Annotated in this window: 87 protein-coding genes and 2 pseudogenes; 56 read left to right on the forward strand and 33 right to left on the reverse strand. The window is 43.3% G+C overall.

What is annotated here, in order from left to right; genetic code table 11:
* Nucleotides 1-17: 17 nt before the first annotated feature.
* The 4 genes from DWW10_RS22100 to DWW10_RS22115 all read right to left on the reverse strand — a co-directional run bounded on the left by DWW10_RS22100 (nucleotide 18) and on the right by DWW10_RS22115 (nucleotide 3,258).
* Nucleotides 18-416, reverse strand: a complete 399-nt coding sequence (locus DWW10_RS22100; RefSeq protein ID WP_118487365.1) for a hypothetical protein — start codon at nucleotides 414-416, stop codon at nucleotides 18-20.
* Nucleotides 417-1,210: 794 nt separating this feature from the next.
* Nucleotides 1,211-1,849, reverse strand: coding sequence for a nucleotidyl transferase AbiEii/AbiGii toxin family protein (locus DWW10_RS22105; RefSeq protein WP_118421120.1), 639 nt, complete (start codon nucleotides 1,847-1,849; stop codon nucleotides 1,211-1,213).
* The gene (locus DWW10_RS22110) at nucleotides 1,846-2,178 is read right to left on the reverse strand and encodes a hypothetical protein (protein WP_118421121.1); all 333 of its coding nucleotides are present in this window, start codon (nucleotides 2,176-2,178) and stop codon (nucleotides 1,846-1,848) included. Before DWW10_RS22110 ends, DWW10_RS22105 begins: the two co-directional genes overlap by 4 nt.
* Nucleotides 2,179-2,286: 108 nt before the next feature.
* Entirely contained in the window at nucleotides 2,287-3,258 is a 972-nt protein-coding gene (locus DWW10_RS22115) for an AraC family transcriptional regulator (RefSeq protein ID WP_022394072.1), read from the reverse strand.
* Nucleotides 3,259-3,328: 70 nt separating this feature from the next.
* Between DWW10_RS22115 and uxuA the strand changes: the two genes are divergently transcribed.
* From uxuA to DWW10_RS22160, 9 genes are all read left to right on the forward strand, one after another.
* Nucleotides 3,329-4,492 (forward strand): mannonate dehydratase, encoded by a 1,164-nt coding sequence (gene uxuA, locus DWW10_RS22120; RefSeq protein ID WP_022394071.1) that lies wholly within the window; start codon nucleotides 3,329-3,331, stop codon nucleotides 4,490-4,492.
* A 29-nt stretch (nucleotides 4,493-4,521) separates the two neighbouring features.
* Nucleotides 4,522-5,337 (forward strand): SDR family oxidoreductase, encoded by an 816-nt coding sequence (locus DWW10_RS22125; RefSeq protein ID WP_007215389.1) that lies wholly within the window; start codon nucleotides 4,522-4,524, stop codon nucleotides 5,335-5,337.
* Between the two features lie 221 nt (nucleotides 5,338-5,558).
* The gene (locus DWW10_RS22130) at nucleotides 5,559-5,810 is read left to right on the forward strand and encodes a hypothetical protein (RefSeq protein WP_118421122.1); all 252 of its coding nucleotides are present in this window, start codon (nucleotides 5,559-5,561) and stop codon (nucleotides 5,808-5,810) included.
* A 1-nt stretch (nucleotide 5,811) separates the two neighbouring features.
* A complete protein-coding gene (locus tag DWW10_RS22135; protein WP_118421123.1) occupies nucleotides 5,812-6,222 on the forward strand; it encodes a type II toxin-antitoxin system VapC family toxin in 411 nt (136 codons plus the stop codon).
* A 73-nt stretch (nucleotides 6,223-6,295) separates the two neighbouring features.
* On the forward strand, nucleotides 6,296-7,564 hold the full coding sequence (locus DWW10_RS22140; RefSeq protein ID WP_118421124.1) for a Gfo/Idh/MocA family protein: 1,269 nt from the start codon (nucleotides 6,296-6,298) through the stop codon (nucleotides 7,562-7,564).
* Nucleotides 7,565-8,084: 520 nt separating this feature from the next.
* Nucleotides 8,085-9,482 (forward strand): RtcB family protein, encoded by a 1,398-nt coding sequence (locus DWW10_RS22145; protein ID WP_118421125.1) that lies wholly within the window; start codon nucleotides 8,085-8,087, stop codon nucleotides 9,480-9,482.
* 6 nt (nucleotides 9,483-9,488) lie between these two features.
* Nucleotides 9,489-10,106: a peptide chain release factor H gene (prfH, locus tag DWW10_RS22150; RefSeq protein WP_118421126.1), complete on the forward strand. Its 618-nt coding sequence runs from the start codon at nucleotides 9,489-9,491 to the stop codon at nucleotides 10,104-10,106.
* A gap of 35 nt (nucleotides 10,107-10,141) precedes the next feature.
* Nucleotides 10,142-10,843: an RNA ligase family protein gene (locus DWW10_RS22155; RefSeq protein WP_022393210.1), complete on the forward strand. Its 702-nt coding sequence runs from the start codon at nucleotides 10,142-10,144 to the stop codon at nucleotides 10,841-10,843.
* A gap of 1 nt (nucleotide 10,844) precedes the next feature.
* Nucleotides 10,845-11,951 (forward strand): AAA family ATPase, encoded by a 1,107-nt coding sequence (locus tag DWW10_RS22160; RefSeq protein WP_118421127.1) that lies wholly within the window; start codon nucleotides 10,845-10,847, stop codon nucleotides 11,949-11,951.
* Here DWW10_RS22160 and DWW10_RS22165 read toward each other — a convergent pair.
* Nucleotides 11,952-12,053: pseudogene (locus DWW10_RS22165) on the reverse strand (nucleotidyltransferase domain-containing protein); the annotation flags it as partial.
* The gene (locus tag DWW10_RS22170) at nucleotides 12,041-12,949 is read right to left on the reverse strand and encodes a DUF6268 family outer membrane beta-barrel protein (protein ID WP_118421128.1); all 909 of its coding nucleotides are present in this window, start codon (nucleotides 12,947-12,949) and stop codon (nucleotides 12,041-12,043) included. The gene DWW10_RS22170 and the pseudogene DWW10_RS22165, both read right to left, overlap by 13 nt.
* A 92-nt stretch (nucleotides 12,950-13,041) precedes the next feature.
* On the opposite strand from DWW10_RS22170, the gene DWW10_RS22175 reads away from it, so the two are divergent.
* The 3 genes from DWW10_RS22175 to DWW10_RS22185 all read left to right on the forward strand — a co-directional run bounded on the left by DWW10_RS22175 (nucleotide 13,042) and on the right by DWW10_RS22185 (nucleotide 15,894).
* The gene (locus tag DWW10_RS22175; RefSeq protein WP_118421129.1) at nucleotides 13,042-14,112 is read left to right on the forward strand and encodes a sensor histidine kinase; all 1,071 of its coding nucleotides are present in this window, start codon (nucleotides 13,042-13,044) and stop codon (nucleotides 14,110-14,112) included.
* A gap of 3 nt (nucleotides 14,113-14,115) precedes the next feature.
* Entirely contained in the window at nucleotides 14,116-14,859 is a 744-nt protein-coding gene (locus DWW10_RS22180; protein WP_118421130.1) for a LytR/AlgR family response regulator transcription factor, read from the forward strand.
* A 144-nt stretch (nucleotides 14,860-15,003) separates the two neighbouring features.
* Nucleotides 15,004-15,894, forward strand: a complete 891-nt coding sequence (locus DWW10_RS22185) for a YitT family protein (protein ID WP_007212615.1) — start codon at nucleotides 15,004-15,006, stop codon at nucleotides 15,892-15,894.
* Nucleotides 15,895-15,898: 4 nt separating this feature from the next.
* Here DWW10_RS22185 and DWW10_RS22190 read toward each other — a convergent pair whose 3' ends face one another.
* From DWW10_RS22190 to truA, 6 genes are all read right to left on the reverse strand, one after another.
* Nucleotides 15,899-16,540, reverse strand: a complete 642-nt coding sequence (locus tag DWW10_RS22190) for a DUF3256 family protein (protein WP_022393287.1) — start codon at nucleotides 16,538-16,540, stop codon at nucleotides 15,899-15,901.
* A gap of 50 nt (nucleotides 16,541-16,590) precedes the next feature.
* Entirely contained in the window at nucleotides 16,591-17,061 is a 471-nt protein-coding gene (locus DWW10_RS22195) for a GAF domain-containing protein (RefSeq protein ID WP_022393288.1), read from the reverse strand.
* Nucleotides 17,062-17,089: 28 nt separating this feature from the next.
* Nucleotides 17,090-17,455 (reverse strand): helix-turn-helix domain-containing protein, encoded by a 366-nt coding sequence (locus tag DWW10_RS22200; RefSeq protein WP_029427091.1) that lies wholly within the window; start codon nucleotides 17,453-17,455, stop codon nucleotides 17,090-17,092.
* A 40-nt stretch (nucleotides 17,456-17,495) separates the two neighbouring features.
* Nucleotides 17,496-17,789 carry a type II toxin-antitoxin system HigB family toxin gene (locus tag DWW10_RS22205; RefSeq protein ID WP_061436418.1) on the reverse strand — a complete coding sequence of 98 codons (294 nt, stop codon included), beginning with the start codon at nucleotides 17,787-17,789 and terminating at the stop codon, nucleotides 17,496-17,498.
* Nucleotides 17,790-17,915: 126 nt separating this feature from the next.
* Nucleotides 17,916-18,812 (reverse strand): DMT family transporter, encoded by an 897-nt coding sequence (locus tag DWW10_RS22210; RefSeq protein WP_022209235.1) that lies wholly within the window; start codon nucleotides 18,810-18,812, stop codon nucleotides 17,916-17,918.
* 80 nt (nucleotides 18,813-18,892) lie between these two features.
* Entirely contained in the window at nucleotides 18,893-19,648 is a 756-nt protein-coding gene (gene truA / locus DWW10_RS22215; protein WP_118421131.1) for a tRNA pseudouridine(38-40) synthase TruA, read from the reverse strand.
* A gap of 154 nt (nucleotides 19,649-19,802) precedes the next feature.
* Here truA and DWW10_RS22220 point away from each other — a divergent pair, with 154 nt between their 5' ends.
* Together DWW10_RS22220 and DWW10_RS22225 are read left to right on the forward strand one after the other, a co-directional pair.
* Complete coding sequence (locus tag DWW10_RS22220; protein ID WP_118421132.1) at nucleotides 19,803-20,645, forward strand: hypothetical protein; 843 nt, start codon at nucleotides 19,803-19,805, stop codon at nucleotides 20,643-20,645.
* Nucleotides 20,646-20,742: 97 nt separating this feature from the next.
* Nucleotides 20,743-21,426: a DUF5715 family protein gene (locus DWW10_RS22225; RefSeq protein ID WP_022393904.1), complete on the forward strand. Its 684-nt coding sequence runs from the start codon at nucleotides 20,743-20,745 to the stop codon at nucleotides 21,424-21,426.
* 83 nt (nucleotides 21,427-21,509) lie between these two features.
* On the opposite strand, the gene DWW10_RS22230 is transcribed toward DWW10_RS22225, so the two are convergent.
* The 3 genes from DWW10_RS22230 to DWW10_RS22240 form a co-directional block, all read right to left on the reverse strand.
* Nucleotides 21,510-23,021, reverse strand: a complete 1,512-nt coding sequence (locus DWW10_RS22230) for an NAD(P)H-hydrate dehydratase (RefSeq protein ID WP_118421133.1) — start codon at nucleotides 23,019-23,021, stop codon at nucleotides 21,510-21,512.
* A gap of 32 nt (nucleotides 23,022-23,053) precedes the next feature.
* The gene (locus DWW10_RS22235) at nucleotides 23,054-24,250 is read right to left on the reverse strand and encodes an ATP-binding protein (RefSeq protein WP_118421173.1); all 1,197 of its coding nucleotides are present in this window, start codon (nucleotides 24,248-24,250) and stop codon (nucleotides 23,054-23,056) included.
* A gap of 107 nt (nucleotides 24,251-24,357) precedes the next feature.
* Entirely contained in the window at nucleotides 24,358-24,852 is a 495-nt protein-coding gene (locus DWW10_RS22240; RefSeq protein ID WP_022209240.1) for an HU family DNA-binding protein, read from the reverse strand.
* Between the two features lie 370 nt (nucleotides 24,853-25,222).
* Between DWW10_RS22240 and DWW10_RS22245 the strand changes: the two genes are divergently transcribed.
* The gene (locus DWW10_RS22245) at nucleotides 25,223-25,801 is read left to right on the forward strand and encodes a Crp/Fnr family transcriptional regulator (protein ID WP_118421134.1); all 579 of its coding nucleotides are present in this window, start codon (nucleotides 25,223-25,225) and stop codon (nucleotides 25,799-25,801) included.
* Nucleotides 25,802-25,903: 102 nt separating this feature from the next.
* On the forward strand, nucleotides 25,904-26,047 hold the full coding sequence (locus tag DWW10_RS22250) for a hypothetical protein (RefSeq protein ID WP_259320518.1): 144 nt from the start codon (nucleotides 25,904-25,906) through the stop codon (nucleotides 26,045-26,047).
* 40 nt (nucleotides 26,048-26,087) lie between these two features.
* Here DWW10_RS22250 and DWW10_RS22255 read toward each other — a convergent pair whose 3' ends face one another.
* Nucleotides 26,088-26,855 (reverse strand): helix-turn-helix domain-containing protein, encoded by a 768-nt coding sequence (locus DWW10_RS22255; protein WP_259320519.1) that lies wholly within the window; start codon nucleotides 26,853-26,855, stop codon nucleotides 26,088-26,090.
* Between the two features lie 185 nt (nucleotides 26,856-27,040).
* Between DWW10_RS22255 and def the strand changes: the two genes are divergently transcribed.
* From def to DWW10_RS22270, 3 genes are all read left to right on the forward strand, one after another.
* The gene (def, locus tag DWW10_RS22260) at nucleotides 27,041-27,625 is read left to right on the forward strand and encodes a peptide deformylase (RefSeq protein WP_118421136.1); all 585 of its coding nucleotides are present in this window, start codon (nucleotides 27,041-27,043) and stop codon (nucleotides 27,623-27,625) included.
* Nucleotides 27,626-27,714: 89 nt separating this feature from the next.
* On the forward strand, nucleotides 27,715-27,897 hold the full coding sequence (locus tag DWW10_RS26525) for a hypothetical protein (RefSeq protein WP_259320520.1): 183 nt from the start codon (nucleotides 27,715-27,717) through the stop codon (nucleotides 27,895-27,897).
* A 19-nt stretch (nucleotides 27,898-27,916) separates the two neighbouring features.
* Nucleotides 27,917-28,768, forward strand: a complete 852-nt coding sequence (locus DWW10_RS22270; RefSeq protein ID WP_118421137.1) for a SecDF P1 head subdomain-containing protein — start codon at nucleotides 27,917-27,919, stop codon at nucleotides 28,766-28,768.
* On the opposite strand, the gene DWW10_RS22275 is transcribed toward DWW10_RS22270, so the two are convergent.
* A complete protein-coding gene (locus tag DWW10_RS22275) occupies nucleotides 28,765-29,886 on the reverse strand; it encodes a retron St85 family RNA-directed DNA polymerase (protein ID WP_118421138.1) in 1,122 nt (373 codons plus the stop codon). The genes DWW10_RS22270 and DWW10_RS22275 overlap by 4 nt on opposite strands.
* A gap of 270 nt (nucleotides 29,887-30,156) precedes the next feature.
* On the opposite strand from DWW10_RS22275, the gene DWW10_RS22280 reads away from it, so the two are divergent.
* The 3 genes from DWW10_RS22280 (at nucleotide 30,157) to DWW10_RS22290 (ending at nucleotide 33,081) form a co-directional block, all read left to right on the forward strand.
* On the forward strand, nucleotides 30,157-31,695 hold the full coding sequence (locus DWW10_RS22280) for a peptide MFS transporter (protein ID WP_022393831.1): 1,539 nt from the start codon (nucleotides 30,157-30,159) through the stop codon (nucleotides 31,693-31,695).
* Between the two features lie 39 nt (nucleotides 31,696-31,734).
* Complete coding sequence (gene hpt, locus DWW10_RS22285; RefSeq protein ID WP_022209252.1) at nucleotides 31,735-32,271, forward strand: hypoxanthine phosphoribosyltransferase; 537 nt, start codon at nucleotides 31,735-31,737, stop codon at nucleotides 32,269-32,271.
* Between the two features lie 237 nt (nucleotides 32,272-32,508).
* On the forward strand, nucleotides 32,509-33,081 hold the full coding sequence (locus DWW10_RS22290; RefSeq protein WP_022393830.1) for an adenylate kinase: 573 nt from the start codon (nucleotides 32,509-32,511) through the stop codon (nucleotides 33,079-33,081).
* A gap of 94 nt (nucleotides 33,082-33,175) precedes the next feature.
* On the opposite strand, the gene DWW10_RS22295 is transcribed toward DWW10_RS22290, so the two are convergent.
* Nucleotides 33,176-33,652, reverse strand: a complete 477-nt coding sequence (locus tag DWW10_RS22295) for an AraC family transcriptional regulator (protein WP_022393829.1) — start codon at nucleotides 33,650-33,652, stop codon at nucleotides 33,176-33,178.
* Between the two features lie 74 nt (nucleotides 33,653-33,726).
* On the opposite strand from DWW10_RS22295, the gene DWW10_RS22300 reads away from it, so the two are divergent.
* From DWW10_RS22300 to DWW10_RS22360, 13 genes are all read left to right on the forward strand, one after another.
* Nucleotides 33,727-35,061 carry a DUF1593 domain-containing protein gene (locus tag DWW10_RS22300; protein WP_022393828.1) on the forward strand — a complete coding sequence of 445 codons (1,335 nt, stop codon included), beginning with the start codon at nucleotides 33,727-33,729 and terminating at the stop codon, nucleotides 35,059-35,061.
* A gap of 124 nt (nucleotides 35,062-35,185) precedes the next feature.
* A complete protein-coding gene (gene obgE, locus DWW10_RS22305) occupies nucleotides 35,186-36,358 on the forward strand; it encodes a GTPase ObgE (protein WP_022209255.1) in 1,173 nt (390 codons plus the stop codon).
* The gene (gene pgeF, locus DWW10_RS22310) at nucleotides 36,355-37,176 is read left to right on the forward strand and encodes a peptidoglycan editing factor PgeF (RefSeq protein ID WP_118421139.1); all 822 of its coding nucleotides are present in this window, start codon (nucleotides 36,355-36,357) and stop codon (nucleotides 37,174-37,176) included. The genes obgE and pgeF overlap by 4 nt, the downstream gene beginning before the upstream one ends.
* A 9-nt stretch (nucleotides 37,177-37,185) precedes the next feature.
* Nucleotides 37,186-37,830: a lipoprotein signal peptidase gene (locus tag DWW10_RS22315; protein ID WP_118401713.1), complete on the forward strand. Its 645-nt coding sequence runs from the start codon at nucleotides 37,186-37,188 to the stop codon at nucleotides 37,828-37,830.
* Nucleotides 37,800-38,465 (forward strand): B3/B4 domain-containing protein, encoded by a 666-nt coding sequence (locus DWW10_RS22320; protein ID WP_007212572.1) that lies wholly within the window; start codon nucleotides 37,800-37,802, stop codon nucleotides 38,463-38,465. The genes DWW10_RS22315 and DWW10_RS22320 overlap by 31 nt, the downstream gene beginning before the upstream one ends.
* Before the next feature lie 15 nt (nucleotides 38,466-38,480).
* The gene (locus tag DWW10_RS22325; RefSeq protein ID WP_373128964.1) at nucleotides 38,481-39,110 is read left to right on the forward strand and encodes a M23 family metallopeptidase; all 630 of its coding nucleotides are present in this window, start codon (nucleotides 38,481-38,483) and stop codon (nucleotides 39,108-39,110) included.
* Nucleotides 39,111-39,179: 69 nt separating this feature from the next.
* A complete protein-coding gene (locus tag DWW10_RS22330; protein WP_007212570.1) occupies nucleotides 39,180-40,157 on the forward strand; it encodes a PhoH family protein in 978 nt (325 codons plus the stop codon).
* 96 nt (nucleotides 40,158-40,253) lie between these two features.
* Nucleotides 40,254-41,198 (forward strand): phosphoribosylaminoimidazolesuccinocarboxamide synthase, encoded by a 945-nt coding sequence (locus tag DWW10_RS22335; protein WP_061436422.1) that lies wholly within the window; start codon nucleotides 40,254-40,256, stop codon nucleotides 41,196-41,198.
* A gap of 70 nt (nucleotides 41,199-41,268) precedes the next feature.
* Nucleotides 41,269-42,006 carry a bifunctional demethylmenaquinone methyltransferase/2-methoxy-6-polyprenyl-1,4-benzoquinol methylase UbiE gene (gene ubiE, locus DWW10_RS22340; protein ID WP_029427125.1) on the forward strand — a complete coding sequence of 246 codons (738 nt, stop codon included), beginning with the start codon at nucleotides 41,269-41,271 and terminating at the stop codon, nucleotides 42,004-42,006.
* A 32-nt stretch (nucleotides 42,007-42,038) separates the two neighbouring features.
* On the forward strand, nucleotides 42,039-42,785 hold the full coding sequence (locus DWW10_RS22345) for a shikimate dehydrogenase family protein (RefSeq protein WP_007212567.1): 747 nt from the start codon (nucleotides 42,039-42,041) through the stop codon (nucleotides 42,783-42,785).
* 17 nt (nucleotides 42,786-42,802) lie between these two features.
* A complete protein-coding gene (locus DWW10_RS22350) occupies nucleotides 42,803-43,753 on the forward strand; it encodes an alpha/beta hydrolase (RefSeq protein ID WP_118421141.1) in 951 nt (316 codons plus the stop codon).
* A gap of 38 nt (nucleotides 43,754-43,791) precedes the next feature.
* Nucleotides 43,792-44,697 carry a TPM domain-containing protein gene (locus DWW10_RS22355; protein ID WP_118421142.1) on the forward strand — a complete coding sequence of 302 codons (906 nt, stop codon included), beginning with the start codon at nucleotides 43,792-43,794 and terminating at the stop codon, nucleotides 44,695-44,697.
* A gap of 49 nt (nucleotides 44,698-44,746) precedes the next feature.
* On the forward strand, nucleotides 44,747-45,328 hold the full coding sequence (locus DWW10_RS22360) for a LemA family protein (protein WP_007212564.1): 582 nt from the start codon (nucleotides 44,747-44,749) through the stop codon (nucleotides 45,326-45,328).
* A 121-nt stretch (nucleotides 45,329-45,449) separates the two neighbouring features.
* Here DWW10_RS22360 and DWW10_RS22365 read toward each other — a convergent pair whose 3' ends face one another.
* Nucleotides 45,450-46,010: a hypothetical protein gene (locus DWW10_RS22365; protein WP_118421143.1), complete on the reverse strand. Its 561-nt coding sequence runs from the start codon at nucleotides 46,008-46,010 to the stop codon at nucleotides 45,450-45,452.
* A 13-nt stretch (nucleotides 46,011-46,023) separates the two neighbouring features.
* A complete protein-coding gene (locus DWW10_RS22370; RefSeq protein ID WP_118421144.1) occupies nucleotides 46,024-46,512 on the reverse strand; it encodes an RNA polymerase sigma factor in 489 nt (162 codons plus the stop codon).
* A 600-nt stretch (nucleotides 46,513-47,112) separates the two neighbouring features.
* On the opposite strand from DWW10_RS22370, the gene DWW10_RS22375 reads away from it, so the two are divergent.
* The 12 genes from DWW10_RS22375 (at nucleotide 47,113) to miaA (ending at nucleotide 58,721) form a co-directional block, all read left to right on the forward strand.
* Nucleotides 47,113-47,337 (forward strand): hypothetical protein, encoded by a 225-nt coding sequence (locus tag DWW10_RS22375; protein WP_118401708.1) that lies wholly within the window; start codon nucleotides 47,113-47,115, stop codon nucleotides 47,335-47,337.
* A gap of 91 nt (nucleotides 47,338-47,428) precedes the next feature.
* Nucleotides 47,429-48,598, forward strand: coding sequence for an AIR synthase-related protein (locus tag DWW10_RS22380; protein WP_007215345.1), 1,170 nt, complete (start codon nucleotides 47,429-47,431; stop codon nucleotides 48,596-48,598).
* 5 nt (nucleotides 48,599-48,603) lie between these two features.
* Nucleotides 48,604-48,807 carry a hypothetical protein gene (locus DWW10_RS25930; protein ID WP_147350487.1) on the forward strand — a complete coding sequence of 68 codons (204 nt, stop codon included), beginning with the start codon at nucleotides 48,604-48,606 and terminating at the stop codon, nucleotides 48,805-48,807.
* Nucleotides 48,808-48,812: 5 nt separating this feature from the next.
* A complete protein-coding gene (prfA, locus tag DWW10_RS22385) occupies nucleotides 48,813-49,925 on the forward strand; it encodes a peptide chain release factor 1 (RefSeq protein WP_118421145.1) in 1,113 nt (370 codons plus the stop codon).
* A gap of 25 nt (nucleotides 49,926-49,950) precedes the next feature.
* A complete protein-coding gene (locus DWW10_RS22390) occupies nucleotides 49,951-51,702 on the forward strand; it encodes a DUF4153 domain-containing protein (RefSeq protein WP_118421146.1) in 1,752 nt (583 codons plus the stop codon).
* 36 nt (nucleotides 51,703-51,738) lie between these two features.
* Nucleotides 51,739-52,569, forward strand: coding sequence for an orotidine-5'-phosphate decarboxylase (pyrF, locus tag DWW10_RS22395; RefSeq protein WP_022393812.1), 831 nt, complete (start codon nucleotides 51,739-51,741; stop codon nucleotides 52,567-52,569).
* A 25-nt stretch (nucleotides 52,570-52,594) separates the two neighbouring features.
* Complete coding sequence (locus DWW10_RS22400; protein WP_022393813.1) at nucleotides 52,595-53,821, forward strand: HD domain-containing protein; 1,227 nt, start codon at nucleotides 52,595-52,597, stop codon at nucleotides 53,819-53,821.
* Nucleotides 53,822-53,906: 85 nt separating this feature from the next.
* Nucleotides 53,907-54,947 carry a UDP-3-O-(3-hydroxymyristoyl)glucosamine N-acyltransferase gene (gene lpxD, locus DWW10_RS22405; protein ID WP_118421147.1) on the forward strand — a complete coding sequence of 347 codons (1,041 nt, stop codon included), beginning with the start codon at nucleotides 53,907-53,909 and terminating at the stop codon, nucleotides 54,945-54,947.
* 3 nt (nucleotides 54,948-54,950) lie between these two features.
* Nucleotides 54,951-56,336 (forward strand): bifunctional UDP-3-O-[3-hydroxymyristoyl] N-acetylglucosamine deacetylase/3-hydroxyacyl-ACP dehydratase, encoded by a 1,386-nt coding sequence (locus DWW10_RS22410; RefSeq protein ID WP_118421148.1) that lies wholly within the window; start codon nucleotides 54,951-54,953, stop codon nucleotides 56,334-56,336.
* Between the two features lie 8 nt (nucleotides 56,337-56,344).
* Entirely contained in the window at nucleotides 56,345-57,112 is a 768-nt protein-coding gene (gene lpxA / locus DWW10_RS22415; RefSeq protein ID WP_118221988.1) for an acyl-ACP--UDP-N-acetylglucosamine O-acyltransferase, read from the forward strand.
* 23 nt (nucleotides 57,113-57,135) lie between these two features.
* Nucleotides 57,136-57,696 carry an IS1096 element passenger TnpR family protein gene (locus DWW10_RS22420; protein ID WP_118221987.1) on the forward strand — a complete coding sequence of 187 codons (561 nt, stop codon included), beginning with the start codon at nucleotides 57,136-57,138 and terminating at the stop codon, nucleotides 57,694-57,696.
* Nucleotides 57,697-57,824: 128 nt separating this feature from the next.
* Nucleotides 57,825-58,721 (forward strand): tRNA (adenosine(37)-N6)-dimethylallyltransferase MiaA, encoded by an 897-nt coding sequence (gene miaA / locus DWW10_RS22425; protein ID WP_118421149.1) that lies wholly within the window; start codon nucleotides 57,825-57,827, stop codon nucleotides 58,719-58,721.
* Between the two features lie 3 nt (nucleotides 58,722-58,724).
* Here the strand turns inward: miaA and DWW10_RS22430 are convergent, their stop codons facing one another.
* A complete protein-coding gene (locus DWW10_RS22430) occupies nucleotides 58,725-59,972 on the reverse strand; it encodes a carcinine hydrolase/isopenicillin-N N-acyltransferase family protein (RefSeq protein ID WP_118421150.1) in 1,248 nt (415 codons plus the stop codon).
* Nucleotides 59,973-60,114: 142 nt separating this feature from the next.
* Between DWW10_RS22430 and DWW10_RS22435 the strand changes: the two genes are divergently transcribed.
* Nucleotides 60,115-61,290 (forward strand): peroxiredoxin family protein, encoded by a 1,176-nt coding sequence (locus DWW10_RS22435; protein ID WP_022392174.1) that lies wholly within the window; start codon nucleotides 60,115-60,117, stop codon nucleotides 61,288-61,290.
* Nucleotides 61,291-61,306: 16 nt separating this feature from the next.
* Here DWW10_RS22435 and DWW10_RS22440 read toward each other — a convergent pair whose 3' ends face one another.
* The 6 genes from DWW10_RS22440 to DWW10_RS22465 form a co-directional block, all read right to left on the reverse strand.
* Complete coding sequence (locus DWW10_RS22440; protein WP_022392173.1) at nucleotides 61,307-61,912, reverse strand: TonB-dependent receptor plug domain-containing protein; 606 nt, start codon at nucleotides 61,910-61,912, stop codon at nucleotides 61,307-61,309.
* Nucleotides 61,913-62,003: 91 nt separating this feature from the next.
* On the reverse strand, nucleotides 62,004-62,771 hold the full coding sequence (locus tag DWW10_RS22445) for a TlpA family protein disulfide reductase (protein WP_022392172.1): 768 nt from the start codon (nucleotides 62,769-62,771) through the stop codon (nucleotides 62,004-62,006).
* Between the two features lie 17 nt (nucleotides 62,772-62,788).
* A complete protein-coding gene (locus DWW10_RS22450; protein WP_118421174.1) occupies nucleotides 62,789-64,090 on the reverse strand; it encodes a 6-bladed beta-propeller in 1,302 nt (433 codons plus the stop codon).
* Between the two features lie 35 nt (nucleotides 64,091-64,125).
* Nucleotides 64,126-66,288: a M56 family metallopeptidase gene (locus DWW10_RS22455; protein ID WP_118421151.1), complete on the reverse strand. Its 2,163-nt coding sequence runs from the start codon at nucleotides 66,286-66,288 to the stop codon at nucleotides 64,126-64,128.
* A 13-nt stretch (nucleotides 66,289-66,301) separates the two neighbouring features.
* Entirely contained in the window at nucleotides 66,302-68,146 is a 1,845-nt protein-coding gene (locus tag DWW10_RS22460; RefSeq protein WP_022391422.1) for a TlpA family protein disulfide reductase, read from the reverse strand.
* A 21-nt stretch (nucleotides 68,147-68,167) separates the two neighbouring features.
* Nucleotides 68,168-68,530, reverse strand: a complete 363-nt coding sequence (locus tag DWW10_RS22465; RefSeq protein WP_007666798.1) for a BlaI/MecI/CopY family transcriptional regulator — start codon at nucleotides 68,528-68,530, stop codon at nucleotides 68,168-68,170.
* Between the two features lie 167 nt (nucleotides 68,531-68,697).
* On the opposite strand from DWW10_RS22465, the gene DWW10_RS22470 reads away from it, so the two are divergent.
* Together DWW10_RS22470 and DWW10_RS22475 are read left to right on the forward strand one after the other, a co-directional pair.
* Entirely contained in the window at nucleotides 68,698-69,402 is a 705-nt protein-coding gene (locus DWW10_RS22470) for a hemerythrin domain-containing protein (RefSeq protein WP_022391423.1), read from the forward strand.
* Entirely contained in the window at nucleotides 69,392-70,006 is a 615-nt protein-coding gene (locus tag DWW10_RS22475; RefSeq protein ID WP_022391424.1) for a response regulator transcription factor, read from the forward strand. Before DWW10_RS22470 ends, DWW10_RS22475 begins: the two co-directional genes overlap by 11 nt.
* A gap of 435 nt (nucleotides 70,007-70,441) precedes the next feature.
* Here the strand turns inward: DWW10_RS22475 and DWW10_RS22480 are convergent, their stop codons facing one another.
* From DWW10_RS22480 to DWW10_RS22495, 4 genes are read right to left on the reverse strand one after another with little or no spacing between them, the layout of a single operon-like run.
* Nucleotides 70,442-70,924 (reverse strand): hypothetical protein, encoded by a 483-nt coding sequence (locus DWW10_RS22480; RefSeq protein WP_022391425.1) that lies wholly within the window; start codon nucleotides 70,922-70,924, stop codon nucleotides 70,442-70,444.
* Nucleotides 70,925-70,942: 18 nt separating this feature from the next.
* The gene (locus DWW10_RS22485; RefSeq protein ID WP_007666806.1) at nucleotides 70,943-71,143 is read right to left on the reverse strand and encodes a type II toxin-antitoxin system antitoxin; all 201 of its coding nucleotides are present in this window, start codon (nucleotides 71,141-71,143) and stop codon (nucleotides 70,943-70,945) included.
* Nucleotides 71,144-71,184: 41 nt separating this feature from the next.
* Nucleotides 71,185-72,525, reverse strand: coding sequence for an alpha/beta hydrolase (locus tag DWW10_RS22490; protein WP_022391426.1), 1,341 nt, complete (start codon nucleotides 72,523-72,525; stop codon nucleotides 71,185-71,187).
* 10 nt (nucleotides 72,526-72,535) lie between these two features.
* Nucleotides 72,536-73,495, reverse strand: coding sequence for an SPFH domain-containing protein (locus DWW10_RS22495; RefSeq protein WP_022391427.1), 960 nt, complete (start codon nucleotides 73,493-73,495; stop codon nucleotides 72,536-72,538).
* Between the two features lie 162 nt (nucleotides 73,496-73,657).
* Here DWW10_RS22495 and DWW10_RS22500 point away from each other — a divergent pair, with 162 nt between their 5' ends.
* The gene (locus DWW10_RS22500) at nucleotides 73,658-78,013 is read left to right on the forward strand and encodes a hybrid sensor histidine kinase/response regulator transcription factor (RefSeq protein WP_022391428.1); all 4,356 of its coding nucleotides are present in this window, start codon (nucleotides 73,658-73,660) and stop codon (nucleotides 78,011-78,013) included.
* 90 nt (nucleotides 78,014-78,103) lie between these two features.
* Here DWW10_RS22500 and DWW10_RS22505 read toward each other — a convergent pair whose 3' ends face one another.
* Both DWW10_RS22505 and DWW10_RS22510 read right to left on the reverse strand, forming a co-directional pair.
* Nucleotides 78,104-81,100 (reverse strand): glycoside hydrolase family 2 protein, encoded by a 2,997-nt coding sequence (locus tag DWW10_RS22505; RefSeq protein WP_022391429.1) that lies wholly within the window; start codon nucleotides 81,098-81,100, stop codon nucleotides 78,104-78,106.
* Between the two features lie 127 nt (nucleotides 81,101-81,227).
* Nucleotides 81,228-81,779 (reverse strand): RNA polymerase sigma-70 factor, encoded by a 552-nt coding sequence (locus DWW10_RS22510; protein ID WP_022391430.1) that lies wholly within the window; start codon nucleotides 81,777-81,779, stop codon nucleotides 81,228-81,230.
* Between the two features lie 586 nt (nucleotides 81,780-82,365).
* On the opposite strand from DWW10_RS22510, the gene DWW10_RS22515 reads away from it, so the two are divergent.
* From DWW10_RS22515 to DWW10_RS22535, 5 genes and pseudogenes are all read left to right on the forward strand, one after another.
* Entirely contained in the window at nucleotides 82,366-83,745 is a 1,380-nt protein-coding gene (locus DWW10_RS22515; protein WP_022391431.1) for an FAD-dependent oxidoreductase, read from the forward strand.
* A gap of 69 nt (nucleotides 83,746-83,814) precedes the next feature.
* Nucleotides 83,815-84,741, forward strand: coding sequence for a FecR family protein (locus DWW10_RS22520; protein ID WP_118221971.1), 927 nt, complete (start codon nucleotides 83,815-83,817; stop codon nucleotides 84,739-84,741).
* Nucleotides 84,742-84,845: 104 nt separating this feature from the next.
* Nucleotides 84,846-88,169 carry a TonB-dependent receptor gene (locus DWW10_RS22525; protein WP_022391433.1) on the forward strand — a complete coding sequence of 1,108 codons (3,324 nt, stop codon included), beginning with the start codon at nucleotides 84,846-84,848 and terminating at the stop codon, nucleotides 88,167-88,169.
* A gap of 13 nt (nucleotides 88,170-88,182) precedes the next feature.
* Nucleotides 88,183-90,021 (forward strand): RagB/SusD family nutrient uptake outer membrane protein, encoded by a 1,839-nt coding sequence (locus DWW10_RS22530; RefSeq protein ID WP_118421154.1) that lies wholly within the window; start codon nucleotides 88,183-88,185, stop codon nucleotides 90,019-90,021.
* 596 nt (nucleotides 90,022-90,617) lie between these two features.
* A pseudogene (locus DWW10_RS22535) lies at nucleotides 90,618-90,890 on the forward strand (transposase); the annotation flags it as partial.
* Nucleotides 90,891-90,988: the final 98 nt, after the last annotated feature.

A 90,988-nucleotide genomic window follows, 5' to 3' on the forward strand; every position in this document is an offset into this window, starting at 1 on the left:
CTAATATACTAAAAATATTAGGTGTGTTTGCGGAGAATCAGAAAAAATATATCTCTTAAAACATCTCCTATCCACAGTTCTCTCATTTTTTCTCGAAAATAATCATCCTTAAATTTAAAGGCATCTTTATTGTATATTCTTTTAAGATTGTGATTCACACTGTCTCGGTAGTGTAAGATTAGCCGATAATACAATGCAGAGTCATTAATTTCATCTTGTTTTGCAGTTATTGAATCTTTAACAGCAGGTATAGTAGCAAGGGTATCTTGGATTGTACTTGTTACCAATGTATCTTTTACAAATTTTATATCTAACGTGTCTCTATTTAAATTGAGATATCTATTCGTCTGTGCAAATAAAGCCCCCTTGCTAAGTGCAAGAATTAGTAAGATTGATATTTTAAGTACATCTTTCATACACCGTTTTTTGCAAAGATACAACATTCTAAAAATAGATGTTCCTCTTACCAGAAAAATAGAGGTATATCTGTAAGTTCCAAGTTTTGGGATTTCAATAGAAGCATATCTAAGTCCAACTGTCCTAACAAAGAGTAAATGTTATATGTAATGGCAGGAGAAGAATACAAGAAGCTAAAAAACAAATATGCAAACCGGAAATAATTAGCGAAACACTTGACATCGCCTTCTCAATATCGTATCTTTGTATCATCCTTTTATAGATAATCTTTATTCAACTTTGCATTAAGCTACATTTCACGGCATATAGGAACGGAGAAGCAATTGCTTCCCCGTTTTTTTATTCCCTCAACACAGCAGGCTCCGATAGCTCACGGTTATATAAGCGTGGGCTTACACTTATATAAGCGTGAGCCCACACTTGTACAACTGTAATGCCACACTCCGTCGTCTCCAATGCCACACTTCAACAGTTTAAACATGTGGCATTCAGAGGACTAAGATGTGGCATAGAGGAGAATAAAGTATGGCATTTGCCTCGCTAACCGCAGGCAAAAGATATCAGAAATTCACAATCACAAGACATTCGAGGCATGACACTCATCTTGGCAGTATTCCCGTTAATAATACATAAATCTGCTATTGACAAAAGGCAACGATTATCTGCCGGAATCAGTAAACATTATTTTTAATTTGAAGCAAATCACAATAAAGAATGTTTCATTGCAAGCAGAATTATTTCAGAATAGACAAAATGAAGTTCATAAAAGAATTACGTGCGATCTTATAGCGAACTATATTAGGCAGGACTTTATATATTCTTCTATCTCTTGAGCAGTTACAGCATACACAGGCTCAAGCTGCTCAAAATGAGCATCCCTTGTGAAACGAGAGCCATTAGTAAGCATAGCAAGCAAATTCTTGGATTTCAATTTATGTCCGGAGTAAGACAGGGCTAAAGATATTAAATCACTGATAAGTACACCAGACTTTAAGATGGAATAGATGTCATAATAGTCACGAAAGTTACTTCTACGCAACATTACTTCCATTTTCATAACCCCAATGGATTTTACATCAGCCAATCGCAAATTATTCAAATAATCCACTGGTTTGCTGACAGGAGCATATTTAGGACAGGCATAAAAGGAGAATTTTACTCCGGATACTAAGAACTCTACATGATCTATATCCAATATATCCTGATGTTGAATATCACCCACTGTAGCAAGTTCTTTTTCTATCTGATGCCAAGTCACTTCCATTTTTTCTGCCTTGGAAATTCGCCACTTCATAAAGTCTAAGTCTTCACTCTGACGAGTACCGATTTGTAAAGACAAAGCAGTACCACCCACCAAAAGATAAGGTTTGATACAGTCTAATTGGGAAACAGCTTCAAAGACTTGCCGGGTATGAAGAGCTAAACCTTTCATGCGAACGTCTTATTAAAATGACGAGTTGCCATAGATTTGATATAGGCATCAGGCCTCTTTGCTTTGAAATAGTACCAAGCAAAGAAGCGATTCAGCGTGTAAAGGTATTCCTTTTGAGGAACAAGGTACTTCAACCAAACCTCCTTTATCTTCTTAAAAGGGTAAATCAGAAAAAGTTGGTTGATTTCCTCTAAATCAAGATGTAACAAGGTTTTCTCAATCAGTATATCGTCTGGAATATCCTTGATTGAGTTTTCATTGTACGACCAAAAGCAATGTTCTTGCTTCAATTTCGCCAATAATTCTTGTTTTACCACATCGCTTGACATAACTCTCTGTTTTAGAATAACACAAAATTAGTGATTATTCTTAATTTGAAGCAAATCACAATAAAGAATGTTTCATTGCAAGCAGAATAATTTCAAAAACATTCCCTCTTATTTCATAATATTACTCCTATACTGCGTCGGCGTCAGATTAACCAATTGCTTAAACGTGCGATTGAAATGAGTGATTGAATCGAAGCCGCATTCCACAGCTATCTGCGAAATATCCATTTCTCCCAATGCTAATAACTTACAAGCATATCCCACACGCATTTCCATCACATACTGCAAAAGCGTCTTCCCTGTATTCTCCTTAAAGTAACGACAGAAGGCGCTGGAGTTCATGCTCGCCATTCCGGCAATTTCATTCAATTTGAGGTTACGGGTGTAGTTATTGTTTATAAAGGAAATGATTTTATCAATCCGCTTGTTCCCCAGCGTAGGAAACTTTTCGTAATAATGCAGACTTGCCAGTGTCTTTCTTTGCGGACTGACTGCCAGCTCCTGCAACAAATCCAGCAATCCACTTATCTGGTGAAAACCACTTAATGAAAGAAAGCCGGAAAGCAACTCCCCTACCCGGGTTGCATCCTGTTTCGGAAAGATGATACCTCTCTTCGATTCCTCCAACAGCATTTTGATTTGCAGAAACTGAGGATAATAATCAAAGGAATACTGCATAAAATTCTGCTCAAACTGAATGATAGTCCCTTGCACGCGTGAAGTGACGTTCTCCGAACCATAAATATCATTACTCCGCATGTAATGGGGCAGATTAGTACCGAACAGAATCACATCACCCGCAGAGAACTTCTCAATGCAGTCGCCCACAAAGCATAGGCCATGACTCTCCTTTACGTAAATGATTTCATACTGACTGTGGAAATGCCACGGATAAGTGAAACGATCATAATCGTAATGCCGAGCCTTGATCGGATTCGACTCCGATATAGGCAACTTTTCATTTATAATCGGTCGGCGCATATATTCTGCAAAGTTTAATTCACACACAAAGATAAGGAAAGACAATAGAAATGCTACCGCATACATGCAAAAATCCGCATATATTCTGCAAATATCCATTTATCGCTGCATTATTTTTGCACGTATATTTGCAGTCAATAATCAGTTAAACTATTAATATATAAATGTTATGGAAAAAACCTGGAGATGGTTTGGCAAGAAAGACAAGATCACGCTCGACATGCTGCGGCAAATCGGCGTGGAAGGAATTGTGACTGCCTTGCACGATGTGCCCAATGGTGAAATATGGACCGAAGAGGCTATCAACGATCTGAAGACCTACATTGAGTCTTACGGCCTGCGCTGGTCTGTAGTAGAAAGCCTGCCTGTTTGCGAGGCGATCAAGTATGCCGGACCGGAACGAGAGCAGTTGATCGAAAACTATAAAGTCAGTCTGGCAAACCTGGGCAAGTGCGGTGTGAAAACCGTATGCTATAACTTTATGCCCGTTATCGACTGGATACGCACGGATTTGCAACATCCTTGGGCAGACGGCACTTCGTCACTCTACTTCGACCGTGTTCGCTTCGCTTACTTCGACCTTCGAATCCTCGGACGCGAAGGAGCCGAAAAGGACTACTCCGCCGAAGAACTGGCAAAGGTTGCAGAACTGGACAAGACCATTACCGAAGCAGAAAAGGATGATCTCATCGACACAATCATCGTAAAGACGCAAGGCTTCGTCAACGGAAATATCAAAGAAGGAGATAAGAATCCGGTGAACATCTTCAAGAAGCTGTTGGCACTCTATAAAGGTATCGACCGTGATATGCTACGCGAAAACATGCGTTATTTCCTTTCCGCCATCATGCCCGTCTGCGAAGAATATGGTGTGAATATGTGTGTGCATCCCGATGATCCTCCGTTCCAGGTATTAGGTTTACCGCGTATTGTCACCAACGAAGCAGACATCGCCTGGTTCCTGAATGCAGTGGATAACCCGCATAACGGACTGACCTTCTGCGCCGGCTCCCTCAGTGCAGGCGAGCATAACGATACCCGTGAATTGGCAAAGAAATTCGCTAAACGTACTCACTTTGTCCACCTGCGCAGCACGGCCGCCATGCCCGGAGGCAACTTTATAGAGAGCTCGCACCTGACCGGACGCGGACATCTGATTGACCTCATCCGCATCTTTGAGAAAGAAAATCCGGGACTGCCTATGCGTGTAGACCACGGACGAATGATGCTGGGTGACGAAGACAAAGGATATAACCCCGGATATTCATTCCATGGTCGTATGCTGGCATTGGCACAGGTAGAAGGAATGATGGCAGTGATAAACAATGGATAATTAATAATTAAAAATTAAATAAGGAGATTATGAACGAACAATTCAGTATTGCAGGTAAAGTAGCCGTTATCACCGGTGCAGGTGGTGTATTGGGTGGCAGCATTGCCAAATGTTTCATGGAGCAAGGCGCCAAGGTAGTAGCCGTTGACATCCGTCAGGAACAACTGGACAAACGTGTAGAAGAACTGAAAGCTTACGGTGAAGATGTGATCGGCATCGTAGGTAATGTATTGGACATCGCCAGCCTTGAAAAATTGGCTGATGACATCGTTGCCAAATGGGGACGTATCGACATCCTGCTCAATATTGCCGGTGGCAATATGCCGGGTGCTACGCTGGCTCCCGACCAGAACTTCTTCGACATGGACGTTACCTGCTGGGAGAAAGTGACTAACCTCAATATGAACGGAACCGTTTATCCTTCTATGGTATTCAGCAAAGTGATGGCTAAGCAAGGTAAAGGCTGCATCGTAAACGTATCTTCCATGGCTGCTTACAGCGCCATCACCCGCGTTCCGGGTTACTCGGCAGCTAAGACAGCCGTTGCTAACTTCACTCAATGGCTGGCAAGCGAACTTGCACTGAAGTACGGAGACGGCATCCGTGTGAATGCTATCGCTCCGGGTTTCTTCATCGGCGACCAAAACCGTGCCGTGCTTATCAATCCTGACGGTTCGCTGACAGACCGCAGCAAGAAAGTTTTAGCCAAAACTCCGATGAAACGCTTTGGAGATATCAACGAACTGAACGGCGCCGTACAATTCCTGTGCAGCGACGCGGCAAGTTTCGTGACGGGTGCATTGCTGCCGATAGATGGCGGATTTAGTGCATTCAGCGGAGTATAAGAAGCTACACCATATTTTTTTCATACAAAAGCTGTTTCAGAATTCTGAGACAGCTTTTGTTGTTTATTTGATAAATTCAACTTTAATACACACCAAAGTAACAAATAGAAAACATACCGACGACATAACACTTGAAGTCGATTAAGATAACTATTTTGTATTGAGTTTGTTGTATATTGGAGATAAACCTTTATCTTTGTTACATTAAAAAGCAAACGATTATGGACAATACACTAAAATTGACCGATACTTATTGGGAAATGCTAAAGTCCCTGAATGATGATATAAAATTGCGGTTAGCGACTCGGTTAACAGCTTCTGTTATTGCCGGTAAAAACACCAGCAGAAATAGAACTAACGAGATGATAGAGAAACATCTTGGAAAATGGGAAGATGAAAGAAGTGCCGAAGCTATCATAGAGGATATATATGCAGGACGAAATAGTATTAAAACTCCCTTGAATTTCGATTAAAATGAATAAAACGCCTAAGTATTTGCTCGACAGCAATATTTGTGTCTATATCCTAAGGGGAAGGAAAGGCATGCGTGAACAACTTCAAAAAGTGGGATGGGACAATTGTTGTATCTCAGAAATGACTGTTGCCGAACTTTTATATGGGGCCGAATGTAGTAGTAAAATAGAGGAAAACAAAAAAGAAGTACTTTCATTCTGTGCTGATATTGAAATTATTCCCATAGGATTGGCTTTATCCGAATATGCTCACCAAAAAGCAATATTAAGAAAGACAGGAAGTTTAATCGATGACTTAGATCTTTTAATCGGTTCTACAGCTGTGGCTATTGATTGTATAATGGTTACAGAAAATGTAAAGCACCTCAATAGAATAGAAAATATTCAAATAGAGAATTGGACTACCATTTAATAAGACTTTAGAGTCACTCAATAAGTGGACTCATCCTTTGTAGCAATTTCAATTTAACCTATACACTATTTCAATGAAAAACGAACCTCCTACTCATGTCCTGGGCCTGGCTCATCCTCCTATTCCCGTTGTACGCATCGGACTCATAGGCTTAGGCAATCGCGGATTACTCACGTTGGAGCGTTATATGCTCATAGAACACGTAGAGATCAAAGCTTTGTGTGAGATACGCCCCGGAAACTTGGCAAAAGGACAGGCCCTACTGACAAAAGGCGGACATCCCGCTGCAATCGGTTATGCTGGAGAAAACGGCTGGCAACAAATGTGTTGCAACCCTGATATCGATCTCATCATTATATGTACGGACTGGCTGACGCATACCCCTATGGCCACCTACGCTATGGAGCAAGGCAAGCATGTTGCCATCGAAGTGCCCGCCGCCATGACCATAGCCGAGTGCTGGCAACTGGTAGATACCGCCGAACGTACCCGCCGCCACTGCATCATGCTGGAAAACTGTTGCTATGATGCCTTTGCCCTGACCACGCTAAACATGGCAAGACAAGGCCTGTTCGGTGAAATCATGCATGTGGAAGGTGCTTATATACACGACCTGCGCTCCATGTACTTCAGCGATGAAAACCAAGGCGGTTTCCATAACCACTGGAACAAGGCTTACTGCATGGAACACACCGGAAACCCCTATCCCACTCACGGTTTAGGCCCCGTATGCCAGATCCTGAATATCCACCGAGGCGACCGTTTGAATTACCTTGTATCCATGTCCACCCATCAGGCGGGAATGACGGAATATGCCCGCCGCACTTTCGGCAAGGACTCCCCCGAAGCACAACAGGCTTACCTGTTGGGAGACATGAACACCACCCTCATCCATACCGTCAAGGGAAAGACCATCCAACTGCAATACTGCACCGTTCATCCACGCCCTTACAGCCGTTCGCACACCATCTGCGGCACGCGAGGGTTTGCACAGAAATATCCGGTAGCCACAATCAGTCTGGAAGATGTGCGTAGCGGAGAGACAGCCAACGCAACCACCGAAGAACTCTTGCAACGCTATCAACATCCTTTTACAGCTACCATCGGTAAAGAAGGAGCCCGCAAAGGTGCTCCGAACGAGATGAACTATATCATGGATTACCGCCTCATCTACTGCCTGCACCACGGGTTTCCCTTGGATATGGACGTCTACGATGCAGCCGAATGGTCGTGCATCACCGAGCTTAGTGAACAATCGGTATTGAATGGTAGTCGCCCGGTAGAAATACCCGACTTCACACGGGGCGCATGGGAGACTTTTCCCTGTGTTGCAAAAAACTAATCTTGTGATACAGGGATCAGTCTAATAATGATACAAAGAAATACCCGCTACTCCCATATCCGACGAATGCCGGGAATGGTGGGATAAAGACGATTGACCTGTTCAGTCCGGACGACCTCACATGGACTTCAAGAATTGATATTGTAAAAAGCCCCAAACTGTTTACGTCTGCAAAAAAACGTTCTTTTTCCTTGCATACTTTAAAAAGATGCATTACTTTTGCCGCCGTTAAACACAGTATTCACCCCTTTAAAACTAAAAGAAAGGGACTAATTTATGTTGGAACTATAATATCTCAGCCAGGACTAAGTTGACTCATCGGGATGATGGGGCTTTGCAATTTTCTTGATTAGTCCTACAATCACATTTATAATTTTATTATTATTCACTTCAATGCAGTGGACAGATAGTGTTGTATCTATCATCATCCCTCATGCATTGGGTACAAAACGCATATTGCACTGCCCCGTCGCGAGGCGGGCAGCCCATGCCGTATGCATACACATGAAAAAAAGAAAATATGGGAATACGATTAAAAGATTTAAGTAAGCTGGGATATAGAGACAATGTAGCACGCAGTCTGGCAGTAGCCATCGTCGGCAAACATTGCAAGCACCAAAGCAAAGAACAGATTATCAAGACACTAAGTGATGTGCTGGAAAATCCCGATACTTATAAAGAGAATGAGACATGGGGCAAACTGGCCGAACGCCTGTCCCCCACCCTCATCGAAAAGAAGTTCACAGCATACGACTTGCTCGACGAGCCGTTGCCCTATAAAACCTATGGCGGCAAGTTCATAGAAACCCTCGCCAAACAGCAGATGAACCTGGCCATGAGGCTCCCCGTCAGCGTAGCCGGGGCACTGATGCCCGATGCACATGCAGGATACGGTCTGCCCATCGGCGGTGTACTCGCCACGGACAATGCCGTCATCCCCTATGCTGTAGGGGTGGATATCGGTTGCCGGATGAGCCTGACGGTGTTCGATGCCAAAGCGGATTATCTGAAAAGATACTCGCATCAGATAAAAGAGGCACTGAAAAACTATACCCACTTCGGCATGGAGGGCGGCCTGACCTTTGCACAGGAGCATGAAGTGACAGAACGGGAAGAATTCCGGTTGACACCTCTTCTGAGGGACTTACGCGGAAAGGCCATTCGTCAGTTGGGCAGTTCCGGCGGTGGAAATCATTTCGTAGAGTTCGGAGAGCTTCTTCTGCAAGGAGAAAATGTACTGGGACTGCCCGAAGGCAATTATATGGCATTGCTGTCACATTCCGGTTCGCGCGGACTGGGAGCAGCTATTGCCATGCATTACAGCCGGATAGCCCGTGAAGTCTGCAAACTGCCACGTGAAGCACAGCATTTTGCTTGGCTCGATTTGAACTCGGAAGAAGGACAGGAATACTGGATGAGCATGAACCTGGCAGGCGACTATGCCCGTGCCTGTCACGAACAAATCCACCTGAACCTCTCGAAAGCTCTGGGAATGAAGCCAATGGCGAACGTGAACAATCATCACAACTTCGCCTGGAAAGAGGAAATTGCACCCGGACGCACCGCCATCGTGCATCGCAAAGGGGCTACTCCTGCACAGGCTGGGCAACCGGGACTTATCCCCGGAAGCATGGCAACTCCCGGTTATCTGGTAGCAGGTCGGGGTGTGGAAGAGTCGTTATGTTCCGCTTCGCACGGTGCCGGACGGGCCATGTCGCGCCAGAAGGCAAAGGAGAGTTTCACCCAGTCGGCCATGAAGAAATTTCTCTCGCAGGCCGGGGTCACACTGATTGGGGGCAGCATCGAAGAGATGCCATTAGCCTACAAGAACATCGACCGGGTGATGCAACCCCAAGAGAGATTGGTAGAAGTGCAGGGCAAATTCATGCCGCGCATTGTAAGGATGAATAAAGAGTAAGAGGCTATGGAGAAAGTATATATGCAAATAACCTCCGGACGCGGCCCTGCCGAATGTTGCCGCGTAGTGGCACTGGTACTGGAAAAGATTCTGAAACAAGCCGCCGCCAAAGGAGTGAAAACAAAAATCGTGGAACGCGAAACGGGACCTCTCAACCGTACCCTGCTCTCAGCCGTCATCTCTCTGCAAGGCGGAGATTATCATGCGCTGATTGAGGACTGGGAAGGCAGCGTGCAGTGGATTGCCAAAAGTCCGTACCGCATTTATCATAAACGGAAGAACTGGTTTGTCGGTGTGCAGACCTTCACGCTCTCCGAAAGCCAGGAGGCTACGGAAGCAGAGATCCGTTATGAGACCTTGCGGGCATCCGGTCCGGGCGGTCAGCACGTGAACAAGACGGAGTCTGCCGTCCGTGCCGTCCATATTCCTACCGGAATGAGCGTGGTAGCTTCCGACCAACGCTCGCAATGGCAAAACAAGAAACTGGCCACCGAACGCCTGCTGTTGAAACTGGCATCATGGAGCATAGAGCAAGCCATGATTCAAGCACAGGCCAACTGGAGTAATCACAACTGCCTGCAACGTGGCAATCCGGTGAAAGTGATCCAGGAGCCGCTGATTTAAAGTAGATGAATGATTTAAAAAGAAAGGAGCAACTTATGTTATCAGAAAAATATGGTCGCACGTATCATTATCCGTTTTCTCCCGGAACGACCAGTGACGACCGCATCAACCATACGTATTGGGAAGACATTCAACAGATAGAAACCCTGATACACACCGAAAAGCTGGACGGAGAAAATAATTGTCTGAGCCGCCACGGTGTATTTGCCCGCTCGCATGCAGCACCCACCACCTCACCGTGGACCAGGGAACTGCGCGAGCGTTGGGAACTCATGAAAAACGACTTGGGGGACATCGAGATATTCGGTGAAAACCTGTATGCCATACATTCGATAGAGTATCGCAAACTGGAAACGCACTTCTATGTGTTTGCCGTGCGCTGTCTGGATCAGTGGCTATCGTGGGAGGAAGTGAAATTCTATGCCGCTCTGTTCGACTTGCCTACGGTGCCCGAATTACGAGTGGAAACGGTAGAAGGATTGACGCGGGAAGCGTTGCAGCAACAGGTCGTTAGTCTGGCACAAGAGCCGGGTGTGTTCGGAACACGCGATCCGCAAACAGGCGCAGATTGTACCCGTGAAGGGGTAGTCACCCGTAATATAGGTGAATATCCTGTAAGTGAATTTGCCCGCAACGTATTCAAGTACGTACGCAAGGGGCATGTGAAGACCGATGAGCACTGGACACGCAACTGGAAGCGTACCCGCCTCATCTGGGAAATAGGAAAGGAGGAATAAAATGAATTGGAAACTGACAGATAATAAGAATTGGGACTCACTGGAACAACAGTTCCGGTGGGTACAAGATATGAACTTCGTGATGCAGCACTATTTGCATCACGAAGAAGGTAGTGTGGCCGTACATACCCGCATGGTACTGGAGGCATTGCAGCAACAGCCGGAATATCGGGCTTTGCCTGCACAGGAACAGGAAATATTGTGGGCAGCCGCTTTACTGCATGATGTGGAGAAGCGCTCTACTTCGGTAGATGAAGGAGGTGGCATTATCACTTCCAAGGGACATAGCAGGCGTGGAGAATATACGGCACGCACGATCCTTTACAGGGATATTCCTACTCCATTTCATATCCGGGAGACCATTGCTGCGCTGGTGCGTCATCATGGTTTGCCGGTTTGGATTATGGAGCGGGAGAATCCTGTGAAGAAGCTGTGTGAAGCATCTCTCAGAGTGGATACACGTTTACTGAAAATGCTTGCAATGGCGGATATTCAGGGACGTATCTGCAAAGATAAGCCTGCACTGATAGAGGCTGCCGAGTTGTTCGAAATGCTTTGCCGTGAACAGGATTGCTGGGGAAAGGCACGAAGCTTTGCAACGGATCATGCCCGCTTTCAGTACTTTCATGTCGAAGATGGGTATATAGATTACATTCCACATGATAATTTCCGGTGTGAAGTTATCTTATTATCCGGTTTACCAGGGATGGGAAAAGATCATTATATCCATACATTGCAGCAGGATGTTCCTGTGATAAGCCTCGATGCTATCCGGCGAAAGTACAAAGTTAGCCCTACGGATAAGGCTGCCAATGGCAGGGTGGTGCAGGAAGCCAAGGAAGAAGCTCGCAGCTATCTGCGTAAAGAGCAAGGTTTTGTGTGGAATGCAACCAATACTTCAAAACAGATGCGCTCGCAACTGATTGATTTATTCCTCACTTACGGGGCTAAAGTGAAGATTGTTTATATCGAAAAGCCGTATGAGGTATGGAGGAAACAAAATCGTGAACGGGAATTTATGGTTCCGGAAGCGGTACTGGATACAATGCTCGGGAAGCTGGAAGTTCCGCAACTGGGGGAGGCACATGAGGTGGTGTATGCTGTCTGAGAGTAAGTCTATATCCGAATCTACCTGTGCATCTCCCCGAGCTTCGGACCCATAAAGAATAGTCTTCGCATCAGGAGCAATACGATGCACTACTTCTGTAATACAATACTTACCGAGAAATACGGCGCTATCTGGAAACAAGGATCATATTCCCTCCCCATCGCCTTAAAGAACGCTGACAAGCTTCTGCCATCATAATAAGCATTGCGTACCGCATTTATCCCCACCGTAACAGGCAAAGAAATGTGCTTGGAAACCTTGAATTCAGGACGGAAACCTACCACAATGTACTGATGCGTAAAAATTTTATCATCACCATTCAACTCTGTCAAAGCCATCTGCCCACCCATTTCCGTAATGAAACTGATGCTGAACGCTTTGTCCACATTATACCCAACCGCAAGGTTAACTCCATCCAAAGCCGAAAAGCTGCAAGTCAGTTTATGCCCATAATTCCAGTTTACGTATAATGCGGGAAACGCCATAGGATAACCGAAAGCATTGTTCAATGCCAAACCCGCCCCCAGTTCCAGATTAGGGAGTATACGCCTGACAAAGACCAACCCCGCACTTCCCAATACATTCCGAAAACGTAAATGCGAAAACCGTGTATCATCCGTATACACGCCGACACCGACGCTTGCCATCATCGACCATTTCTCACTCAAAGGCCGCACATGGAAAAGCGACATCTGCAAATTCAGAATCTCGGACAACACAAGAGATTCTGCAATATTCTTATTATTCAGAGACGCATAATCGCCCGAAAGCCCGATCCCCCATATCGTAGGCTGATTACTTTCGTTCTTTTTCATCGACAAAGGCAGATTGGCACTTCCGTGATAGACCATGGCGGAACCTTTACTGTTACCCACTTTTTGATTGTGCTCATCCCGATAAGCCGATGTACCGAAATACTCTGTTTTAATAGTGATCTGTGCAGTGCTTTCCACAGAAACCAGTAGTAATAAGACTGTTGCAATAGATATCCATTTCATTTTTGTTTCTTCTTTTAATGATTTGTATACCACAAAGATTGTCAATATCAATGCGAACGAGGAAATCTTTTTGACCAACCCCCGGTCTGCTTATGACGAAACAGATAAGCAGCAACCACTTTATCCCTTATCTTTGCAACATGAAGAAACATCTGACTTTCAAATCGCGGCAGCTCTCTACTATCTTCTGGCTACTCATTGCCGGCACTTTCTGGATACAATTCCTCAATATGTCGACCAGTATATGCGAAGCAACGCTTCTCACCATCTGCATAAGCGGCAGTTATATGCTGGTGAACCAATATCTATGCAACCATCTGCTGAAAAAAGCGATACGCACCAAGCAAATGAAGCCTTTCTGGATATTGTTTATAGTACTTTGCGTCCCTACAAGTACACTGGTAGCCTCCTACTTCGTCCTCTTCCAGTATCTTGAACAAACAGGTATATTTCCTGTATCCAACATCTTCATAGAGGGAGAAGAGAACCTTCTTTTCAACTCTATCCTCTTGCTACCAGGTACATTGGTTATCAATCTCGCCTTCTGCGGCCTGTGCTTTTATTCAGAAAACCTGCAATTAGAAAAAGAGAAATCTCAATTCCTCTTCCAGACATTACGGCAGCAAATCACCCCTCACTTCATGTTCAATGTGTTGAATCACATCAACATCCTGATGCAGGATAATGTGCCTTTAGCTTCTTCCCTTTTAGAGAAATATTCCGATATCCTGCGCTACCAGCTGTATAACGGTCAGAAAGAGTTTATCAGCCTGGAACAGGAGATAGAATTCCTGCAAAACTACATAGCAATAGAAAACATTCGCTGGGAAGACAAACTGACCGTAAGCACCGAATGGGAAGTAGAAGACGGCAACATCGGATTCCCGCCTCTGTTATTACTGACATTCATAGAAAATGCCTTTAAACATGCATCGCACACACCCACGGAGAAAGGACAGGTACAGATACGGTTCAAACAGAATGCCCATCATATCCTTCTTGAAGTCGGCAACACCAGCTCCCCGCATCTGCAACGACCAGGCACCGGACTGGGACTAACCAATACAGTCAAACGACTGGACATCCTGTTTCACAAGAAGTACCAGTTGTCCGTCAACCAAACAGATACCTATTATCAAACCTCACTTAGCATTGAAATATAAAAGATGAAAGACTCCCCTGAACAACAACCCCTGAAATGCCTCATCGTAGACGACGAACAAATCGCCATCAAAGGTATTGCCAACCACATCAGTAAACTGGACTTTCTCACAGTCAACGCTACCTGTTCTTCTGCACTCGAAGCAAGAGGAATATTAGAAAATCAGCCTATCGACCTCATGTTTCTGGATATCAATATGCCCTATCTTTCCGGCATCGATTTCCTGAAATCATTGGATGAAGCACCATTGACCATACTAACTACCGCCTACTCCGAATATGCCCTGGAAGGCTATCAACTTAATGTTGTTGACTACTTACTGAAACCAATTTCTTTTCAGCGTTTCTTTCAGGCAGTGACCAAGGCCGCCCATACCTTCAGAACCCAACTCTTACTGCAAAATAATGGAATAGAAGAAACCGCCCGGGAAATGTATATCAGACAGGGGGATGCATTTACCCAGATATCCTGGAAAGATATACTATACGTAGAAGGCATGCAGAACTACCTGAAACTGCACTTCAAATCCAAAACTCTCGTCATCCATCAGACCATGACTTCACTGGAAGAAATTCTGCCTCAAAGCGCCTTCTTCAGAATACACAAATCTTTCCTTGTAAACCTCTCGCACATCGATTCCATTGCCAAAGGAAGAGTCTTCATCAACGGGAAAGAACTTCCAGTTTCAGCCTTGCGACGGGAGGAATTACTGCAAACAGTAGTCTATAAGAATTTAATCAGCAAATAAAAAATTGGGCACATCCCCTCATGAACCATGACGGATTAGACAAGATTTCCGAATATTACATCTATCTTTGCAGGCGTAAACAAACAACGCACATTTTATAAAGAAAGTTTCTAAAACTCATTACCAAACTTACGCATAAAACAGATGAAAACAATCGTAAACGTCCCTACTAAGCAAAGCCTGATTCGGGAAACAAGAGATTATTTAATGATCGCCCTCGGATTAATTCTTTATGGTATAGGCTGGACAGTATTTCTGTTGCCCAATGACATCACCACCGGAGGAGTGCCAGGTATCGCCTCCATAGTCTATTTCGCCACCGGCTTCCCTGTGCAGTACACTTATTTCAGTATCAACCTCATCTTGCTACTACTCTCTATCCGCATCCTGGGCTGGAAGTTCAGTATCAAAACTGTATTCGCCGTATTCACCCTGACATTCTTCCTTTCCATCATTCAGAGACTGGCAAGCGGTGTGGTCTTACTGCACGATCAGCCTTTCATGGCGTGCGTCATCGGTGCATCCCTCTGTGGAGGCGGCATAGGCATCGCTTTTTCTTCCAATGGTAGCACAGGCGGAACGGATATCATTGCCGCTATCATCAATAAATACCGGGATATCACATTAGGTCGTGTAATGCTGATCTGTGACCTGATTATCATTTCTTCCAGCTACTTTGTGTTGAAAGATTGGGAGAAGGTGGTTTACGGTTATGTAACCCTGTACATTTGCAGTTTTGTTCTGGATCAGGTAGTGAATAGTGCCCGGCAATCCGTACAGTTCTTTATCATCAGTGAGAAATATGATGAAATAGCCCGGCACATCAATGTATATCCACACCGGGGCGCCACCGTCATCAATGCTTCCGGATTTTATAGCGGTAAGGAACAGAAGATGTTGTTCGTACTTGCCAAGAAGCGCGAATCAACAATTATATTCCGATTGATAAAGGATATAGATCCAAACGCATTTGTATCACAAAGTGCGGTAATCGGAGTATATGGAGAAGGATTCGACAGAATAAAGGTGAAGTAGCCCGTTACTTGCGGTCATAGCCACCTTCTTTCCAAACATACACTACAGGGCGGCGGAGATACGGTTTCAGTTTCTCTGCCGCTTCTTTATCCATATAGTCGGTAGTTGTAAAAGTAAAAGTCAGTGTATTGTCCTTTGCAGAAAGATCGGCTTTCATCAGCAGCATATCTGCCTGTTCGCCGGCATCTCTCACTTCATAATCCATCACCGTATCGGGTAATGACAGGAAATCTTTCATTACAGGAGGCGTGAGGAAAGAAGAAGCGGGCAATTCTTCCCAACCGGTGGTATAGAAATGGACATCACTATCACAAGCAGGGGCACAAGCTGTAGATACGGTACAGATTACTTTCGTGCTGTCGCTCGTAGCCAGTAGTTTCATCTGCCAGGAGCTTTGCGGTGTCATCTGGATACGGATATAATCGGGAGCAAGCTCCGTCATTTCCGATTTGCCGCCGAAACGGTTGGTTACTTCCGCTTTCATCTTACTTTCAAGGAAGTCGATACAGTCGGCACGGTTCACGGCAGTAAGCAGTGGACTGAGGCTATCGGGCATATTTTTGAAAAAGGTTTTAGCTTCCTGAGCCTGCAGAGAACACATCCAGGCACAAGCCAAACACAAGAACATTGTCAATTTCTTCATCATATTATTTTTCTGTTATTCCTATTTTGTATTTTATTACTTCAACGCAATCTTCAGAGCCAGGAGCATATCTCTCCAAGAAAACGTGCATCTGTTTCGTCAAAGGTATTCAGGTTTTCACTATCTATATCGAGCACGCCCCACACCTCGCCATCCTCACGAATCAACGGAATGACAATCTCCGAGCGCGACAGCGAACTACAAGCTATATGTCCGGGGAATGCATCTACATCGGGCACCACCAACGTCTCCGCCTTAGCCCATGCCATACCGCAAACACCACGTCCTTTCCGGATACGTGTGCAGGCTATCGGTCCCTGAAAAGGTCCCAATACCAGTTCTTCCCCTTTCACCAGATAGAATCCCACCCAAAAGAAACCGAAAGTCTCTTTCAGTGCAGCCGAAACATTAGCCAGATTGGCTATAAGGTCATTTTCACCTTCAATCAGGCTCTTCATCTGGGGAAGCAAAGTCCGATACTTTTCGGCCTTGCTGCCGTTGCTGATACATAAATCTTCTGCCATTCAATTATAGTAATAAAGGGAATAACAACTATACACCTAAAACGATATTAGCATCAATGCCCAACTTCCGACTCATCTCTCGTGCCACTTTTAAAGTAGGTTCACACTTACCGGAAAGATATTCACTAACGCGTGAAGGACTAACATTCAACAACTCAGAGAGCTTATTTTGAGTTAATCCCATCTCATACATGCGTAATTTTATCACATCAACCAAAGCGGGAGCTTTTACAGGAAAATGTTCCTCTTCATAGTCGGCAACCAAATCCGCAATCAAATCCAGTTCAAGATAATTCTGATCATCAGCAGGTGTCTCATTGCTAACAACTTTCAGCAACTCTTCAATTCTCATACAAGCTGCTTTGTACTGTTTCTCTGTTTTTATCTTTGCCATACAATTTACAGTTTTACGTGTGTCTCACGAATATGCAGCATTAAGCCTTGGAACAGTCTTTATTATCATACTCTTTATGAGTGCCAATAAAACGAATAAAGACCTTTTTAGCGGCAAATAACACTATTGCAACCAACCGATAATCATTACCTTTGATATTAAAAACAAACCTGTCATTACCCACATAGTCAACACTATTAAACGTTTGCTTCATATCGGTCAAACATGTCCAATCTGCTTGTTCTGTCTTTTTATACCAATCACGCAAAGGTATATCAGCGTCAGCATGCTTCTTGACGTATTCTCTTATAGCCGCAAATGATATTATTCTCATTTCACACTCAATTTGACGCAAAGCTAACCACAAAATTCTGAAATTCAAAACATATTTCGAATATTTAGAAAGCACCAGCATTTATTTCACAAATAAGCACTCTTTCTTTCTAAATACCTCCAGAGCTCATTTACTTCCCAAATACAGGAAGAACATTCCAATCAATACCAAAATGAGATCGACAGCCTTACTTTTTAAATTCTTTTCACGGAAGAAGAGAGCTCCGAAAAGGAATGAGACAACCACACTCCCACGACGTACCATAGAGACAATGGAAATCATGGAGTCTTCATAGCTCAGGGCATAAAAGTAGGCAAAGTCAGCTGCACTAAGGAAGACGGATATCAGGATGATAGTCCAATCCCAACGGAAAGGGGTACTTTCTTTTCGCTTGGGGTACCATAGCAAAAGAATGATGGGACACATGATAAATACCTGATAGACATTATACCACGACTGCACCGCCATAGGATTGAATTGCTTCATGAGATACTTGTCATAAAGTCCGCTGATAGCTCCGGTGATGGCAGCCAGCACGATGAAGTAAATCCATTTGTTATGTTTAAAGTCAATGCCTTCCTTCTTACCGGAACGGCTCAGCATAAAGAAAGAAAGTATGGCAAGCATGACTCCGATCCATTGATACAGGTTCAGACGTTCACCGAATATCAGCATGGCACCCACCAGCACCATTACAGGGCGGGTAGCATTAATCGGACCGACAATCGTCAACGGCAAATGCTTCATGCCAAAGTAACCGAATATCCAGGAAGATAGAACGATAAATGACTTGACAATGATAAACTTATGTACCTCCCAACCTACAACAGGTACTTCGAACATTGTTCCGTTCAAAGCAGGAGTAAAAGCGGAAATCAGTATGAAAGGAAGAAATATCAGGCTGGAGAATACCGTATTCAGAAACAGAACGGGAAGCACAGCATTATCGCGCAATGATTTCTTCTTAAATGCATCATAAAAACCCAGCAAGGCAGCTGAGAGAAAGGCGAGTAATAACCACATGTGAATTAAAAATTGAAAATTAAAAATTAAAAGGCAGTTCAGGGATAAAGTTATCCGACTTAAGAAACTGATCCGACTGCTTAACTGCTTATAAACAGTTCTTCCGGATATGTGACATCTACCAGAAACAGGGCATTGCCCGGAACGGAAGTACCAGCTTTGCAACGGTCTTTCTGCTCGATAACACGCCGGAAACCATCAACGGTGAGCTTGCCACGGCCTACTTCGAGCAAAGTGCCGACAACTGCACGAACCATATTGCGCAGGAAACGGTCCGCCTGAATGGTGAATACCCAGGTTACATCGTCTATCTGAGTCCAGGCGGCATGCATGATGCGGCAGTTGTTTGTTTTTACGTCCGTATGCAGTTTACTGAAACTGGTGAAGTCTGTATAATTAAACAAACTACAGGCCGCTTCGTTCATTCGTTCGAAATCGGGCGTCTGGAAAAGACGACAACGGTATTGACGATTGAAGGGAGACTTTGTCGTAGTCACGTAATATTTATACATGCGTGCCGTTGCATCAAAACGAGCATGCGCATCGGGCTTCACTGCACGAAGGCGGTAAACAGAAATATCGGGCGGCAAAAGGCGGTTTAGTTTGTCGGTAAAGAAAGCTGTATCAAGCGGTTCGTCACTATCAAAGTGGGCAACCATCAGAGAAGCATGCACCCCGGCATCGGTACGTCCGGCACCAATAACCTCTACTTCACGGCGCATCAGTGTGGCAAGTGCACGCATCAGACACTCTTGTACACTCTCTCCATTGGGTTGTATCTGCCAGCCGTGGTAGGCGGTTCCGTCATAAGCTAAATAAATAAAATACCGTTGCATACTCTTTTGCTTTCATTTTTCGGGCGCAAAGATAACGCAAACCCTAAAAGAAATGAAAGAATACGTCAACAAATCTTGCTTCCATTATTTTATATATGTACCTTCGTCACTAATTTACTATCATATAATAAAGTAAATCTTGAATAATACAAACATGGAACGTGAAACTGCAAGATTATTAAAAAATACTGCCATTTGGATAATCCTTGTTCTCATAACAGGAGGCAGTATCGGTTTAACAGAAAGATTCTTTGGTAAACCAGCCTCTCTCATTGTAGGCGCATCAATTCTCTCTGGATTCATGTATTGGGATTTTCTAAAAAGAAAATCAGCAGAAGATACCACCAGGCAAATCTTTGAACTTTTAAAGGCCAATCGCGATAATAGTTCAATAAACTCATCACTCAAAAATAAATCTACCAATTTCAAGCTTCAAACTTCAGCAGCCAACTACCAGTTTTCAATATCGCCAAATAAATGCCACAGCCTATTCCGGATAAATTTCATATTAAAAAGTGATCCAAATAAAGAGGTGCAGCACAAAATCTCGAAAGAGATACAATCATTCATCACTGAGCATCCGGAGCATAAAGACGTTATACGGTTCCGCAAAAAATCTTTATTCAATGACATTTGGGACTGTTCTATATGCTGCGAAGCTGACAAACTCATATCTAAACCCCAGCTCTTGTTTATAGGAAATTTGCTGAGAAGTATAGAAGATAAATATCTTCATTCCGTAGAGACTTATCTTAGTTTCTATGATCATCACGAAGATATGATCTTCTATGTACATTATATGAATGGCACAGCTATAGAGTCATATATAAAAGATGAAGAAAATGATATCTGGGGAATACAAGATGTATTAGACGATGAATATTTCACATTAGCAAAATTACACAAACAATCAAAATCCGGAATGATAAACATAACCCCATCTTCTTTAGAAGAGTTCACCCTAATGAAAGAGAACGCTATTTGTGAAATAGATTGAGCCGTCACTTTTTTCTTTAAAAAACGATAGTATATAGACAAGAACTCTCTTTTCTTTTTCCTACTTTTGTGCCCACATAAAAACATTTTCAAGCCATATGCAACAAAGATACAACAAACTTCCGCTTTTATTTTTAGCAATACTTATGGCCGGCACTTCCCTTGCCGGATGCAAAAAGAAAGATATGTCCCTTAAACTGAACGAGCCGCGAAACATTAAAGGAGTAATCAGCTACAGACGAACCTTCGGCGACTTGAATGAAGCGCATCTGAATGTCGCACAAGCCATAGGCATTACGCCAATTGCCTCCCGCAAAGAGGCCGAACACATGAAGGAAAAACTTCAGCACATCGAAACGAACGATTTATATGTGGTAGACTCGCTGACACACTCCATCCCATATCTCATTAAAGGTGCAGCACAACTACTGGATACCATCGGTAGCAATTTCCTTGACTCGCTGACCGCCAAAGGACTAAACCCCAATAAAATAATCGTAACCTCCGTACTCCGCACCGAAGATGACGTAAAACGCCTGCGTCGCCGCAATGGCAATGCTTCGGCAAACTCTGCGCATTTCTACGGAACTACATTCGATGTCAGTTGGAAGCGCTTCAAGAAAGTAGAAGATGAAGATGGACGCCCGCTACAGGATGTCAGTTCAGATACATTGAAACTCGTACTTTCCGAAGTATTGCGCGACTTGCGGAAAGCGGATAAATGCTATATAAAGTATGAGTTGAAGCAAGGATGCTTCCATATTACGACGAGAGGAAAATAATAAATTAGGTATTAAGTTTTAAGTATTGCAGTACTAAGACTGTGCCATAACACTGCATACTTAAAACCTGATATCTTGTCTTTTCATTCTTCCATCATCCTCCACGCCAACGGCAGACACGTCACGATATCCCCAGCTGTCATTCCTATCGCCCCATACTTCTTACAAGCAATATCTCCGGCAAGCCCGTGAACATACATCGCCAGACAGGCTGCATCTTCCGAAGCATAACCCTGTGCCAACAAAGCCAGCACTACACCCGTCAAAACATCTCCACTGCCACCTGTTGCCATACCCGGATTACCTGTAGTATTAAAATAACACTTCCCTTGCGGAGTAATAACCACAGAGTAAGCATCTTTCAAGATGATATATGTTCCTGATGTTCGCGCCAACTCACGTGCTTTCGTTAAGCGTTCATAAGAGTCCTGACACTTTCCTACCAACCGTTCCAGTTCTTTCGGATGCGGTGTCAGAATACTCCCTTTCGGTAAGCGTCCGATATAATTGCGATGCCCTGCCAGCACATTCAAAGCATCAGCATCCACTACCATAGGAGATAAACAGCTGTCTATCTGTTCCAATACCGCACCCTCTGTCTCTTCCGCCTTTCCCAGACCCGGACCGATGCCCACTGCCTGATAATCATCCGTATCCGTAGGACAGGCAAAACAGGTATCACTGGGGTCCAGTTCCGTCATAGCCTCCGGCACGGAAGTCTGCACAATCATATTGTTACAATAAGGCACATGCATCGTCAGCAACCCTACTCCAGAACGCAGGCAAGCTTTTGCGGCAAGCACCGACGCTCCCGCCATTCCTTGCGAACCGGCAATAAGCAAGGCGCGTCCGAAGTCTCCTTTATGGGCAAACTTATTTCTCGGTTTCAACAGATCCTGCATATCCTCAGCCTCCAGCAGACTATAATCAGTGTCCATCTCCTCTATCGCATCTTCACTCAGACCGATATCCAGCAATTCCCATTCACCCACGAACTCCTGATTCTCAGCAAAAAGAAAAGCCAACTTCGGCAATTGCAGACTCAGCGTCACATCCGCACGGACAATATTAGCTTTGATATTGAAGGTATTCTCCTCCCCCATCAATCCCGAAGGAACATCAATAGCCACGATCTGTGCCGATGAAGCATTGATATACTTCACCACGGCAGCAAAGCCACCACTCAGCGGCTTGTTCAATCCACTACCGAACAGTCCGTCGATAACCACATGGTCAACCGTCAGCACGGGCGGGACGAATTGTGATGTCACTTCATGGAAATCCAGATTCTTCACATCCACCAGTCGTTCCTTGTTCGCCTCGCAATCGGGAGAAAGTTCTCCTTTGGTATTAAACAGATAAACCGATACCTGATAACCCTTTTCCGCCAGCAATCGGGAGACTGCCAATGCATCTCCACCATTATTGCCCGGTCCGGCAAATACCGTAATCGGTGTTTCAGCTTCCCAGCGTTTCGTAATCGATTTTGTCAATGCCTGCGAGGCACGCTCCATCAGGTCGATGGAAGCAATCGGTTCATTTTCTATTGTGTAAGCATCCAACTCTTTGATGCTTTGAGTAGGGAATATCTTCATATTTATTTTTCTCTATTATTGTTCAAACTCTATCAATACATTAATCCAAATATCCAAAGCGGTATCTGGTTTCCATATCCCACTTCAATATTATCAAGCGCCAAATATCCATTGGGGACTTCCCTCAATTGTTCCTTCGTTTTATTCTTTCCTCCAATCTCAAAACTATAAGTTCCATCAAGAATAAAATCGACCTTAGGAGAGTAAGTCACAGCATGGCGAACCCGGGTCTGGTTGAAGAAAAAAGTTTCCCTTACATTCCCAATGTCAGTCTTATCACCTCCCAATGCATAGGCATAGTTCGTATTACCTAAGTAAATCTTTTCCGGCTTAGCTAATTGCTTTATACCGGATGCTTCTTTATCAAGTAACAATAGACCTTGAGCTTTCTGAAGATAAAACAGATAGTTTAGCAAAGAAATCCGCGTAACCTCCAGCTCTTTACTTAAAGCCGATACATTAGGAATGTAAGGTACAAGTTCAGCAAGTATGGCAAACAACTTTTTCATCTTTCCGATAGAGTAATAGTCTATCTTTTCAGTAGAAGGTAAATCCACATCCAGAATTATATTCAGTGTTGCCAATAATTTTTCATGATACAAAACCTTATCTTCTTTATAAAAAGGATAATATCCATAAGATAAATATTCTTTGAATGCAACAAGCGGCTTGATTACCTTTCCCACATTCATCGCTATTTCCACATGTCTCGTCAATATATCGGATAAAGTAACCGTTTCTACCTTATGCCCATACTCAAACATTAAAAACTCGCGAAATGACAATCCATGCAGATGATAAATGGCAGCTCGCCTGGATAAATCAGCCTCTCCCTTATGAATTTCCAACAGAGAAGAACCGGTAAAAACAACTTTCATATCCGGATAGCTATCATAGATATTCTTTATTTCTACAGACCACGTCGGATACTTATGCACTTCATCCAGAAACAATATCTTGCCACCCATTTTGTGGAATTCATCTGCCAACTCAAGCAACGAGTGCCTGAAAAACCAGATATTATCTAATGAAGCGTACAGAGCTTCATTACTGTATGCAGTGTAATGCTCTTTGATATACTGGAGCATAAGCGTTGTTTTGCCTGAACCACGGGCGCCTGTTATAGCAATCAGCCTATTTCCCCAACGTATTTCGTTATACAGATATCTTACAAATTCTGTCGAAGTGCGTTCTATGAGTTGATATGAAGTAGCAAATAATTGTTTCATCCGCATCAAGGTTATATTTATTTCTTACAAAGATAAATTGTATTTTATAAAATACAAAACATTATTCATTTTGTTTTTTATAAAATACAATTTACTCATTCCGCTCTTCAGCTGCATTCCGCTCCATCCATCTCATCCTCTTCCCGTTCCGCCTGTTTATCAGCCAGTTCCATCTTCTTCGTCAGCAACTCCTTCGGGAAGTAATACTTAAACGGAATCCGATGGCATCCCGCACGTTTCACGGCCAGCGTCAGCATACGATCCGCCTTAAAGTACACGCGTGAGAGTCTGACGGAATGTGGCAACACATCTTCCGGGTGTTCGAACCCCTTGCTCGTGACTGCCGTCTGAAACGACCCGATGCCGCGCAACGTCACAGAGCGTCCATCGCTCAACTCCTCTTCAATGATTTCACCCGTTGCAGCCAGGACAGCTTCTACCACTCCCGGGTGAAAACCAGTCCGTTGAGCTACCCGATGTGCTACGTCCCGCTCCGTTCTGCCGCTTTTCTTCTGCATTTTCTTGCCGACGGCATACCACAATTGCGGTTTTTCTTTTTTCGTTGCATCCACCTTGCGGCAGACAATGTAAGGGATTGCCATATATCGAATGTATTAACAGTTAACGCTTTATTATTAAACAGTCCGTCTTTCTTTAAAGAATACAGATACCTACATGCACATGTTAGGACTACTGACATGCACATGTAAGTAGCATCAACATGCACATCTCAATAGTTCTAACATGCACATGTAAATACCGTTGTTTATTAAACAAAGGTAGACTATTTAATAGAGATAAGCAAGGAATATTAGCATTAACGTCAATAGACAGACAATTACCTGAAAAAATAAATAAACCATAAAATTAAAGTCTTCTGCCTAAATAATCTTTTTTATTAATCTGATAATATACTTTTTATTCTCCCTTTTGTATTTTTGCTATCAATAAGACAAAAACTAATCTACACACATGAAAGGCTTTAATAACTATACGGAGCGTGAAGAATTCTCCATATTCAAAAAATTCTTTTTGGATCATGGACGATGCAAGGAAATGAAGAAAAAAGAATATTTTGCGGAACAAGGCATTGTCACGACACATGCCGCCTATATCGAGAAAGGTATGTTCCGCTATGTCTGTACGGATGAAAACGGATGTGAACACATTGTAGGCTATGCTTTTGCAGGAGAATATGTCGGTGATTACCCACAATGCATAAAAAAGGAGAAAGCAATGGTAAGCATTCAGGCAACCACCGATTCTCTGATATATTATGCATCTGCCCAAGAAATAACCAACTTCTTTTCCACCGACAAATCTACTCAGGAATTGGAAAAAATTTTAGCGGAAGAGCTCTTTGTCCAGACTTATAAGCGCTTGCTGGATATTTACTGCAAAACACCTACTGAACTCTATGTGGATTTAGTAAGACGCTATCCGGATTTTCTCAATTATATCACACTCAGGGAGATAGCATCTTTTCTCCGTGTCACCCCTGAAACAATCAGCCATATACGAAAGAATACCAAGGGAATAGAGTTTTGTTAAAAAATCATAGGATTATCACTTTATTTTGAAGGCCTTGAATTCGTTCAAGGCTTTTCTTTTTTTTATGCACTTAATTTGTAGCGAGTTAAACATTAAAGACTAATGATACCATACAAAAGTAGAATTAAACAGCTGACTACCGACAAATTGAACATATACGAAACTTATGACGATCCGATAACTGTTCCCGGACAAGATTACAGAGAATACAGGGAGTATGAATCGCTGCCACTCTCTACAAAATAACGGAACAATCTAAACTAGACTTTTCAAGAGAAATCCTGCTTCACGATTCTGTGAGGCAGGATTTCATATTGTATGCACGCAAATACTGCATGGGAGTTTGTCCGGTATACTTTTTAAAGTCCTTAATGAAATGATTCGTGTCGCTATAACCACTATCCGCAGTAATGCGAACCAAATCTTTCTGTACTCGAAAAGCGGTATAAGCATGGATGAACCGCTGCAAAGAAGAGTAACACTTGGGCGTCATGCCGACTGCTTCGGAAAAGTTTCGTTCCAGCCATTTATAGTTAACGCCTAAATGAGACTTTAATTCATCGATGGATAATGTTCCTTTATGCAACTTGATATAGCGAATGGCCTCATCCAGCAGCTTATTAGATTTTTCATTTACGGATAGGACATCGCGGATACAGTTTTCTAAAAGTTCTATCTTCTCTTCTACTTCCCCACATTGCTGCATTTCTTTCAGTAAAGCATCCGAATCATGAAATACGGATTGCAGATTCCAGAAAGGACGGGTATTGAATTTTTTGGCATCCAACCCAAACAAGCGGTAAAAAGATGCAGGTTTAAACCGTACTATCAGCAGATAAGTGCCCCTTCCGGAGAAACGAACAGCCATCTTTTCAAAAGACCTTGTACTGAACCAACCGGATTTGAATCTGGAAGCCTCCTCATTATACTCCAACTCTACTTCATCTTCCGCCTCGGACAGGAATGCTAACATAGGTGTTCCGTCATTATATGCCAAGCTATCAGATAAATCGCAGCAAGGGAAGATAAAGAAACTATCGACGTACTCTTGCATATCTTTTGCAGGAGTCATTATCCTTATCCCCTCAAGAGAAGCGAAAGGATGTGATATGATATGTTCTAATAAGCTTACCGGCATGTGTGCAAAAGTACATAAATATTAGGATAGTACAGAACGATATGTCTAAAATTTACCATAAGGGTTGATGTCTATGGGTTACTTTTGCCTAAAAAAGTAATATGATTAAACCGATAACAATTTACGGGAATCCCGTACTGAGAAAAGAATGTGTGAGTATAGAGAAAACTTATCCGGGTATCCGGGAAGTCATAGAGACGATGTGGCAGACACTGAGAAATGCGGACGGTTGTGGTCTGGCTGCTCCACAGATCAATCTTCCTATCAAACTATTTGTAGTGAACAGCCGGGATAGCTATGCATATATGTCCACTAAAGAAAGGGAACGTTTCTTTGCAAAAGATGATTGCGGGATAGAAGAAACATTCATAAATGCGGAAATAACAGGATACAGTGACGAGGTATGGACTACGGGAGAAGGCTGTCTGAGTATTCCCGATCTGTATGAGGAAGTGACACGACCCTGGTCCATAACAATAAAGTATCAGGATAAGGAATTTAATGAGCAAGTCAAGGTTTATCATGGATATACGGCACGAATCATTCAACATGAGTTTGAGCATACGGAAGGGAGACTGTATATAGATCATTTGTCGCCTTTCAGGAAACAATTATTGCGGAACAAACTGGCACGTATCCTGAAAAGAAAGATAAATGCGTCATATCCAACACAAAAGTCATATTAAACCGAAGATTATGCCTGACTTTTCGTATTTTTGTTGCAAGTATCATTCCTTAAAGAGTATCCATTTCCGAATAATGCACCAAAAAAAATATGAAGCTAACCGTATTAATAGATAACAACACCTACATCGATGAATATTATATAGGTGAACCTGCCCTGAGCTATTACATAGAAGATGAAAATGAACGGAAGATTGTCGGAGTCAGGCGGTTTTCATCTATTCAAACTGTCGGAAAGGCTTACGAGAACGATAGATTATTTTCAAAAGAATAGTAACCTAAATAATGAAGTTATGAAAGCATTCAGTTTATTAGTAGCACTTATGGCTTTAAGCTCATTGGGAGGAAACAGCAACGGTTCTATGAACCTTTGTGAAAAAGCCATTGATACGAATCGCCCCAATGGATGGTATTACATCACGAGTGGTAAACAAGACAGCCTTTCGGCAGAGCCAATCGTAACGACCAAAGATTTTGCCTCCATAAGCCTCGACTCTTCCTTGAATGAACGGACAGGCGAAATGATATACCAAATTGTAGGAAGAGTAAACGAACAGTCGATTGAAGTATGGGCAGATGCAACCGAACGGTCTATAGGTAAACATATCAGCTTTGTATGTAACAATAAGGTAGTATGCAATCCTCGGGTTAATGCTCGGATTCCAAATGGCTATTTTGCTATTTCAGGCAAAGAAGCTGAGTTTAAAACACTGTACAGACAAGTTCAAGAGGACATTAGAAACGAAGAAATTTCTTCAGAACACAAGAAAGCATGGGAAGAAGCCCGCAAGGTACGCGAATCCATTACCGACTCTACCTTCCTTAAGACTAAACGTCCGATGTCCGATGATGCAATCGGTCCTTACAACTATCAGACAGGTTTTCTTGAAGACCGCGCCTACAACCGGACTGTTTACGTAATAGCTATAGACAGAGCCAAGAAGCATCTTTCCGTCAAGAATAACCAACTGGTATTGAACCTGAAATCAGGAGCAGAAATTAATATTGCAGAAGACATGTACCAATATATCACCAGGTTGTTTGTCGACTGGAATAAATGGGTGAAAGAAGGAAAATTCAAAATCATAAAAACAGAAGAAGGGTATTATGATATTGAACCTACTCCTCAGAAGAAGAAAAATTAAGATCCTTTCTCCAAACCTTTCAAAGCAGCAATAGAATCGGAAACATAAGCATTATCCGGTTCTATGGATCGCCAGTAGCAAAGAGTTCCGATCAGACGCTTCAGGTAAGCAGGATCATGAGAACCTATCCGGCGTTGATGCTCCGCAAGCCCTTTCGTCAGAATGAAATGGACATTCTTGCGTATCTCCCTCTTCTTTGCTTTGGGAATGGTCAGCTTCACGCCGGAGCTGATGGAAACGCCTGTGATAATCTTTCTCTTATGCCCACTCAGAAAACGGGTTTTCTTATGATTGATTTCAAACTTTTCCTCCCGAATGATCTGTTTAATCAGAGGCAATATCTGTTGCGCCGGAAAGACATCTCCCGAAAAAGTGAGATCATCCGCGTAGCGGGTATAAACCAGATTATATTCAGTAGCCAGTGCCGCCAGCTTTTTGTCCATCTCATAAGAAATGATATTACTCAGTGCCGGACTGGTAGATGCTCCCTGAGGCAGACATCTGCGTACACAGCATAAAGCCGCAAGCACTCTTGCAATCTTCGGTGGATATCCCATACTCTCGAACATTTTCCGTACCCGCAGACTGCATATAGAGCCAAAGAAATCATGGATATCAGTTTTCAGCACATAGGGCTTGCCCAGATGCGGCCGGACATTATCGGAAATGGACATCTTGCACCGGAAACCGGTAGCGGCGGGATGTAGATTCACAAATGATAAAACGCGATGATTGATAGTATCCTGAATGGCTTTCAGCTCTTTGTCCGGTGCTGAAATCATACGGTAGCCTCCCTTTCTTTTACCAATCCAGAATTCCCGGTAATGTCCGGGAATATCTTTCAGTATCTCTTTCAGGACCGCCTCTTCCACTCCCAACAGATTGGCACACTTCACTACTGCCTCCTCGTCGAACCATGGAATGGTGATCGGAGCAGAAGTACCAAAGTACCGGCTAAACCATCCTTTACGGGTAGTTTCTGTATCGGTAGTATCTTCCGTATTGCTGCGGTTTCCGGCTTTCCACCTTTTGTATCCTTCCTGTTTCCGGCTCGAAGAGATAATCTTGTAAATCAACAAGCCGGTGACAATCAGTACCGCTATTAGAATTCCATTCATCTTACATAACTAAAAAAGGAAGAGGATGAGTATTTACTAATGTAAATCGTGGTATTTATACCAGAGTATTTACATTTCTAAGAAAGCTCCTGAGCTTACGAGGCGACTGCACCTCTTTCCTGCTAAATCTTTTTCTCATCCTCTTCGTACGCAAAAATATATCTTTTTTCACTTATAGCGCCAAAGAGAGACAATTTATTTTAATGTAGTAATGTTTTTTTAATCAGATTCTATAACTTTGCCTCCCATAAAGAAAATATCTATACTATAATGAGTACATCCAAACACCCGAAAGGTCTTTACCTTGTCTTTGCTACCAGCACGGCAGAACGTTTCAGCTACTACGGTATGCGTGCTATCTTCATCCTGTTTCTAACCCAGGCTCTCTTGTTCGATAAGGAACATGCCGCCTCTATTTATGGCAGCTATACCGGACTGGTTTATCTCACTCCGCTCATCGGCGGATATATTGCTGATAAATACTGGGGCATCCGGCGTTCCGTTTTCTGGGGGGCCATGATGATGGCGGTAGGCCAGTTCCTGATGTTCTTCAGTGCGTCGATGCTGGATACTAAAGAGCTTTCCCACTGGTTGATGTATGGGGGACTCACCTTCTTGATTTTAGGAAATGGCTGCTTTAAGCCTACAGTTTCGTCATTGGTCGGACAACTTTATGAACCGGGAGACAGACGTCTGGACTCTGCTTATACTATATTCTATATGGGTGTAAATGTGGGTTCTTTCTTTGCCCCGCTGGTTTGCGGTTACTTCGGTGAAACGGGTAATCCCAATGATTTCAAATGGGGATTCCTGATTGCAGCGATCGTTACAATCTTCACGGTAATTCTATTTGAAACGCAAAAGAACAAGTATCTGATCGGTCCTGACGGAAAGCCGCTCGGCATTATTCCGGACGCCAAACGGGAGCAACCGAAAGAACATAAAACAGTTCAGCAAACAGCCATAGATAAAGATAAGAAGATGCGCAACAATTTGCTTCTCGGAGCACTGACCATTGCCCTTGCCTTATTCTTCTACTGGTGTTTCGGCAACGATTGGGTCAGTATAGGGATATTCACAGCCTGTATCGTCTTCCCCGTCAGCATTCTGCTGGATGGCTCTCTGACAAAGATAGAGCGTGACCGTATCTTCGTTATTTACATTATCGCTTTCTTCGTTATATTCTTCTGGGCAGCCTACGAACAAGCAGGTGCTTCGCTCACTCTTTTTGCTGCCGAACAAACCGACCGTACAATCCTCGGTTGGGAAATGCCCGCCTCTTGGATACAATCTTTCAATCCGTTCTTCGTAGTTATATTGGCAGCCATTATGCCCAGTGTATGGGGTGCGCTGAACAAACGAGGCATGGAACCGGCTTCCCCCACCAAACAAGCTATTGGTTTGTTGCTGCTCTCACTGGGATATTTAGTCATTTGTTTCGGTGTGAAAGATGTACAGCCTGGTGTAAAAGTCAGCCTTATCTGGCTAACCGGACTTTATTTCATCCATACTATGGGAGAAATAGCCCTCTCCCCTATCGGTTTATCCATGGTAAACAAACTCACCCCTGTCCGTTTTGCCTCTCTTATGATGGGAATCTGGTATCTTGCCACCTCTACAGCCAATAAATTTGCAGGTACTTTAGGCGGCCTTTATCCCGAAGACGGGAAAGTGAAAACCCTGCTCGGATTCCGTATTGAAACCATGTTCGACTTCTTTATGGTATTCGTTATCATGTCCGGCGTAGCCTCTCTTATCCTCTTCCTGCTCTCAAAGAAATTACAGAAGATGATGCATGGAGTAGAATAAAAATCGTATTTTTGTGCCAATTTTAAAAATCTATCCCTTATGGACACCATACAAATAAAAGACAAAAAGTTCACTGTTTCTATCAAGGAACAGGACATTCTGAAAGAAGTAACCCGCGTTGCAAATGAAATCAATCGCGATCTGGCTGGTAAAAATCCTCTATTTCTCAGCGTCCTGAACGGCTCGTTTATGTTTACTGCTGATCTGATGAAAAACATTACTATTCCCTGCGAGATTTCTTTCGTGAAGCTGGCTTCTTATCAGGGGGTGTCCTCTACCGGAGTTATCAAGGAAGTGATCGGTATTACCGAAGATCTGACAGACCGCACGGTAGTGATTGTGGAAGATATTGTAGATACTGGCCTGACTATGCAACGTCTGCTGGACACGCTGGGCACACGTAACCCGAAAGAAATCCACATCGCTTCGTTACTGGTGAAACCTGATAAGTTGAAAGTAGATTTGAATATAGAATACGTAGCCATGGAAATTCCCAATGACTTCATTGTAGGTTATGGATTGGATTATGACGGCTTCGGGCGCAATTATGCGGACATTTATACAGTGGTAGATTAAAGAAATCGAATACTACGTATAGAGCTATAGGCCATACCTGAACCGGGTCAAGTCCGTACCAAGTCCGTACCTGCTCCGTAAAAAGATACCTTTGCACGGAGAAGATACGGACTTGGTACGGACTTGATACGGAGCAGACCTTGCTCAAGGCTATCAGGATAAGGCTAAATTATGGTGCGTACAAGAGAATTTTGAATTAGGTATAATAATAAGTAACAGTTAAATTGTAAATCACAAATGTTGAACATTGTAATTTTCGGTGCTCCCGGTTCAGGAAAGGGAACACAAAGTGAGAAAATCGTAGAAAAGTACGGTATTAACCACATCTCAACCGGTGACGTGTTGCGTGCTGAAATCAAGAACGGCACAGAACTGGGCAAAACAGCTAAAAGTTATATCGATCAAGGCCAGTTGATCCCTGACGACCTGATGATTGATATCCTTGCAAGTGTATTCGATAGTTTCAAAGACAGCAAAGGTGTAATCTTCGACGGTTTCCCCCGTACGATTGCACAGGCAGAAGCTCTGAAAAAAATGCTTGCTGGAAGAAATCAGGGAGTAAGCGTTATGCTTGACCTGGATGTACCTGAAGACGAACTGATGGTCCGCCTCATCAAACGTGGTAAGGATTCCGGTCGTGCCGATGACAACGAAGAGACTATCAAGAAACGTCTTCATGTTTATCATTCACAGACTTCTCCGCTGATTGACTGGTACAAGCAGGAAGGACAATACCAACACATCAAAGGACAAGGTGCATTGGAAGAAATCTTTGCTGATGTTTGCGCTGCAATCGACGCTGCAAAGTAAAGTAACACAATCATAATTTAGAGCGCGGTAATACCCATGAAAATGATATTACCGCGCTTTGTTATTCTCCCGTCTGCCCTAAAATAACAAGTAACTATTTCACGATCTTCTTTTTATATTCACGCGGGGTACATTGGATTTTCTTAAAGAATGTAGCATTAAACCGGGCTATAGAATTGAATCCACATTCGTATGCAATGTTGGTAATGCTCATGTCTGTAGTCAGTAATTTACGTTGTGCATGAGCTATTCTTAACTCAGCAATATAGTCACTTATTGTAGTACCAAATGCCTTCTTAAATATATGATTGGCATAATCAGGGTGCAGACCTACTGCATCACCGATATCATTGGCTTTAATATCATTACAATAATTCTTAGTAAGATATATGGTTATTTTTTCGTTGTGTCGCAAGTAAGTGATATTCCCTTGGGGCAGGTAATTTATCTCTATTTCATTATGCCTATCGTATCTGGGCATAACACGGGGTATCCATGTCTCACATGTAAGTCCATAAGGTTTAAACTCCTCACGGAACTTATCAAAACTGTAACATTTCTCGGAATTCATTATATTCGTATATAAAAATAGAGAGTGTTATTCACATTTTGGTGGTAAATTTGCAAAAATAATCTTTAAACGCCATGAAAAAAGTACTTTTCTTCTTTTTCTTTCTTACAGCATGGAGCCTTTATTCAGAGGCGCAAGTGGCTAATGAGGACAAACATCGGCTGATTGTAACCACTGATTTAGGGGGAACTGATCCGGATGATATCCAGTCAATGATACACTTGTTATTATGCTCAAATGTAATCGACATTGAAGGGTTAATCAGTTCACAAGTCTGGATGGATGACCCAGATAAAACAGCTAAAATTTCAGAGGTAGTAGAACAATTTGGAGAAGTTCTGCCTCGCTTGAATAAACATGCAGAAGGGTATCCCAGTTTGAATCAACTGCGGGCAATTATTAAACAAGGGCAACCTTCCTCTAACATGACCGGAGTAGGTCAAGGTAAAGATTCTCCGGGATCAAAACTGATAATCTCGGTAGTTGATAAGAAAAAGGATCAACGCCCCGTATGGCTTGCAGCTTGGGGTGGAATGAATACGATAGCGCAAGCTTTATGGAAAGTGAAGCATACACGTAGCGAGAAAGACCTTAAGAAGTTTACTGCAAAAATCCGCATATATGATGTTCTAGGGCAAGATGATGCCGGAGCCTGGATAGCCAAGAACTTCCCGGAAATAGTATATATCAGAAACAAAGAATTATATGGTTGGGGACCATCCGATCAATGGCTTAAACAGAATATTCAAAGTCATCAGCCATTAGGCAAGCATTATCCTGACCGGAAGTGGGCAACGGAAGGTGACTCTCCAGCTTTCTTTTATGTATATGCAAATGGCCTGAACGTACCCGATTCACTTGAATATGGAGGATGGGGCGGTCGTTTCTCCAATCAAAAGACGAGTGGTATACGAGGTATGGATTTTATAGTGCGCAGCGGGAAAGATGAAACGCAATATGACCCTTATTATATGCATGGAAGCTGCAAAGAGGGCTGTGCCGCCATCAACAAATGGCAGCAGCACATCTGGAATAATTTTGCAGCACGTATGTTGTGGACTACAACCGATGATTATAAAGCGGTGAATCACCATCCGCATGCAGTGCTTGATGGAGACCGTTCGCTAAAATGTATCTTTAAGAAGGTAAAAGCCGGAAATTCCATGGTTTTAGATGCCAGCGGTTCAACTGATCCTGATGGTAACAAACTGATATACAATTGGAGTGTTTATACTGAACCAAGCAGTTACAAAGGTGAAGTAAAAATAGAAGGGGATAATGCGGAAAAATGCAAAGTGCATATTCCTGCTGATGCTGCGGGCCAAAACATACATATCATTTTAGAATTGACGGATGAAGCGACTCCGGCACTTACCGTTTATAGACGAGTAGTGCTAAAAATAAGTTAGAAATGCCCTCCGCTACGGATTAATAAATAAAAAGGAATAAAAAAGTTTGAGGTAGTCTTGGAGAATCGTTACTTTTGCATCGAAAAAGAAAATAAGTATTTTAAAATCAATCGTAAGGAAAGAAATGGCTGAATCGAACTTTGTTGACTACGTAAAGATATATTGCCGCTCCGGAAAGGGCGGACGAGGCTCTACGCACATGAGGCGTGAGAAATACATACCCAATGGCGGCCCCGACGGAGGTGACGGAGGACGAGGAGGTCACATTATCCTGCGCGGTAACCGTAACTACTGGACGCTGTTGCATTTGCGCTACGACCGCCATGCACTGGCAGGACATGGAGAATCCGGTTCCAAGAACCGCAGTTTTGGTAAGGATGGAGAAGATAAGATTATTGAAGTTCCCTGTGGCACAGTGGTATACAATGCCGAAACAGGCGAATATATCTGTGACGTCACCGAGCATGGACAAGAAGTTGTTCTGCTGAAAGGCGGACGCGGCGGACTGGGTAACTGGCACTTCAAGACAGCCACCCGTCAGGCACCCCGCTTTGCACAACCGGGCGAACCGATGCAGGAAATGACAGTAATCATGGAGCTGAAACTCTTGGCAGACGTAGGTCTGGTAGGCTTCCCGAATGCCGGAAAATCAACCTTGCTTGCTTCCGTATCTGCCGCCAAGCCCAAGATAGCCAACTATCCATTCACCACATTGGAACCCAACCTGGGTATTGTTTCTTACCGTGACAGCAAGTCGTTTGTCATGGCGGACATTCCCGGTATCATTGAAGGAGCCAGTGCAGGAAAAGGTTTGGGATTGCGCTTTCTGCGCCATATCGAGCGTAATTCTCTGTTGCTCTTCATGGTGCCTGCCGACAGCGACGATATTCGGAAAGAATATGAAATCCTGTTGAATGAGCTGAGCACTTTCAATCCTGAAATGCTGGACAAGCAACGAGTACTTGCCATCACCAAGAGCGATATGCTCGATCAGGAATTGATGGACGAAATAGAGCCTACACTCCCTGCAAACGTTCCGCATGTATTCATTTCTTCCATTACCGGTATGGGACTTTCCGTGCTGAAAGATATTCTTTGGGAAGAGTTGAATAAGGATAGCAACAAAATAGAAGCTATCGTTCACCGTCCGAAGGATGTAAGCAAACTCCAGCAAGAGTTGAAAGACATGGGTGAGGATGAGGACCTCAGCTATGAATATGTGGAAGATGACGAGGACGTGGAAGACCTGGAAGACTTTGAGTATGAGGAAGAGGACTGGGAGGATGACAAGCAATGATTGCTCTGACAGAAGATAAACGAATGTTGGGATACGGGGTTATGACACCGTACTCCAACATTTTTTGTTTCGCAACTACCCGCCGGGGAGGTTTCAGCAAGGGAGATTATGCCTCTTTCAACTGTACGCCTTACACGGGGGATAATGCGGAATCTGTCCGTCGCAATCAAGAACTACTCTGCAGCTCCATGCCTCAACACCCTAAAGAATTAGTCATTCCATTCCAGACACATGGTACAAAGGTAGAGGTGATTGATGAAAAGTATCTCAATGCCACATCTGACGAGCGAACGGTCATGCTGCAAGGGGTGGATGCACTAATCACCAAGGAACCGGGTTGCTGCATTTGCATTTCTACGGCAGACTGTATTCCTATCCTGTTGTATGATCGCAAGAACCAAGTGGTAGCCGCCGCCCATGCAGGTTGGCGGGGAACGGTAAATTACATAGCCGGACACACTCTCGACAGGATGCGGGCACTCTACGGAACCGATGGAAAAGACGTAATCGCTTGTATCGGCCCCGGCATATCCTTGCCTTCTTTTGAAGTGGGCGAAGAAGTGTACGAAGCTTTCCGCATGAACGGTTTTGCAATGGATTATATATCAGAATGGAAACCGGAAACACATAAGCATCATATCGACCTGTGGGCTGCAAACCGGATGCAGTTGCTCGACTTTGGCGTACCCGGCGAGCAAATAGAGACATCTGGTATTTGCACTTATATGAGACATGAAGAATTTTTCTCGGCAAGACGGCTGGGGATTAAATCAGGACGTATACTATCGGGAATTATGATAGTAGACACAAAACCATAACTTTTTAATATGAAGAACATTTTGTCCAAAGGGCAACTATCGATTCTCATTGTACTGGGAATTTTGATTCTTGACCAAGTCATAAAGATTGAGGTTAAAACGAATATGTTTTATAATGAAAGCATTCATATCACAGATTGGTTTTATCTTCGCTTTATAGAAAATCCCGGTATGGCTTTCGGTATGCAGATAGTGCCTAAAGCCATTCAGACTATTGCCCGCACAATATTTGCTATCGCAATTGGATGGTATATCGTCATACTTATTAAAGCTAAATATAAGCGTGGTTATATTGCATGTATTTCGTTGATACTGGCAGGAGCTATCGGGAATATCATCGACAGCATATTCTATGGCGTTATTTTCAGCAAGAGTACACCCACCGAGATTTCTACTTTCGTACCTATAGGGGAAGGATATACCGGTTGGCTGCATGGAAAAGTGGTCGATATGTTCTACTTTCCTCTTTTTGAGTTTAACTGGCCAGGCTGGATGCCATTTATAGGAGGAGACAATTTTGTATTCTTCAGTCCGGTATTCAATTTAGCGGATGCTGCCATCAGTTGCGGAGTGATTATCTTATTTTTGTTTTACATGAAAAGTTTAAATAGTAGTTTTAGTTTATGTACCAGATCACCGTATCAGAAGAAATAAAAAATGCCTGCCCCATCTTCAAAGGTGCAGCCGTCTATGCAGAAGTTACCAATACAGCCTTTTGCGAAGGACTTTGGGAAGAAATCAACACTTTCACCCGAGAACTGACTTCCACTACCCAGCCGGAGGACATCAAACTGCAACCCGCCATTGCAGCTACCCGCGAAGCTTATAAACGCTGCGGCAAAGACCCAAGCCGTTACCGTCCTTCTGCCGAAGCCTTGCGCCGCCGTCTGATGCGCGGAATTGCCCTTTACCAAATAGATACACTGGTTGACCTGATTAATCTGGTATCCCTGCGCACCGGTTATTCCATCGGTGGTTTCGATGCGGACAAGATACAGGGCACTGACCTCAAACTGGGAGTTGGACGCGCCGAAGAACCATTCGAAGGTATCGGACGGGGTGTGCTGAACATCGAAGGACTTCCGGTCTATCGCGATGCTGTAGGCGGTATCGGTACTCCTACCAGCGACAACGAACGTACTAAAATGGATTTAGGTACCCAGCATATCCTTGCCATCGTCAATGGTTACAGCGGACAGGAAGGTCTGCGGGAAGCTGCCGAGATGATACAGGAATTACTGAAAAAATACACTTCCTCGAATGGAGGAGAAATTATCTATTTTGAATAACAAGAAAGACCTTTAATCATGAACATATTCTTTCTACTACTATCATTCGCACTGGCTTATACTCCGCCTGAAGAGAAACCAAGCTTCTCGCAAATGGAAATCAATCATATCCGGGTTACTACACCGGGGCTTTTCGATAACGAAAAATTGTTAGAATTGCATCTGGAACAAATACCTGACACCGCTTATTGCTTTCCGCTTCCCGGAGGAAAAGTGATTTCTCCTTACGGACGTGGTGGCGGCCGTCACTCGGGCATTGATATCAAGACTTGCGCCAAAGACACGATACGCAGTGCTTTCGATGGCATTGTACGTATGTCGAAGCCTTACAGTGCTTACGGCAACGTAATCGTTGTGCGCCATTCTTCGGGATTGGAAACGATATACAGTCATAATTTTAAGAATCTTGTTCAGAGCGGTGACGCCGTTAAGGCCGGACAACCCATTGCACTGACCGGACGTACCGGACGGGCCAGCACCGAGCACCTTCATTTTGAAACCCGCATCAACGGGCAGCATTTCAACCCCAATCTCATTTTCGATTTCAAAGAAAGGACACTCCGCAAAGAGTGTATTCACTGCACCAAGAATGGAAAAGGCGTCATCGTGAAGCCTGCAACAAAAAAAACAGCCGGAACCAGCTAAGTATCCAAACGTTTCACTAAATTTGCAACTGTTTTACCTATAAAACGACATGAACTTATAAACAATTCAATGATAGAAAAACTGATTGTTCTTGAGGATATCGACCCGGTTATCTTTTACGGTGTGAATAACGCCAATATGCAGTTGATAAAAGCTTTGTACCCCAAACTGCGCATTGTTGCACGCGGCAATGTCATCAAAGTGTTGGGAGATGAAGAAGAGATGTGCGCATTCGAAGAAAACATTACCAAGCTGGAAAAATACTGCGCCGAATACAACTCATTGAAAGAAGAGGTGATCATCGATATCATCAAAGGAAATGCACCGCAAGCAGAAAAGTCGGGTAACGTCATCGTATTCAGCGTGACAGGCAAACCGATCATCCCCCGCAGTGAAAATCAGCTTAAACTGGTAGAAGGTTTCGCCAAGAACGACATGGTATTTGCCATAGGTCCTGCCGGTTCGGGAAAGACGTATACTGCCATTGCCCTTGCCGTACGTGCCCTCAAAAATAAAGAGATCAAGAAAATCATCCTCAGTCGTCCCGCCGTGGAAGCCGGTGAGAAGCTTGGATTCCTGCCCGGTGACATGAAGGATAAGATAGACCCGTATCTGCAACCGTTGTATGACGCCTTACAGGATATGATTCCGGCTGCCAAGCTGAAAGAATACATGGAACTGAATATCATTCAGATTGCTCCCCTCGCCTTTATGCGCGGAAGGACGTTGAATGATGCAGTCGTAATTCTGGATGAAGCGCAGAACACCACTACCCAGCAGATCAAGATGTTCCTCACCCGCATGGGTATGAACACCAAGATGATTGTAACGGGAGATATGACACAGATCGACCTGCCCTCTTCCCAGACTTCGGGACTGGTACAGGCACTCCGCATCCTGAAAGGTGTGAAAGGCATCAGCTTTGTGGAACTGAACAAGAAAGATATTGTACGTCACCAATTGGTAACCCGCATTGTAGATGCCTACGAGAAATTTGATAAGGAAACCAAAGCCGAACGGGAAAAAAGAAAACTCACCACGGGATAACACAGAGTCTCACAGAGCAGAAAAGAACTCTGTGAGACTCTGTGTCACTCTGTGGTGAAAACCATAGAAAATATCCAAATCATAAATATAACAATGATGAAAGCATTAACAAAAACTGATTTCAATTTTCCGGGACAGAAAAGTGTGTACCACGGAAAAGTACGCGATGTTTATAACATCAATGGTGAAAAGCTGGTTATGGTAGCAACCGACCGTATCTCTGCATTCGACGTTGTTTTGCCGAAAGGCATTCCTTTCAAAGGACAAATGCTGAATCAGATTGCAGCCAAATTCCTGGATGCTACTACTGACATTTGCCCTAACTGGAAGACAGCTACACCCGACCCGATGGTAACGGTAGGTGTGATGTGCGAAGGTTTCCCCATCGAAATGATTGTACGCGGTTATCTTTGCGGTAGCGCATGGCGTACTTACAAAAGCGGTGTACGCGAAATCTGTGGTGTGAAGTTGCCCGAAGGAATGAAAGAAAACCAGAAGTTCCCCGAACCCATCATCACCCCGACTACGAAAGCTGAAATCGGTGAACACGACGCAGACATTTCAAAAGAAGAAATCCTTGCTAAAGGTCTGGCTACTCCCGAAGAATATGCCGTATTGGAGAAATACACCATGGCACTCTTCAACAGAGGAACCGAGATCGCGGCAGAACGTGGTCTGATTCTGGTAGATACGAAGTATGAATTCGGTAAGCACAACGGTACTATTTACCTGATGGATGAAATCCATACACCGGACTCCAGCCGCTACTTCTACTCTGAAGGTTATCAGGAACGCTTTGAAAAAGGCGAAGCACAGAAGCAACTTTCTAAAGAATTCGTTCGCGAATGGTTGATGGACAATGGTTTCCAGGGCAAGGAAGGACAACAAGTTCCGGAAATGACAGACGAAATAGTAGCATCCATCAGTGAGCGTTACATTGAACTGTACGAGCATATCACCGGAGAGCAATTCGTGAAAGAAGATACCAGCAACATTGCTTCACGTATCGAGAAAAACGTAACGGAATACTTAAATAAGTGATAAACGGTTTAGTGATAAGTGATTAGTAGATTTATTAATCACTTATCACTAACCACTAAACACTATCAACATGGATTATCCCCAGGAACATATCAAACCTTACGGTGAAGACGGAAAGAAGAGTGAACAGGTAGAAGAAATGTTCGACAACATTGCTCCTGCTTATGATAAGCTGAACCATACCCTTTCATTAGGCATCGACCGCAGTTGGCGCCGGAAAGCGATCCATTGGTTAAAGCCTTTCCAACCAAAGCGCATCATGGACGTAGCCACCGGTACAGGTGACTTTGCCATTCTTGCCTGCCGCGAGTTGCAGCCTGACGAACTGATAGGCACCGACATCTCAGAGGGAATGATGGACGTGGGACGTAATAAAGTAAAACAGGCGCACCTCTCGGACAAAATATCCTTTGCCCGGGAGGACTGCACCTCTCTCTCATTTGCCGATGACACGTTCGATGCTGTAACCGTAGCGTTCGGTATCCGCAACTTCGAAGGGTTGGACAAAGGGTTGGCGGAAATGTGCCGCGTGCTGAAAACCGGAGGACATCTCGTCATCCTGGAACTCTCCACACCGGACCGTTTTCCGATGAAACAGCTTTTCACCATCTACTCCAAAGTAGTCATCCCCCTGCTCGGCAAATGCCTGTCAAAAGACAATAGTGCTTACACCTACCTGCCCCAAAGCATCCGTGCTTTCCCGCAAGGCGAAGTGATGCAGGAAGTTATTCGCAAAGCAGGTTTCAGTCAGGTTAATTTCCGCAGACTGACATTCGGTATATGCACTCTTTATACTGCGACTAAATGAAATGATTATTGACATAGCACACTAAGAGAATTATGCAGAAATACGGTTTAATAGGCTATCCGCTGAGACATTCGTTTTCCATCGGATATTTCAATGAAAAGTTCAAATCGGAGAATATCGACGCCGAATATGTAAACTTTGAGATACCCAACATCAATGACTTTATGGAAGTCATTGAGGAAAATCCCAACCTCTGCGGACTTAATGTGACCATCCCGTACAAGGAGCAGGTCATCCCCTTTCTTGACGAACTGGACAAAGATACCGCAAAGATCGGCGCAGTGAACGTCATCAAAATTATCCGCCAGCCGAAGGGAAAAGTAAAGCTTGTCGGCTACAACTCGGATATCATAGGATTTACACAGTCCATTGAGCCTTTACTGCAACCCCATCACAAGAAGGCGCTGATTCTGGGCACGGGCGGTGCATCCAAAGCCGTCTATCGCGGACTGGCCAATCTGGGCATTGAGAGCGTATTCGTATCGCGTACGAAAAAGGAATCGTCTTACCTCACTTACGACGAACTGACACCGGAGATCATGCAGGAATATACTATTATCGTAAACTGTACGCCCGTAGGCATGTATCCTAAGGTGGATTTCTGTCCGGATATTCCTTATGATCAATTAACTCCCAACCATTTACTCTACGATTTGTTATATAATCCCAATGAAACCCTTTTCATGAAAAAGGGAGAGGCTCACGGCGCCGTTACTAAAAACGGACTGGAAATGCTGTTATTGCAAGCATTTGCCGCATGGGAAATATGGAACAAATAGAGTGAAAGGAAGGAAAGATGAAGAAAGGTATCAAGTACAGTCTGCTCGGACTGTTAGCAGTTATCATTATTGCCCTCACAGGTGCGAGTTTCTACATGCTCGGCTACTCGCTGAGACCGGAGCACAACAAAGGGAAAGATATTCCCGGCTCCTACGAGTATATGCTCAGCGAGTACCCGCAAATCAAGCCTTGGATAGATAGTTTGCAAACTGTCGGTGCTTTACGGGATACCTTTATTATCAATCCTGAAGGGGTGCAACTGCATGCCATTTACGCAGCCGCTCCCGAACCTACTCACAAAACAGCCGTCATCGTGCATGGTTATACGGACGATTGCATCCGTATGCTGATGATAGGTTACCTTTACAACAAAGATTTAAAGTATAACATTCTGCTGCCCGACCTGCAGAATCAGGGATTAAGCGAAGGTCCTGCCATTCAAATGGGTTGGAAAGACCGGCTGGACGTATTGCGCTGGATGGACATTGCCAACGATATTTACGGCGGAAATACCCAGATGGTAGTACATGGCATCTCTATGGGTGCCGCCACCACTATGATGGTATCCGGTGAGCCTCAACAACCTTTTGTGAAATGTTTTGTGGAAGATTGCGGTTATACCAGCGTATGGGACGAATTCTCCTACGAGTTGAAAGGGCAGTTCGGGCTGCCTCCTTTCCCGTTGATGTACACCACCAGTTGGCTGTGCAACGCGAAATACGGCTGGAACTTCAAGGAAGCTTCTTCGCTGAATCAGGTCAGGAAATGCAAACTGCCGATGTTCTTCATTCATGGCGATGCAGATACATACGTGCCCACCTGGATGGTATATCCCCTCTACGAGGCAAAATCGGAACCCAAAGAATTGTGGCTTGCCCCCGGTGCCACACACGCCATGTCCTACAAGGATCACCCGGAGGAATACACCGAACGTGTGAAGAATTTTGTAGGAAAATACATCTATTGATGTGATTTTTCCTATATTCGCCACACAAATACATTAGTATGAAAAGATTAATCTCCATAAGTTTATTCCTATGCCTGCTGCTATCCATGCAGGCACAGAAGGTCTATACTACAGACAATATCCCCAAAGTACATCTTCAGAACAAAATGCGCTATGTCTGCAATCCGGACGACATCCTCTCTCAGGCTGCCTGTGACAGCATCGACCGTATGCTGTATGCATTGGAACAACAGACCGGCATTGAGACAGTAGTTGCCGTAGTTCCGTCTATCGGCAATGATGATTGCTTTGACTTTGCACACCGCCTGCTCAATGAATGGGGTGTGGGAAAGAAAGGAAAGAATAATGGTCTGGTCATTCTTCTGGTGACCGACCAGCGCTGCATCCAGTTCTACACAGGTTATGGACTGGAAGGAGATCTGCCCGATGCCATCTGTAAACGTATCCAGACGCGCGACATGATTCCTTATCTGAAAGATGGTAACTGGGATGCGGGTATGGTTGCCGGTGTGCGTGCCGTATGCGGCAGACTGGACGGTAGCATGGTGAATGATACAGATGATGAAGAAGACATTTCCTTCTTCGGCATTCTGGCAGCAGTTATCGGATTCTTTGTTGTTGCCGGAGGAATCGGCTGGATGGCGGCACGTGCCGCAAGCAAATGCCCCAACTGCGGACAGCATAAATTGCAACGTACCAGCAGCAAAGTGGTTTCACGGATCAACGGAGTAAAAACGGAAGATGTTACCTACACTTGCCGCAACTGCGGACACAAGGTAGTACGCCGCAAACAGTCGTATGATGAAAACTATCGCGGAGGTGGCGGAGGAGGTCCGGTCATCTTTGGCGGTGGTGGAGGCTTCGGCGGAGGAGGCGGTGGCTTCAGCGGAGGCAGCTTCGGTGGAGGTATGGGAGGTGGCGGAGGTGCCGGTTCCCGATTCTGATGCACCGCAGAAATATATAAATTGTATAATCATTTAATAAAAGAAAAGTATGAAGAAATCAACTATTATCATTCTTGTTGTTTTAGCTCTCCTCGTCATTTGGGGTGTCACTGGTTATAACGGACTGGTAACTATGGATGAAAACGTAAGCGGACAATGGTCAAACGTTGAAACACAATATCAACGCCGTGCCGACTTGATTCCGAATCTGGTTAGTACGGTAAAAGGATACGCTTCTCATGAAAAAGAAACTCTGGAGGGTGTGGTAGAGGCTCGCAGCCAGGCTACTCAAATTAAAGTAGATGCGAATGATCTGACTCCGGAAAAGTTGGCTGAATACCAGAAAGCTCAAGGTGCGGTAACTTCTGCATTGGGTAAGTTGCTTGCCATTACTGAGAACTACCCCGACTTGAAAGCAAACCAGAATTTCCTGGAACTGCAAGCTCAATTGGAAGGTACTGAAAACCGTATCAACGTGGCACGTACCAACTTCAACAATGCAGCAAAGAACTTCAATACTGCCATCCGCCGCTTCCCGAAGAACATTCTTGCAAGTCTGTTCGGTTTCGAAAAGCGTGCTTACTTTGAAGCTTCCGAAGGAGCTGAAACAGCACCGCAGGTACAGTTCTAAATAAGTATATCCCTACCGTAACAAACGGTTCTATAAAAAACAAGTACCCCTTCCACCCATCGGGAACTCCGATCTATTCGAGTTTCCAGGGTGGAAGGGGTACTTGCTTTTTGAAAGATGACTACTGCAAATCCGTTATTGCCTCTTTCAATTCTTTTATCCCGCTCCATGCTTTGAGGAACAAACGAATTCCTATCAGCGTTCCTACGACAAGACCAGTCCAGGCACCTATCAATATATAACGATCCCCCATTTGGGACATATCCCATATCATACTTGCCAGTAAAGGTACGGCACACAACACACTCACAGCTATCCCCACTTTGAAAGACATCCGGAAACGACTCTCCGCCAGACACACTTCACGCACAGTCATCTTCAGGCAATCAATCTTCCTTAACAGCAACATCCATGTGAATTGCCGGGCTATTATCACAGCTACAAACAGAAACAACAGCACCCACGTTGACATGCTAAAATCACACATCTGATTATGAACAATATACCAGCAAAAAAAAGGTAAACAGATCACTACAATCGTAAATCGACGCAACACACGATCCTGTACCTGCTTTACTTTACTGACCACCTTATTATTTAATTGCTGGCGCTGGTCCATTTCCAGGCGTCCGAGCCTTTCTTCCATGATATTCCAATTTTGTTTTAATTCTTCCAGTTCCATAATCTGTTTTATTTTAGCTATTCGCTTGTTTTGTAAGTTTATCCTTAATTCGTTTCAATCTTGAAGCTACGGTATTGCGCGGCACGCCGACAATTTCCGCAATCTCTTCGTAAGAATTTTCATCCAGCCACAGCAAGATGACGGCACGTTCAAACTTATCCAGTCCCGCAATGAGGCGATACATCTCTTTCAAGCGTTTGGTCGTTTCACTATCTTCTGCTTCCAAACCGTAGAGGGAATCCAAGGAAGTATGCTCGCCCCGGCGTTGCTGCTGGCGATAGAAGGAGATACAGGTATTCAATCCCACGCGGTAAATCCACGAAGAAGGTTTACCCTTTCCTTCATAACCCTCGAAGCCTTTCCAAAGGTTTATTACTACATCCTGGTAGAGATCTTTAAAATTATCTCCATCCGTTGCATACATGTAGCAGATTTTATAGATCACTCGCTTGTATTCCTCGATGAGGGAAGTGAACTGTTTTTCCTTATTATTCTGTTCCATCTTAAGATAGTCTTTTATACATAAGACGCCCGATTTGGATATTAGTTGCAAAAGGGAAGAAAAAAACAAATTAAAGCTGTTTTCACGTTCAGAATTTGCCATCTTTCGCCACCGCATTGGCAAAGTTCTGCCATCATGCTGGCAAAGCCTTGCCATCGAAGTGGCAAAGTATTGCCAATGCGGTGGCAAAAGATAGACAACTCACTTAGAGTCCACTGTTCAGTAGGATTAGTTACAAAGATTTTATAGTTTATTTCTACCCCACTCTATATATACTCTTACATAAAAAATGTATCTTTGTGGCGTATTTCTTTCATAGGAAAGAGATATATTTTGCGATTTGGAGATATCATTTTATTATTCGTAACTTCTAAAATCTGGTAAATTTCTACAAGAGCGAATAATAAGTGGAAGTCTCCACGTCTGGGCTGCGTATAACTTTGTTATATACACTCTGGCGTGGGGCTATTACTTATTATTTTCTTGACGGGTTTACCAGAGCCTTGGAGTTGAATAATAATGTTAATAGTTCCCACGTCTCTTATTTTATAGTCAGAGAAATAGGAACACACGACTAACCCTTAAAAAACTTATAACACGATGAATGAACCTCTTACCTGCTCCTGTCAGATGAAAACCGACTTAGAAAACTCAGCCGATGCATTTTCTTTTTTCAAAGAGAACTACCCTTTATCCAGTATTACGAATAATCTGAATACACTTTCCAAGCAAGAACTGCGCTGTGCTTGTTGCTTGATGGGGACTGTCTTAACAGGAATATCCCAGAAGAAAACAATTTGGGAACGATTGAAAGTAAAGAAGTAATATTCGAAAAAGAGAATGAATTCTCTTTTTACTCATAAAATCGAGATTTTGCACTATCTTTGCACATTCAATTGAAAAAACATATCAACTCATGAGTAACCAAAGATACATGATGCGCGGTGTCAGCGCTTCTAAAGAAGATGTGCACAATGCCATCAAGAACATCGACAAAGGTATTTTTCCGCAGGCTTTCTGCAAAATTATCCCTGACATTTTGGGCGGTGACCCGGAGTATTGCAACATTATGCACGCCGACGGTGCAGGCACGAAGTCCTCATTGGCTTATATGTACTGGAAAGAAACAGGTGATCTTTCTGTTTGGAAAGGCATCGCACAGGATGCACTGATTATGAATATCGACGACCTGCTCTGCGTAGGTGCAGTAGATAATATCCTGGTTTCTTCTACCATCGGACGCAACAAACTCCTCATTCCGGGAGAAGTAATCTCCGCCATCATCAACGGTACGGACGAATTGCTCGCCGAGCTCCGCGAAATGGGTGTAGGCGTATATGCCACTGGCGGTGAAACTGCCGATGTAGGCGACTTGGTGCGTACCATCATCGTAGACAGTACCGTAACTTGCCGCATGAAGCGCAGTGATGTGATTGATAATGCCAATATCCGTCCGGGCGATGTAATTGTAGGCTTGGCTTCTTACGGACAGGCTACTTACGAAAAGGAATATAACGGTGGTATGGGCAGCAACGGACTGACCAGCGCCCGTCATGATGTATTCTCCAAATATCTGGCAGAGAAATATCCCGAAAGTTATGACAAGGCAGTGCCCGAAGAACTGGTTTACTCCGGTGGTCTGAAACTGACGGATGCCGTAGAAGACAGCCCGCTGGATGCAGGCAAATTGGTACTCTCCCCTACCCGCACGTATGCGCCGGTAGTGAAGAAGTTGCTGGATGCACTTCGCCCTGAAATTCACGGTATGGTACACTGTTCGGGTGGTGCACAGACGAAAGTGTTGCACTTTATAGGTGACAATTGTCGCGTGATTAAGGATAATCTGTTCCCTGTTCCTCCTTTGTTCAAAACGATTAAAGAGCAGAGCAATACGGACTGGGCAGAGATGTACAAGGTATTCAATATGGGACACCGCCTTGAAGTATATCTGTCGCCCGAACATGCCGAGGAAGTAATTGCCATTAGCAAGAGCTTCGGCATCGATGCACAGATTGTTGGACGTATTGAAGAAAGCAACCAGAAAGAACTGATTATCAATAGTGAGTTCGGAGAATTCAAATACTAAATTCAATGAAGAAACTGATTTATATCTTATGCTGCCTCTTCTGCCTTTTCATCACCGTAGATATGGGGTATGATACGTGGGAACAGTTATCAGCGAAACCATTTTCTTTCAGGCTGTTCATGCGTATACTTGCATTGTTGGGTTGGTGTGTCATAACTTATGGCGTTGCCACCCGGAGATATGGATGGGTACAAAAACTTTGCAAATAAAATAAATGGCAGACAACAATACCATATTAGAGAAACTCGAAGGGCTTGTTGCCCGCTTCGAAGAAGTATCGACGCTGATTACAGACCCGGCAGTGATTGCCGACCAGAAGCGTTACGTTAAGCTCACCAAAGAGTATAAAGAACTGGGCGACCTGATGGAGGCCCGTAAAGAATATATCCAGGTGCTGAACGGCATCGAGGAAGCCAAAGAGATCATCTCCAATGAAGCAGACCCGGAGATGCGGGAAATGGCACGCGAAGAATTGGATGCCTGTCAGGCACGCCAGCCGGAATTGGAAGAGCATATCAAACTCCTCCTCGTACCTGCCGACCCGCAGGACAGCAAGAACGCCATCCTCGAAATTCGTGGAGGTACAGGCGGTGACGAAGCCGCTATCTTTGCCGGAGACCTTTTCCGCATGTACACCAAATATTGCGAAACAAAAGGCTGGAAGATGGAAATATCCAGTGTCAACGAAGGCGCGGCAGGCGGATTCAAGGAAATCATTTGCAGCGTTACGGGCGACAATGTATACGGAACATTGAAATATGAATCGGGTGTACACCGCGTACAGCGTGTTCCGGCTACTGAAACTCAGGGGCGTGTGCATACTTCCGCCGCATCCGTAGCCGTGCTACCCGAAGCCGAAGAGTTCGATGTAGTGATTAATGAAGGCGAAATCAAATGGGATACTTTCCGAAGTGGCGGTGCCGGCGGACAGAATGTAAATAAAGTTGAGTCCGGTGTACGTCTGCGCTATGTATGGAGAAATCCAAACACCGGTGCTTCCGAAGAAATCCTGATTGAGTGTACCGAAACACGCGACCAACCGAAGAATAAAGAGCGTGCCCTCTCACGTCTGCGTACCTTTATTTACGACAAGGAACATCAGAAATATCTGGACGATATTGCCTCCAAGCGAAAGACAATGGTATCTACCGGAGACCGCTCCGCTAAAATCCGTACCTACAACTATCCGCAAGGACGCATCACCGACCATCGTATCAACTATACCATCTATAACCTCTCCGCCTTTATGGACGGTGACATTCAGGACTGTATCGACCACCTGATTGTAGCGGAAAATGCAGAACGTCTGAAAGAAAGCGAACTGTAAACCAATAGGTTAAGAAGCAGAGCGAATGAAAGGACAGCTACTACATAAAGTATTTCATACCCTGACGGAAGCGTTTCAAAATTGCCTGAGGCGCTTTCCTTCTACAGTATGTTTTGTCCTTGCACTTACCGTCTATTTAGTCTATCTGGTAGCTACCGACCTGGATGATGACAGGAAGCTGGTGATGGTTCTGGGTTACTATTTTTCTATCGGTACGTTGCTCTCACTCACTCTCCACCTGTGGAGCGAAGAGATAAAGAGCAAGATAAAAGGAGTGATCGTACATATAGTAATGCACGTATTGCTGATTGCCGATGCGGTGTACCTCTACAGCCTTTCACCGGAACAGTCGCTTACCGAAATAGGCATAGCTCACGGAGCCGCTATCCTGGCACTGTGGCTTTCGGCTTTCTTCCTTTCATTCATCAAAGAAAAGAATGACATTCCAAGCTGGAACTTCACTTCATACACGGTTGGTGCTTTTGTCACGGCCAATGTGGTGGGGCTTATCATGAGCGGTGGAATCAGTCTGCTGGTGTTCTCGCTTCGCCAACTCTTCAACGTGGATGTAAGTTGGAATTGTTATCTGTATATTCTTATTATATGTAGTGTATTGCTTCCGATGTTGCTCTTCCTTGGCATGTTGCCCAAAGATGAACAAAAACATAACCGGGAGCCGCAACCATCGGAGTTCCTGAACGGAACGATACATTTTCTCTTTCTCCCGCTCATGGCAGGATACCTCCTCGTGCTTTATGTCTATGCAGCCCGCATATTTATCAGTTGGGAACTGCCCACAGGCTGGGTATCCTGGCTCGTGGTAGCACTGATGGCAGGATGTATCGCCATTGAATTCGGGTTGTATCCCGTGCGTATTCAGGAGAAGAAACCTATAAACGAATGGATTGCGCGTTGGTTACCCGCTTTGGTATTGCCGATGCTGGTACTGATGACAATCGGCATTATACGCCGCTTCAACGATTACGGCGTTACCATCAATCGCCTTTACCTTATAACTCTCAACATCTGGTGCTACATTGTTTGTATCGGACTCTTCTTCACTAAAGCCCGGCGCATCAGTTGGATACCGATTTCGTTCTCCATCCTCTTTCTGCTAACTTCGGCACTGCCAGTCAATTATGCAAGTATCACCCGGAATATCATGCGCAGCAGCGTAGAGAAAGAGCTGAAACGCACTAATTTAAAACTACCACTCACCCGTGAACAATACGATGACTGGATGGAATCGCTCCCGGCAGAAACGGCAGTGCAAGTAAACGACAAGTTCAGATATCTGCGCAACTGGTTCGGACGGAAAAGTATAGCCGACCTTGTGGACAAGGATGCCTCATTCTATTCTTCTAAAAATTACGGTACTACCGATACAACAGACGATTCCGATTCCTTTGTATCATACAGCGGCAAGAGTTCACATCAAGTCAGCATCCAGATACCGGACGGATACCATCAGTTCATAGCCATACCGGATGGAGATATACAGGACAGATACTTCCACATACCATACGACTATCTGGAAACAGGAATACTGCCTGTTCCTCTTACCACTCAGACTAATAACAAGAACGATACGATCTTCATTGACCTGAAAACAATGGAGGCACTTGATAATCACAAATATAATCAAATGCCCCCTACCCGATTTAAGTGTAATTCCGACAGATGCCTTTTCATGCTTACAAGTTTCTCTCTGGATTACAATAAGAAAAGGAAAGATGCTCTCAGGTTACGCATAGAAGGCTACTTATTCAAGAAATAACCAAACGAATTATAAACAGATTAAATAGATTCAGTAATGGATAAACAACAACTTTTTGAAAATATCAAGCGTAAGAAATCATTCCTCTGCGTAGGTCTGGATACAGACATCAAGAAAATCCCGGAACACTTGTTGAAAGAAGAAGATCCGATCTTCGCCTTCAATAAAGCCATCATCGACGCAACGGCTGACCTTTGCATTGCCTACAAACCGAACCTCGCTTTCTATGAAAGTATGGGCGTGAAAGGCTGGATTGCTTTTGAAAAGACTGTGAAATATATTAAGGAAAACTATCCCGACCAATTCATCATTGCCGATGCAAAGCGTGGTGACATTGGAAATACCTCTGCCATGTATGCCCGCACATTCTTCGACGAACTGGACATCGACTCTGTAACCGTAGCCCCTTACATGGGTGAGGACAGTGTTACTCCGTTCCTGACTTATGAAGGCAAGTGGGTAATCCTCCTGGCACTGACAAGCAACAAAGGCTCCCACGACTTCCAGTTGACGGAAGATCCCAACGGCGAACGCCTTTTCGAAAAAGTACTGCGCAAGTCTCAGGAATGGGGCAACGACGGACAGATGATGTATGTGGTAGGTGCCACACAAGGCCGTGCTTTCGAAGATATCCGCAAGATTGTTCCCAACCACTTCCTGCTTGTGCCGGGTGTAGGCGCACAGGGTGGCTCACTGGAAGAAGTTTGTAAGTATGGCATGAACTCCACTTGCGGACTGATTGTAAACTCCAGCCGTGGCATCATCTATGTGGATAAGACTGAAAAATTTGCAGAAGCTGCACGCAATGCCGCAAAGGAAGTGCAACAGCAGATGGCAGAACAGTTGAAGGGAGTGATTAACGCCTAATCACTTACCCTTAATCACTAACAACGTGTTCGAACGAAAAATCATTAACGACCCGGTGTTCGGGTTCATCAATATCCCGAAGGGGTTGCTGTACGACATCGTACGGCATCCCCTTTTGCAGCGTTTAAACCGCATCAAGCAACTGGGCTTGTCGTCTGTGGTTTATCCCGGTGCACAGCACACGCGCTTTCAACATTCGTTGGGGGCTTTCCATTTGACGAGTGAAGCTGTCCAGCAGCTCACCAGCAAAGGAAACTTCATTTTTGATAGTGAAGCCGAAGCAGTACAGGCAGCCATTCTGATGCATGACATCGGACACGGTCCCTTCTCTCATGTACTGGAAGACACCATCGTACAGGGCGTATCTCACGAGGATATCTCCCTCATGCTGATGGAGCGTATCAACAAAGAAATGAACGGGCAACTCACACTTGCCATCCAGATATTCAAGGACGAATACCCCAAGAAGTTCCTGCACCAACTGGTCAGCGGACAACTTGACATGGACCGCATGGACTACCTTCGCCGCGACAGTTTTTACACCGGCGTAACGGAAGGTAACATCGGCTCGGCACGCATCATCAAGATGCTCGATGTGAAAGAAGACCATCTCGTGGTAGAATCCAAGGGCATCTATTCCATTGAGAACTTCCTCACTGCCCGCCGCTTGATGTACTGGCAGGTATATCTGCACAAAACGTCCGTAGCATACGAGAAAATGCTCATCAGCGCCCTGCTCCGTGCCAAAGAATTAGCAAGTAAAGGTGTAGAATTATTTGCTTCACCGGCATTGCGTTTTTTCCTTTACAATGACATCAACAAGGAAACTTTCTATAACAATCCGGAGTGCCTGGAGAACTTTATCCAACTGGACGACAATGATATATGGACCGCATTAAAGGTCTGGAGCACCCACAGTGACAAGGTTTTATCCACGCTGAGCCTCGGTATGATCAACCGTAATATCTTCAAAGTGGAAATTTCTACCGAACCAATATGTGAAAAAAGAAAAAAAGAGTTAACTTTGCAAATCAGTCAGCAACTGGACATACCCCTCTCTGAAGCGAGTTATTTCGTCTCTACCCCCAGCATCGAGAAGAATATGTACGACCCGGCAGACGATAGTATTGATATCCTTTATAAAGACGGAAGTATCAAGAATATTGCTGAAGCATCGGACATGCTCAATATTTCCCTACTGTCTAAAAAGGTAAAAAAATACTATCTTTGCTACCAACGTTTGCATAGGTAAGTATAAAATATTCACCCAAGGACAAGGAAATATAAAAAAAAAGTCCGTTATTTGTGATTTGAAACCATCTAACAAGAATAAGACAATGGAGTTCTCTGCTAAACAAATTGCAACATTTATCCAAGGAGAAATCGTTGGAGACGAGAATGCAACTGTACATACTTTTGCCAAGATAGAAGAAGGCATCCCCGGTGCTATATCGTTTCTGTCAAACCCCAAATATACATCTTATATCTACGAGACCCAAGCCAGTATTGTATTGGTAAACAAGGACTTTGTTCCTGAGCAGGAAATAAAAGCTACTTTAATAAAAGTAGATAACGCCTACGAAAGTTTGGCTAAACTGCTCAACCTTTACGAACAAAGTAAGCCTAAACGTGTTGGTATTGATCCGTTAGCTTTCGTTGCAGAAACTGCTAAAATCGGAAAGGATGTTTACATTGCGCCCTTTGCTTGCATTGGTGAATATGCAGAAGTAGGAGACAATACAATGATACATCCGCATGCGACTATCGGTAGTGGTGCCAAAATAGGTAACGACTGTATTATATATGCCAGCGCAACCGTTTATCATGACTGCCGGATAGGCAATCATTGTGTTCTGCACTCCGGTAGCGTGATCGGTGCAGACGGCTTCGGCTTCGCTCCCACCCCTGAAGGGTATGAAAAGATCCCCCAAATCGGTATTGTAATACTGGAAGATAATGTAGAGATAGGCGCAAACACTTGTGTAGACCGTGCTACAATGGGAGCAACCATCGTACACAAAGGCGTAAAGTTGGATAATCTGATACAGGTGGCTCACAATGACGAGATAGGTGCACATACTGTTATGGCAGCACAAGTAGGCATAGCAGGTTCCACAAAAATAGGTGAATGGTGTATGTTCGGCGGTCAGGTAGGCATTGCAGGACACAGCCATATTGGTAATAAAGTAAGTCTCGGTGCCCAGTCAGGCATACCGGGCGACTTGAAAGACGGCAGCCAGTTGATTGGCACGCCGCCAATGGAATTGAAACAATATTTCAAAGCTTCCATTGCTCAACGGAGTTTACCCGAGATGTTGAAGGAAATCCGCCAGCTCCGTAAAGAACTGAATGAATTAAAACAACAAATAAATAAGTAACAAATGTTGAAACAAAAGACTCTGAAAGACAGTTTCTCCCTTAGTGGTAAAGGTCTTCATACGGGACTCGACCTGACCGTTACTTTCAATCCGGCTCCGGACAACCACGGGTATAAAATCCAGCGCATCGATTTGGAAGGACAACCTACCATTGATGCGGTTGCGGATAATGTGACTGAAACCACTCGCGGCACCGTCCTTTCCAAGAATGGTGTGAAGGTTAGCACTGTAGAGCACGGCATGGCAGCCCTTTATGCCTTAGGCATAGACAACTGCCTAATACAAGTCAACGGTCCTGAGTTTCCTATTCTGGACGGTAGCGCCCAATATTATGCACAAGAAATAGAGCGCGTAGGTACAGAAGAACAAAATGCCGTTAAAGATTTCTATATCATCAAGTCAAAAATCGAATTTCGCGATGAGAAGACAGGCTCTTCCATCATTGTGTTGCCCGATGAGAATTTCAGCCTGAACGTACTGGTATCTTACGACTCGACTATCATTCCTAATCAATTTGCAACGTTGGAAGATATGTCGAAATTCAAAGAAGAAGTAGCCGGTAGCCGCACATTCGTATTCGTACGTGAGATCGAACCCTTGTTGCAAGCTGGTCTCATCAAAGGAGGCGACTTGGACAATGCTATCGTAATCTACGAACGCGAAATGTCTCAGGAAGACTTTGACAAGCTGGCTGATGTGATGGGAGTTCCCCACATGAATGCTAAACAATTGGGTTACATCAATCACAAACCGTTGGTATGGGCCAATGAATGTGCCCGTCACAAATTGCTCGACGTAATTGGCGACCTGGCGTTGATAGGTAAGCCTATCAAGGGACGCATCATTGCTACACGTCCGGGACATACCATTAATAACAAGTTCGCCCGCCAGATGCGTAAGGAAATCCGCCTGCACGATATACAGGCTCCGACCTATGACTGCAACCGCGAACCCGTCATGGATGTAAACCGTATCCGCGAACTGTTGCCACACCGTTACCCATTCCAATTAGTGGATAAGGTTATCGAAATCGGTGCTAATTATATCGTAGGCGTGAAGAATATCACTGCCAATGAACCTTTCTTTCAGGGCCACTTTCCACAAGAACCGGTAATGCCGGGTGTATTGCAGATTGAAGCCATGGCACAGGTAGGCGGTCTACTCGTACTAAACTCGGTAGACGAACCCGAACGTTACTCTACCTACTTCATGAAAATAGATGGAGTGAAGTTCCGTCAAAAAGTGGTGCCGGGTGATACACTGGTCTTCCGTGTAGAATTGCTTGCACCTATCCGTCGTGGTATTTCTACAATGAAAGGATATGCATTCGTAGGTGAAAAAGTAGTTTGCGAAGCAGAGTTTATGGCACAAATAGTTAAGAACAAATAATTCAAAGCATGATAAGTCCCTTAGCGTATATTCATCCCGAGGCAAAAATCGGGGAAAACGTAGAGATTGCTCCTTTCGTATTCATCGACAAGAATGTGGTAATCGGCGATAATAATAAGATTATGGCAAATGCCAACATTCTGTACGGTTCGCGTATCGGCAATGGAAATACCATTTTTCCGGGAGCTGTTATCGGTGCTATTCCTCAGGACCTGAAGTTCAGAGGAGAAGAGAGTACCGCTGAAATCGGCGACAACAATACTATTCGTGAAAATGTTACCATCAACCGTGGTACAGCTGCCAAAGGTAGAACCATCATAGGTAATAATAACTTGTTGATGGAAGGTGTGCACGTAGCTCACGATGCCCTTGTCGGTAACTATTGTATCATTGGGAACTCTACCAAAATGGCAGGTGAGATTGTAATAGACGATTTCTCCATTATCAGTGCCAATGTATTGATGCATCAGTTCTGCCGTGTAGGTGGATATGGCATGATACAAGGCGGTTGCCGTTTCAGTAAGGATATTCCGCCATACATCATTGCAGGCCGGGAGCCTATCGCATACAGTGGTATCAATACTATTGGTTTGCGCCGTCGCGGGTTCTCTAATGAAACGATTGAAAGCATACACAATGCATACCGTATCATTTACCAAAGTGGCTTGAACACTTCAGATGCATTAAAGAAAATAGAAGAAGAAATTCCGACGAGCCCGGAAATTGAATACATTATCAGCTTCATCCGTGACTCCGAACGTGGTATTATTAGGTGATAAAACGATAAAGTAATTAGAATATGATATACAGATTTACACTTATCTCCGATGAAGTGGATGACTTCGTAAGAGAAATACAAATTGACCCGGAAGCTACATTCTACGACTTCCATGAGGCTATAGTGAAGTCAGTAGGCTATACTAACGACCAGATGACTTCTTTCTTCATCTGTGATGATGATTGGGAAAAAGAAAAGGAAATTACACTGGAAGAGATGGATGACAATCCGGAAATGGACAGCTGGGTAATGAAAGACACCACTATCAGCGAACTGATAGAAGATGAAAAGCAAAAGTTACTCTATGTGTTCGACTACATGACAGAACGCTGTTTCTTCATTGAACTTTCTGAGATCATTACCGGAAAGGAAATGAAAGGTGCCAAGTGTACCAAGAAGGAAGGCGATGCCCCGAAACAGACAATTGACTTCGAAGAAATGGCAGCCAATAGCGGATCACTCGATCTGGATGAAAACTTCTATGGAGACCAGGACTTTGATTTGGAAGATTTCGACCAGGAAGGTTTCGACATAGGCGGAGGCGAAGGTGGCGCAGCACCGTTCGAGGAAGAAAAGTTCTAATATTATTTTAGATTTTTCATCCGCAGATAACGCGGATAACACAGATTTGAAAGACTTAAGCCTAGAAGAGATCTGCGTTATCCGCGTTATCTGCGGATGGGAAATTATTCTCTAAATACCATTTCCTTATGAAAACCCTGATAGTGCTTATTGGACCGACCGGAGTCGGAAAGACCGAACTCAGCCTGCGGCTGGCAGAGCATTACCAAACTTGCATTGTTTCCGCAGACTCCCGGCAACTCTATGCCGACTTGAGAATAGGAACAGCAGCCCCTACCCCCGAGCAACTGCAACGCGTGAAACATTACCTTGTAGGAACCTTGCAACTCACCGATTATTACAGTGCCGCTCAATATGAAACGGAGGTACTGAAACTTCTGGAAACCTTATTTACCGAACAGGATGCAGTATTGCTTACCGGTGGCTCTATGATGTATGTGGATGCCGTTTGCAAAGGCATTGACGATATTCCGACCGTAGATGCTGAAACACGCCAAGTGATGCTGCATAAGTATGAAACGGAAGGTCTGGAGAGATTGTGTGCAGAGCTAAAGTTACTCGATCCGGAATACTACAAAATAGTAGACCTGAAGAATCCTAAGCGCGTAATCCATGCACTGGAGATATGCTATATGACAGGGAAGACCTACACCTCATTCCGCACCCAACAAAAGAAAGAGCGCCCTTTCCGCATCATCAAAATAGGATTGACGCGCGATCGGGAAGAACTTTACGACCGCATTAACCGACGGGTAAAGATTATGATAGAGGATGGCTTGGAAGAAGAAGCCAGAAAGGTATATCCTTATCGGGCACTTAATTCATTGAACACGGTAGGTTATAAAGAGATGTTCAAATATCTGGACGGAGAATGGACCTTGCCTTTCGCTATAGAGAAAATCCAACAGAACTCCCGCATCTATTCGCGCAAGCAAATGACATGGTTCAAGAGAGATGAAGAAATCCGTTGGTTCCATCCGGAACAAGAAACGGAGATACTGGCGTACCTCCGTTCGGTAATGTAAGTTCTATTCTGATTCCAGTAAACTCTGATAAATCATTCTGATGGATGATTCCAGTTCGTCATACAACTTCGGTATTGCTTGGATATCGAGGCTTCCTTTTTGGTGCCACTCTTCCAGCAATGACTTCGTCGTACGGAATACTTCATCTTCTACCGCAGTAATTGCTGTCATATAACCGTCACCTTTCTCAGGGCTATACAATCTCTCCCAATTCAGATAACGTCCGGTACCCATTCCCTGCTTATAGCTGAAAACTCTGTCTGCCAAAAGAAGTGACCAATCACTGAGCTGAGCTGCCTCATGTTCTTTGCCGAAACGTACCATTCCGGGAAGAAGTTTACCGGCATCTTTCACCCACAACGGAACAGCTATACCGGTAGGAGGATAACCTAACAGTGTCCACATGGTAGTCAGTTCGGCTTTCTCGCCCGGTTTCACACCTTGGACCACTACCGAACACGATGTACTGCTACGCGGAATGAAATCCTGATCTACAAACCAACCCGATGCCTGAGGACGATTATACGCTCCGCTACGCAAATCAATATCCAGCATACGATTACGGAACGAACGGGATAAATCATTGAAAATAAACTGTGGGGTAATGCTACCTGTGGCCGAAGCTTTCATCAGCACCTGGTCTGCTTCCATATAGCGCACATAGCCGGCCCCCTCGTTCACCTTACCTGCAAAAGAGAAGTTAGTACGAGCAATATAACCATAAGGAGCATCCTTCGGGTTATTGGCATCATACATCACATATTTATAATAATCTACTTCAAACATAGCTGCACCGCCTTGTGCATCGATCACACCGAAATTAGCTTCGATATCGCTAGGTTTGGAAATAGTATCCAGAAAATGGCAGAAGTCCGCTACCGTAGCACAAACTTCAAGTGCACGATAAATAACACGCCCATTGGCTGCTCCCCGTTCTTCATCACCTTTTATATCCACCAGGTTATACGATTGTGTATTCATCAAAGCAAATCCTGCAGAGTTAGTTCCCATCCATGCCTCTTTCAGATATGCATTGGCACTATTCACTACAGCAATAAAGTCATACTTCTCGCCTTTCACATAGTCAACATGATTTCGCATAAAGTCTGTATCACGGTTTTTCCAAAGCAGGGGACGACCGTCAGGGGTCACTTTACCCGATACAACAGCAGAAGTGCAGGCTTGCACAGGAGTAGCGAACAAAACGATTGCTACCGCACATAAGATTAATAAGGATATTTGTTTCAACATAAGTCATCAGATATTTGGGAAGTTGATACAAAAATAAGATTTTCTACTAAAGAAGTATTCAAAAAGATCAGAATTATTTAGTTCCGGTTGAATATCTCAATAGGATTAATTACTTTTGAACGCAACTAAAAAGTACAGTACTATGAAACCACTTATTCCACTGGCAATATTTATATTCATTCTCACAGTCAGTTCTTGCACTACGGCACCTAACTTCCGAATAGATGGTACAACGCAGGGAATACAAATCGGGGACACACTTATTCTTACCCACCATCTGCTGCCGGACTGGAAAGAAGGCGACCGTGATACTTTCATAGCAACAAAAGAAGGAAAATTTTCTTTCTGCAAACAGACGGATGAGACAAAGCTTTACATCATAACCTACCATCCTTCCCAAACGGAACCTTTAAGATATTGCAATCGTGGCTTTGTATTCTATGCCCGTCCGGGCGATCATCTGAAAGTAAAGGGGAATGTAGAGTTCTTTCCTGCCATGCACAAGGAGGGCGGAATGTATGATGATCCGCGTCTACAACGCATCCTAACCCTGGAAGATAGTATAACAGTGGAACAAAACAAAATATACCGCAAACTATACTATTTTGCAAACCTGCGAGGCACCCCACAGGCCAATCCCGACTCTATGATGTATTATAACCAAGCATACAGTCAATGCCGTTCCAGCGAACTAAGTGAAGCTCTGAAAGAATTCCGCAATACGGCAGATGACAGTGAATATGCCGCTTGGGAATATCTGCAAGCCGTAAACAGAGTCTCCTATTCGGAAGCTGCAGAAAGATTCACTCGTTTTACTCCCGAAATTAAATCATCGACTATCGGAAGAAAACTGGAACAGTTGCTCAAGGTCATGAAAAATATAGAACCGGGAAACACCCCAAGCGAGTTTACCGTAATCACTTCTGATAGTGCCCGTGTTTCTTTGTCGGACTACCGTGGTAAATATTTACTTATTTATCATTGGGGATATGGATGTCCTGGAACTACCTGGGTACATCCGCGCTTATTGAAACTCTACGAAGAATACCACGATAAAGGTTTTGAAATCTTAGGATTCACTGGCGATAAGCAACCAGAAACTCTCTCTCAAGACTCAGAAGTTGCTTCACTGTTTTATCCACCCTGGGCCACTGTATATACAAATCAAAAGGGAAATAGCTTTATTGCCGATGATTATTACTTCAACGGAGTTCCTATCCTGATGGTTATCTCACCCGAAGGAAAAACTCTTCTGAGGGGATATAGCGGCATCTATCAGCCCCTCAAAGAATTATTAGAAAAGGAGATGGGTAAATAAAAAGGCGGATAATTTCTTATTCATATTCTCCCCTTATGAAAATCATTGGTTTAATATAGATTTCCAAAGTTCCGTCTGCACCGGTTTTCACTTCCATTTGTTCGATGTTCGTTTGGTACGCAGTGCTGGCCGGAACTTCTTTGCCATCAATATAATAACGTGCATTTCGCCTGTCAACACCTCTCGGTTTCAGCAACTCATCAATCTGCTTAATCGTTTTTTCTTCCTTCACTTGCTGTGGAGTTTTCAGTTTCAGAACTATGACTCCATTTATTCCACGCGTACCATAAATAGCAGTAGCCGAAGCATCTTTCAAAATATCAATACTTTCAATGTGCATAGGATTCAATGCCGCAAAGATTTCATAAGGAAGCTCTATCCCATTTACAATGTATAAAGGCTCATTGGATGGAATAGGAATGCGGTCTCTGATAACCAATGTACCATCTTTCTTCGGAGACTGTGTCACAAGTGTGTCATTCTTCAAAGTATCTTTGAAAATTACAAGCTCCTCCATGAAAGGGGCTTCAGCATGAATAGATATAGCGGCAGACATTACTAATAATAGAAATACTCCCCAAAAGAAGCTATATCCCTGGTGAATTTGTTTTCTTTGTCTCATAGCATTATCTTTTAAGTGATAGAATCTAAACCGTCTCAAACAAAAATACTTAAAAGTAATGATTTAAACAAAAAAATAAGAAACAAAGTATTTATTCAGCAGATAATTCCTTTAACCTATCAAGCAGATATGCTCGTTTACTCTCGCTTGTACCTTCTTCCCAATAGCGGATAATACCTTTCTTATCTACCAACACTGTAGTCGGTGTAACCTGTACTTTAAACAGATTGAAGAAAAATAATTCATCGGCAATATGTGTAAAAAGGAAAGGACGGTTCTCCACAATCTTCTTTATTTGTTCCGGCGTATTCCAAGTCGTAGAAAAATAAGTCACATTCGGGCAGATCTTCATCCATTCATTCAAATCCGGCATCTCTTTGATACAAGGTCGGCAACCCGTATGCCAATAATTCAGCACGAAAGGCTTTCCGAGAATATCCGCTTTTGTCCATACTCGTCCTGCCGTATCCTTTACTTCAAAATCCGGAAATGGCTTACCTACCCATTTATCAAGAGTAATCGTATTACTTCCGGCAACCGCCATCGGTTTTTGTGTCCCGGAACGTGAGATCATCAATAACTCCTCCCCTCCGGGTACTTTTTCTACCGGAACCCGGTATTTCATCGCATAATCCGGTAATTTTTTTCCCTTATTCAGGCGTATCTCCAATGCTGTATGTCCTTTTTCATCTGTCAACATAATCATTTGAGCTCCTTCATCATTCCGAATTCCCGGTGGCATACCATTGAAAAAGCATCCGTCAATGAGAACAAACTTGTCACCAGTAGTCTGGGCAGAGCAGAGCCCCGCCCAAACAAACATCATAAAGAAAAACAAAAAGAGAGAATTTCGTGTCATAATAGTAGTATTTAATTTTATTTCAATGTCGCAATCAGTAATATCGGATTACTATCCTCATTTATACTTTCTAAAACCTTGATAAATTCTTGTTTCTTATCTTCATCTTTGACTAAAGATGTTTTTACCAAATTAATATCTATCCAATTATTTGCATTATCAGGTTCTAATACATCGACCCAATATCGGCCAAGAGAACGATGTTCTACAGTGAAATCACCACCACACAAATCATTGTTCAGAACAAAAGGCCGTTCCATGCGACGATAAGGAATATTGAACCAAGGTACTTTACGTTCGGTTATTTCACCTTGCCGTTCTTCAACTCTCACAGTTCCATCCTGCTTATTATAGCAGTAGGTATATATTTTATCTCCTTTATTACCTACCAAATAGATAAATTCTCTACTTGGATAGTAAGAAGTAATAGTAAAATAGTTGAATGCTTCCCTTTCTTTAAACCATTTATGAGTGACTTCATAATCACCTTTCTCCTCTTTCGTAAAAACGGAATATTGAGGCACAAGCATTTCCGTATCAAAACTATATTGATAAATGGTATCTGTATCAGGATATTTAAGAGTTAATTGATCACTGTATGTATCAATGTTAGTTACACTTTCAGTCCAATAATTAACCATCTTATCCATCGAAGCTTTATTCTCAATAATTTGTTTTTCCTTGCCTATATGAACCGGATTCTTAAATATTTTCTTTTTATTGAAAGCATTATCTACCCATGCGAAAGACCATAAAGAATCTGCAATCGCCGTTGGATTATAAAAGTTCATATTCTGTGATATAAAGAAGCACTTATTAAACAGCAGATGCTGTGTCTCAGCACTCATAAATATATCGCTCTCTCTCAAATAAGTTGCCATCCTTTTGAAGTTTCCTTCAAAATCATACACCAAAATGCCTTTTTCGGAAGACACTATATAGACTTCTTTCTGCATTTCATCTATAAAGAAATCAGCACATGAAGCATATTCTCCCGGCCCCTGTCCTATTTTCCCTACCCAATTCAAGTAATTACCCGAACGTGAAAAGCGATAAATATAAAATCCTTTCTCCGGCTTTATCCATATATCATGTTCTGTAACTTGGGCTCTATGTATCTCACCGATATAAGATTTATCAGTTGCTTCCAACTGAACAACTTCTATTCCTGCAACTGCTTCACTTAATGGCAATGAAGATACCTTTATCACATTCTCTGAGAGATTGATAACCGGAACTCCGGCAACTGGCGCTTGTTGCTTCTTATTGGAACTACATCCCAATAAGACACATATCAGTAATAAAGGTATATACTTCATTATCCACCGGATCATAGTGTTACACCATATATACTTTATTCATCTTTCAAAGTAACTATCACTTTCGGTTCAGCCTTTACTTTGGCAGTCGCCATATTAATATAAGAAACAATCAGTTTATCACCCTTTGAAGCCGATAAGACAAAGCGACCATCCACATCGGTTATACTCCCTGTATGCGTTCCTTCTATCAATACAGATGCCCCCACAATAGGCTCACCGTCTTTATCCTGTACAAAGCCCTCAACCTTCATATCACCTTTGGATGAAGTTTTCTCAGCACCTTTTTTGTCTTTGGTAGTGATATAAATCTTGCCCTTACCACTATTTGAATCTTTCTCTACACTTATACTCTCAATTCTGTCAGCTGGTACTACACTACCCAAATCAACTTCCTTTGATTCAATTTCCACGCCATCCACATAGATAATCGCATCTCCCAAATCCGCCTTCTTACGATTTACATATACATCCTGTACCCCGGGAAGAGTAGATGATTTACTTGTCCCTTTCACTCGTAAAGTAGTAGAAGTTGAGTTCGTATTTTTGCTTCCTATAACGATAGGATATTCTTTATCTCTCAAAGTAATCAGAATCACACCATTCTTTCCCTTTTCTCCATACAGTTCCGTGACCGATTTATCCTTTAGAACAGTCATACTCTCTATACTTTCCGGTCTCAACGCTCCCATTATAGATGAAGGAACTTCTTTCCCATCCACAATGTACAAAGGTACAGCCTCTCCACTAACGGTTCCGGCAACTCTCTCTGTTACCAACTGAGAACTTGTTATCTCACCACCTTCCAGTTTGAATACCACCGGCAATGTATATTTCACTGCTACCGCCTTTCCTTTCTGCATACCTGGCTTCCACTTCGGCATCGCTCCCACTAATCGAATAGCTTCAGCATCCAAGTCTTTATCTACAGAACGAAGCACTTTCGGATTTGTCACATTTCCTTCCTTATCGATAATGAATTGCACCGTAACACGCCCCTGTGTACCATTCTTTTCTGCAGCTTCAGGATAACGCATATTCTTCTGAATGTACTCCACCGAAGCAGCTATGCCACCCGGGTATTCCGGCATTTGCTCCACCACCTCGTAGAAAGGAGTGCCTTGTAACTTTTCAGTCACTTCCACGGGAATATACTTCACCTCTACTGGTTTAGCTGTATCTTTCAGAGCTGTAGCTACTTGTACTACCTCTTCCGTACTTTTTGTGGCTTTTGCTTCCACAATTGCTGTTAAATCATTAACTTTGACGGCAGAAATCTCTTCTGCAGTTTCTGAGATTTCAGGACGGGCAAAAGCTGTTACTGCAATAGCTGCTACCGGAAGTATATACAAATACTTCAATTTTGCCCACGGATTCGATTTTTCTTTTAACATCATAGTGATACGTTTTTTAAGTTTACTGTGATTAAAGCTGTTGGCCATAGAGTAGAGCCTTGTGCCGACAGCTTTTTTGATTAATAATAGTTGATATTGTTTCGCGTCAACGCCTTTCTCAATAACCGTTTCATCAGCCTCATACTCATGGATATTCTGCAACTCCTGTTTCAGTAACCATGAAGCCGGATTGAACCACTGGAAGAAGATACAGATATCCGCCACCAACAAGTCCCATGAATGCCGATTCTGAATATGAGCCAATTCATGAATAAGTATCTCCCGACCATTCTCATCCAGATCTTTTTCAGAAATAACGATATATTTCATCCAACTGAACGGAGCGATATCACGGTCGTGGACTATCAGGGTCACTTTCTCTCCCTCATCGATATATTCACTTAAGTTCTCTTTCCTACCAGATTTTAGCAACCCGCCTAATTTCAACAACGAATATCCGTTGCGTAGAGCAAAGAGTAAAATACCTGCCAGGTACACCAACAATGCAACCTGTATCCAGGTCACCGTCACTTCCTCTGCCTGTAAATCCGTAACATCAGCCGTGTTCATCATATCCGCCAGCATCAACCACTGTTCTAAAGTCATCATGGTCTGATGAACTTCTGTCTGTTCCTCTACGGTTACCTCTACCAATGGCAACAGGCACGATAACAACAGAATACTCAGTAGCGCCACCCGGTTGAAACGATGAAACGTTTCGCGACTCAGCAATAATCGGTAGAATAAATAAAATACCACCAGACAAACCGACGACTTCAGTATATAGACAAAGAAAATTCCCATATGGATGTACTATTTATAATTTTATCAATTCTTCTCTCATCTTTTCCGCACCGGGGAAACCTGTAACTTTATATGAAAGTTTCCCTTCCCGATCTATCACAAAGTATGTAGGTATTCCCGGATACTCATATAATTTGCCTAATGCAGCACTCTGTTCATTCGTTATCCGGTAATGAATTCCGTGAATATCGGGTATTGTGATTTTCCACTTTCCTTCGGGTGAACTTTCATCCGCTACATAGACATATACTACATCTTTCAGTTCTTCTTTAACTGGTTTCAAACTATTCATAGCTCGCATACAAGGACCACACCAAGTATTCCACATATCTATCAGAACCACTTTACCACGATAAGGACGAGTGATAACTGCTAACAAACTGTCCGCTGTAACTGCCGTATCAAGCTGGCAGACCGTGTAACCAGTTTTCTTTGCACTTTCTGCAAGTAAATCCGCCACCTTCTGATTCCTAATAGTCAAAGCTTTCTTGATTTCCGGTTCGGATATACTATCCAACGTCAGCATCTGTTTCTCCGACAATGGTTTCAGGCGGGCAAGAGTAGATCCTAAAGGTCTCGCCCGTAAGATATCCTCCCAGACAGGTTGCGGTTCAAACTGACCTTTGAAATCTTCGGTTGCAGCACGGACAAAATCAGGATAACCGCCATATCGTATATAAGGAGAATGAATAAAATCCAATTTCAGAATATCATCATAATAGTTCTCACCTACCGTCATATCCGCACGCTTCACTCCTTTTTTTCCACTGATCATCGGGGCATAACTGATTGTACCCTTATACCCCTTGATAGCAAAGAAATACGACATTTCCAGATTATTTATCATGTATGTGCGTGCAACACCACTCAGCAACTTATTCTTTAGTATTTCATCACGATTTTTTTCGTAAATCTTCGTCACATACTTTTTATATTGGGCAGGAGTGACACCGCAAATATTCTCATAAAAATTATCCGCACTGTAAATACTCGTCAGTCCGGCATACTTTGTCAGTTCAGTATTCAGACCGGCATACGTACCCTCGAACCAGACCAGTGGTCTTCTATCTTTCTTCCCGAACAAACGGCTTTCTGACCAGTAAATTTCCTGTAAATTAAATGTTATTTCAAGCTCACCACCCGGTACCAAAAATATCTCAAACCTCTTCCGCCCCACACGCAATGTAGCATCACCCGGTATCATCAAGTTTGTTTCATAATAAAAGCTTCCATCCTCAGCTATCGGAAGGGATTGACCAAATACATCAAAAAAGAACCAGTCACTGCAATTGAAATTCAGAGTAGTTCCATATGCCGGATTATAACCTAATATCTGTCCGCGAATCACCGTCTTTCCATTTTTCAAATCAGGGTCAGGCAAAGGCTGAGAATAATCCAATTGCTGATTCAACAATTTCTCAGGTATTCCGATTTCCGGCTTCTTACCATCCAGACGCACTCCATAAATATTCCATCCTTCACTCTTCTTTGCAGGCATTTCATAAAAGTCGAGACTTTCCGCATCCATAGGAATCGGTTCAAACTTTAAAGTCACAGCCAACTCACCCGAAGCCGGAAGATTTGTCCAAAACTCTTTCGAAAATCCATCGCCACCCAGATAAGCATACATTTTCTCCCCCACCTGTACAACGGCAGTCGAGTCTATTCTTATTCCTTCACCCGGTCTGGAATATATTTTAGCCTCTATCCATGTCGTATCTTTCCCTAATGTCACTTTTTGGAATTCTATTTGGTTGGTACTCGTTGCCATGAAATAAGGAGCTTTCCCCACCTTCTTCGCCTGCAAGCCTGCACAAACAGCTACCAACACTAAACAAGTTATAGCAATGTTTTTCATAATCTTCGATATTTAAAATTACTATATCTTCCCTCTCTCCACTTCTGCAATCAGCTGCTTCAAATCTTCCAGTGAGATATCTTCCTCTTTTACCAATGAAGATACTGCGCTAAGATACGAATTATTGAAATATTTACTGATTACTTTCTTCAGTGTTCCTTTGCTGAAATCCTCCTTGTTCAGCACAGCATAATACTGGTACGTGTTACCGTAAGTCTTATGCGCCAGAAAACCTTTATCTTCCAGACCTCTTACAATTGTAGACAAAGTATTGAAGTGCGGCTTGGGCTCTTCATAAAAAGCCAGCATCTCCTTCACAAACAACGGACCTTTCTCCCAGAAAAATCCCATGATTTCTTCTTCTTTTGCAGTCAATCCTTTCATAACTCTTCATTTGTTTTTCGCAAAGAACTAAAATATTTAGTTTATAAACTAATTTTCCTCGTTAAATAAGACTAAACACTAAAATACCTACAAATAGCGATTGTAATTTTCACAAAAAAGCCGTTACTTTGCGCACGAATTAACAAAGAAAGAAAGGATAATCTGCAATGAATGAACCGCATAAGTATCGCGCCACAGACAAAATGAGCGACCTTATCTGTGATAACTACTCCTTATTAATGGTTATGAGCCGTTTTGGCCTCTCTCTGGGTTTTGGAGATAAGAACGTAAAGGACGTTTGTGAAGCACAAGGCGTAGACTACCGCACCTTTCTCGCAGTAGCCAATTTTATCAGCGAAGAACAATATAGCTATAGTGGAGATGAAAATGTATTTTCCATCTCAGCACTTATGGATTATCTGAAGCGGGCGCACACTTATTTCCTCGATTTTAAATTACCTGTTATCCGTCGTAAACTGATCGAATCTATTGATTGTTCGGGTACGGACAATATTGCCTATCTCATTCTTAAATTTTTCGATGAATATGCCAAAGAGGTACGTCGCCACATGGAATATGAAAACGAGGCCGTGTTCACCTATGTCGAAAAGCTGCTTGAAGGCAAACTTGCTGAAAACTATGATATAGCAACTTTTGCCAGCAAACACAATCAGATTGAGTCCAAACTGACCGAACTGAAAAATATCATCATTAAATATTATCCGGAAAAAGAGAACAACAACAAACTTAATGCTGTTCTTTTTGACATCTTCAACTGCGAACATGACCTTGCTTCACACTGTCAGGTAGAAGACTATATGTTTGTTCCTGCTGTAGCCCAACTGGAAAGGAGATTGAAAAATGAACAATAATGTTTCTGTAAAGATAGCAGTCGCTGAAACTTCTGTCATTATCCGAAGCGGACTTACGACAGTATTGAAGCGCCTGCCTAATCTGAATGTAGTACCTATAGAGGTTTCTTCCCCAGAGTCTTTGCAAAGTTACATACACTTGCATACACCCGATATACTGATTGTCAACCCTACTTTTGGTGGTTGGTTTGATCTTCCTGCATTCAAGGCAGAAAATGGGAAGGTGGAAACTAAATATCTGGCCCTTGTATGTTCCGTGATCGACAGTAATTCATTAAAAGAATACGATGACCATCTCTCGATATGTGATGATCCGGACACCATTGCCACTAAAATCAACCAACTGCTGTGCACTGACGAAGAAGAAGAAAAAGAGAGTGAACAGGAAACACTCAGCCAACGAGAAAAAGAAATCATTACCTGTGTTGTGAAAGGCATGACCAACAAAGCCATTGCCGACCAACTTTATCTTTCTATCCATACGGTTATCACTCACCGCCGGAATATCGCCCGTAAACTGCAAATACATTCTCCGGCAGGTTTGACTATTTACGCCATTGTGAATAAGTTGGTGGAATTGCAGGATATTAAGGATAACTTATAAAAATTGTCTTGCTTAAGATATAATCTTCCCCCTTTTACTTTTGTCCAACTTTGTTTTTATCAGTTTGCGTTGATCAATAACGCAAAGATGAAAACATACTGAAGATAGACGAAAAACTAGAATATTAAGGCTACTTTCTCAGGATTACAAGAAGTTAAGAGTTTGTCAACAAGGAGTTAACTTCCTGCTGACAAACTCTTAACTTCTTGTCAACAGGGCATTAAATGAAAAAATCCCCGCTCTTTCACGATATCACATCGGGGAAGACGGGAACCTTTTTTCCTTAATAAAAGTGGTTACGTAATTATGACTAACTAATTCATTAAATCTGATGATGCAAAAGTAGGGCATTTGCGAAGATGCTGCAATCCCTAAAACAAGGTATAATGAAAGAAGGCAGTAGTCATAATTAGGTATATAGACCTGCAAACATCCCTATTTATACTTAAACGCCAAAATATAATACACAATAAGCACCAATATCAGCAAACCACCGACAGCACCTGTTATTATATTACACAGGCCTTGTGGAATACCATATTCCACCTCAACTTTACTAAAGACAAGAGTAAGAAACAGCAAAGTTAAACAAACATTTAATATCCGGGCAATGCGAACTGCCATAAGATACTGCACTGCCACATTACGTTCCGTAATACGTACCGGAAAACGTATCCAACGGATAGGGAGATACGCAGAGAAACCTACCAAAAGAAGACAGAAAGTACCTAATCCGGCAGCAAACAGAGAAAAGTTTGCCACAATCTTATCTTCTGCATGTGTATACACCCATATAGCACACCCCCAGGCAGCAACAGCTAATAAAACTGCAACACCTTCCAGTATACGGTCTATTACGGTAGGATATACACGGATATTAGGAAACTCTTTTGTTGAATAAGGACCAAGATTTAACATAGAAATATGAATTATAAATTACGATTCCGGTTCTTCAGGCGGAGGAATATTTTTAGTTTTCTTCATCCGCCCACTCTTCCGCAAAGCCTCAGCAATAATCCACTGAAGCTGTCCGTTAGTGCTGCGAAACTCATCGGCTGCCCATTTTTCAATAGCATCCATAGTCGCTGCATCTACACGCAAGACAAAGCTTTTGGTTGAAGTTTCTTTTTTAGCCACGATTCTATTTTACGATTAAACAATTTACTATTGACTTTGTATCATAACAGACTTCCGTTATGGATGAATGATACAATATCGTCCATAACATATTCCACTACAGGTGACGCCTGGTTATATTCAAATGGAGTAGCCTTGCCACTACCTTCCTGCAACATATGATTGAGTTTAGGATAAGATTTAAAGAAAGCATTCTTATTACGCAGAAGTCCAAAACGCCATAAGCCAAAATCCTGCATAGTAACCTGATAATCACGCTCACCTTGTAAGATCAGCATAGGTAAAGTCAATTTAGATGCCACCTCTACAGGTTTATAAGCATTAGCAAATTCCCAATAGGGACGAGGAACATTCAACAGCAAAGGAAGTTTATCATCAAAATCCGGCGTACCCAACTTCTTTATATTATCCGCCTGCTTTTTTATTTCAGCTATCTGCTCTTTGACACGGGCAGAAGAATCTGTCAAAGAAGAAATATAAGTCATCTGCTCAACAATTGCATCTTCAAACGGACGGGCCAAAGCAGCAACAAGAATAATTCCAGTCAATCCGTCGGCCCGTTCTGCAATACGAGGGGCAAGTGTTGCACCCAAACTATGGCCTAACACATAAATACTGTCAGCATCAACCTCCGGCAACGTCTTCGCCCAAGCAACAATGGCTATAGCATCATCCACACTTTCTGTATCATAATCAATTTCACGACCTTCCGGTACACAAGCGGCACCATAGACCTTCGTACGTTTATCATAACGGATCGTTGCAATGCCGCGTTCCGCCAGTCCCCAGGCTAAATCACGAAAAGGTTTATTCGGTCCAACAGTCTCATCACGATCTTGCGGACCGGAACCATGTACGAGAATTACCACAGGAACCTTTTTCTTCCCTACAGGCAATGTCATTGTTCCGGGTAGATTAAAGCCATCCGCTCCAACCGTTATATCCCGTTCCAGCATCTTCTCTTTATTATAAACCACTGGCTTTGCTGTAGAAGCAGCAGGCACAGGCATTAGACGAATCGTATTCATCCCACCATCAGCATCGAAAGACAACAGGAAACGAAGGTCGTAACGCTCAAACTTCAAATCACGATGATAGAGCGTAATCCCCTCAGCGCTTTCTTTCCGCCATTCGCCTTTGGACTGAAGTTTCCCGAACTGCTTTTCCGACTGCTTGAACATATCCCTAAAAACTTCCGGAGATAATTTTTCCTGCAAATTCTTGTTCAGGAGAGCATGGATGCTATCAGCCTGATTTTCTACAAACAATTCATATACATGCTCTGCACGATTTATATTTGCATCCTGAGCAAAAACCGCTACTACATGTCCCAGCAATAAGCCGAGCACTAATGCCCACTTATATAAAAAAGAGAAATTCATACTATTCGAATTAATGATTTAATGTACCTGCGTTTACAATTGGTTGTGCAGCCTCATCCGCACAAAGCACTACCAATAGGTTACTGACCATAGCCGCCTTTTTTTCCTCGTCCAATTCAACAATCTCCTCTTCGGAAAGTTTATGCAAAGCCATTTTTACCATGGAAACAGCACCTTCCACTATTTTCTCGCGGGCAGTGATAATAGCTGAAGCCTGCTGACGGCGAAGCATCACCGCAGCTATTTCAGGTGCATAAGCCAGATAGTTGATACGTGCTTCCACCACTTCCATACCTGCCATAGCAAGGCGTTCATTGAGTTTCTGTTCCAATTGCTCATTTATTTCTTCACCGCCGGAACGAAGTGTCAACTCTTCAGTATCCGCTTCGTTATCATCGTAAGCATATTGCCCGGCCACCTGACGTAAAGCAGCATCACTTTGTATCTTTACAAAGTTCTCAAAGGCATTCATACGGCTGGCAACTGCATTACCTATACTAATTTGATTCGCATTGCCTGTTACGGTATGTGCAGAGGATGCCATGGTCTGTGAATCAATTTCAAACATAGCCTTATAGGTATCTTTGAGTTTCCATACCAGTACCAAGCCAATCAGAATAGGATTACCAATTTTGTCGTTCACCTTAATAGGTTCCACATCCAGATTTCGTGCACGAAGAGAGAGCTTCTTCTTATCCAAGAATGGATTAACCCAGAAAAAGCCTGTTTCTTTAAATGTCCCTTTGTATTTACCAAAGAACACCATGGCCCGGGCTTCATTCGGTTCCAATTGCATATAACCGGCAAACATGATGCACCAGACAATGCAAAGGATACCAGCTACAACCGCTGTCGGAACACATGTGGTAAAGCCGAAGAAAATAAGTGCCGGCAACACGATAAGATGAATGAATAATCCTAAGAAACCGTTCATCTTAAATCCATTAAAATTCAATTCTTTTGCTTCCATACTTTATAGATTTAATTGATATCATTTTGATATCACAAATATATCGAAATATTAAGCATATAAACAAGCAATCTGAGAAGATTTTCCGGGGAATTAAAGAATATTAAGGAAGAGAGTCGTTTTTGTTGTATATTTGCATAAGAAAACTCAATCAGTCATACAATGAGAAAGTACATCCTATCACAAACTATTTATTTACTGCTATTTATACTCTTCATTACCTGTAAAGCTGCTGCCCAACCAGTGTGCCAGATACAACATTTCTCTGCTTACAATGGATTAGCACAGCGAACGGTAACGAACATCGTACAAGATTCAAAAGGGCTTATCTGGTTCTCAACCTGGAATGGTCTGAATAAATTCGACGGGTATACTTTCAAAAATTACAAAGCATTTCCGGGAGACGGCTCCAACCTGACGAGCAACCGCCTGTCTTCCATCACTCAGACTCAGACTTGTGACATCTGGTGTCAGACTTATGATCTCCGCGTTTATCTGTTCGACACACGTAGCGAGAAGTTCATAGATGTTCTGCGTCCTTACGAAAACCAGAGCAAACAAACGTATGCCGTACGTACCATTTATGCTCTACCAAAGGGTATCAGCTGGATTCTGTGCGAACAGGAAGCATTCCGAATCGACGAACTGAGTTGTAAAGCAGGAGAAGGTATCACTCTTTACAGTCCGGAACAAAAGAATCTGAAAGGGAGTCACATTATCACTGTACATCAGGACAGTGAAGGAGATGAGTGGATCCTGACTGATAAAGGAATATCCATCATCGGCAAAAAGAAAATTGAATCGGATATACCATTCAAGAGCATTAAAGAAAATAATGGTAAGATATATCTGATATCCGATGACAATCAATTGGTGATATATAACCCCCAGACACAGCAATTACAGTTTAATGAAGCACCTTTCCTCTCTTCTAATACCATTAATTCCATGCAGAATCTCGGCAAAGATAGCATTGGACTTTGTACAGATGAAGGTTTATATATCTTTTTTGCCGGAGAAGGCAAATACAGACTTATCGATCCTCGTACTTCAACCAAACCTTCTCCCAAAGTATTATCCGTATTCAAAGATCATCACGGAGAATTATGGATGTTTGCCGATACCCCAGGAGTAGTAAGGTACAACCTGGTTACAGAAGATAAGCAACACTACATTACTCCCAAGGAGGATCTACCAAATGCCGAACGTGTAAACCGTGATTTCATTTTCGAAGATTCACAGGGAACTTTGTGGATGGTTCCCCATCAGGGTGGTTTCTGTTACTACGACCGGAGAAACCGCCAGTTGAAACCCTATTATACAGATTACGACAATCTAAATTCGAAGTATAGTCCCAACATTCTAAACTACTTCCTGGACCGCCAGGGCAACCTATGGTTCTGCAATACCTGGGATGTTACCAAAATATCTTTCTTCCCGCACGCCTGCCACCTGCAATCCATTGACACCGGCTTCGAGACCCGTGCTTTTCTTATAGATAGGGAAAAGAATCTCTGGACATCTACCAAAAAAGGCTCTGTCAGGATATATCGGACGGACGGTAGCCTGAAGGGCTATCTGACTCCGGAAGGAACTATCAGTCCTAATCCTGTGTCGTTTTCCAAGAATATTTATTGTTTCATGGAAGACAAAGAAGGTATCATTTGGATGGGTAGCAAACAGGACGGACTTTTCCGTCTGGAAAGAACTGGGAACGACCGTTTCAAAATACGCCAGTTCACCCGTCAAAAGGATGATCCGTACAGTTTAAGCTACAACAGTATTTATACCATCTTTCAGGATAGTAAAAACCGTATTTGGGTAGGATGTTACGGTGGCGGATTGAATCTGATTGAAGAAACGCAGGAAGGAGAAATACGCTTTCTGCATAGCGGCAATAAATTAACGGGATATTCGAAAGATCGCTTTGCCAAAGTACGGTACATCACTGAAGCAAACCAAGTACTATTGGTGGGAACAACGGAGGGTTTACTCACCTTCTCCAGTGAATTCACACAACCGGAACAAATTGAATTCTACCGGAATATACGTATCCCTGATAAAGTATCCAGCCTTTGCAGCAACGATGTCATCTACATTTATACCGACAGTCGGAAAGATACCTACGTCCTATCATTTACCGGAGGTCTCAATAAAATATTATCCGAAAATCTGCTAAGCGACCAAATAGAATTCAAAACATACACTACCCAAAACGGTCTTCCTTCAGACCTTGTGGAATCTATGATAGAAGATAATAAAGGGAATCTCTGGATAATAGCAGAAAATGCACTGGCATGTTTTCATCCGGAAAAAGAGACCTTTGAACATTACGACAAGAAATACCTGCAACAGGATCTATACTTCACCGAAGCCGCTCCGGTGCAGAACCAACATCACCAGTTATTACTGGGAACAGATATCGGCATTCTGAGAATATTCCCTGAGCAACTTCAAAAAAGTAGCTATGTTCCTCCTATCGTATTCACCGGACTCAAGATACAAGGAACTTCCCAGGATCTGGATATTGATGACCTGAAAGAATTGAAGCTGAAACCTTCCGAACGAAATGTAACCTTCCAGTTTGCTGCGCTGGATTACATCGATCCGCAATCCATCAGTTACGCTTATCGTCTGAAAGGTCTGGAAGAAAACTGGAATGAAGTAGACAATAGTCGGTCTGCCAGTTATATCAACCTTCCTCCCGGAGGTTATGAACTGCAGATACGATCCACCAACAGCGATGGGGTATGGATGGAAAACGGTACTCGTGTTCTTCCCATTATAGTGCTCCCTACATTCTGGGAGACCTATTGGGCATGGATACTTTATGCCATTTTATTCATAGCATCGACTGCAACGATCGTTTATATCATTCTCTATATATACCGTCTACGCCACCGGATCAACCTGGAACAACAACTGGCAAACATCAAACTACGTTTCTTCACTGACATATCCCACGAGTTACGCACCCCGCTAACACTGATAGCCAGTCCGGTAACCGAAGTATTAGAACATGAAACGACTCTATCGGCCAATGCACGTAAACACCTGACATTGGTACACAAAAATACGGAACGTATGCTCCACTTGGTAAACCAGATTCTGGATTTCCGTAAAATAGAGAATAAGAAGATGAAAGTACTGTTGGAAAAGACCAATGTGGTTGTCTTGCTGGAAAAGGTAATGGATAATTTCCGTCTTATTGCTGAAGAAAAGAATATAAACTATCAATTACAGACAAACCAGGAGATAATATCCGCCTGGATTGATCAGGATAAATTCGAGAAGATAATTTTCAACCTGTTGTCCAACGCTTTCAAATATACGCCTGCCAACAAGTCTATTACTGTTCATGCCAATGTGGAGGGAGACAAGCTGATTGTATCCGTAGCTGACGAGGGAATCGGTATTGACCCTAAGAAGCAACAAACGCTTTTCCAACGCTTTGAGACTTTAGTGAAATACAATATATTACAACCTTCCTCCGGCATCGGCTTGTCACTCGTAAAAGAATTAATAGAGTTACATTGTGGTAGTATTGAAGTAAAGAGCCAGCCCGAAGTGGGTAGTGAATTTATTGTCACCCTGCCAATGGGACAGAAAATATATGAAACTCATGAAAACACTGAATTCATTCTGAATGACGGAGCTTCTACAGAAACCGACAATAAAATAGACGAGGTATCCCAGAACATGCCTATGGATACCGACAAAGTTGATCCGATTTCCATTCTGATCGTGGAAGACAATACGGAACTTCGGAGCTTCTTGCATACTATTCTTTCGGAAAACTACAAAGTCATTGAGGCAACTAACGGTCAAGAAGGTTTAGAACGTGCACAAGAGCATGTTCCTGATCTTATCATCAGCGACATTATGATGCCTGTAATGGATGGTCTGGATATGGTGAAGAACATTAAAGAGAATCGGGAGATTTGTCATATCCCCACCATCCTTTTATCCGCCAAATCATCATTGGATGACCGCATCTCCGGATTGGAACAGGGTATCGACGATTATATCACCAAGCCTTTCAGTGCTACTTATCTGAAAGCACGTATCAAATCGTTGCTACACCAACGTAAGCGGTTACAGGATATTCTCTGGAAACAATGGTCTGAAAAACAGGAAAGTCCCTCTGCAACGTCTATTGACATATCCCCATCACAGCCACAGATCACTCCATTCGATGAACAATTCATGCAGCAGGTAATGGAAGTTATGGAAAAAGAAATGGATAATTCCGACCTGACCATCGAAGAGTTTGCACAGAAACTGAATATGGGACGTACCGTCTTTTATCAAAAGTTGAAATCTATCATCGGCCTGTCACCAGTGGACTTCATACGGGAAATCCGAATCAAACGTGCCGTACAGTTAATAGATAGCGGAGAATACAACTTCTCACAAGTAGCATATATGACGGGATTCAACGATCCCAAGTATTTCAGCAAATGCTTCAAGAAGCAGGTGGGGATGACACCTTCGGAATACAAAGAAGGGAAAAAATGATTAGTGGTTAGTAAATAATAAGCATTTAAACAGAAGAGGTTGTGCCAGCATTTTGACACAATCTCTTTTATACCCTTTTATTTCATCTACTTACCATAGTTGTCTTTTTTGTAGTAAAGTTACCTGATTTGATGCTACATTGTACCCATTAAGCTGTATTACCACATGTTTGGTTTGTGCGGGGATAAGGAATTCGAATGTTATTTCTTTGCTCTCATTGGGCATTAATGTAAAGTAGCCGTCGTTGAAATAGGCAGGACGTATAGCCTTTCCACTATTACTATCCCTAAGTGTCAGGTCTATAAACGAGGCAATGACTTTACTTTTGTTGGTAACAACGACTTTTCCTTTGCAATAGCTTGATTCATCATATCGTACATTCTTAATCTGCATACTAACGTTTGATTCCGGCAGATTCGACAACAGCTTTCCGTCCCATTTATTGGGATTGAACCAATATACGTTATCATCCAATTCATGGCCCTTTGCATCAGTCAGTACAATTTTTATCCAACGGAAGTCGGTAACTCCGGCCAATTCATCAAATGTGATAACCGGCGTCAGTCCATTGCGCTTTATGGTTGGCACCTTTAGTGTGGTAGCGCTAATCTTGTGGCCCTCTTTACTGTAAGTGGCCAAGTTGACCGTTACGTTCTTATACTCCTTCAACGAAGTGTTTATTATATCTACATTGTACTTATCCAAACTCATCTGTATGTGCAAAGGGCGGCATGCTTTCTGGGCGCCATAGTATGCGCCGGCAGTTTCGCCATTGGAACTGTAGTTTTGCCATACCATACTTGGCCATGCGGGGTGGCTCATCCATAGCAATATGCCTGATGCGTCCCTCCACATCTTACTGTTCCATGCTTCGAAGATTGCTCTATGGCTTTCGTAATTGATGAGTTGTGCTTTCGTGCAGAACTCATCCAAAGAGCTCGATTTGCCGAGTTTCAAATCCATTCCTTCCGTATAGAGCTCACAGAAGGTCTTCTCGCCAAAGCTACGGTTGTGCCAATCGTGGTAGAACCAAACATCGCTAATGGGCCAGGTGTCTTCTTCGGCCATGAATTCACGAACGGTTTCGGCGGTTGGCAGTGAGGGAGTGCCTACCTCGGAACGGAAGCCTCCTGCTAATGATTTATAGTACCACGCGGGGTCGAATTTATAGTTCCAAGGTCCGCTTCCCGCGCTGTTCAAGGACCTTGAATTGCCTAAATAGTGCCTGGTCCCATCTTCTTCCATAAGAGTTTCTGCCAATGAATGTTCCAATTCTTTGGGGGCAAAGCCTTCATTCCGGGCACACCACAAAGCGATAGACGGATGATTTCGGTAACGGCGAACGACCTCTCTTACATTCCTCATGAAAAGCGTATTGTCCAATGGATTCAGGTTGAATCCTTCTGTAGATAGCCAGAAATCGTTGAATACCAATATACCATATTCATCGCATAGCTCATAAAAAATCTCTTCGGTAGACTCGCCCGTCCAGTTGCGAATCATGGTATAATGCATGTTTTTATGCAGTTTGAAGTATGGCTCCAAGCGTTCTCTTGAAACTCTTTTCATAGCATCATCCATGCCCCAGTTTCCGCCTTTGCAAAAGATTCGTTGACCGTTCACTTTGACTACCAAGTGCTCTTTCATCTCTTTATCTTCCACTTCTCGCACTATTTCACCATCGAGAGGTTGCAACAGCTGTGGCACGAACACTCCGTTTTTACTCTTTATACGAGCTACATTGTCAAATAGTCTTATTCTCTTTTCAGAAGCCGCGGTAGGGTTGAAGTTAATCCTCATTATTTCACCTTTAACGTTGTGGGCTGATAATTCATATTCCATTTCGCGCACTCCAATACGCATTTTTTGGATGTCTAAGGTATCGTTGTTATTGTCGGTCAGGCAAATCGTTGCATTATATAAATACTGATTGCCATAACCGTTGGGCCACCAGAGTATAGGATGTTCCATAACCAGCTCCTTGCATTGCTTGGGAGTAAGATGAATCTCCTTATACTCCTTGGCTCCTATCTTAAAAGGATGAACAGCCTTCACATTGCCTATTTGAACATGCAGCTTGGCATCTTGGAGTTGAGTAGAGGCATTATAAACCTTGGTATGAATCAGGAAACTGACTTTTGTGGTATCAGGCAAAGGCAAATCTGTGATGATTTGCGAATCGGTAAGTTCCAGTTCATTGGCATATACAATTCGTACATCTTGCCAGATTCCTGTATTCCGATCTCTTGTGGCAGGATTCCAATCCCAGCCTTCGGAGCTGATGAATGTAGGGCCATCTAAACATAACACTCCTCCATTTGGGCCTATTCCGGCTCTGCATGACTCGTGGGGAATACCCGGATTGCTTGGTGGGATGACACGCACTGCCAATACATTTGCTTCTCCTACTTTGGCAATCGAACTTATATCAAAAATTCCACGGCAGAATGCCCCGTCGATATTACCTAAGAGTTTCCCGTTCAGCCACACCTCTGCTCTATAGTTTATTCCATTGAATATTAATTTGGGCCGATTTCCATGTTTGTTCTGGGGAATCGTAAATACATTTCTATACCACCAGTCCATTCTGCATAAAGTGTCAGGAATAAGCAAGTTGTTCAATCCCCAATATGGGTCGGGGTACACCCCTTGCTCTACAAGAGTGGTTAACACCGTTCCAGGCACGGTTGCGCCATACCAATCGGAAGTATTCAACATCGGGGCATGGACAGATGTTTGCAGTTCGCGGACTTTATAGCCTTCAAGAAGTTCCCAGCCCTCATTCAGTTGATACTCTCTATTGCTTAATGCAACGAGTTTTCCTGCTACCGGTTTCTTGGTTTTACGAGAGGATGTTTGAAAGGAGTATTCAGAATGCGGAATTTCCTCAAAAGGTTGCTTCTGGTTAAGGCCAAAGTTTAGTTGTTGCGCTACGGCACGCTCATTCTTTCCCAAAGAAATGAAAATCAGGCATAAGGCCAAAAAGAGATGATTCCTCCCTAAAGATGATAATTGGGGCAAATAGTCTCCTCCCGTGAGTTTGATAAAGGACTTGAACATTGATAAACGCATGTTGAATTTACTCATAGTACTCTAATTAGTTAATAAATTGAAATATATGGGGAGTACATCGCACACCAGCGATTGTCTCCCTAAGCTCTTGTTATAAGGACGAATTAGAATCTAAATACCCTAAATGAAAGTAGGTTATTCTTTAACTGTTCAAGAAGTGAAGCGCAAACAGGAATGTCGGCATATAATCTTTTAATTCATGGCGAAGGACCTTTAAGGCTTTGCTAATATGATATTCAATGCTCTTAATGGAGAGTCCTGTTTCTTGCGCTATGTCTTGATAGCTCTTCCATTCGTAACGGTTCATCACAAAGATGTTTCTCGTTTTTTCTGGCATTTGCTTAAGGGCTTTGTCTATTAACTTCTGCACTTCGTTTCTTAAAAGGGTTTCAGGCTCACAGGCTTCCAGGCTGGTAATGCGCATGGTCAGTTCCCATTCTCTGTCACTCAGCATGTCTTCTGTGATGCTATCCCGTACACGCTCCCGCCGCAAATAGTCCAAACATCGGTTTTTCACTATAACTAGCATATACATAGCTATGTCATTTACTTCTATCAGATTGTTCCGTTGTTCCCAACAATGTAGAAAACTCTCGCTCACGATGTCTTCCGCAGCCTCAATGTGATGGACATAGGAATCGGCAAATCGGACAAAGCGTTCGCGGTGTGTCATGAAAATTTGGTCGATTTCCATTATATTTCTTGTTTTCCCCATTGTTTAAAGTAATTGGTTGACAATGTTCATACAACTATGATATAGCACTTTTTAGCAATAGCGTATTAAAAAGGCAGATATGGGCTATGCGCCAATTGCGATTCCCTTATATCGGTCGAGTGCTGTTTACTACATTGCTTTAATGTGTGTTCAGGCTCCATTAAAGATGTTGGGAATTAGTCGCTTATTTATCTTGCAGCACTAAGCTTTGTTAGCTAACTCGTATCGTTTTCAATGACTTAATTGGGCTTTAACGAAGTGCTGTTAAAGCCAAACAAAGGTAAGTTGTTTTTCTAAAAAATCCAAATATTCTAAGGGGCAGTTTAAATTTTGCTCAGTGTGTCTTTGAAATATGTTTATGAGGCTGTTTTCTGCTTTATGAGGGGCAAACAGGCTGTATGGTGAGCAAAAACAGGGGAAAGGCCAAAGATAATTCTCTAAGTAAAACTGATGAGGAACTTGAGAAAAAAAGAAAAATCAAGCAGACGCTAAAAAATATCCAAAGTTTGGTTAGGGTACTCCGAAGCTCGTTCGTCCTTATAGAAAATGCTAAAACCATAAAAACATGAAAAGACGAAATTTTATCAAAAGCTTGAGTACGTTAGGATTGGCCTCAGTGGCCATGACTCCTACTTTAGCATCCATACCGGGCGGCAATAACAAAGACAGCATCAGAGCCCGCATTCCCATAAGTACAGACTGGGATGTCATTGTGGTAGGAGGTGGACCATCAGGATGTGCAGCTGCCGCCGCCGCCGCTCGCGATGGTGCTCGCACACTACTGATTGAAGGAACCGGAGCTTTGGGAGGCATGGGAACCTCTGGCTTGCTGAATGCCTGGTGTCCTTTTACCGATGGGAACCGTATTATATATAAAGGTATAGCCGAAAAAGTATTCATGGAATCCCGCAAAGGTGTGCCCCACGTCCGCTACAATGACTGGGTGCCCATCAATAGCGAGTACCTCAAGGTCGTGTACGATGACTTAGTGACCCAAGCCGGTGTACACGTGCTCTTCTTTACGACCATGGCTGCTGTCGAAATGAAACAAGACGGAGTGGTGGACGCAATCATTGTGGCCAACAAGGCCGGCCTTACAGCCTGCAAGGCTAAAGTGTTCATAGACTGCACCGGTGACGGCGATTTGGCAACTTGGGCGGGAGCCGACTATCTTAAAGGGGATGAAAACGGTGAAGTGCAGGACGGTACACTCTGTTTTACCGTATCGAACATCGACCCTTATGAATACTCTCTGATAGGTAGCGTACACTCTAACCGAAAAGATTCGCCTGTGCACTCCATTCATGGAAATCCTAAATATCCCTTGGTCAAGGATGCGCACATGAACGACAAGCTGGTGGGACCTGCTATCGTAGGATTCAATGCCGGACATGTCACTGTAGATAGCACCAATCCGGAGTCGTTGTCGCAGGCTATGCTGAAAGGCCGCAAAGTAGCTCAACAATTGCATCAGGGGCTTAGAGAGTTTGAGCCTAAAACCTTTGGCGCCTCACACTTGAACACTACCGGAAGCTTGATGGGGATTCGTGAAAGCCGCCGGATAAAGTGCGATTATACTTTTACCTTAGACGATTGGTTGGAACGCAAGGAGTTTGCCGATGGCATTGGACGCAACAATTATTATATTGATGTCCATAAGAAAGACGCCAAGCATTTTCCTCGTTATAAAAAAGGAGAGTCGCACGGGATTCCTTTCAGCAGTCTGACTCCGGTGAAACTGGAAAATGTGTTAGTGGCAGGCCGTTGCATATCAACCGACCCTTACGCCTACGGTAGCCTGCGTGTGATGCCTCCCTCGCTGGTGACTGGTGAAGCAGCAGGAACAGCCGCCGCACAGATTGTCCGTTCCAAGAAACCCGATGTACATAATGTGGACATCAAGCAGCTAAGGAGTAGACTTGTAGAGGTAGGACAATTAATTTAAAAAAAAGCGGATTCCGTGTTTAGGGTATTCCCTCATTCATTCGTCCTCATAATAGTGATATAACTATATATGGAACAAGAACTCCTACATAAGATGTTTCGTGGCAAGGCAACCGACCAAGAGTTGGCTTCCATTCGCCAATGGGTCAATGCCGACCAGGCCAACCGAAAAGCTTTCTTCAGGGAACGCACCTTTTACGATGCGCTCCAATTGAGCAAGAAGGCCACGGCCAATAAGCCCTCAGCGCGTAAAACGTTTATCTGGAGTTGGAGCCAAACCGTTGCTGCAGCAGCAGTGATTCTGATTTGTGTCTTGGCAGGCCCGGCCTTATGGAGCCATTTCGCCACCGATGAAATGGTTTTCAATACCATCAAGGTGCCAACCGGGCAACGTGTGGAAATGACCTTGTCTGATGGTACGCACATCTGGCTCAATGCCCGCTCCGAACTAACATATCCTACAAGCTTCAATGGCAAAAAACGTGAAGTTTGGCTGAAAGGGGAAGCTTTCTTCAATGTCACGAAGCAGGGCAACAAAAAATTCATAGTGAACACCGGCCGTTGCGAAGTAGAGGTGCTGGGCACGCAGTTCAACGTAGAATCCTATGAGGATGACGAATTTTCTACCGCCCTTATGCAAGGAAGCGTTAAGGTCACCGATTCAGAGAACCCCGACCAGGTTGTGACGCTCACTCCTAACAACTCGGCAACGTTGTGCGACGGGCAGCTTAAAGTGAGTCCCATTAGCAACTTTGATGCGTATAGCTGGAAAGAGGGAATCATCACGTTTCGCAACACTTCGTTTAAAGATCTGATGAGAAAAATGGAAAAGAACTACGGCATACGAATTATTATAAACAACCCTAAACTCGACCATTACTCATGCAGTGGAAAGTTCCGCATATCAGATACCATAGAAGCTGTGCTAAAAGCACTTCAGCAAGACGCTAAGTTCTCTTTCGAATATAAAAACAACGATACGATAATCATTCAATAATAACCCTAAAAACTTTTTAATACCTATGACATAACACCTTAAATATAATATATATACCTACAAACATAACATACTAATACTAAAAAACTTTTAAACTTTACATCATGAGAAAAAGAAAAACCAGCGTACCACACCTGCTGAAAATGGCAGCGATGTTCTTGGTTTCGTGCCCCTTGAGTCTACAAGCAGTAACAATGGACCTGCAGGACTTGCGCATCACCTTGAACAAACGCAATGTCAAGGTGGAGAGTGTAATGAGTGACATTGAAAAACAGACAGACTTGTTATTCATTTACAACAAGAACGTAAACGTAGACAAAACAGTAAGCATCAACACCCAAAATTCCACTTTAGAGGAGGTGCTCAAGGATTTGTTCGGTGATGAAGTATCCTATAAGATAGAAGGCGGCTACATTGTGCTCTCTCGCAACGGAGCTTCAACAAACGATAGCCAACAGCAAGCCAAGCGCACCATAAAAGGTGTCGTAAAAGATTCTTTCGGACCTATTATCGGTGCAAATATTATAGAGAAAGGTACTACTAACGGTGTTATCTCCGATACGGATGGAAATTTTACATTGTCTGTAAGCAACCCAAAAGCTACCCTTATTGTTACTTACATAGGTTATAAGTCTACCGAAGTGGCGATAGGCAATAGTAACTCATACGAAGTTGTCATGCAAGAAGATACCGAAGCGCTGGAGGAAGTTGTGGTAATCGGCTACGGTAGTGCCCGCAAAATGGACTTGACAGGCTCTACGTCTTCATTGGGCGGTGAGAAATTGCGTATGAACAACACTCCTCAGCTGTCGTCACAATTGCAAGGACAGATGGCCGGTGTGCAGATAACAAGGTCAAGCGGCGACCCAGGGTCCGGAGCCACGATACGTGTACGTGGTATTACGACTCTTTCTACCAACGACCCCTTGGTCATTATTGATGGAGTACCCGGAAACTTGGGCGATGTGGCACCGGAAAACGTGAAAGACATTCAGGTTCTTAAAGATGCGGCATCTGCAGCAATCTATGGTTCTCGTGCTGCCGCAGGTGTTGTGCTGGTTACAACAAAGCGTGCCAAGAATAAAGAATTCCATCTGTCATATAATGGAGAATATGGAATAGATAAGCCGACAGAAGTGCCCGAATTTGCTAATTCGGTTCAATGGATGACTGGCTTGAATGAAATGACATACAATGATGGCGCTTCTTCTCCTTACTCTATCTATTCGAAAGAAATGATAGACAACTATGCGCAATTGCGTGCTGAAGACCCAGACAGGTATGCCGATACGGATTTTATGGGACTCGGACTTAAAAGCCATACATCACACCATCGCCATTCGTTGTCGTTGAGTGGAGGAACTGACAAACTGAAAAGTAACTTCAACTTGGGATATTATAGCTCTGAATCGCTTTTTAAGAACAAAAACTACGAGCGGATTAATATCCGTACCAATAACGATTACTCCATAAACAAGTGGATTCATGCCAATGTAGACTTGAACATGGTGTATGGGAACTCCGAAAAATCTCATGCTTCCATATCCGAGCTGATGGAGCGTGCTCCTATTTACAATGTTTATTGGAGCGACGGCACTTTTGCCGATGGCAAGGATGGAGATAATCCTATCGCAAAGCAAGAATTGGGAGGAACCTCTATCAGCAAGAATTATCGTATAAGTGGTAAAATCCAATTGGACATTAAGCCGGTCAAGGGGCTGACATTGACGGCCATCATTGCTCCGAACTATTCTTTTGCAATTGGGAAGAGCCATACTAAACGATACGATGTGTACACCATTTCCGGTGAAACTATTCCGGGAAAGGACAATGCGACTACTAACCTGAGCGAATCGCGCAACCACAACCATAGCTTGACAAAACAGCTCTATGCCAATTACAAACTGGATATCAAGAAACATTCCATCGGAGTGATGGCCGGTTATGAAGACTATGCATACAAGTGGGAGAATCTGGGTGCTTCACGTACCAATTATACTTTGAATAACTATCCTTACTTGGATTTAGGTCCTAAAGATTATCAGTTTAATAGTGGCAGTGCCGGACACAATGCTTACCGCTCTGTGTTTGGACGTATCATGTATTCATGGGCAAATCGCTACATGCTGCAAGCCAATGTCCGTTCCGACGGTTCTTCACGCTTTGCAAAAGGTCATCGTTGGGGAACGTTCCCGTCGGTAAGTGCCGGATGGATTGTTTCTGAGGAATCTTGGTTCAACAAAAAAATTGTAGACTACTTGAAGCTGCGTGGCTCTATCGGTCAATTGGGAAATGAGCGTATCGGTTCTGAATTCCCTTATCAAGCTAAGTTGGCTTTCGGAACAGGTTATCTTCCCAACACCTCTACGGGGGTGTCCGATGTTGTTCAAACAGCCTATCAGTCTGAATATGCTTTCAATGATTTGACATGGGAAACCACCACCACTTATGGAGTTGGCGTGGATTTCGGATTATTGGATAGCCGCTTGCGTGGTTCTTTCGATTACTATTACAAGAAAACCACCGACATGCTGATGCAAGTAGGATTCCCTTCTTATTTCGGATACAATGCACCGCAGAACAATGCTGCTGATATGCACACCAGAGGCTGGGACTTTGAATTGTCGTGGAGCGACCATATTGATGATTTCAAGTATGGAGTAAGCTTCAACCTGTCCGACTATCGTTCTAAGATGGGATATATGGCCGACAGACAGAATATCGGTTCCGGTAAGATAACCGAGGAAGGTTCTTATTACAATGAATGGTACGGTTATAAGAGCTTAGGCATTATCCTGAATGCAGATGCTATGTATGATGCCGATGGAAAAAAGATAGCTGTGCTCACTAACAATGACAAAGAGGGTAACATCCGTTATCAAGACATTGATGGCGATAACAAGATAACCGCTTCCAGCGACCGGGTGAGACTGGGTAATTCATTGCCCGAACTGCAATACGGTGGTTCTATATGGGCCGAATGGAAAGGCATTGACTTCAATCTGGCATTTCAAGGCATCGGGCATATACTTTCTTATTGGTCATGGCCCGTCACTCCCTTTAAATATCAGGCATACGCTTGTCCGCTTAATTTAATTGAGAGTCATTGGAGCCCTAATGCTACCGATGCAGAGAATGCCAAGGCTAAATATCCGAAACTGACAACGAATGATACAAATATTTACGCAACCAGTGATTTCTACTTATTTAATGGGGCTTACATGCGTATAAAGAATATAACCCTTGGTTATACTTTCCCCAAGCAGCTGACTCAGAAGTTTAATGTAAGCAAACTGAGAGCTTACTTTAGCGTTAATGATTTGCCGGCATTCTCTAACCATCCTAAAGGGTATGATCCTGAGTGGACCAGCTATAGCAACGATTTAATAACCTCTTCATTTATATTCGGCTTGAATGTTTCATTTTAATATCTAAGAAATCATGAAAAAATTGCATAAAAAGATATTGGTCATGACAATGGCCGTTGGCCTGACAGCTTGCGCTGATTTAGATTTGAATCCTTTGTCTGAAGGGTCAAGTGAAAACTGGTACCACGATGCCACGGAAATAGAAATGGCCTTGAATGATTTGTGGCGACCGGACTTTTTCCCTATCGATGGTATTGATTGGGACGATGACGTTCTGAACCGTGGTGCGTCAAATGAAATCACTATTGGAACAGTTACTTCGCAATGGAAAACCTCTGTCAGCAGATGGAACGTGCTCTACAAAGCAATTGCGCGTGCAAACAAAATCGTCAATGCACTGGATAAAGGCAGTGCATCGGGACTGAGAGAAGCCAAAGTGAACCAATACAAAGGCGAAGCCTATTTTATGCTGGGCTTTGCTTACGGTGAGCTGACTGCATATTATGGTGACTGCATTCTCAATAACAACATGAGCCTGAACGAAGCATACCATGCTGCCCGTTCTCCTAAGGAAAAGGTGCTTGAATATGCTTATGAATGTTTCGATAAGGCCATCGAATACTTGCCGGCCACGATAACCGGACAGCTCAGACCGACTAAAGGTGCTGCACTTGGCTTTAAGGCGCGTTTTGCCCTGTTCCATCAAGACTGGCAGACTGCTGCAGATGCTGCTAAGCAATGTATGGACTTGAATGTGTACGAGTTGCACGACAATTATCTCAATTTGTTTAAGGCAGACAAGTCGAAAGAACTGATGTTCTATTTCAAGGGAAACCTGGCTCTTAAGAAAGGATTCGGTCTTTTTACCGACATCCGAAATACAATCATACGTAAGGTCAGTGGAACTGCCGGAAAAAGCCCTTCTTTGGAATTGCTATGCGCTTATACCTGCATAGACGGATTGCCTATCGACGAATCGCCGCTCTATAATCCTAAAGACCCGTTTGCCAACCGTGATCCCCGATTGGCAATGACCATTCAGCCGTATAAGACGAAGTATTCGGAAGATTATGCTGAATATGAGGCCTCGAAGAAAGATGGCACATTCCCCGAGAAATATCCGGACTACGTTATGCTGGGATATGAATACAACCCCAGCCCTTACGCCAATAAAGTCTACGAGGTGGCTACTGGCAAAATGGTTCTGAGCAGCGATTCGAAAGCCTCTAACCAGCATGCCGCATACAATGGTTTGGTAATCCGCAAATTTGTGAAAGAGGAGTGGAAAGACTATAACAAGTATGGCGGCGTCTCAGACAATTGCCATCCCTACCTGCGTTATGCCGAAGTTCTTATGACTTACTTGGAGGCTAAGAATGAGATGGGGACGTGTACGCAAGAAGATTTGGACAAGACTATCAACTTGATCCGGGAGCGTGCTTATCGAAATACAGGTATTGACTACCCCAGAGTCAAGGTCGCTTCGCAAGCAGCACTCCGCCGTATCATACGGATGGACCGTCGTGCGGAGTTTACATTCGAAAGTGTTCGGTATCGCGATTTGCTGCGTTGGAGAGTAGCCGAGAAGTCGCATAACAAATCCATGTATTACTTGGATCGTGCATGGTCCGGCTCAACCAATTGGAACGGACTGACAGGCAGCGAGTCGAATACGCAATTGTCTGACGAATTTATGAAGCTTTTGAAAAACTGGGACGAGGGCAACTATCCGATAGGAGGCATCCCTGATATTGACGAAGACGGACTTCCCGATTTGTCTCCGATGGAAGAGGCCGGCTATATCGTGACTTTCTATAAGATGTCGTTCGACCCCAAAAAGAACTATTTGTGGCCCATACCGGCTGACGACCTCTTGGTCAACGACCAATTGGAGCAGAACCCCGGTTACTAATATGCCGACATCGACTCTGCCTTTCCTGTGGAATCTGCAATCTGTGTAGCACTGATTAAAGACGGAAGGTAGAACCAAGCTGTAGAGGGTGTCAGAAGAAACTCCCTTGATACTTTCCTTTAGGCGCGAATTGCGCGGAACCTCGGATTTAATTATAGAATCCGTATTGTTCCGCGTAATACACGCCTAAATATTATCACATCACGAAAGCGCCCGCATGCTTTTAAATCTGTCCCTTTCGGTGTCCTGACTTATGAGGAGATGTCCGGGCCGATAGTTGGCGTTATGCACAAGATGGCGTGTTTCTTGGTAATCTTGTGTTTGAAGGATTAGTAATCTTACATCTGAAACATCGTGATGTATGGATGGGGATAATGTCTTTCTCATGCCCTGCTTTTATATAAGCGTGAGTTCGGGATAAAAAAGTTCCTTTAAAAGTTTTTTCTTATCCCGAACTCACGTATCAATATAGTATCGGTGGCGATGATCTTAGAAGCACTTGTCTCATGATTGGTATCGTATGGTTGCATTCTTATTCGTTGGCATATCGCGATTCTATTTGCTAACTTGAATTTTATGAGTTTCAAAACGGAGGGGGAAGGCGGTGTATAGAACCGGAAGCTGTTTTCGGACAAATGAAATACAACATGGCATACAGGAGGTTACGGCATGTGGGAGAAGACAAGATGACAATGGACTTTGCCTTCTTTACCATAGCTTTTAATATCAAAAAGATGTGTGCAAAACTGAGAAAAGCAGGAAAGGAGCTCATTACATTTGCTAAATCTATATTTATTGGGCTATTTATAACCCGATACAACGGGAATATAGTAACTTGTTACCAAATGAATGAGAAAAAAGCGGCGTAGACAAAAGGAAATATAGCAGGACTGTAAATCATCAAAAAAGGTTGTGCCAACGTTTTGACACATTTACATTTGCAGTATTAAATATCACAATAAAATAT

Source organism: Bacteroides intestinalis, from assembly GCF_003464595.1.
GTDB classification, from domain to species: domain Bacteria; phylum Bacteroidota; class Bacteroidia; order Bacteroidales; family Bacteroidaceae; genus Bacteroides; species Bacteroides intestinalis_A.

Coding starts and splice junctions, on each gene's coding strand:
- DWW10_RS22105 (WP_118421120.1), bottom strand. CDS start 1,849: ATGAAAGGTTTAGCTCTTCATACCCGGCAAGTCTTTGAAGCTGTTTCC.
- DWW10_RS22220 (WP_118421132.1), top strand. CDS start 19,803: ATGGAACGTGAAACTGCAAGATTATTAAAAAATACTGCCATTTGGATA.
- DWW10_RS22330 (WP_007212570.1), top strand. CDS start 39,180: ATGATAGAAAAACTGATTGTTCTTGAGGATATCGACCCGGTTATCTTT.
- prfH (WP_118421126.1), top strand. CDS start 9,489: ATGGAGAAAGTATATATGCAAATAACCTCCGGACGCGGCCCTGCCGAA.
- DWW10_RS22455 (WP_118421151.1), bottom strand. CDS start 66,288: ATGGGAATTTTCTTTGTCTATATACTGAAGTCGTCGGTTTGTCTGGTG.
- hpt (WP_022209252.1), top strand. CDS start 31,735: ATGGACACCATACAAATAAAAGACAAAAAGTTCACTGTTTCTATCAAG.
- DWW10_RS22100 (WP_118487365.1), bottom strand. CDS start 416: ATGAAAGATGTACTTAAAATATCAATCTTACTAATTCTTGCACTTAGC.
- DWW10_RS22500 (WP_022391428.1), top strand. CDS start 73,658: ATGAGAAAGTACATCCTATCACAAACTATTTATTTACTGCTATTTATA.
- DWW10_RS22490 (WP_022391426.1), bottom strand. CDS start 72,525: ATGAATTTCTCTTTTTTATATAAGTGGGCATTAGTGCTCGGCTTATTG.
- pyrF (WP_022393812.1), top strand. CDS start 51,739: ATGGATAAACAACAACTTTTTGAAAATATCAAGCGTAAGAAATCATTC.
- uxuA (WP_022394071.1), top strand. CDS start 3,329: ATGGAAAAAACCTGGAGATGGTTTGGCAAGAAAGACAAGATCACGCTC.
- DWW10_RS22525 (WP_022391433.1), top strand. CDS start 84,846: ATGAGAAAAAGAAAAACCAGCGTACCACACCTGCTGAAAATGGCAGCG.
- DWW10_RS26525 (WP_259320520.1), top strand. CDS start 27,715: ATGAAGCTAACCGTATTAATAGATAACAACACCTACATCGATGAATAT.
- DWW10_RS22115 (WP_022394072.1), bottom strand. CDS start 3,258: ATGGATATTTGCAGAATATATGCGGATTTTTGCATGTATGCGGTAGCA.
- DWW10_RS22365 (WP_118421143.1), bottom strand. CDS start 46,010: ATGGAACTGGAAGAATTAAAACAAAATTGGAATATCATGGAAGAAAGG.
- DWW10_RS22515 (WP_022391431.1), top strand. CDS start 82,366: ATGAAAAGACGAAATTTTATCAAAAGCTTGAGTACGTTAGGATTGGCC.
- DWW10_RS22315 (WP_118401713.1), top strand. CDS start 37,186: ATGAAGAACATTTTGTCCAAAGGGCAACTATCGATTCTCATTGTACTG.
- DWW10_RS22255 (WP_259320519.1), bottom strand. CDS start 26,855: ATGCAAGAGTACGTCGATAGTTTCTTTATCTTCCCTTGCTGCGATTTA.
- DWW10_RS22375 (WP_118401708.1), top strand. CDS start 47,113: ATGAATGAACCTCTTACCTGCTCCTGTCAGATGAAAACCGACTTAGAA.
- DWW10_RS22390 (WP_118421146.1), top strand. CDS start 49,951: ATGAAAGGACAGCTACTACATAAAGTATTTCATACCCTGACGGAAGCG.
- DWW10_RS22195 (WP_022393288.1), bottom strand. CDS start 17,061: ATGGCAGAAGATTTATGTATCAGCAACGGCAGCAAGGCCGAAAAGTAT.
- DWW10_RS22450 (WP_118421174.1), bottom strand. CDS start 64,090: ATGAAGTATATACCTTTATTACTGATATGTGTCTTATTGGGATGTAGT.
- DWW10_RS22200 (WP_029427091.1), bottom strand. CDS start 17,455: ATGGCAAAGATAAAAACAGAGAAACAGTACAAAGCAGCTTGTATGAGA.
- ubiE (WP_029427125.1), top strand. CDS start 41,269: ATGGATTATCCCCAGGAACATATCAAACCTTACGGTGAAGACGGAAAG.
- DWW10_RS22350 (WP_118421141.1), top strand. CDS start 42,803: ATGAAGAAAGGTATCAAGTACAGTCTGCTCGGACTGTTAGCAGTTATC.
- DWW10_RS22430 (WP_118421150.1), bottom strand. CDS start 59,972: ATGTTGAAACAAATATCCTTATTAATCTTATGTGCGGTAGCAATCGTT.
- DWW10_RS22130 (WP_118421122.1), top strand. CDS start 5,559: ATGGACAATACACTAAAATTGACCGATACTTATTGGGAAATGCTAAAG.
- DWW10_RS22290 (WP_022393830.1), top strand. CDS start 32,509: ATGTTGAACATTGTAATTTTCGGTGCTCCCGGTTCAGGAAAGGGAACA.
- DWW10_RS22345 (WP_007212567.1), top strand. CDS start 42,039: ATGCAGAAATACGGTTTAATAGGCTATCCGCTGAGACATTCGTTTTCC.
- DWW10_RS22445 (WP_022392172.1), bottom strand. CDS start 62,771: ATGACACGAAATTCTCTCTTTTTGTTTTTCTTTATGATGTTTGTTTGG.
- DWW10_RS22270 (WP_118421137.1), top strand. CDS start 27,917: ATGAAAGCATTCAGTTTATTAGTAGCACTTATGGCTTTAAGCTCATTG.
- DWW10_RS22510 (WP_022391430.1), bottom strand. CDS start 81,779: ATGGAAATCGACCAAATTTTCATGACACACCGCGAACGCTTTGTCCGA.
- prfA (WP_118421145.1), top strand. CDS start 48,813: ATGGCAGACAACAATACCATATTAGAGAAACTCGAAGGGCTTGTTGCC.
- lpxA (WP_118221988.1), top strand. CDS start 56,345: ATGATAAGTCCCTTAGCGTATATTCATCCCGAGGCAAAAATCGGGGAA.
- DWW10_RS22320 (WP_007212572.1), top strand. CDS start 37,800: ATGTACCAGATCACCGTATCAGAAGAAATAAAAAATGCCTGCCCCATC.
- DWW10_RS22355 (WP_118421142.1), top strand. CDS start 43,792: ATGAAAAGATTAATCTCCATAAGTTTATTCCTATGCCTGCTGCTATCC.
- DWW10_RS22295 (WP_022393829.1), bottom strand. CDS start 33,652: ATGAATTCCGAGAAATGTTACAGTTTTGATAAGTTCCGTGAGGAGTTT.
- DWW10_RS22470 (WP_022391423.1), top strand. CDS start 68,698: ATGAATGAACCGCATAAGTATCGCGCCACAGACAAAATGAGCGACCTT.
- DWW10_RS22190 (WP_022393287.1), bottom strand. CDS start 16,540: ATGATGAAGAAATTGACAATGTTCTTGTGTTTGGCTTGTGCCTGGATG.
- DWW10_RS22530 (WP_118421154.1), top strand. CDS start 88,183: ATGAAAAAATTGCATAAAAAGATATTGGTCATGACAATGGCCGTTGGC.
- DWW10_RS22180 (WP_118421130.1), top strand. CDS start 14,116: ATGAAAGACTCCCCTGAACAACAACCCCTGAAATGCCTCATCGTAGAC.
- DWW10_RS22175 (WP_118421129.1), top strand. CDS start 13,042: ATGACGAAACAGATAAGCAGCAACCACTTTATCCCTTATCTTTGCAAC.
- DWW10_RS22205 (WP_061436418.1), bottom strand. CDS start 17,789: ATGAGAATAATATCATTTGCGGCTATAAGAGAATACGTCAAGAAGCAT.
- DWW10_RS22435 (WP_022392174.1), top strand. CDS start 60,115: ATGAAACCACTTATTCCACTGGCAATATTTATATTCATTCTCACAGTC.
- DWW10_RS22475 (WP_022391424.1), top strand. CDS start 69,392: ATGAACAATAATGTTTCTGTAAAGATAGCAGTCGCTGAAACTTCTGTC.
- DWW10_RS22380 (WP_007215345.1), top strand. CDS start 47,429: ATGAGTAACCAAAGATACATGATGCGCGGTGTCAGCGCTTCTAAAGAA.
- DWW10_RS22280 (WP_022393831.1), top strand. CDS start 30,157: ATGAGTACATCCAAACACCCGAAAGGTCTTTACCTTGTCTTTGCTACC.
- DWW10_RS22155 (WP_022393210.1), top strand. CDS start 10,142: ATGTTATCAGAAAAATATGGTCGCACGTATCATTATCCGTTTTCTCCC.
- DWW10_RS22140 (WP_118421124.1), top strand. CDS start 6,296: ATGAAAAACGAACCTCCTACTCATGTCCTGGGCCTGGCTCATCCTCCT.
- DWW10_RS22125 (WP_007215389.1), top strand. CDS start 4,522: ATGAACGAACAATTCAGTATTGCAGGTAAAGTAGCCGTTATCACCGGT.
- DWW10_RS22495 (WP_022391427.1), bottom strand. CDS start 73,495: ATGGAAGCAAAAGAATTGAATTTTAATGGATTTAAGATGAACGGTTTC.
- DWW10_RS22370 (WP_118421144.1), bottom strand. CDS start 46,512: ATGGAACAGAATAATAAGGAAAAACAGTTCACTTCCCTCATCGAGGAA.
- miaA (WP_118421149.1), top strand. CDS start 57,825: ATGAAAACCCTGATAGTGCTTATTGGACCGACCGGAGTCGGAAAGACC.
- DWW10_RS22230 (WP_118421133.1), bottom strand. CDS start 23,021: ATGAAGATATTCCCTACTCAAAGCATCAAAGAGTTGGATGCTTACACA.
- DWW10_RS22160 (WP_118421127.1), top strand. CDS start 10,845: ATGAATTGGAAACTGACAGATAATAAGAATTGGGACTCACTGGAACAA.
- DWW10_RS22170 (WP_118421128.1), bottom strand. CDS start 12,949: ATGAAATGGATATCTATTGCAACAGTCTTATTACTACTGGTTTCTGTG.
- DWW10_RS22505 (WP_022391429.1), bottom strand. CDS start 81,100: ATGAGTAAATTCAACATGCGTTTATCAATGTTCAAGTCCTTTATCAAA.
- DWW10_RS22185 (WP_007212615.1), top strand. CDS start 15,004: ATGAAAACAATCGTAAACGTCCCTACTAAGCAAAGCCTGATTCGGGAA.
- DWW10_RS22465 (WP_007666798.1), bottom strand. CDS start 68,530: ATGAAAGGATTGACTGCAAAAGAAGAAGAAATCATGGGATTTTTCTGG.
- lpxD (WP_118421147.1), top strand. CDS start 53,907: ATGGAGTTCTCTGCTAAACAAATTGCAACATTTATCCAAGGAGAAATC.
- DWW10_RS22245 (WP_118421134.1), top strand. CDS start 25,223: ATGAAAGGCTTTAATAACTATACGGAGCGTGAAGAATTCTCCATATTC.
- DWW10_RS22135 (WP_118421123.1), top strand. CDS start 5,812: ATGAATAAAACGCCTAAGTATTTGCTCGACAGCAATATTTGTGTCTAT.
- DWW10_RS22275 (WP_118421138.1), bottom strand. CDS start 29,886: ATGAATGGAATTCTAATAGCGGTACTGATTGTCACCGGCTTGTTGATT.
- DWW10_RS22440 (WP_022392173.1), bottom strand. CDS start 61,912: ATGAGACAAAGAAAACAAATTCACCAGGGATATAGCTTCTTTTGGGGA.
- DWW10_RS22420 (WP_118221987.1), top strand. CDS start 57,136: ATGATATACAGATTTACACTTATCTCCGATGAAGTGGATGACTTCGTA.
- DWW10_RS22110 (WP_118421121.1), bottom strand. CDS start 2,178: ATGTCAAGCGATGTGGTAAAACAAGAATTATTGGCGAAATTGAAGCAA.
- DWW10_RS22460 (WP_022391422.1), bottom strand. CDS start 68,146: ATGAAAAACATTGCTATAACTTGTTTAGTGTTGGTAGCTGTTTGTGCA.
- DWW10_RS22145 (WP_118421125.1), top strand. CDS start 8,085: ATGGGAATACGATTAAAAGATTTAAGTAAGCTGGGATATAGAGACAAT.
- DWW10_RS22410 (WP_118421148.1), top strand. CDS start 54,951: ATGTTGAAACAAAAGACTCTGAAAGACAGTTTCTCCCTTAGTGGTAAA.
- truA (WP_118421131.1), bottom strand. CDS start 19,648: ATGCAACGGTATTTTATTTATTTAGCTTATGACGGAACCGCCTACCAC.
- pgeF (WP_118421139.1), top strand. CDS start 36,355: ATGATTGCTCTGACAGAAGATAAACGAATGTTGGGATACGGGGTTATG.
- DWW10_RS22225 (WP_022393904.1), top strand. CDS start 20,743: ATGCAACAAAGATACAACAAACTTCCGCTTTTATTTTTAGCAATACTT.
- DWW10_RS25930 (WP_147350487.1), top strand. CDS start 48,604: ATGAAGAAACTGATTTATATCTTATGCTGCCTCTTCTGCCTTTTCATC.
- DWW10_RS22235 (WP_118421173.1), bottom strand. CDS start 24,250: ATGAAACAATTATTTGCTACTTCATATCAACTCATAGAACGCACTTCG.
- DWW10_RS22300 (WP_022393828.1), top strand. CDS start 33,727: ATGAAAAAAGTACTTTTCTTCTTTTTCTTTCTTACAGCATGGAGCCTT.
- DWW10_RS22250 (WP_259320518.1), top strand. CDS start 25,904: ATGATACCATACAAAAGTAGAATTAAACAGCTGACTACCGACAAATTG.
- DWW10_RS22360 (WP_007212564.1), top strand. CDS start 44,747: ATGAAGAAATCAACTATTATCATTCTTGTTGTTTTAGCTCTCCTCGTC.
- obgE (WP_022209255.1), top strand. CDS start 35,186: ATGGCTGAATCGAACTTTGTTGACTACGTAAAGATATATTGCCGCTCC.
- DWW10_RS22240 (WP_022209240.1), bottom strand. CDS start 24,852: ATGGCAATCCCTTACATTGTCTGCCGCAAGGTGGATGCAACGAAAAAA.
- DWW10_RS22520 (WP_118221971.1), top strand. CDS start 83,815: ATGGAACAAGAACTCCTACATAAGATGTTTCGTGGCAAGGCAACCGAC.
- DWW10_RS22210 (WP_022209235.1), bottom strand. CDS start 18,812: ATGTGGTTATTACTCGCCTTTCTCTCAGCTGCCTTGCTGGGTTTTTAT.
- DWW10_RS22480 (WP_022391425.1), bottom strand. CDS start 70,924: ATGTTAAATCTTGGTCCTTATTCAACAAAAGAGTTTCCTAATATCCGT.
- def (WP_118421136.1), top strand. CDS start 27,041: ATGATTAAACCGATAACAATTTACGGGAATCCCGTACTGAGAAAAGAA.
- DWW10_RS22335 (WP_061436422.1), top strand. CDS start 40,254: ATGAAAGCATTAACAAAAACTGATTTCAATTTTCCGGGACAGAAAAGT.